Source organism: Commensalibacter papalotli (ex Servin-Garciduenas et al. 2014) (genome assembly GCF_000527695.1).
Classification (GTDB): domain Bacteria; phylum Pseudomonadota; class Alphaproteobacteria; order Acetobacterales; family Acetobacteraceae; genus Commensalibacter; species Commensalibacter papalotli.
Genome location: NZ_ATSX01000002.1, coordinates 115,344 through 230,686, shown reverse-complemented (window position 1 = coordinate 230,686; position 115,343 = coordinate 115,344). Strand labels below are relative to the sequence as shown.

98 protein-coding genes, 2 tRNA genes and 1 riboswitch (2 of these 101 cut by a window edge) are annotated in these 115,343 nt (G+C 36.9%); of the genes, 62 read left to right on the top strand and 38 right to left on the bottom strand.

Annotation, left to right across the window (positions count from 1 at the left end):
• From COMX_RS08060 to glgA, 5 genes are all read left to right on the top strand, one after another.
• On the top strand, positions 1 to 891 hold the 3' end of the coding sequence (locus COMX_RS08060; RefSeq protein ID WP_034339733.1) for an MFS transporter. It extends 2,523 nt beyond the left edge of the window; only the last 891 of its 3,414 coding nucleotides appear in the window; its start codon lies off the left edge, out of view; its stop codon occupies positions 889 to 891.
• Complete coding sequence (locus COMX_RS08055) at positions 888 to 2,132, top strand: NAD(P)/FAD-dependent oxidoreductase (protein WP_034339731.1); 1,245 nt, start codon at positions 888 to 890, stop codon at positions 2,130 to 2,132. Before COMX_RS08060 ends, COMX_RS08055 begins: the two co-directional genes overlap by 4 nt.
• Positions 2,133 to 2,397: 265 nt before the next feature.
• On the top strand, positions 2,398 to 2,985 hold the full coding sequence (locus COMX_RS08050; RefSeq protein WP_034339729.1) for a DUF3828 domain-containing protein: 588 nt from the start codon (positions 2,398 to 2,400) through the stop codon (positions 2,983 to 2,985).
• Positions 2,986 to 3,104: 119 nt separating this feature from the next.
• Entirely contained in the window at positions 3,105 to 5,294 is a 2,190-nt protein-coding gene (gene glgB / locus COMX_RS08045; RefSeq protein WP_034339727.1) for a 1,4-alpha-glucan branching protein GlgB, read from the top strand.
• 85 nt (positions 5,295 to 5,379) lie between these two features.
• On the top strand, positions 5,380 to 6,822 hold the full coding sequence (glgA, locus tag COMX_RS08040; RefSeq protein ID WP_034339724.1) for a glycogen synthase GlgA: 1,443 nt from the start codon (positions 5,380 to 5,382) through the stop codon (positions 6,820 to 6,822).
• Between the two features lie 9 nt (positions 6,823 to 6,831).
• On the opposite strand, the gene COMX_RS08035 is transcribed toward glgA, so the two are convergent.
• The gene (locus COMX_RS08035; protein WP_200867628.1) at positions 6,832 to 9,135 is read right to left on the bottom strand and encodes a glycoside hydrolase family 15 protein; all 2,304 of its coding nucleotides are present in this window, start codon (positions 9,133 to 9,135) and stop codon (positions 6,832 to 6,834) included.
• A 450-nt stretch (positions 9,136 to 9,585) separates the two neighbouring features.
• On the opposite strand from COMX_RS08035, the gene COMX_RS08030 reads away from it, so the two are divergent.
• The 8 genes from COMX_RS08030 to COMX_RS07995 all read left to right on the top strand — a co-directional run bounded on the left by COMX_RS08030 (position 9,586) and on the right by COMX_RS07995 (position 24,732).
• On the top strand, positions 9,586 to 15,576 hold the full coding sequence (locus COMX_RS08030; RefSeq protein ID WP_034339716.1) for an alpha-2-macroglobulin family protein: 5,991 nt from the start codon (positions 9,586 to 9,588) through the stop codon (positions 15,574 to 15,576).
• Complete coding sequence (gene pbpC / locus COMX_RS08025) at positions 15,573 to 17,921, top strand: penicillin-binding protein 1C (protein WP_034339713.1); 2,349 nt, start codon at positions 15,573 to 15,575, stop codon at positions 17,919 to 17,921. Before COMX_RS08030 ends, pbpC begins: the two co-directional genes overlap by 4 nt.
• 428 nt (positions 17,922 to 18,349) lie before the next feature.
• Positions 18,350 to 19,198 (top strand): transketolase, encoded by an 849-nt coding sequence (locus COMX_RS08020; RefSeq protein WP_051462028.1) that lies wholly within the window; start codon positions 18,350 to 18,352, stop codon positions 19,196 to 19,198.
• A complete protein-coding gene (locus tag COMX_RS08015; RefSeq protein WP_034339710.1) occupies positions 19,195 to 20,139 on the top strand; it encodes a transketolase family protein in 945 nt (314 codons plus the stop codon). The genes COMX_RS08020 and COMX_RS08015 overlap by 4 nt, the downstream gene beginning before the upstream one ends.
• 4 nt (positions 20,140 to 20,143) lie before the next feature.
• Positions 20,144 to 21,625 carry an FGGY-family carbohydrate kinase gene (locus COMX_RS08010; RefSeq protein ID WP_034339707.1) on the top strand — a complete coding sequence of 494 codons (1,482 nt, stop codon included), beginning with the start codon at positions 20,144 to 20,146 and terminating at the stop codon, positions 21,623 to 21,625.
• 40 nt (positions 21,626 to 21,665) lie between these two features.
• Positions 21,666 to 22,430: an SDR family oxidoreductase gene (locus tag COMX_RS08005; protein WP_034339705.1), complete on the top strand. Its 765-nt coding sequence runs from the start codon at positions 21,666 to 21,668 to the stop codon at positions 22,428 to 22,430.
• A 189-nt stretch (positions 22,431 to 22,619) separates the two neighbouring features.
• Complete coding sequence (locus COMX_RS08000) at positions 22,620 to 23,903, top strand: MFS transporter (RefSeq protein WP_034339702.1); 1,284 nt, start codon at positions 22,620 to 22,622, stop codon at positions 23,901 to 23,903.
• 49 nt (positions 23,904 to 23,952) lie between these two features.
• A complete protein-coding gene (locus COMX_RS07995; protein ID WP_034339699.1) occupies positions 23,953 to 24,732 on the top strand; it encodes a glucose 1-dehydrogenase in 780 nt (259 codons plus the stop codon).
• 273 nt (positions 24,733 to 25,005) lie between these two features.
• Here the strand turns inward: COMX_RS07995 and COMX_RS07990 are convergent, their stop codons facing one another.
• The 3 genes from COMX_RS07990 to COMX_RS07980 all read right to left on the bottom strand — a co-directional run bounded on the left by COMX_RS07990 (position 25,006) and on the right by COMX_RS07980 (position 27,144).
• Complete coding sequence (locus COMX_RS07990) at positions 25,006 to 25,986, bottom strand: sugar-binding transcriptional regulator (protein WP_034339696.1); 981 nt, start codon at positions 25,984 to 25,986, stop codon at positions 25,006 to 25,008.
• Positions 25,987 to 26,476: 490 nt separating this feature from the next.
• Positions 26,477 to 26,552, bottom strand: a tRNA-Ala gene (locus tag COMX_RS07985).
• A 151-nt stretch (positions 26,553 to 26,703) separates the two neighbouring features.
• Positions 26,704 to 27,144: a carboxymuconolactone decarboxylase family protein gene (locus tag COMX_RS07980; RefSeq protein ID WP_034339693.1), complete on the bottom strand. Its 441-nt coding sequence runs from the start codon at positions 27,142 to 27,144 to the stop codon at positions 26,704 to 26,706.
• A gap of 492 nt (positions 27,145 to 27,636) precedes the next feature.
• Between COMX_RS07980 and hemE the strand changes: the two genes are divergently transcribed.
• The 7 genes from hemE (at position 27,637) to COMX_RS11225 (ending at position 33,413) form a co-directional block, all read left to right on the top strand.
• A complete protein-coding gene (gene hemE / locus COMX_RS07975) occupies positions 27,637 to 28,701 on the top strand; it encodes a uroporphyrinogen decarboxylase (protein ID WP_034339692.1) in 1,065 nt (354 codons plus the stop codon).
• 12 nt (positions 28,702 to 28,713) lie between these two features.
• Positions 28,714 to 29,439 (top strand): HAD family hydrolase, encoded by a 726-nt coding sequence (locus COMX_RS07970; protein ID WP_034339691.1) that lies wholly within the window; start codon positions 28,714 to 28,716, stop codon positions 29,437 to 29,439.
• A gap of 6 nt (positions 29,440 to 29,445) precedes the next feature.
• Positions 29,446 to 29,898, top strand: a complete 453-nt coding sequence (gene hemJ, locus COMX_RS07965; protein ID WP_371827979.1) for a protoporphyrinogen oxidase HemJ — start codon at positions 29,446 to 29,448, stop codon at positions 29,896 to 29,898.
• Between the two features lie 9 nt (positions 29,899 to 29,907).
• Positions 29,908 to 30,867 carry a threo-3-hydroxy-L-aspartate ammonia-lyase gene (locus tag COMX_RS07960; RefSeq protein ID WP_034339689.1) on the top strand — a complete coding sequence of 320 codons (960 nt, stop codon included), beginning with the start codon at positions 29,908 to 29,910 and terminating at the stop codon, positions 30,865 to 30,867.
• Positions 30,868 to 31,150: 283 nt separating this feature from the next.
• Entirely contained in the window at positions 31,151 to 31,750 is a 600-nt protein-coding gene (locus COMX_RS07955; RefSeq protein ID WP_034339688.1) for a phage neck terminator protein, read from the top strand.
• A 20-nt stretch (positions 31,751 to 31,770) separates the two neighbouring features.
• On the top strand, positions 31,771 to 32,646 hold the full coding sequence (locus tag COMX_RS07950; RefSeq protein WP_051462026.1) for a hypothetical protein: 876 nt from the start codon (positions 31,771 to 31,773) through the stop codon (positions 32,644 to 32,646).
• Complete coding sequence (locus tag COMX_RS11225; RefSeq protein WP_200867627.1) at positions 32,631 to 33,413, top strand: DUF7079 family protein; 783 nt, start codon at positions 32,631 to 32,633, stop codon at positions 33,411 to 33,413. Before COMX_RS07950 ends, COMX_RS11225 begins: the two co-directional genes overlap by 16 nt.
• Positions 33,414 to 33,469: 56 nt before the next feature.
• Here COMX_RS11225 and aroC read toward each other — a convergent pair whose 3' ends face one another.
• Together aroC and fabI are read right to left on the bottom strand one after the other, a co-directional pair.
• Positions 33,470 to 34,564, bottom strand: a complete 1,095-nt coding sequence (gene aroC, locus COMX_RS07940; RefSeq protein ID WP_034339687.1) for a chorismate synthase — start codon at positions 34,562 to 34,564, stop codon at positions 33,470 to 33,472.
• 34 nt (positions 34,565 to 34,598) lie between these two features.
• The gene (gene fabI, locus COMX_RS07935) at positions 34,599 to 35,441 is read right to left on the bottom strand and encodes an enoyl-ACP reductase FabI (protein WP_034339685.1); all 843 of its coding nucleotides are present in this window, start codon (positions 35,439 to 35,441) and stop codon (positions 34,599 to 34,601) included.
• A gap of 351 nt (positions 35,442 to 35,792) precedes the next feature.
• On the opposite strand from fabI, the gene COMX_RS07930 reads away from it, so the two are divergent.
• From COMX_RS07930 to lpxK, 10 genes are all read left to right on the top strand, one after another.
• Positions 35,793 to 36,668 carry a universal stress protein gene (locus COMX_RS07930; RefSeq protein ID WP_034339683.1) on the top strand — a complete coding sequence of 292 codons (876 nt, stop codon included), beginning with the start codon at positions 35,793 to 35,795 and terminating at the stop codon, positions 36,666 to 36,668.
• Positions 36,669 to 36,840: 172 nt separating this feature from the next.
• Entirely contained in the window at positions 36,841 to 37,176 is a 336-nt protein-coding gene (locus tag COMX_RS07925; protein WP_051462025.1) for a DUF2849 domain-containing protein, read from the top strand.
• Complete coding sequence (locus COMX_RS07920; RefSeq protein WP_034339681.1) at positions 37,169 to 38,872, top strand: nitrite/sulfite reductase; 1,704 nt, start codon at positions 37,169 to 37,171, stop codon at positions 38,870 to 38,872. The genes COMX_RS07925 and COMX_RS07920 overlap by 8 nt, the downstream gene beginning before the upstream one ends.
• Positions 38,859 to 39,347: a DUF934 domain-containing protein gene (locus tag COMX_RS07915; protein ID WP_034339679.1), complete on the top strand. Its 489-nt coding sequence runs from the start codon at positions 38,859 to 38,861 to the stop codon at positions 39,345 to 39,347. The genes COMX_RS07920 and COMX_RS07915 overlap by 14 nt, the downstream gene beginning before the upstream one ends.
• A 202-nt stretch (positions 39,348 to 39,549) precedes the next feature.
• The gene (gene eat, locus COMX_RS07910) at positions 39,550 to 40,908 is read left to right on the top strand and encodes an ethanolamine permease (RefSeq protein ID WP_034339676.1); all 1,359 of its coding nucleotides are present in this window, start codon (positions 39,550 to 39,552) and stop codon (positions 40,906 to 40,908) included.
• A gap of 37 nt (positions 40,909 to 40,945) precedes the next feature.
• Positions 40,946 to 42,331, top strand: a complete 1,386-nt coding sequence (locus COMX_RS07905) for an ethanolamine ammonia-lyase subunit EutB (protein WP_235176836.1) — start codon at positions 40,946 to 40,948, stop codon at positions 42,329 to 42,331.
• Positions 42,332 to 42,333: 2 nt separating this feature from the next.
• Positions 42,334 to 43,107, top strand: coding sequence for an ethanolamine ammonia-lyase subunit EutC (eutC, locus tag COMX_RS07900; protein WP_034339670.1), 774 nt, complete (start codon positions 42,334 to 42,336; stop codon positions 43,105 to 43,107).
• Positions 43,108 to 43,238: 131 nt separating this feature from the next.
• Complete coding sequence (locus COMX_RS10745; RefSeq protein WP_051462024.1) at positions 43,239 to 43,919, top strand: lysophospholipid acyltransferase family protein; 681 nt, start codon at positions 43,239 to 43,241, stop codon at positions 43,917 to 43,919.
• The gene (locus COMX_RS10740; protein ID WP_051462023.1) at positions 43,919 to 45,217 is read left to right on the top strand and encodes a 3-deoxy-D-manno-octulosonic acid transferase; all 1,299 of its coding nucleotides are present in this window, start codon (positions 43,919 to 43,921) and stop codon (positions 45,215 to 45,217) included. The genes COMX_RS10745 and COMX_RS10740 overlap by 1 nt, the downstream gene beginning before the upstream one ends.
• Positions 45,214 to 46,212, top strand: a complete 999-nt coding sequence (gene lpxK / locus COMX_RS10910) for a tetraacyldisaccharide 4'-kinase (protein ID WP_084051569.1) — start codon at positions 45,214 to 45,216, stop codon at positions 46,210 to 46,212. The genes COMX_RS10740 and lpxK overlap by 4 nt, the downstream gene beginning before the upstream one ends.
• Here the strand turns inward: lpxK and COMX_RS07890 are convergent.
• Positions 46,112 to 47,161: an MBL fold metallo-hydrolase gene (locus COMX_RS07890; RefSeq protein ID WP_051462022.1), complete on the bottom strand. Its 1,050-nt coding sequence runs from the start codon at positions 47,159 to 47,161 to the stop codon at positions 46,112 to 46,114. The genes lpxK and COMX_RS07890 overlap by 101 nt on opposite strands.
• Positions 47,162 to 47,244: 83 nt before the next feature.
• On the opposite strand from COMX_RS07890, the gene COMX_RS07885 reads away from it, so the two are divergent.
• The 4 genes from COMX_RS07885 (at position 47,245) to COMX_RS07875 (ending at position 49,924) form a co-directional block, all read left to right on the top strand.
• Positions 47,245 to 48,180 carry a lysophospholipid acyltransferase family protein gene (locus COMX_RS07885; protein WP_051462021.1) on the top strand — a complete coding sequence of 312 codons (936 nt, stop codon included), beginning with the start codon at positions 47,245 to 47,247 and terminating at the stop codon, positions 48,178 to 48,180.
• Between the two features lie 272 nt (positions 48,181 to 48,452).
• Positions 48,453 to 48,623 (top strand): hypothetical protein, encoded by a 171-nt coding sequence (locus COMX_RS11120; protein ID WP_161631860.1) that lies wholly within the window; start codon positions 48,453 to 48,455, stop codon positions 48,621 to 48,623.
• Between the two features lie 14 nt (positions 48,624 to 48,637).
• Positions 48,638 to 49,567, top strand: a complete 930-nt coding sequence (locus COMX_RS07880) for a DnaJ C-terminal domain-containing protein (protein ID WP_034339667.1) — start codon at positions 48,638 to 48,640, stop codon at positions 49,565 to 49,567.
• Positions 49,568 to 49,585: 18 nt separating this feature from the next.
• Entirely contained in the window at positions 49,586 to 49,924 is a 339-nt protein-coding gene (locus COMX_RS07875; protein ID WP_034339664.1) for a chaperone modulator CbpM, read from the top strand.
• Here the strand turns inward: COMX_RS07875 and folE are convergent.
• The 10 genes from folE to trpB all read right to left on the bottom strand — a co-directional run bounded on the left by folE (position 49,919) and on the right by trpB (position 61,264).
• Entirely contained in the window at positions 49,919 to 50,521 is a 603-nt protein-coding gene (folE, locus tag COMX_RS07870; protein ID WP_034339661.1) for a GTP cyclohydrolase I FolE, read from the bottom strand. The genes COMX_RS07875 and folE overlap by 6 nt on opposite strands.
• Positions 50,522 to 50,533: 12 nt before the next feature.
• Positions 50,534 to 51,058, bottom strand: a complete 525-nt coding sequence (locus COMX_RS07865) for an ApaG domain-containing protein (protein ID WP_034339658.1) — start codon at positions 51,056 to 51,058, stop codon at positions 50,534 to 50,536.
• The gene (gene metZ / locus COMX_RS07860) at positions 51,030 to 52,232 is read right to left on the bottom strand and encodes an O-succinylhomoserine sulfhydrylase (RefSeq protein WP_034339655.1); all 1,203 of its coding nucleotides are present in this window, start codon (positions 52,230 to 52,232) and stop codon (positions 51,030 to 51,032) included. Before metZ ends, COMX_RS07865 begins: the two co-directional genes overlap by 29 nt.
• A 391-nt stretch (positions 52,233 to 52,623) precedes the next feature.
• Positions 52,624 to 54,126: a glycerol kinase GlpK gene (gene glpK / locus COMX_RS07855; protein ID WP_034339651.1), complete on the bottom strand. Its 1,503-nt coding sequence runs from the start codon at positions 54,124 to 54,126 to the stop codon at positions 52,624 to 52,626.
• Positions 54,127 to 54,163: 37 nt separating this feature from the next.
• Positions 54,164 to 54,952, bottom strand: coding sequence for an MIP/aquaporin family protein (locus COMX_RS07850; RefSeq protein ID WP_034339649.1), 789 nt, complete (start codon positions 54,950 to 54,952; stop codon positions 54,164 to 54,166).
• Positions 54,953 to 54,983: 31 nt separating this feature from the next.
• On the bottom strand, positions 54,984 to 56,489 hold the full coding sequence (glpD, locus tag COMX_RS07845) for a glycerol-3-phosphate dehydrogenase (protein ID WP_034339646.1): 1,506 nt from the start codon (positions 56,487 to 56,489) through the stop codon (positions 54,984 to 54,986).
• A 501-nt stretch (positions 56,490 to 56,990) separates the two neighbouring features.
• Positions 56,991 to 58,292, bottom strand: coding sequence for a bifunctional folylpolyglutamate synthase/dihydrofolate synthase (locus COMX_RS07840; protein ID WP_034339643.1), 1,302 nt, complete (start codon positions 58,290 to 58,292; stop codon positions 56,991 to 56,993).
• 4 nt (positions 58,293 to 58,296) lie between these two features.
• Positions 58,297 to 59,166, bottom strand: a complete 870-nt coding sequence (gene accD, locus COMX_RS07835) for an acetyl-CoA carboxylase, carboxyltransferase subunit beta (RefSeq protein ID WP_034339640.1) — start codon at positions 59,164 to 59,166, stop codon at positions 58,297 to 58,299.
• A gap of 47 nt (positions 59,167 to 59,213) precedes the next feature.
• Complete coding sequence (gene trpA, locus COMX_RS07830) at positions 59,214 to 60,041, bottom strand: tryptophan synthase subunit alpha (protein ID WP_034339636.1); 828 nt, start codon at positions 60,039 to 60,041, stop codon at positions 59,214 to 59,216.
• Positions 60,038 to 61,264 (bottom strand): tryptophan synthase subunit beta, encoded by a 1,227-nt coding sequence (trpB, locus tag COMX_RS07825; protein ID WP_034339633.1) that lies wholly within the window; start codon positions 61,262 to 61,264, stop codon positions 60,038 to 60,040. Before trpB ends, trpA begins: the two co-directional genes overlap by 4 nt.
• Positions 61,265 to 61,622: 358 nt before the next feature.
• Here trpB and rho point away from each other — a divergent pair, with 358 nt between their 5' ends.
• Positions 61,623 to 62,894 (top strand): transcription termination factor Rho, encoded by a 1,272-nt coding sequence (gene rho, locus COMX_RS07820; RefSeq protein WP_034339630.1) that lies wholly within the window; start codon positions 61,623 to 61,625, stop codon positions 62,892 to 62,894.
• A gap of 179 nt (positions 62,895 to 63,073) precedes the next feature.
• Here rho and COMX_RS07815 read toward each other — a convergent pair whose 3' ends face one another.
• Complete coding sequence (locus COMX_RS07815) at positions 63,074 to 63,523, bottom strand: methylated-DNA--[protein]-cysteine S-methyltransferase (RefSeq protein ID WP_051462020.1); 450 nt, start codon at positions 63,521 to 63,523, stop codon at positions 63,074 to 63,076.
• An 84-nt stretch (positions 63,524 to 63,607) separates the two neighbouring features.
• On the bottom strand, positions 63,608 to 64,555 hold the full coding sequence (locus COMX_RS07810) for a tetratricopeptide repeat protein (RefSeq protein WP_034339623.1): 948 nt from the start codon (positions 64,553 to 64,555) through the stop codon (positions 63,608 to 63,610).
• Positions 64,556 to 64,803: 248 nt separating this feature from the next.
• On the opposite strand from COMX_RS07810, the gene mnmE reads away from it, so the two are divergent.
• The 6 genes from mnmE (at position 64,804) to COMX_RS07780 (ending at position 70,756) form a co-directional block, all read left to right on the top strand.
• Positions 64,804 to 66,123: a tRNA uridine-5-carboxymethylaminomethyl(34) synthesis GTPase MnmE gene (mnmE, locus tag COMX_RS07805; protein ID WP_371827978.1), complete on the top strand. Its 1,320-nt coding sequence runs from the start codon at positions 64,804 to 64,806 to the stop codon at positions 66,121 to 66,123.
• Between the two features lie 38 nt (positions 66,124 to 66,161).
• Positions 66,162 to 68,054, top strand: a complete 1,893-nt coding sequence (gene mnmG / locus COMX_RS07800; protein WP_034339617.1) for a tRNA uridine-5-carboxymethylaminomethyl(34) synthesis enzyme MnmG — start codon at positions 66,162 to 66,164, stop codon at positions 68,052 to 68,054.
• On the top strand, positions 68,038 to 68,652 hold the full coding sequence (gene rsmG, locus COMX_RS07795; RefSeq protein ID WP_051462019.1) for a 16S rRNA (guanine(527)-N(7))-methyltransferase RsmG: 615 nt from the start codon (positions 68,038 to 68,040) through the stop codon (positions 68,650 to 68,652). The genes mnmG and rsmG overlap by 17 nt, the downstream gene beginning before the upstream one ends.
• A 5-nt stretch (positions 68,653 to 68,657) precedes the next feature.
• On the top strand, positions 68,658 to 69,446 hold the full coding sequence (locus COMX_RS07790; protein WP_034339614.1) for a ParA family protein: 789 nt from the start codon (positions 68,658 to 68,660) through the stop codon (positions 69,444 to 69,446).
• A gap of 23 nt (positions 69,447 to 69,469) precedes the next feature.
• A complete protein-coding gene (locus COMX_RS07785; RefSeq protein ID WP_034339611.1) occupies positions 69,470 to 70,372 on the top strand; it encodes a ParB/RepB/Spo0J family partition protein in 903 nt (300 codons plus the stop codon).
• Between the two features lie 308 nt (positions 70,373 to 70,680).
• Positions 70,681 to 70,756: transfer RNA gene (locus COMX_RS07780), tRNA-Lys, on the top strand.
• A gap of 9 nt (positions 70,757 to 70,765) precedes the next feature.
• Here COMX_RS07780 and COMX_RS07775 read toward each other — a convergent pair.
• Positions 70,766 to 72,100 carry a lipopolysaccharide biosynthesis protein gene (locus tag COMX_RS07775; RefSeq protein WP_034339608.1) on the bottom strand — a complete coding sequence of 445 codons (1,335 nt, stop codon included), beginning with the start codon at positions 72,098 to 72,100 and terminating at the stop codon, positions 70,766 to 70,768.
• 112 nt (positions 72,101 to 72,212) lie between these two features.
• Positions 72,213 to 72,878, bottom strand: coding sequence for a histidine phosphatase family protein (locus tag COMX_RS07770; protein ID WP_034339604.1), 666 nt, complete (start codon positions 72,876 to 72,878; stop codon positions 72,213 to 72,215).
• A 160-nt stretch (positions 72,879 to 73,038) separates the two neighbouring features.
• Between COMX_RS07770 and rfbB the strand changes: the two genes are divergently transcribed.
• From rfbB to rfbD, 4 genes are read left to right on the top strand one after another with little or no spacing between them, the layout of a single operon-like run.
• Positions 73,039 to 74,091: a dTDP-glucose 4,6-dehydratase gene (rfbB, locus tag COMX_RS07765; RefSeq protein WP_034339602.1), complete on the top strand. Its 1,053-nt coding sequence runs from the start codon at positions 73,039 to 73,041 to the stop codon at positions 74,089 to 74,091.
• A gap of 10 nt (positions 74,092 to 74,101) precedes the next feature.
• The gene (rfbA, locus tag COMX_RS07760; RefSeq protein WP_235176835.1) at positions 74,102 to 74,995 is read left to right on the top strand and encodes a glucose-1-phosphate thymidylyltransferase RfbA; all 894 of its coding nucleotides are present in this window, start codon (positions 74,102 to 74,104) and stop codon (positions 74,993 to 74,995) included.
• Positions 74,996 to 75,006: 11 nt separating this feature from the next.
• Positions 75,007 to 75,567, top strand: a complete 561-nt coding sequence (gene rfbC, locus COMX_RS07755; protein ID WP_034339600.1) for a dTDP-4-dehydrorhamnose 3,5-epimerase — start codon at positions 75,007 to 75,009, stop codon at positions 75,565 to 75,567.
• A gap of 13 nt (positions 75,568 to 75,580) precedes the next feature.
• Entirely contained in the window at positions 75,581 to 76,459 is an 879-nt protein-coding gene (gene rfbD / locus COMX_RS07750) for a dTDP-4-dehydrorhamnose reductase (protein WP_034339597.1), read from the top strand.
• A 48-nt stretch (positions 76,460 to 76,507) separates the two neighbouring features.
• Here the strand turns inward: rfbD and COMX_RS07745 are convergent, their stop codons facing one another.
• The 5 genes from COMX_RS07745 to COMX_RS07725 form a co-directional block, all read right to left on the bottom strand.
• On the bottom strand, positions 76,508 to 77,164 hold the full coding sequence (locus COMX_RS07745; protein WP_034339594.1) for an RluA family pseudouridine synthase: 657 nt from the start codon (positions 77,162 to 77,164) through the stop codon (positions 76,508 to 76,510).
• Between the two features lie 2 nt (positions 77,165 to 77,166).
• The gene (locus COMX_RS07740; protein ID WP_084051567.1) at positions 77,167 to 79,860 is read right to left on the bottom strand and encodes a DNA translocase FtsK; all 2,694 of its coding nucleotides are present in this window, start codon (positions 79,858 to 79,860) and stop codon (positions 77,167 to 77,169) included.
• A 61-nt stretch (positions 79,861 to 79,921) separates the two neighbouring features.
• Positions 79,922 to 80,488, bottom strand: coding sequence for a 16S rRNA (guanine(966)-N(2))-methyltransferase RsmD (rsmD, locus tag COMX_RS07735; RefSeq protein WP_034339590.1), 567 nt, complete (start codon positions 80,486 to 80,488; stop codon positions 79,922 to 79,924).
• An 8-nt stretch (positions 80,489 to 80,496) separates the two neighbouring features.
• Complete coding sequence (locus tag COMX_RS07730; RefSeq protein WP_034339587.1) at positions 80,497 to 81,273, bottom strand: pseudouridine synthase; 777 nt, start codon at positions 81,271 to 81,273, stop codon at positions 80,497 to 80,499.
• Positions 81,257 to 82,003, bottom strand: coding sequence for a gamma-glutamyl-gamma-aminobutyrate hydrolase family protein (locus COMX_RS07725; protein WP_034339584.1), 747 nt, complete (start codon positions 82,001 to 82,003; stop codon positions 81,257 to 81,259). The genes COMX_RS07730 and COMX_RS07725 overlap by 17 nt, the downstream gene beginning before the upstream one ends.
• Positions 82,004 to 82,427: 424 nt before the next feature.
• Between COMX_RS07725 and COMX_RS07720 the strand changes: the two genes are divergently transcribed.
• The 5 genes from COMX_RS07720 to COMX_RS07700 all read left to right on the top strand — a co-directional run bounded on the left by COMX_RS07720 (position 82,428) and on the right by COMX_RS07700 (position 86,623).
• Complete coding sequence (locus COMX_RS07720) at positions 82,428 to 82,859, top strand: nucleoside deaminase (RefSeq protein WP_034339581.1); 432 nt, start codon at positions 82,428 to 82,430, stop codon at positions 82,857 to 82,859.
• A gap of 188 nt (positions 82,860 to 83,047) precedes the next feature.
• Positions 83,048 to 84,490 carry a Do family serine endopeptidase gene (locus tag COMX_RS07715; RefSeq protein WP_431193827.1) on the top strand — a complete coding sequence of 481 codons (1,443 nt, stop codon included), beginning with the start codon at positions 83,048 to 83,050 and terminating at the stop codon, positions 84,488 to 84,490.
• A gap of 145 nt (positions 84,491 to 84,635) precedes the next feature.
• Positions 84,636 to 84,703, top strand: a riboswitch (Fluoride riboswitch).
• Between the two features lie 63 nt (positions 84,704 to 84,766).
• Positions 84,767 to 85,141 carry a fluoride efflux transporter CrcB gene (gene crcB / locus COMX_RS07710; RefSeq protein ID WP_034339579.1) on the top strand — a complete coding sequence of 125 codons (375 nt, stop codon included), beginning with the start codon at positions 84,767 to 84,769 and terminating at the stop codon, positions 85,139 to 85,141.
• 259 nt (positions 85,142 to 85,400) lie between these two features.
• Positions 85,401 to 85,847 carry an META domain-containing protein gene (locus COMX_RS07705; RefSeq protein ID WP_084051566.1) on the top strand — a complete coding sequence of 149 codons (447 nt, stop codon included), beginning with the start codon at positions 85,401 to 85,403 and terminating at the stop codon, positions 85,845 to 85,847.
• Positions 85,848 to 85,885: 38 nt separating this feature from the next.
• Positions 85,886 to 86,623: a dienelactone hydrolase family protein gene (locus COMX_RS07700; protein WP_034339574.1), complete on the top strand. Its 738-nt coding sequence runs from the start codon at positions 85,886 to 85,888 to the stop codon at positions 86,621 to 86,623.
• 42 nt (positions 86,624 to 86,665) lie between these two features.
• On the opposite strand, the gene COMX_RS07695 is transcribed toward COMX_RS07700, so the two are convergent.
• Positions 86,666 to 86,920, bottom strand: coding sequence for a DUF3297 family protein (locus tag COMX_RS07695; RefSeq protein WP_034339572.1), 255 nt, complete (start codon positions 86,918 to 86,920; stop codon positions 86,666 to 86,668).
• A gap of 773 nt (positions 86,921 to 87,693) precedes the next feature.
• On the opposite strand from COMX_RS07695, the gene COMX_RS07685 reads away from it, so the two are divergent.
• Positions 87,694 to 91,104: a S41 family peptidase gene (locus tag COMX_RS07685; protein ID WP_084051565.1), complete on the top strand. Its 3,411-nt coding sequence runs from the start codon at positions 87,694 to 87,696 to the stop codon at positions 91,102 to 91,104.
• 371 nt (positions 91,105 to 91,475) lie between these two features.
• Here COMX_RS07685 and COMX_RS07680 read toward each other — a convergent pair whose 3' ends face one another.
• Positions 91,476 to 93,017: a hypothetical protein gene (locus COMX_RS07680; RefSeq protein ID WP_034339566.1), complete on the bottom strand. Its 1,542-nt coding sequence runs from the start codon at positions 93,015 to 93,017 to the stop codon at positions 91,476 to 91,478.
• Between the two features lie 46 nt (positions 93,018 to 93,063).
• Positions 93,064 to 93,420 carry a hypothetical protein gene (locus COMX_RS07675; RefSeq protein ID WP_034339563.1) on the bottom strand — a complete coding sequence of 119 codons (357 nt, stop codon included), beginning with the start codon at positions 93,418 to 93,420 and terminating at the stop codon, positions 93,064 to 93,066.
• 119 nt (positions 93,421 to 93,539) lie between these two features.
• Here COMX_RS07675 and COMX_RS07670 point away from each other — a divergent pair, with 119 nt between their 5' ends.
• Entirely contained in the window at positions 93,540 to 94,004 is a 465-nt protein-coding gene (locus tag COMX_RS07670) for a copper resistance protein CopC (RefSeq protein WP_034339561.1), read from the top strand.
• On the opposite strand, the gene ccmB is transcribed toward COMX_RS07670, so the two are convergent.
• Positions 93,920 to 94,585: a heme exporter protein CcmB gene (gene ccmB / locus COMX_RS07665; RefSeq protein ID WP_034339559.1), complete on the bottom strand. Its 666-nt coding sequence runs from the start codon at positions 94,583 to 94,585 to the stop codon at positions 93,920 to 93,922. The genes COMX_RS07670 and ccmB overlap by 85 nt on opposite strands.
• 1 nt (position 94,586) lies before the next feature.
• Positions 94,587 to 95,198 carry a heme ABC exporter ATP-binding protein CcmA gene (gene ccmA / locus COMX_RS07660; RefSeq protein ID WP_084051563.1) on the bottom strand — a complete coding sequence of 204 codons (612 nt, stop codon included), beginning with the start codon at positions 95,196 to 95,198 and terminating at the stop codon, positions 94,587 to 94,589.
• A gap of 204 nt (positions 95,199 to 95,402) precedes the next feature.
• On the opposite strand from ccmA, the gene acnA reads away from it, so the two are divergent.
• Complete coding sequence (gene acnA, locus COMX_RS07655; RefSeq protein WP_034339553.1) at positions 95,403 to 98,087, top strand: aconitate hydratase AcnA; 2,685 nt, start codon at positions 95,403 to 95,405, stop codon at positions 98,085 to 98,087.
• 68 nt (positions 98,088 to 98,155) lie between these two features.
• On the opposite strand, the gene COMX_RS07650 is transcribed toward acnA, so the two are convergent.
• The 3 genes from COMX_RS07650 to pflB all read right to left on the bottom strand — a co-directional run bounded on the left by COMX_RS07650 (position 98,156) and on the right by pflB (position 101,917).
• Positions 98,156 to 98,635 (bottom strand): hypothetical protein, encoded by a 480-nt coding sequence (locus COMX_RS07650; protein WP_034339549.1) that lies wholly within the window; start codon positions 98,633 to 98,635, stop codon positions 98,156 to 98,158.
• A gap of 139 nt (positions 98,636 to 98,774) precedes the next feature.
• A complete protein-coding gene (gene pflA / locus COMX_RS07645) occupies positions 98,775 to 99,524 on the bottom strand; it encodes a pyruvate formate lyase 1-activating protein (RefSeq protein WP_034339544.1) in 750 nt (249 codons plus the stop codon).
• 110 nt (positions 99,525 to 99,634) lie between these two features.
• Positions 99,635 to 101,917 carry a formate C-acetyltransferase gene (gene pflB / locus COMX_RS07640; RefSeq protein ID WP_034339541.1) on the bottom strand — a complete coding sequence of 761 codons (2,283 nt, stop codon included), beginning with the start codon at positions 101,915 to 101,917 and terminating at the stop codon, positions 99,635 to 99,637.
• Positions 101,918 to 102,373: 456 nt separating this feature from the next.
• Here pflB and COMX_RS07635 point away from each other — a divergent pair, with 456 nt between their 5' ends.
• From COMX_RS07635 to rbfA, 6 genes are all read left to right on the top strand, one after another.
• Positions 102,374 to 103,474, top strand: coding sequence for a glycerol dehydrogenase (locus COMX_RS07635; RefSeq protein WP_034339537.1), 1,101 nt, complete (start codon positions 102,374 to 102,376; stop codon positions 103,472 to 103,474).
• A 142-nt stretch (positions 103,475 to 103,616) separates the two neighbouring features.
• Positions 103,617 to 104,222, top strand: coding sequence for a ribosome maturation factor RimP (gene rimP, locus COMX_RS07630; protein ID WP_034339534.1), 606 nt, complete (start codon positions 103,617 to 103,619; stop codon positions 104,220 to 104,222).
• A gap of 9 nt (positions 104,223 to 104,231) precedes the next feature.
• Complete coding sequence (gene nusA, locus COMX_RS07625) at positions 104,232 to 105,764, top strand: transcription termination factor NusA (RefSeq protein ID WP_034339532.1); 1,533 nt, start codon at positions 104,232 to 104,234, stop codon at positions 105,762 to 105,764.
• A 73-nt stretch (positions 105,765 to 105,837) separates the two neighbouring features.
• A complete protein-coding gene (locus COMX_RS07620) occupies positions 105,838 to 106,416 on the top strand; it encodes an RNA-binding protein (protein ID WP_034339528.1) in 579 nt (192 codons plus the stop codon).
• A 52-nt stretch (positions 106,417 to 106,468) separates the two neighbouring features.
• Entirely contained in the window at positions 106,469 to 109,336 is a 2,868-nt protein-coding gene (gene infB / locus COMX_RS07615; protein WP_034339525.1) for a translation initiation factor IF-2, read from the top strand.
• Positions 109,336 to 109,755 carry a 30S ribosome-binding factor RbfA gene (gene rbfA / locus COMX_RS07610; protein ID WP_034339522.1) on the top strand — a complete coding sequence of 140 codons (420 nt, stop codon included), beginning with the start codon at positions 109,336 to 109,338 and terminating at the stop codon, positions 109,753 to 109,755. Before infB ends, rbfA begins: the two co-directional genes overlap by 1 nt.
• A gap of 4 nt (positions 109,756 to 109,759) precedes the next feature.
• Here the strand turns inward: rbfA and COMX_RS07605 are convergent, their stop codons facing one another.
• Genes COMX_RS07605 through COMX_RS07590 form a run of 4 tightly spaced genes read right to left on the bottom strand, consistent with a single transcriptional unit; the run spans position 109,760 to position 113,248 of the window.
• A complete protein-coding gene (locus COMX_RS07605) occupies positions 109,760 to 110,356 on the bottom strand; it encodes a PqiC family protein (protein ID WP_051462016.1) in 597 nt (198 codons plus the stop codon).
• Positions 110,353 to 111,303, bottom strand: coding sequence for an MlaD family protein (locus COMX_RS07600; protein WP_034339519.1), 951 nt, complete (start codon positions 111,301 to 111,303; stop codon positions 110,353 to 110,355). The genes COMX_RS07605 and COMX_RS07600 overlap by 4 nt, the downstream gene beginning before the upstream one ends.
• A 14-nt stretch (positions 111,304 to 111,317) precedes the next feature.
• Positions 111,318 to 112,094: an ABC transporter ATP-binding protein gene (locus COMX_RS07595; protein WP_034339517.1), complete on the bottom strand. Its 777-nt coding sequence runs from the start codon at positions 112,092 to 112,094 to the stop codon at positions 111,318 to 111,320.
• Between the two features lie 2 nt (positions 112,095 to 112,096).
• The gene (locus COMX_RS07590; protein WP_034339515.1) at positions 112,097 to 113,248 is read right to left on the bottom strand and encodes an MlaE family ABC transporter permease; all 1,152 of its coding nucleotides are present in this window, start codon (positions 113,246 to 113,248) and stop codon (positions 112,097 to 112,099) included.
• A gap of 228 nt (positions 113,249 to 113,476) precedes the next feature.
• Between COMX_RS07590 and truB the strand changes: the two genes are divergently transcribed.
• The 3 genes from truB to pnp all read left to right on the top strand — a co-directional run.
• Positions 113,477 to 114,397, top strand: a complete 921-nt coding sequence (gene truB / locus COMX_RS07585) for a tRNA pseudouridine(55) synthase TruB (RefSeq protein WP_034339513.1) — start codon at positions 113,477 to 113,479, stop codon at positions 114,395 to 114,397.
• A gap of 23 nt (positions 114,398 to 114,420) precedes the next feature.
• Positions 114,421 to 114,690 (top strand): 30S ribosomal protein S15, encoded by a 270-nt coding sequence (gene rpsO / locus COMX_RS07580; RefSeq protein WP_034339510.1) that lies wholly within the window; start codon positions 114,421 to 114,423, stop codon positions 114,688 to 114,690.
• Between the two features lie 246 nt (positions 114,691 to 114,936).
• On the top strand, positions 114,937 to 115,343 hold the 5' end (the start) of the coding sequence (gene pnp / locus COMX_RS07575) for a polyribonucleotide nucleotidyltransferase (RefSeq protein WP_034339509.1). 1,762 nt of this gene lie beyond the right edge of the window; 407 of the gene's 2,169 nt are visible here — the first part of the coding sequence; it begins with the start codon at positions 114,937 to 114,939; the stop codon falls past the right edge of the window.

Here is a 115,343-nt window from a genome sequence, read left to right as displayed (position 1 = left end):
CACTCTCTTGGATTAACTGGAGCTACATTACTACCTTTATTCAATGGAGTTCGTACTTTCCATTACCCTAACCCTTTACATTATAAAACTATCCCCTCTATGATTTATGATACAGATGCAACCATATGCTTTGGTACCGATACTTTTTTAAATGCATGGGCTAAATATGCACATACTTATGATTTTTATGCCATGCGATACATTATTACCGGTGGAGAAAAAGTCAAAGAAGAAACACATAAATTATATGCTGAAAAATTTGGTGTCCGTATTTTCGAAGGGTATGGTGCAACAGAGAGCTCTCCTGTCATTGCTTTAAACACGCCAATGAATCATCGTAATGGAACCGTAGGGCACTTCTTGCCTGGGATTGATCATAAAATCACTCCTGTTCCAGGAATTAGTATAGGAGGAAAACTGTCAATAAAAGGCCATAATATCATGATGGGTTATATGTTAAATACAAACCCTGGCGTTATACAACCTATTGAAAATGAATGGTATGATACAGGGGATATTGTTTCAATTGATAGTGATAACTTTATTACGATTTCTGGTCGTGTAAAACGTTTTGCAAAAATTGGCGGTGAAATGATTTCCATGAGTGCTGTGGAAAGCATGACGACAAAAATATGGCCAACTGCAACGAATGCTGTAGTAAATTTAACGGATGAGAAAAAAGGAGAACAATTATTGTTGATTACAACGCAACAAGATGCGACAATTGAGCAAATGTTATCCTATAGCAAGAAGCATGATATTGCAAAAATCATGCTTCCTAAAACTGTTAAAATTGTTAAAGAAATCCCTTTATTTGCAACAGGGAAAATCAATTATCCAGAATTACAAAAACAATTACATTTATTAAAATTGGAGAATTCGACAAAATGAGAAAAAAACAAATCGTTGTCCTAGGCGGTGGGATTGCAGGAATTGAATTCTTGGTCAGAATTAATAAACAAATCGATCATTCTCAATATGAACTTTCTTTAATTGATAAAAATGAATTTCATACTTGGAAGCCTATGTTACATACTTTTGCTGCTGGAACAGCATCTCCTCAAGAACAAGGAATGCCATTTTTAATCCAAGCAAAACGTCACAATTTTACGTTTCAACCTGGTGAAGTGTCAGAGGTCAATACAGAAAAAAAAGAAATTATACTGGCCCCATATATTGATAAACATGACGATGAAATCTTACCCCAAAGAACTGTTCATTATGACTATCTTGTTGTCGCGTTAGGCAGCAGGGCAAATGATTTTAACACTAAAGGCGTAAAAGAGTTTGCTTATACAATTGATGACGTTGGATATGCGATTGAGTTTTACGATGACCTCAAAAAATACACCATACAATCAACATTATTGCAAAAAAAACATCATATAATTATTGTTGGTGCTGGAGCCACTGGAATTGAGCTTGCAGGTGAAGTCGTTCATGTTTTACAGCAATCCTCGCAATATACGAATCATAATTTAGAAAAATATATAGATATAACCGTTATTCAATCAGGAGACAGAGTATTACCTAGTTTTAAAAAACCAATCAGTCGATCTGTGCAAAAAACAATGGATCAAATTGGGGTAAAAACTTTATTATCAACCAGAGTAACCGAGGTTACTAAAGATCATGTTGTTTTAAGTTCAGGAGAAACGTTACCTGCAAATCAGGTAGTTTGGACGACGGGTATCAAAGCTACTGAAATTTCTGGCGATATTTCCAATGGAGAGCGCTCTAAGAATTTACAACTTATTGTCAATTCACAATTTCAGCTTTTAAATCATCCTGATATTTTTGTAATTGGGGATTGTTCTTTTATGCAAGATAAGCCTTTGGCACCAACAGCACAAGTTGCACGCCAACAAGCTATTTATCTAAGCAAAAATTTTATAAAAATTATTCATAAAGAAACTAATATTCCACGTTTTATGTATAAAGATTACGGATCTTTAATCAGTGTAGGTCGTTATGGCTCTTTTGGCTCTTTTGGTTCGACAGGACAAGTCAAAGGCATATTAGCACATTTAGCTCATATTTTGTTATATCGCACTCATCAAATGAATATCCTAGGTACATTCAGAGGGATAAGTGCAATTTTAGCTGACTTATTGCGCAACCTCTCCAGATAAAATCACTATCCAAGCAGAGAAAAAGAATGAACCTTTTTGTATCTCTGCTTTTCTCTTAATATTCTCTTAACGCTTTTAATGATATTAAATACCAAGATATTTCCTCTAGTAACACTCCTATTTATTGAATAATATATATTGTTTAAATAATGTTATAGTTAATTGATTAAAAATATAAATTCAGTATTGTAAAAGATTAAGGTATAATTTTATTAACTATTCTCTTCCTTTTTATAATGTAGTATCATCTTGGATATTGTTTAAAATGCTGATTAATCAAGTGCAACGAACTCGAATATATTGGTGTGCTATTATTTTTATAGGAACAATTTTTCTATTGCAAAGTAAAGCTTATGCACAAGAGAGCCCTATTAAAACTATTCAAGATATTTATTCTTCTTATCAACCTCAATCAGATAATGGAATAAGTAATATTGATCCAGCTGATCTACAAAACAGTCATTTTTTTTCACCTGATTTCCTAAATGTGATTAAGGAAGATGAAAAATTAACGTCCGCACAAGGAGATAATAGTATCATCGATTATGATTTTATCTGCAATTGTCAAGATACAATGGATGGTATTATTGTAAGGAAGATAGAAACATTACAGCAAACCCAAAATACAGCACGAGTAAAGGTTTCTTTTGATTTTATTCTAAATGGCAGCGATAATTTCCAAAAAGATGAACTTTTTTCTAACGAGCATCCTGGTCAACAACAAACTTACTTTAATTTAATCAAGCGCCAAAATCATTGGCTTATCGATGATGTGACCGATGAAAAAAATGTTGGTATCAAAAATGGATGGAAAGAAGAGCTTCGTAAATATTACCACAGCTCTATTAAATAATTTTATAACATCACCTTCACTTGTTTGTGTTTTTATTACGAAAAGATTAGGTTTCAAAAACTTAAATCTATGTCAGAATAAATTAAACCTATTTTTTACCAATAGATAAAATTATATACATGACAGAAAAAAAAACCGAAAAAACACGAACTCAATTATTAGAAGGAAAATGTAATGACCCTTTTTCTCTTTTAGGGCCTCATTTTATAAAAGGTTATTTGGAGTTTCGTGTTTTTTTACCTGGCGCAAAACAAGTTAGCATTCTTGAAAAAGCAACTCACAAAGAAATCTTGCCATTAAAACAAACACATCATGAAGGTTTCTTTGAAGGTAAAATTAAACAAGATATCTATTTCCCATATTTAGTTAAAATCAATTGGGAAAATAGTGAACAAATTATAGAAGACCCTTATCGTTTTGGTAAAATCTTGACAGAATATGATACCTGGTTACTTAACAGTGGCAAGGATATCTATTCCTATGAAAAACTTGGTGCTCATAAAACAACAATTGATGGTATTTCAGGGGTCAGTTTTATTGTATGGGCTCCTAATGCCCAGCGTGTTTCTGTTATCGGAGATTTCAATGCTTGGGATGGACGCAGGCATCCAATGAGATTGCGCCCAGAAAGTGGTTTTTGGGAAATTTTCATGCCTGATCTTGTACAAGGACAACTCTATAAATACGAAATTTTAACGCAAGCAAACGAAATCCTTTTTAAATCTGACCCTTATTCCTTTTTTAATCAATTACGCCCTGAAACAGCTTCCATTATCCATAACCCTCCCCCTGTAAAACGACGTCAACCAGAACAAAATCAAGCCAATCAATTAAATCAACCTATTTCTATTTATGAAGTGCATTTAGGATCATGGAAACTTAATGCAAAAACAAATAAATGGTTAACTTATAGGGAGCTTGCTGAGCAACTCATTCCTTATGTCAAAGAAATGGGTTTTACGCATATTGAAATTCTCCCTATACAAGAACATCCTTTTGATGGGTCTTGGGGATATCAACCTGTTAATATTTATGCCCCCACTTGTCGCTTTGGACCTCCAGAAGACCTTATTTACTTTATTGAAACAGCACATAGAAATAATATTAATATTATTCTTGATTGGGTTTCTGGGCATTTTCCCAAAGACCCATATGGTTTAGAATTCTTTGATGGTACTAATCTTTACGAATATCCTGATCCCAAAGAGGGATATCATCCTGACTGGAATACACTTATTTACAATTACAACAGCCCCTTTATCTGTAATTTTTTATCCAGTAATGCCCTATATTGGATAGAAAGATTTGGGTTTGATGGTCTTCGAGTTGATGCGGTTGCCTCAATGATTTATCGCGACTATAGCCGCAAAGATGGAGAATGGATTGCCAATAAATTTGGTGGCAATATTAATCTTGAAGCTGTCGACTTCCTACGTTATACAAATAACTTACTGCACAAACATACGCCTGAAATTGCTATGATTGCAGAAGAATCTACTAATTTTTATGGCGTAACCCTCCCTCCTGAACAAGATGGTCTGGGTTTTAATTATAAATGGAATATGGGCTGGATGCATGACACACTGGATTATATGCAACAGGATCCCATTTACCGTAAATTCAATCATAATAAAATGACTTTTGGCATTTTATATGCTTGGAGTGAAAATTTTATCCTGCCTTTATCTCATGATGAAGTCGTGCATGGAAAGAAATCTTTAGTAGAAAAAATGTCTGGTTTAGGTGACGAAAAATTTGCAAATCTTCGTGCTTATTACGCCTTTATGTGGGCATATCCAGGGAAAAAACTACTCTTTATGGGTTGTGAATTTGCACAATATAATGAATGGAATCATAATACTCAATTAGACTGGCATCTATTAGATAACCCGACACACAATTTACATAAAGGTGTGCAATCTTTAATCAAGGACCTTAATCATCTTTATAAAAACACGCCCCCCTTATATGAATATGATCATAATATAAAAAGTTTTGAATGGATCATTACTGATGACAGTGACAACTCTGTTTTTGCATTTATTAGAAAAGATCAAAATGATAATTTTATTTTGATTATTAGCCACTTTACTCCTACCATCTGTGAAAACTACCGAGTTGGAGTCCCCCATCATGGGGTTTATGAAATTATTTTAAATACAGATCATGCGATGTATTATGGAAAAAATACATTTGATAAACGTAAAATAATCAGTGAACCTATAAAGTCACACAATTTTGAATGGTCTTTATCAATATCACTACCACCTTTTTGTACGTTTTATATTAAGCTTAAAAATATATTTTAAATCTATATTATATTATTAATTTAATGTAATGATTAATCATGGTTTAGAATATATTTATTAATATATTATATATAAAGTGTTCTTGATGAATATATTACATGTTTGTTCTGAATTTTTTCCGTTATTAAAAACAGGTGGCCTAGCCGACGTCATGGCTGCTTTACCTGCGGCACAACGCCGTTTAACTGTTGATGCACGGATTTTACTACCTGGGTTCCCAAATATTATTAACCATGTTCCAAGCAAACAAAAAGTAACAGATCTTCATAGTTTCGCTGGAAATATAACTTTATATTACGCTGTCTATGATACAATCCCTTTATATATCATTGATGCCCCTAATTTATACGATCGACCAGGCAGCCCTTATCACGATCAAAATAAAATTGCATATAATGATAATCATATTCGTTTTGCTTTATTAGGTTTTGTTGCTTGTGAGCTGGCCAAAGGTTGTGATTCTTTTTGGAAACCAGATATTGTTCATGCTCATGATTGGCACGCGGGATTATCTTGTGCTTATCTCGCTGCGAATAACTATCCTGCTAAATGTGTTTTTACCATCCATAATATCGCCTTTCCTGGCATGTTTTCTCCTCATCACTTGCGTGAGCTATGGCTACCAGACAGCTTTTATAATATTGATGGTTTAGAGTTTTATGGGCAAATTTCATTTTTAAAAGCCGCCTTATATTATGCTAATCATTCTACCACCGTAAGCCCTACCTATGCTCAAGAGATACTTAATCCTCGTTACTCTCATGGATTTGACGGTTTATTACAACAACGATATCATGAGCATCGTTTTAGCGGTATTTTAAATCAGGTTGACGAAAATATATGGGCACCTGACAAAGATCCTTTAATAACACAACCTTATTCCGTACGTAACTTAAGAGATAAAATCAAAAACAAACAAGCTCTTCAACAAGAACTTGGGCTCCCATTACTACAAGGGTCTCCACTCTTTACCATCGTCAGCAGAATGAGTTATCAAAAAGGTCTGGATATGGTCTTGGAAATCCTACCTAAAATGATGGATGCTGGCCTACAATTCGTTATCTTAGGGCAAGGAGATCCTCATCTAGAGCATGCTTTCAGTCAACTTGCTTATAAATATCCCAATAATATGAGAGCAATCATTGGGTATACAGAACCAGAATCTCACCGTTTTATTGCCGGAGCTGATATTTTAATGGTTCCCAGTCGTTTTGAACCTTGTGGATTAACCCAACTCTATGCACAAAAATATGGGACGTTACCGTTAGTCAGACGAACAGGAGGATTAGCAGACACTGTAACTGATTGTTCTTTAGAAGCGATGGCTACTAATCAAGCCACAGGTTTTGTCTTCAATGAAAGCACCATCCACGATCTTGGTAACGCAATTCATCGCTCTTTGATCTTATGGAAAACCCAAAGGAAATGGCGCCAATTACAAAAAAGCGCCATGACCAAAGATTTTAGCTGGAATACCACCGCTCAAAGTTACATCTCCCTATATAATGAAATATTACATAAGGGATAAAGTAAAACTTTAGGTTACGGGGACTTCCCAATTTCTTCCTTCCCACCCATTATTTTCAAAATGACGTGTAAAATTAATTCTTTTCCCAGCAAGATTTTTAAGATTTAAACAAACACCATACATTCCAAACCCTAAAGGCTGACTTGACTGATCTTGGATATCATTCCATCCATCAAATCCATAATGTAAATTAAAAGGGCTGCTAGCCTGTATCCACAATTTATATTTTGAAGAAACAGAGCCACAAGCAATCGTATCATACCAATAAATAGCATCAGATTTTTGATTGTTTTTTAAATAGCGATCTGTAACGCAAGCAAACTGCTCTATAGGTTTTTGAGATATATGGATATAAATAAGTTTAATAAATTCTGCATGTGCCCAAATTAATGGCATAGCACTGCCTGAAGGACGTCCTTTATATAATCCATATCTTCGAATATCTTCTTGATCCCAAATTTGTTCTGGAAGCATTCCCCCTTTACTGGCAGAGGCAAGAATAGCTTTGATATAATCTGTTGCGTCTTCTTTACATAAAACAGCTTGGTGGCCTCGTTCACCACTTAATAATGGCCATAACCGCCCAATACCACTACCATCAAACGCACTACCATCTTCATGCTCGCCATAACCGTCTTCGTTATACCGATAATAATAAGGACCATGGGGTAAATTGACGCATAAAGCTTTATCAATCAACTTTGTTGTATCAACAATACGCTTATCCGTAGGATGACGTAATCCTAGCCTAGCTAAATAAAGATATTCTAGTCCAAGAAGTTTATATGTTTCAATAGATTGCCCATTTCTATTTTTAAGATCAACATATCCATATTTTGCAGGACAATTATTCGGATTAATGCGAACATAGTGACCATCAATTTGATGCTCTTGATCTAAATCTGTATTTTCTACATAAACCCACTCTTCTAGACGATTATTCCAGTCATCTGCCAGCTTTAACGCATACTCCGCATCGTTTTTATCAAGAAATTTAGAATGCGCACCTGTAACCAAAGCTGCTATCATTAAAGATAACGTAAAAGCATTAATTCCTGAATTCTCTTCCCAACGATCTTGAGGGCTAGTAGGGCCATTATGAACTATAAAAGCAATCGCTTTTTGAATCATATTCTCAACGGCTGCCTCCATACCATCAATTAGATTTTCCTCTTGCAATTTTACCGCAAATAATACAGGAAAGGCCACCTCATCAAGTTGTAATCCTTGCCAATAAGGGCGACCATCAGTAAAATTATTTTGCATCCAATGGCCATCAGGCAATTGAATAGAAATTAAATAGGAAAGGATTTGCTTAGCCTCTAATAGCATTCCACAAGTTAACATGGAAAAGCCAACTTCGACTAAATCTCTTGGCCAGACTAGATGATATCCCCCTGTATCTTTATGAGCATACCCCCAAGGAATACTTAAACTTGCAACCAAAGCGCCTGGAAAAGTTCCTCCAGCATGACTTTTTATAACCGCCATAGACCTTTTAATAGCATCTAATAAAACGTCAGGAAGTTTATCACTTTTGGGAAAGTTAAAAAACTTGAACCATTCTGTCCAACAAATAACATATTGTTCTCGAACATTAGGATAACCCGTCGCTAACGAGCTATAAGCCAACGTTTGAGCGCCTTCTTTAGTATTGGCAAAAGAAAGAGCTAAAACCCCATTATTTTCAGTAAGCTCGCCCATCATTGCAATATTTCCAGGGCCTGCTTGTTCATATTCCCATGTCATTTGACCATTTTGATGAAAATCTTGCCAACCATCAGAGTTACCTACATACCCAACACTGGAACGATTAAACCCACTATCTGCTGCAAGCATAATGGCGTAATCATCTTTTTCAGCAATCATTCCTTTGGATGTAATAAATCCTATATTACTTTCACTATTTCCACTTAAGTGAGGGGATAATAAAGAGTAAAGTTTTGCACCATTTCCTTCTAACTTATACTGAATTAATAAGACATCTCTGAGGGGATCAACAATAATTTCAAGCTCTAAGGTAAAAAGTTGATGTTTATGTGTAATTTTAGGAAGTAATAATTCTGCAGAAGGGGTGCTTAATGTATAATTATGCAAGCGTTTTACTTCGAACCACTCACCATTAACAGCAACAATAAAGCCTAAATCTCGGATTTGAGGTTTGCTACAAGATGGCCAATAAATTTCGTTAAGTATACCATATCCAACAGTAAACCAAACACGACTTTTTAATAAAGACGTTCCAATAATATCTTTTGCGCTACTTGTCCAAGTAGGGGATATTCCAGGTCCTCCAGGAGCTATTTTAGACATTATATTTCCTTTCTGATTTATAATTACTTGGTTTAATTTTTTACAGTGAGAAAGGGACTATAAAATAAATAAAAACAGTTACTTGATTTCGTAACACTTTATTTATAAACGATAATTACAAATAATAATTTAGTATATAAAGTTAAACATATAGCAAGCAATATATTATAAACTTAATGTAATGTTATTTCTATTCTTCTGAAGTGTCAAAGGCTTAAACGATTTAAACTCTTTACCAACAAATTATTAGTATTTGTCTAATATTTAAAAATAAAAAAATAAAAAAATTATCAGAAATAAATTTTTGTATTTAAAATCTATATTAAAATAATACATAGAATAATTTATAAATATTATGCCAGTAATATCATATTGCAAACACCCTAAATTTAGTGAATAAAAGATATTAATATATATATTTAAAACCACAAAATTAAGGATGAATTTTTTATGCAGTTTTTACAGTTTCTATGCTTATTGCCAATTAAAATTCTCCGATTTTTATGGAAATCTATTCTTTTTATTCTCAGACCTATCATAGGTCAGGTTAATTTTACATGGTCAGCCCCAACATGGATGGCACCTTGCCGCAAAAATAAAAAACTTTTTGCATATGGGATTCCTTCTTTTCTTGTAATGATTGCACTTGGTTATTCTGGAATCTATTGGTACCAACATCGTCCTATTCCACCAATTCCCAATTTGGTAAAAATATACGCTATTGCACCCTCTATTACAGATTATAAAAAAACACCTCCAACTATTTATCCATTAAGGATTAATTTCTCTGGATCGGCTGCTCCATTAAATAAAATGGGAAAGAAATTTCCTAATCTTTTTCCGATTACTCCAGAAATCAAAGGCGTTTGGCAATGGACCAGTGACCATGCATTAAGTTTTCAACCTCAAACAGATTGGAACGCTGGGCAAACTTACAGCATCAATTTTACTAAACCAAACGAGTTTAATCCAAATGTCATTATTCGCAGCGCACAAGATATCAATAATACAAACCCTACGGTTAAGTTTACCACAGTTGCTTTTGATGCAAAATTAAATGATAAAGCTTTTCAACAGGATGATCAGCATCCTATGATTAAAAAAGGAATCTTTACACTCAGCTTTAATATGCTTGTTGACCCGATTAGTTTTGAGAAAAATATACATTTATCCTTAGTTACCTACACTAAAAAGAAAAACACTTCTTTATTTAGTGGTGATAAAGACAAAGAAATTATAGAAAAAACTGAACAAAAAATACCTTTTAACGTTATTTATGATAAACAAAAACTGACCGCGACTATTGCTTCTGAAAATCTGCCAATCCCGAATGATAACAGCAAACTTGAATTAACAATTGATCCAGGAACAACTTCTCAACTAGGTCATGGTAATCTTACCAATAAGATCACTGCTTCTGTTAATGTTCCCAGTAAATACACATTAACTATTAATGATCTTAGTACGCATATTGTAACAGATGAGAAAAATACCTCTGATCAAATTTTAGAAGTGAAATTCAACTCTCCCGTCAATGATGAGCAAGTGGCTAAGAATATTTCTGCTTGGATTTTACCTGCTCTTAGCGATCGTGATGAACCATGGAATACGAAAACCCTAACCCCTCAAACCATTAGTCATTTCACACCTCTTAAACTAACTTTAATTCCCGCTGAAAATAACGCTCAAGCAATTCAAAGTTTTAAATATAAAACAGATCCTAATCAGCAAATTCTAGTTAAAATTAATGTCGGCATACAATCAACAGGCGGATATATTCTTAATAACCCTCATATAAAAATCCTTAATACGCCAGATTATCCAAAGCGTTTAAATTTTATGTCTGATGGTGCTTTGTTGTCCCTGCATGGCAGCAATAAAGTCTCTGTTGCTTCACAAAATTTAACTGGTGTAAAAATGGTTATCGGGCAATTACGTCCGAACCAAATACAACATCTTGTCAGCTTCCGAGATAGTGATGAAAATTATAATAAAGTAAACTTTAAATCTCCTTTTACAAAAGACCATATTATTAATCGCTATCAACAAAAAATCAGCTTTGGCAACAAGCCCTCGCATGACATTCGATATGATGGGTTTGATCTTTCATCATACTTGCACAAAGGATTACATGGTGTCTTTATCTTGCACTTATCAGAATATGATCAAAAAGCAGAAAGAAAAGAAAAACAAGCCAAACGCCAACGTGATCGAATTAATAGTCAAAGAACCTTTGCTATCGGTAATACCCCATCAAATATAGATGATAATGACTCTGATGAAGAAGAATCTTCTTTAAGCGATAGTCGTCTTATTGTTATTACTGATCTGGGTATGATTGTTAAGAAATCCCTTGATGGCAGCCAAGATGTATTTATCCAATCCATCAACAGTGGCAGCCCAGTGGCCAATGCAGAGGTTTCTGTGATGGGATTAAACGGGGATAAACTCATTACAAAAACAACAGACGATTCTGGCATTGTTCATTTTCCTAATTTGCAAGGGTTTACAAAAGATAAACTTCCTACTCTTTACATTGTTAATAAAGATGATGACCTATCCTTTTTACCCATTAATACAACTAATAGAAGTCTAGATTTTTCACGTTTTAATGTCGGTGGAGATATCAATACCATCCACAAAAAGGAGATTTCTGCTTATCTATTCTCGGATAGAGGTATTTATCGTACTGGCGAAGACTTCCACATTGGTATGGTAATCAAAACAGCTGATTGGCAAAATTCTATAAAAAATCTTCCATTAAAAATGATTATTACGGATCCTACTGGGAAAAGTTATGAATCTGCAGTGACGGTTGGTCAAGATGGATTTAATGAATACACCAACACTATTGGTGAAAATGACCCCAACGGTACATGGCAAATCAGTTTATTAACCATAGATCCCAAAGATAAAGATTGGTCACAAGAAATTGGATCAACAACGATCAAAGTCAAAGATTTTCTTCCTGAGCAAACGCGGGTTTCAGCTGAATTTTCTGCAAATAACCCTAAAGGATGGGTTAAACCTGAACAATTAAAAGCTATTGTTCAAGCCAAAAACCTATTTGGAACTCCAGCTGGAAACAGACGTGTTGAAGCTAGTATCAAAGTCAGTCCTTTTGTTCCTCAGTTTGAGCAATGGAAAGATTATCAATTCAGTATTGCTGATCGACTAAAAGAAAGCTTTGAAGATACATTACAAGAAGAAAAAACCAATGATCAAGGAAAAGCAACCTTTGATCTAAATCTTAAAAAATATACAAACTCCAGCTATAGCCTATCTTTCCTAGGACAAGTCTATGAACCTGATTCTGGGCGCAGTGTGGCGGCAACAGCTCAAACAATTGTCTCCTCCAATAATTATATGGTGGGATATCATTCAACAGACGATATCAGCAATATTAAGATCAACAGTGCTGTCAAAGCTGTACATTTAATTGCGATTAACCAACAGGTTAAATTAATACCATTACCTGACCTTAAAATCAGATTAATTGAAAAACGCTATGTTTCAGTTTTAGTAAAACAATCTTCTGGGCTTTACAAATATGAATCAAAACCCAGAGAAACAATTTTAAGTGAAACGCCTTTTTCTATTGATAAAAATGGTAGTGACTATTCAATTAACACAAATAAAGCTGGAGACTATAAAGCGGTTGTTTTGGATAAAGACAATAACGAGCTCAATACTATCAATTTCTCTATTATTGGTGCAGGTAATTTATCACGCTCCTTAGAAAGAAATGCCGAGCTTAATATTAGCCTTAATAAAAAAACTTATAAACCAGGTGAAGAAATCGAAGTTGCTATTCGAGCTCCTTATATAGGCAGTGGATTAATTACCATTGAAAAAGACAAAGTCTATGCGCATACTTGGTTCCATACAGATACCACCAGCTCCATTCAACATATTACTGTTCCACCAGAGTTGGATGGAAACGGATATATTAATGTCCAGTTCGTTCGTGACCCCTCTTCTGATGAAATCTTTATGAGTCCTCTAAGCTATGGGGTTGTCCCTTTTTCTATTAATCTTGAACAACATCAAAACGCTTTGACAATCACAGCACCTGAAATTACCAAAGACCGTAAAATTACTTTTACAGTAACCTCTGAACGCCCAACACGTGTAATCTTATGGGCGGTAGATAAAGGGATTTTACAAGTTTCCAAATATAAACTACCTAATCCTTTAGGATATTTTTTCAGTAAGAAAATGCTTGATGTGCAAACTTTGCAAATTCTCGACCAAATTCTTCCTGAATTTAGTCAATTATTAAAAGTAGCTGCCGCCGCCGGCGGAGATGAAGATTCCCCGTTTACACAACGTGTTAATCCATTCAAACGCAAACAAGATAAACCTGTTGTCTTTTGGTCTGGAATTGTTGACATCAATGGCAGCAGAGACTTTACCTATGATGCGCCAGATTATTTTAATGGCACATTACAAGTCATGGCTTTATCCGTTTCAGATGAGCAAATTGGTGTAACTAGCAAAGAAAGCATTGTCAGAGATGATTTTGTTTTAAAACCCAACGCACCAACAACGCTTACCCCAGGAGATGAAAGTGAAGTCAGCGTTCTTGTTGCCAATAATCTGGACAAACTCAATGGACAAAAAGTTCCCGTAAGTGTTAGCCTAAAAACAACCTCTCAATTCCAAGTCATAGGGAATAATATCCAAACGCTCTCTTTGGGTGAAAAACAAGATAGTGTTGTTCAATTCCGTATCAAAGCGCTTAATCGTAATCTTGGTTCAGGGGATTTAATATTCTCGGTGAACTACAATCAATCCATAACTCGTAACACAACGCATGTTTTATTACGACCAGCCTCAACCTATCGCACTCAAGTAAATATGAATAAACTTGACGCTGGAGCAACAAAAACTTTTACGGATTTACGTAGTGTTTATCCGAATAACGCTTTGCATTATGCTTCTTTTTCCAACCTACCGATGGTGATTATCCAAGGGCTAGGCACTTATCTTATGGACTATGAACATTTATGCTCAGAACAAATTGTTAGCCGTGCTTTTGCTTTGCTAACTATTCAAAATAAACCTGAGTTAAAAAATATTTTTGCTCAGACAGATCCGAACCAAGTCAAAAATCTTAACGCATCACTTGATCAAATTATTACGACTTTACAAGAGAGGCAAAATAGTGCAGGTGCGTTTGGCTTATGGAGATCCACACCCAATGCCGATAACTTTGTTACCAGCTATGTTACTTTCTTCTTACAAAATGCAGCAGATCAAGGAAAAAATGTTTCTCAAAGTGCTTTAAATAAAGCCTATGCTTATTTAAAAGATTATGCTGTAAATGGCAGCAATGACAATTTGACTGATATGCGTAATAAAGCGTTTGCTATTTATATCCTTACAAAACAAGGCAATGTTACCACCAGTGCCATCTCTAGCCTTGTGAAAGATCTAAATACAAAATACAAAGAATCTTGGAAACAAGATTCCACCGCTGCATGGTTAGCCGCCTCTATGAAGCTTATGAAGCAAGATGAAGCTGCAGGACAGATGATGGCGGAATCCTTAAAAAGACTGCAACGAGATCCTAAGGCTTCTAATATAGGTTGGAATTACGAAGGTTATGATGGTGGGGATTTAGCCCAAGATGCTACCATTTTATATCTTGTGTCACAGCATTTCCCAAGTCTATTACCAAACTTGTCTGAAAATGCTTTTACCAACATTTTAAGCACGATTGAACAAGGCTATTATAATACTTTGTCATCATCATTAACCGTAATGGCATTTGATGCTTATTCTGCAAATATTAAAGATGATACGAAAAACTTGTTAATCCAAGCAATGGGAACAGATAGTCAAAAACAATCAACCATTTTGAAAACCAGTCAACTTAAAAATGGCATACAGATATTAAACTGGCAGCAAGGACCTACTACTTCTTTGAGCTTCAACAATCAATCCAGTATCAAAGCTTGGTATAGTGTTATTCAAAGAGGTTTTGACCAAAACCCTCCTAAAACAGCACTCCAACAAAAAATGGAGATTATTAGAGATTATACCGATCAAAAGAATAATCCAGTCTCTGATGTCAAAGTGGGTCAAGAAATCTTGGTTCATGTTAAATTCCGTTCAACAGACAATAAAACACACAATAATATCGCTATTACTGATTTATTACCTGGTGGATTTGACCTTGTTGCTGACAAGACAGAAGCTGTTGATTCAACCACAGAAAATAATAGTTTCTATCCTGATTTTATTAATAAACAAGAAGATAAAGTTATGATTTATACTTCGGTTACTAAAAATATTCAGGAATATGTCTATCGGATTAAAGCAACCAATGCAGGAAAATACATCATTCCGCCAGCTTATGGTGAAGGAATGTATAATCCAACCATTCAGGCAAGATCCCTTTCAGGTGGATATCTTGCTGTTACTTCGGCTAAATGATCCATTTTTTAAAAAAATGGCAAAACTGGATTTGTGCTGGCAGCTTGATTATTATTATCATTATCGGCTGTCGGCTATATCCACATCCTGCACTAAAAGATTCCCTTCCTATTTCTCGTACGGTTTATGATCAGTCTGGAAAACTGCTGCGATTAACCTTGGCAAAAGATGATCGTTATCGATTATGGGTGCCTTTAAACAAGATATCCCCAACCTTAATTAATGCCGTTCTGCTTCACGAAGATCAGTGGTTTTATTATCATTTAGGCACGAACCCTTATGGCATAGCCAGAGGCGCTTTGGTTACCTATATTTTGCATGGGCACAGACAGGGTGGCTCAACCATTACTATGCAACTTGCACGCCTTTTATATCAGCTCAATACCAAAACACCTTGGGGTAAAGTAAAACAAATCTATTATGCTACCAAGCTTGAGTTACTTTATTCCAAAAAAGAGATTTTAGAAGCTTATTTAAATATCGCCCCTTATGGAGGGAACGTTGAAGGTATACAAACAGCAAGCCTTATCTATTTTAATAAAAATGCTTCTGAGTTAAATATTCCTGAAACTCTTTTATTAGCTGTTATCCCCCAAGAACCTAATCTAAGACTACGTTGTAAAAATAAGGATACTTGTCTGATTACCAACAAAAATATTCTTAAGGCAAGATCACTTTTATACAATCAATGGATTAAAACTTATCCAACAGATAACAACGTAGCTGCGTTTATAAAATTGCCATTACCGTTACGCCCCGTTTCAAAGCTTCCTTTTGAAGCACCACATTTCTCTGAGCAAGCTCTTAATCAATACCCCACAAAATCTAACCTAATGACAACGCTTGATTTAAGCCTGCAACATATTCTTGAACAACAAATTACTAATTATGTGAGTTCGAATGGTCAATTAGGAATTCATAATGCGGCAGCATTATTAGTTGATACAAATGACATGAGCATCAAAGCTATGATAGGCTCAGCAAATTATTTTAACCAAACCATATCTGGACAAATTAACGGAACATCAATCAAAAGATCCCCAGGATCATCGTTAAAACCCTTTATTTATGGGCTTGGATTTGATCAAGGGATATTACATCCGCAAAGTATTTTATATGATATTCCCATGACTTTTTCTGGATATGCACCTGAAAATTTTGATAGACATTTTGAAGGGCCTTTAACCGCAACTAAAGCCTTAAATCTAAGCCGAAATATCCCTGCTGTTTGGGTTGAATCAAAATTATCAAACCCTAATTTTTATCAGTTCCTTGCGAATGCAACTATTCATCATCTTAAAAGCCAACAATATTATGGGTTATCCTTGGCTCTTGGTGGAGAAGAAATTTCAATGCAACAAGAAGCCAACTTGTATGCTTTATTGGCCAATCAAGGAAAATTACAGCCATTACGTTTTCTTTTAACCGATCCTATAAAAGATGGAAAATCATTACTAACTAATGAAGCCCGATTTATGGTAATCGATATTTTATCACAAAATAAACGGCCTGATGAAACGACCTCAGCCATACATTCTCCGTTCCCAATTGCTTGGAAAACAGGTACGTCTTCTGGATTTCGTGATGCATGGACTGCTGGACTATTCAGTCATTATGTTTTAATCGTTTGGGTCGGTAATTTTGATAATTCCAGCAATAGCAATTCAACAGGTGTTAAAACAGCAGCCCCTTTATTTTTTAATATTATAGATGCTTTACAGCCTAAAGTTACTTCAAAAGACCTTACAGCTTGGCAAGCACCTCAAACACTTAAAAAAGTGCAAATTTGCCTTGCCAGTGGCGATTTACCCAATCATTGGTGCCCGCAAACAGGATATACATGGTTTATTCCAGGCGTATCTCCTATAAAAGTCAGCACTTTGCATCAACCAGTAATCATTGATAAAAACACTGGAAAAGTGGCATGCCCTCCTTTTGAAGGAAAGCAAATTCATACAGAAATCTTTGAGTTTTGGCCATCAGAAATACAATCTATTTTTAAAAGAGCAGGCTTATCTTATCGTTCCCCACCCTCTGATAAATCTTGTAAAAAAACATTTAAAAATACACACCCACCGCATATTCGCTCTCCTCATGCTTATCAAACTTATCTGTTACGTTCAAAATTGAAAGATCATGATCAAACTTCTATTGCTTTAACCGCCAACGCAGATGGAAATATTTCGCGCTTATATTGGTTTGCAAATAACAATTTTCTTGGAGAAACCCCACCCAATAGTGCTCTGTTTTGGCAGCCTGAACTGATTGGAAACTATCATATATCTGTTACCGATGATCAAGGGCAAAGTGATAGTGTAAATATCACTATTGATTCGATTCAGTAAATTTAAATAAAATCCATTGAAATATAATTTTTGAATAAAAGACAATATTTTATTAAATGAACGGTTATGAATACTGTAAATATTGATATTTACGTTATTGTTAGAGTTACAGAAATACAGCGAATTTATTTCTATATCGTGATGTAAAATCGATTATAGCACATTAACTGAATGGATATTACACAATCACCTCTCTTCGACAAACTGTGCATTAGTTTGAAAAACTCCACAAAAAGTATAATCGCTTAATAAAGGATTCTAATTCTTTTTATATAGTATGATGTATACCATATATTCACAACATCGTTATTTATTAGATATTTTCTTGACCAATTTCATTTTAAAAGGTCATATCTATATATGAATAAATTATCACTATGTGAATAAATATTCATATATAAAATTGATTTGTTATTTGAGGTGGTTAAATGGCTAAAGTTCAAGAGGTTTTGAATAATAATGACAAGGATCGCCTGCTAAAGTTAAGTCAAATTGCTTCTGAAATTCGTGTTGATATCGTGAATACCATTGCCGCGGCAAAGATGGGGCATATTGGGGGTGACTTTTCTGTCACTGATATTTTAGTTTCCTTATTTTTTGGCGTGATGAACTATAAATCACAAGATCCAAATTGGGCAGACAGAGATAGATTCATTCTATCAAAAGGGCATTGTGCAGCAGCTTTATATTCTGTGATGGCCAAAGCTGGCTATTTCAAACATGAACAGCTGGGTGATTTTATGAAGCCTTTATCTTTTTTAGGAGGGCATCCTAATCGCCGTAAACTTTCAGGTATTGAAGCGAATACAGGCCCATTAGGTCATGGATTACCTATCGGGGTCGGATGTGCAATTGGAGCAAAGTTAGCAAAAAAATCATATAGAACTTTTGTTATATTAGGAGATGGTGAGTTACAAGAGGGCTCTAATTGGGAAGCCGCAATGTATGCAGGCCATCGTAAGCTTGGCAATTTAATGGCCATTGTTGATCGTAACCGCTTACAACAAGGTGCAGGCACCGAAGATACCAATTCACTTGATCCCTTAGCAGATAAATGGCGTGCTTTTGGTTGGGATACGTATGAGCTGAACGGGCATTGTTTTGAAGAATTATTAAAAGTTATGGAAGCTCCTTCTACAGGTAAACCCAAAGTTATTATCGCGAACACAATCAAAGGAAAAGGGGTCTCCTTTATTGAAAATAGAGTGGAATGGCATCACAAAGTTCCTTCTGCCGAACAAAATATCCAAGCTATTAAGGAGTTAACACACTCATGACGTCTTTATCTCAACAAGAAACATTTGATTGTCGCAAAATATTTGCTGAAACCTTAATAGAGTTGGCTCGTCAAGATGAGCGTATTGTCGCTGTTTGTAATGACTCTGTTGGTTCATCTAATTTAAATGATTTTAAAAAAGAATTCCCAGATCGTTTAATTAATGTCGGTATCGCTGAACAAAATATGATTGGAGTTGCCGCAGGGCTGGCCAATAGTGGTTTTATTCCATTTGTAAGCTGTGCTGGACCTTTTTTAAGTGGTCGTGCTTTGGAACAGGTTAAGGCTGACGTTGCATATAATATGTATCCAATTATTTTATGTGCGCAAAGCCCTGGAATGTCTTATGGAGAATTGGGGCCAACCCATCACTCTATCGAAGATTTCTCTTGGATCCGAGCATTAACAGATATTACATTGCTAAGCCCTGCTGACCCTAAGCAAACTAAGGATGCAATTCTTTGGGCGGTTAGAGCAAATAAACCTGTTTATATGCGTATTAATCGCTTTAAAATTCCTCAGACCACACCAAATAATGCCCCTTTTGAAGTGGGTAAAGCATTGGTTTTAAAAGAGGGAAAAGATGTTACGTTGATTACAACAGGTATCCTCGTTCCTCGTGCTTTAGAGGCCGCAGTTTTATTGGAACAACAAGGCATTTCAGCCAGAGTTTTAAATATGCACACGATTAATCCATTGGATAAAAAAGCCATTCTTGCTGCGGCCAGTCAAACGCGTGGTATCGTAACTATGGAAGAAGCCATCACAACGGGTGGTTTGGGCGCAGCAGTTGCCGAGGTAGTTGTTGAGCATCATCCAACCAAGATGCGAATTTTAGGCGTTTCACATTTTGCGCCAACAGGTTCTGCATCATTTTTATTAGACCATTTTGGGCTAAGTGTAGAAAATATTGTTAAGTCTGCTTGTGAATTAGCGAGGTAGCATCATGGGCGATCCATTAGTTCTGGCCATTGATCAAGGTAGCAGCTCTACAAAGTGCGTTATTGTTGATTACAAAGGTAAAATTATTGCGTGTGGTAAGATTGAAATTGGGGAAACCCATCCTTTTCCCGGTCACGTTGAACAAGACGGAGAGGAAATCTGGCAAAGTGTAGGAAAGGTTGTTTCTAAAACACTTGAAAACTTGCCTAATGGTTATATAGCTGCTGATGTTATTGTTGCCGGGATCAGCACACAACGAGAATCTTTTCTATTATGGGATCGCCAGACAGGGAAACCATTGCATCCGCTAATTTCTTGGCAAGATCAACGCCAAGTCGATTTATCATCAAAATGTTCAGATGAAGCTGTGCAGAACAAGGTAAAGTTTCTTACAGGCCTTCCTTTGGACCCCATGTTTTCTGCATCTAAAGGTAAATGGTTATTAGATCATTATGATAAAGACCGTAATCGCTCTTTGAAGGGTGAGCTCTGCCTTGGTACAATTGATTCATGGTTGCTATTCAACATTTATGGCGAGCATTTAATCGAAGCAGGCAATGCATCACGTACTCAATTAATCAATGTTCATGAATGTGATTGGGACGATGACTTACTGGCCTTATTTGATGTGCCGAGAGCATGTTTACCTAAAGTTATTTCTTCTAATGGTCCTTTTCCAAAAGAGATCAAACAATCTTTGGGTCCATTAAAAATTCCTGTTGGTGCAGTAATGGGAGATAGTCATTCTGCTTTATTTGGACATCAAGCATTTAATATTGGGCAAGTCAAAGCAACTTATGGCACAGGCTCTTCAATTATGGGGCTTATTCGTAAAGAAGACGAGCTGCATTCTGGTTTATGTTTAACCATTGGTTGGAAAACTGGTGATAAGATTGCTTATGCTGCTGAAGGAAACATTCGCTCTTTAGGAGCTACCTTACGTTGGATGGCAGGAATATTGGATATTTCTGTGACTGAACTCGTTGAATTGGGTATGAAAAGTCAAAGTGACTCTGTTGTGTTAGTTCCTGGTTTTGGAGGGCTGGGTGCCCCTTGGTGGGATGAAAAAGCAGTTGGTTTAATTACCAATTTGACCCTCGGAACCAGCAGGCAGACTTTGGCCAGAGCTACTATAGACAGTGTGGTTTATCAAGTTGCGGACGTAGTAAATGCTATTCGTCGTAATGTGGGTGAAATTCATCAACTTTTTGTAGATGGTGGACCAACCAGTCATGACGGTTTGATGCAGTTACAAGCACAGATACTGAATTGTTCTGTATTTAGAGCAGAAAGACCAGAATTATCAGCTTTGGGGGTTGCTTATATGGCAGGGTTAACCGAAGAAATTTGGACTCAAGCAGGTTTAGATAAACTCAATCGAGCTTATGATTTGTTTGAACCAAAATCACAGCAAGATGAACAGAACATTGATTTAGAAAAGTGGCATAAAGCCGTTAACCAATCCCGTCAGCTATATTCTATCTAATATTTGTTAAAGAGAATATTTATTATAAAGGAATACAATTATGGAACTTTTTTCTCTTGCAGGTCAAAACGCTTTTGTAACAGGATCAGGAAGCGGAATTGGACAAAGAATTGCCGTTAATCTTGCTAAAGCTGGGGCTAATGTAGGATGTTTTGATTTACCTAACAGTGCTGGCTTATCAGATACGATTGCACAAATCGAAAAACTAGGCCGTAAAGCTATTGCATTAACAGGGGACGTTACCAATCCTAATGATTTGGCTGAAGCAGTAAAAGCTGTTGATGAAAAATTAGGGAACTTATCCTTAGCGGTAAATGCCGCTGGAATTGCGAATGCTAATCCGGTCGAGGAAATGGAGCTGGAACAATGGCAACGTTTGTATGACATCAATGTTAAAGGTGTTTTTTTATCTTGCCAAGCAGAAGCACGGATAATGCTAAAACATGGTAAAGGGGCTATTGTTAATATTGCTTCTATGTCTGGTGTGATTGTTAATCGTGGATTGATGCAAGCACATTATAATTCTGCCAAAGCAGCTGTTATTCATATGAGTAAAAGTATGGCAATGGAATGGGCAGAAAAAGGTGTACGTGTTAATACAATCAGCCCAGGATATACCGCAACGCCAATGAATACACGTCCTGAAATGGTTAACCAAATGAAGCAATTTGCATCAGAAACACCGATGCAACGTATTGCCGATCCTGATGAAATGGCTGGGCCAGCAATATTCTTATTATCCGAAGCAGCATCTTTTTGCACAGGCGTTAATTTACTGGTCGATGGTGGATTCTGCTGTTGGTAAGCCTTTTGTAGATCAAAATCATAATAATACATAAAGCTGTTTTTTAAATAAAATATAAACAGCTTTACCTTAAAAGGGACAAGAATATGTGTTTTAAAACCAAATTATTCTTGAAGGGGAAGTTGCGTCTTCTTTTTAGAAAAACGGCTATAAACTCTACATTATCTTGTAAAGAAACAGGAGATAATTATGTGGAGTAGTTTTGTAGAAAAGGTATTTATCACGCCAAAATTAATGTTGGGATACATAGGTGTGATGATTTTTATGGCTGGTGAAGGGCTAGAACAAGGATGGTTATCTCCTTATCTCATTAAAAATGGATTATCGATTGAACAATCATCCTTATTATTTAGTGTGTATGGATTAACAGCTTCTTTTTCAGCATTTCTTTCTGGTGTTTTAACAGAAATGTTTGGTGTCAGACGCGTTATGTTTGCAGGATTGATTATGTTCTGTATTGGCTCCTTTTTCTTTTTGACGTTTGGTATTCCAAGTCATAATTTTGCAGTGATGTTGCCATCTTATGCGTTAAGAGGACTAAGTTATCCTTTGTTTGTTTATGGATTCCTAGTATATGTGACTTATGAAGCACCAGTAGATAGACTTTCAACAGCAGGTGGTATTTTCTGGTCATGTTATGCTTGTGGTTTAAGTGTGCTTGGGGTGATGTATTCCAGCGTTACACTTAAATTTATGACCGAAATCCACGTGTTGTGGAGTGCCTTAGTCTTTGTTTGTTTAGGCGGAGCTATTGCACTATTAGTCGATAAAGATGCTATTAAATCTAAGAAAAGAGCAAATTCTGAAGAAAAAACATCTATTTTATATTTGCTTAAAGGAATTACGATTATTTTCGAAGTTCCTAAACTTGGGCTGTGTGGTTATGTCAGAATAGTCAATACGCTTGCAAGTTATGGTTTTCCGATTTTCTTACCCCTAGTTTTACAAAATTTAGGGTTTACGATTAGTCAATGGCTACAAATGCTTGCTTCATTATGGATTACCAATATGATTACCAATTATTTTTGGGGAATGTTGGGTGATAAATGGGGTTGGAAAAATACTGTTGCATGGGGAGGATGTGTTGGTTGTGGATTAACAACACTTTTATTCTTCTATATTCCTACATGGGGCGGTGGATATTTTGTAACTTGGCTTGCAGCATGTGCATATGGGGCCTGTCTGGCTGCTTATACTCCAATCAATGCGATTATGCCAATGTTGGCACCAGAAAATAAAGGTGCTGCGATGTCTGTACTAACCCTTGCGGCTGGTCTCAGTACATTCTTTGGCCCAGGTATTGTTGGCATATTTATTCATTCTATTGGTGCTGTTGGTGTTATTTGGATTTATGCAGCTCTTTATTTCTCAGCAGCTATTGTGATGGCTTTTGTGAACATTGACCACCGTAGTTTTATCAAAAAAAAGGATGAGAATAATCCTGCTTCGCCCCCAATAGTGGCAAAGAGTTAGTTAATTTTTAGTTTATTAATATTTTTACATAGTTTAGAGGAGAGATCCCATGAGTTTACAAAATAAAGTTGCTGTTATTACAGGCGCAAGTCGTGGTATTGGTGCAGCGATTGCAGAACGTTTATCAAAAGATGGTGCCAAAGTTGTAGTTGCATCCAATGAAGCCAAAGTAAATGAAGTTGCCGAGCGTATTAATAAAAATGGCGGCCAAGCTGTTGCTTTTGAAATGGACGTAACGAACAAAGAGGACGTTATTCGTTTATACGATTTTGCCGAAGAACAATTTGGTCGTGTCGATATCTCAGTTCAAAATGCAGGGGTGATTACTATTGCTAAGATTGAAAATCTGACCGAGCAAGAATGGAAAAAAGTCCTAGATGTGAACACGACAGGTGTCTTTTTATGTTGCCAGGAAGCTATTGCTAGAATTCGTAAACATGGTCAAGGTGGACGTTTAATTAATACTGCCTCTGGTCAAGCACGCCAAGGATTTATTTATACCCCTCATTATGCAGCCAGTAAATTCGGAGTCATGGGGATCACGCAAAGCTTGGCACACGAAGTTGCCAAAGAAGGTATTACTGTAAATGCTTTTTGCCCAGGAATAATCGAAACTGATATGTGGGCATATAATGATGAGCATTGGGGAAAAATGTTAGGGAATTATAAACCAGGCGAATTAATGGCTGAATGGGTATCAAAAATTCCTATGGGTCGTGCAGGTACAGGCGAAGATGTCGCAAATGTTATCTCATTCTTGGCAGGACCGCAATCAGCTTATGTAACGGGTCAAACCATCAATATTGATGGTGGTATGTTTATGTCTTAATCGCCTGTCATACACTGCTATTATAATAATGATAACAGTGTATGACAATGCTTATTCAACATTGTAAAATTTCTCTTGTTGAATACACCAATTATTTTCTTTAACCAGTTCATACATATGTTTTCCAGCACGGTAATTGTGTGATAAACTTTTTGTGCCAGTTATAAGTTCAGACATATCTGTATGTAATAAATTACCTAATGCTAGAATATCTTACTTGGACATCCATAAATAGCTTTTTTTTGTTTTTTGCCCTTTATTCCATACCATATTTTATTTTTTTATTTGTAATTTAGGTGCAATACTTTGAAGAATACGCATTGCTGTATATTGGTCTGTAATTAAAATATTAATTAAACGTCCAGATAATGCACCAAGAATAGCATCGGTCTTATTTTTCCCTCCAGCAACACCAATAACACGAGGGATTTTTTTTAATTGATCCAAGGTAATCCCGATAATACGTTGATCGATAGCTGTTTCTAAAGGCTTACCTTTATTATTATAAAAATGTAAACAAATGTCACCAACAGCTTTTTTCTGTGTAATTGTGTTCATTTCAGCTTTGGTTAAGATGTTGCCACTATCCGCCAGAAGTTTAGCTAGAGAAATAGGGCCAATACCAACCAATGCCATGGTAATCTCGTTGAATTGAGACAATGTCGCTTTGACATAAGGGTCATCCATTAAAATAGTTTTAGCCTTTGTTGAGCCAAAAATTCCTTGTGCAGGTAATAAAACTGTTTCTGCATGAGTAATTTTTGCAAGTTTTGAACTGAGTATAGCAGCATGTTTTTTTACTGTTAGACTGCCAATTCCACCTTGAATTTGGATGATTTTTTTTGCTGATATTTTAAAATTATGGTTTAAATGATTAACCATACTAAGCAAGGATTCACTCCAAGATGAAATACCAATAACCTCATCTTGTTGCATGGTAGCAGAAAAAAATTGTGCTGCAGCCTGTCCAATATGTAAAAAAATTTGTTCTTCTTGATCTTGCTCACAAGCAGCAATAACAACTTCTGACAATCCAAAATAATTTTTAATTTGTTCTTCTAGCTCTAGAAATGTATTTTCTGGTTCATTAATTGAAATTTGTACAATATTTTTTGCCACTGCTTTTTTTAATAAACGCGATACTGTTGCTTGTGAAATATATAAATGTTTTGCAATATCAGGCTGTTTCATATTATCGAGGTAGTACATTCGGGCTACTCTAGCGATAAATCTCAATTCATTTGGTGTTGTCATATGTTCTTTTAAGTTTAATAAAATGATTATAATATGTTTGACAACATATTTTATTCAATCGAATTGCTTGTTGCTTGGTTTAGGTTTAATCATACATCAATTATAAAAATTTGAGAATTCTATATTAAAATTAATATAAATTTTATTGATATTTACACATTGAAATTATAGTTAGATATTGTACAAATCACCCTTAGACTTTAAAATAAACTTTTTTATTTATTAAACAAGCATTGTCCGTTCATAAACAAAAATATCTTAATTATAAACTATATTCTTAACAGATTAAAATGTAATTCTAAATTGTACAACAAATACAGAATGAATTGTAAAATTAAATTTTTACAAGTTATTACTGCTAGCTTTAAACCAACAAAAACTAAAAGGTGTTGATGAATAACGGCATACTTAATTTAAAAAATTATACACTCAGTTTTATGAGAATCTACATGAATTTTTAAATATTTAATAAAATTAATATATTTTAAAATGGTGGAGTCAAGGGGAATCGAACCCCTGGCCTTCTGAATGCCATCCAGACGCTCTCCCAACTGAGCTATGACCCCATTGTCAAAAACATATAAACAGTAAATAATAAAAAATCAACGATTAAATATAAAATTATAATCTTTAAATTTCCATCGATTTTATAAACAACTTCAAACTATTGTCGTAATTATATTATTTCAACGTAAAGAAGATTATTATAAAATCTGACTATTCTGCTTTTATAGCTAAACCAACACCAAAACGATTCCATGCATTAATAACTGCAATCATAACAGTTAATTCTGCTAGCTCTTGATCATTAAATTGATCCGAAACTTTTTGATATATCTCATCTGAAGCTTCTTTTTCCGACAATAAAGTTAATGTTTCAGTCCATAATAATGCAGCACGTTCACGATCTGTAAAAAAAGAGCTTTCTTTCCATACACTAATTGCCATTAATCTATTAATTTCTTCACCAGCTTTTAAAGCGTCTTTAGTATGCATATTCAAGCAAAACGCACAGTTATTTAATTGAGAAGCGCGGATTTTTACTAATTCTCTTAGAGAAAGAGGTAAAATAGATTCATGAGTTGTTTTTTCAAGATCCATCATAGCCTTCATCATCACAGGCGCTGTTTTATATTGATTGATGCGCTTTATACTCATATCGAATATCCTTTTATTTATTTTCACTATGATCTTTATCTTGTAGCAAAAAAGAATTCTTTAAATCAAACCTAATTCATATTTTAAAACCGATTCTATAATAATTTTTAAGTAAGTATAACTTGTATTTGTGTCTGTGGTACATTGAGGTACATGGGGATTGTACGACAGTAAAAAGATAGGGGTACCGAGTACTGGGGATTGTACTCTCTTTTTTGAATTCAGTGAGTTGTACACAGGGGTAGGATGATAATATCTGGATAACTCAGTTTTGTTAAATAAAATCAATCTGTTAAAAACTGTACACTCTGTGATAAAAATGGGGTACATTTTTTGAAAGCTGGGTACCACAGTACTAACAGGCAACAATAAACAAACACTATAAAGTTAAATTTTCTTTTTATTTTTTAAGGGAATGTAAAAAAGGAAAACTTTTGCTAAACTTGTAAAAGAGAAAAAACAAATGAAAAAAATAAACAGAAAGTTTCCTTAATGTCCTCAACAAACAAAAAACTTTTAACCGTTCTTAATGGTCAATCTGTGTGGCCACCTCCTGTCTGGTTAATGAGACAAGCAGGAAGATATTTACCAGAATTTAGGCTCTTAAGGCAACAAGCTGATTTTTTAACACGTTGTTTAACACCTGATATCGCTGTGGAAATTACATTACAACCTATTCGACGATTTGCTTTTGATGCAGCAATTCTATTTTCAGATATTTTAATTTTACCTTGGGCTTTGGGACAAGATTTACAATTTATTGAAGGAAAAGGACCTGTATTACCTCCCATTCAATCAGAACAAGATTTACAGAAACTTAATCCAAATCAAATAGAAGAAAAAACAGAGCCTGTTTTAGAAGCAATAAGACGATTAAATAAAATTATAAATGGTCAAGACTCAATTGGAACAGCAGCAGCGAAGACGGTAACTTTAATTGGGTTTACAGGATCACCTTTTACCGTTGCTTGTTATATGGTTGAAGGAGGAAGTTCTAAGGATTTTGGTAATGTCTTTAAGATGATGTATGAAAATCCCACTTTATTTAAGAAAATTATAAATTTACTTGTTCAAACAACGACCGATTATCTTTGTCGTCAAATTGAAGCTGGTGCTGAAGCTGTTAAGTTATTTGATAGTTGGGGTGGATTATTACCTGTCTCTTTATTTAATGAATATGTTATTCAACCAACACGCCAAATTGTTGAAGCAATTCAACAAAAATACCCTCATATTCCTATTATTGGTTTTCCTCGTTTAGCAGGAACGAAATTGCAATCTTATATTGATGGAACAGGATTAAAAACAGTTGGGATTGATCAAACTGCTGATATTACCTTACTCAATAAAACAATTAATCCAGAAATAGCTTTTCAAGGAAATATTGATCCTTTATGTTTATTGCATAATCCAAACGTTTTGCAACAAGAAGTTCACAATATATGTCTTGAATTAAAAAATAGACGGCATATCCTTAATTTAGGACATGGTGTTCTTCCAACAACGCCTGTTGAACATGTTTATGAACTGGTAAATACTGTTCGTAATTTAAAATAAAGGGATTTAAAAATGAGAGAAGATATTAAAAAAGCTATTGCACAAGCTCCCAAAGGAGTACATGCCGATGGACAATTGAAACTTGTTATTTTTGATTGTGATGGAGTACTTGTCGAGAGCGAGCATCTTGTTGGTGATGTGTTAGGTAAAGAGGCCAGAAAACACGGTTGGAATATTACAGGTCCAGAAGCCAGAGCATTATTCACAGGCGTTCAATTAGTTGATATTGAAAAAGAAATGAAAAAACATGTGACAATGCCTTTACCAATACATTGGCGAGAACATGCACATGATCTTATTGTAGAAGCCATGCATCATGATATTCACCCTATTGAGGGTGTAGAAACTATTTTACAAACATTAAAAGACTTAAATATTCCTTATCGTATAGGATCAAATTCTTCTCATGAAGAAATGAAAATCAAATTCAATACATCAAAACTTACACATTGGTTTGAAAAAGATCGTACTCATTCAGGATGTGATATGGAACGTCCAAAACCTTTTCCTGATTTATATTTACATGCAGCTGAACAGGAAGGCGTTAACCCAGAAGATTGTATTGTTGTCGAGGATTCTGATACAGGATTAAAAGCAGCTTATGATGCAGGATCTGTTTGTATTTTATTAAGAGATCTGGATAAACCAGCTCCTGATTATCGTGGATTAATTCGTGTAGCGTCTTTAAATGAAGCCACAGACTTCATTAAAGAAGTTGTTCAAAGTCAAAAGAAATAAAGGTTTATTATGCTGATCGCACTTGCACCTTATTATTTATGGATAAAAGCATTTCATATCATAGCAATTATTGCATGGATGGCGGGACAATTTTATTTGCCTAGATTATTTGTTTATCATTGCCAAACCAAGGTTGGATCTGAAGAAAGTGAACGTTTCAAAATTATGGAACGTAAACTTCAACGGATTATAATTAATCCAGCAATGATTTGTTCATTTATTTTGGGTGCATTATTGGCATCAATTCCAGGCATAGTTGATATGCATTCTGGATGGTGGATCACAAAAATTATTGCTGTATTGCTTTTATTTGCATTTCATGGAGCTTGTTCTCGGTGGCGCAAGCAGTTTTTAAATGATAAAAACAAGCATTCTGAAAAATTTTATCGTTATATGAATGAAATTCCAACAATTTTAATGATTATTATTGTGATCATGGTTGTGATTAAACCTTTTTAAGAGAATAGAATGAAATTATCTGTGACGTATCAAGATGTAGAAGCTGCTGCTTTAAGACTTGAAAATAAAGCATTTCGAACGCCCGTTTTTACATCAAGAACTGCGGATCAGTTAAGTAAAGCACATCTATATTTTAAATGTGAAAATTATCAACATGTTGGTGCTTTTAAATTTAGAGGGGCTTTTAATGCTATTGCTTGTTTAACAGATGAGCAACGTAAGGCGGGTGTAATTACTTATTCTTCTGGTAATCATGCTCAAGCGATCGCTTATGCCAGCCAATTACATCAAACAAGGGCATTAATTGTTATGCCCAAGGATGCGCCGCAAATTAAAATGGCAGCAACCAAAGGATATGGCGCAAAAATATATTTATATGATCGCTATACAGAGGATAGAGAAGCTATAGCTCAGCAATTATCCCATGAACAAGGTTTAACACTTATCCCCCCTTATGATCATCCTGACGTTATTGCAGGTCAGGGAACAGCTGTTAAGGAACTAATAGAAGATGTTGGATCCTTAGACTATTTATTTGTGCCTTTGGGTGGTGGGGGATTATTAGCGGGATCTTTATTATCAGCCAAGCATTTACTACCTAATATCAAAGTCATTGGGGTTGAGCCTGAGGCTGGAAATGATGGACAACAATCTTTACGTAAAGGCGAGATAGTGACTATTCCCGCACCAAAATCCATAGCTGATGGTGCGGTAACAACGCATTTAGGACAGTATAATTTTCCTATTATTCAAAAATTAGTGGATGATATTATTACTGTTTCTGATCCAGAATTAATCTCTATGATGCACTTTTTTGCAGAACGTATGAAAATGATTGTGGAGCCGACAGGATGTTTGGCTGCTGCTGCTGTAATGAAAAAAACGATACCAATTGAAGGTAAGAAAATAGGTATTGTTCTTAGTGGTGGTAATGTTGATTTAAAACAATTTGCATTGTGGGTTAAATAATTAACAAACATTAAGACTTCGAATAAGATACAAAGATAACAAAAATTTTATAAAAGGTTCTTTATTAAATAGTTAATAGATACTTTTTCTTTATTTATTGAAACTATTGAACAAATATGAGATTATATAAATAGAGTAATATACTCGTATTTTATATTAGAAACGACCTAATTTAAAGGTCGTTTTTATGCCAATTTTCCAAATCAAGAAAATACTTCAATCAAGACGCCATAGCTGCGTCTTTTTTTATGTCTTCATTATTATTATAAGAAAGATCAATCAAATGACAACCAAGAAAACACCAGCCAAAGTAACAGCCAAAGCTCCTAAAGATCAAGAATTTTCAGAATTAAAAACATTATCTTACAAAGAAATGTATAATTTAGTGGGTAAATTTTTACAAAAAGCCATTCCGATTAAGGGAGCTAAATTAAAAATCATCAAAGGATTGGTGAACAGGGTTTCTCCGCCTAAACCACCTTATGTTGTGTTGCAAGTGATTGATGAAAATCAATTGTCGACTACAGAAACACGTTATACTGATAAACATAAGATTTTATGGGCCAGATCTGAAATTACAATGAATGTGACTTTTGTAGGTACAGGAAATATTGCTGCTTTGCAAATGGCCAAAGCCTTTACCGTCAGGTTTAATGACGCCTGGGCAACGGAACAATTTGAACAATATAGTGATATTTTATTTCCCCTTTATTGTGACGATGTGAAAATCGAAAAATTCTCGATTAATGCCGAAGATCAATATGATGATTCTTGCTTTGTGGTGAGCTATTTCGAATATCACCCAGAATTTGGTGTTTGTGCAGACAGCGCCAAAGAAATCGTGATGGATGTCATTAATGCGGATAGCAATACAGAAAATTAATTGTAGAAAAGGATTCAATGATGAACGCTATACCTGAATGGCAAAGAAAATTTCAAAAGTCTTTGCCTCAAGATAATGTAGAACCATGGGATAAAAAATTTACAAAACCGCCGTTTCAAGAGTTATTTAAAAAACCTTCAGTTCATGATAGGTTGAAAAGATTGGTGGAAGAGTCTTCTTATTTTAACCAAGCAAAAGCTGGGTTTTTAGGGGCGGCATTACAATTTTCAAAAGATACAATGAATGATGATAGAGTAAGGTTATCTTATCAGCGAAATGTAGAGAGAGTGCTTGCAGAGGTTACCAAAATGGTTGATGACGGTATAATTTCTTCAGAAGAGGGTGCTGCTTGGTGTAGCTATATGAGAAATGAAACTATGGAATTGCATAGAGACTACACTTCTAAATATGGTTTGGCAAAAGCAACACGAACTAAATCGAAGGGAAGGTCACTTGATTACTTTTTTCAAAAGTATTCACAGAAAAAATTTGAGAAAGATTTTATTAATTTGTCAGAGATCCAACAAAATGATGTTTTTGAGGAGGTCAGAAAAGCCTCGGCTCGACCTGATAAAGCGACTACGCTTCGAGTAAAACGTTTGCAATTATTAGGAAAAGTAACACTTGTTGCATCGGTAGCTCTGGCGGCATATGATATTGCGACTGCAGAGAATAAGTTGAAAGAAGCGATGAGGCAAGGAATAGGAATCGGTGCGGGTATTGCTGGTGGAGCAGCCGCAGGGGCAATGGTAGATCCATTATGTGGACCTGCAGCCCCAGCATGTGCCTTGGTTACAGTTAGTACTGGTGCTTTTGTTGGAGGAATTTATGGTTACTTTGCGGCCGAGATGTTGGATGATGAACTAGAGGAATTAACAAAATGGATAAATCCTTAATCCATATTGATTTAAAAAAAGATTTGTATAAGGTGTTATTAGGTTTCTTTATAGATCAAAAAATTAACTATTCATATATTGTTTCTGCTGCACAATATACTTCTACTACATATGTAGAGGAAATGTTGTTTGAAGAGGTTGCACCAGTATATTATTCTTACTTTCGTAATATATTATCATCAGCTTGGGTAGATTTGGATAGAGAAATATTGTGGAAAAACATTCGAGAATATGAAGAAAAATGTAATAAAAAATTTTCTTTTTATAAAATACGGCATAAATATTTAGTTTACTATTTAAGAAAAAAATATCAACGCCAATGGATGGAGTTAAAAAAACAACTTGAAGCATTAAAATATTATAGAAAAGCAAAAAATATGGAGGGTAAGGTTTATACAGATATTGATTTATGTGAATCCTTGTCAGACATATTTACAGATAGCGAAACTGATTTTATTTACATTGCGCCTGTTTCAAATCGTTTCCCCATTGAGCATGTTAAAAAGGTTTATTTTGAATGGGTAGCACCTGTTTGTTACCCTAATCTTTGTTCACCTATCCCGCCTATATGGATGGGATTTGATAGAGATGAATTATGGGAAGACATTCAACAATACAAAGCAAAAAATAGTAATTTAGATTCTTTTGGAAAAAAAATGCATAAATGGTCTCTTTTTTATTTAAGGAATACGTATATCGTTAAGTCTCAATGGAAAGAGTTAGAAAAATATATGAATACATATAAAAATAATAATGATTCATTATAAGAATACAAAAAGCTCTGGGTCAATAACAACTCAGAGGCTTTTTGTATTTGTAATTCTTAATCTAAAATACTAGATCGAAATTGACCAATTTGCCCGCGATGCCTTAACCAATGATCAGCGAGGATACATGCCATCATCGCTTCACCCACAGGCACCGCACGAATACCAACGCAAGGGTCATGCCTTCCTTTGGTAATCACGTCTGTGGCGTTTCCTTCGGAATCAATCGAAGGCTGAGGAATTAAAATAGAGCTGGTGGGTTTTACCGCAAAGCGTACATTAATTGGCTGTCCTGTTGAAATTCCACCTAATATTCCCCCCGCATGATTGGAGGAAAAAGAAAGCTTGCCATCATGAAGGTAAATTGGATCTGCATTTTCTTCTCCACGTAACGTGGCGGCATTAAAGCCTTCACCAATTTCAACACCCTTAACAGCATTAATACTCATCATTGCCTGCGCAATATCTGAATCCAGTTTGCCATAAATAGGCGCCCCCAATCCCGCAGGAACTCCCTCAGCAACAATTTCAATGACAGCACCAATCGAAGAGCCTTGCTTGCGAATACAATTTAAATAATCTTGCCATTGAGGCACCATTTCACCATCAGGGCAAAAGAATTCATTCTTCTTTACTTCATCCCAAGACCAACGATCACGATTAATTTTGCGATCCCCAATTTGTACCAAAGCACCGCGGATGGTTATTTGATCACCCAGAATTAATCGAGCAATAGCACCAGCAGCAACCCGCATTGCCGTTTCTCTGGCTGAAGATCGCCCACCACCCCGATAATCACGAATGCCATACTTTAAATCATAAGCAATGTCTGCATGTCCTGGGCGATAAGATTGGGCAATATTGGAATAATCTTTGGAGCGTTGATTGGTATTTTCAATTAACAAAGAAATTGGAGTGCCTGTTGTTTTGCCTTCAAATACTCCAGACAAGATCTTAACACGGTCAGGCTCATTCCGAGACGTTGTAAATTTAGATTGCCCAGGTCTACGCAAATCAAGCCAAGGTTGAATCATTTCTTCGGTCAAAGGAATTTGTGGGGGGCATCCATCCACAACACACCCGATTGCAGGTCCGTGACTTTCCCCCCATGTCGTTACACGAAACAAAGTTCCAAAACTATTACACGACATGGTTTATATGCTCACTTGTATATTAAAGTTAAAATTAGTCTTCAGAAGCCAAAGCGATATCAGGTGCTGTTGGATTTTTCATTCCAACCATATGATATCCACAATCGACGTGATGGATTTCTCCTGTGACACCACGAGAAAGGTCAGAAAGGAAATAAACCCCTGCGCCGCCAACTTCGTCAATGGTAACATTGCGTTGCAGTGGAGAGTTTAATTGATTCCATTTTAAAATATAACGGAAATCCCCAATTCCACTAGCAGCCAAGGTTTTGATCGGGCCTGCGGAAATTGCATTTACGCGAATATTATCTATACCTAAATCTGCGGCCATATATTGCACAGATGATTCTAGTGCAGCTTTGGCAATACCCATCACGTTATAATGAGGCATGACACGTTCTGCACCTAAATAGGTCAGCGTTAATAACGAACCGCCGTGTTTCATAAGTTTAGAGGCCTCTTTGGCAACAGCTGTAAATGAAAAACAAGAAATATCCAATGCGGTTAAGAAAGCTTCTCTAGGTGTATCAACATAACGTCCACGTAGATATTGTTTATCTGCCCAACCAATTGCATGCACGACAAAGTCAAGTTTCCCCCATTTTTCTTCTATATTTTTAAATGTTTTTTCAATATCTTTATCATCACCAACATCACATTGGATTAAATAATCAGAACCTAGGCTTGCAGCCAAAGGTCTAACTCTTTTTTCTAGGGCTTCACCTTGATATGCAAATGCTAACTCTGCTCCTTGTAAAGCACAAGCCCTTGCAATTCCCCAAGCGATAGAGTGATTATTAGCCATTCCCATAATCAATCCACGTTTGCCCTGCATTAACTTCCCTTCTAATGGAAGTACAGCGTTTTCATTTGACATGACAATTTCCTAGCTTTAAGCCAATTTATAAATTTCTATGTATTAGCAGTTATTGTAATTAATAAAGAGAAAAAACCGCAATTATATTTTTAATACCTGATTTATAATAGAAAGAAAAGAGGTGGATTATTTCTAAAGTTTTGTTGTTTTTAGACAAATCACAAAAACGTTAAAGCGTATAATAACCGTGAATATAAATACTCTTTGCTAGATTTTTTGATTTCTGTCATAATTTTAATTTATAAAAATAAGTATATCTTATTGAGCTTGAGCTACTAACGGAGCAATAGACCCTGTCTTTTTTGAATATCTATCCTTCATCATCTAATTCTTTATTAAGGAATATTTAATATGATTAAAGTTAAAAAAGTTCTTGTTCCTATTCAAGGAACGCCTTTAACTGATGCGACTTTGGCTACGGCAAATTTACTATGTGAAGGATATGACGCGCATTTGGCAGTAATGCATATTCGTCCAGATAAAAAAGATATTATTCCTTTGACGGGTGAGGGACTATCTGGAACCATGATTGAAGAAGTGATGGCGATAGCAGAACATGAAGGTACAAAACGTTTAAGATTTGCGCGTAAAATGTTTGATGATTTCGTGGATCAAAATAATATCAAAGTGGTTGATGCAGAAGCAAGCCAAGTTGCAGAAAAAGGGAAGACAGCTAGTTTTAGAGCATTAGCAGGCAGAGAAACCGAAGTCGCGACTTATTGGTCTCGGTTATCTGATATTACAGTTGTTGCGCATCCAAGTTCAAATGAGCATATTTCTTCTTCTGAAATGTTACATGCGCTTTTATTTGAAAGTGGTCGTCCTATTCTTATTGCGCCAAAAGAAAGACCAGCAAGTGTTGGTAAGCGTATCTGTATTGCATGGAATGGCAGTGTCGAAGCAGCAGCAGCGTTACATACAGCCTTAAGATGGATGAATTCTGCGGAAAAAGTTGCTATTTTATATAGTGATGATTATCCAAAGCGTGGTCTGGATATTCAAGATGTTGCTGATTATCTTAAATTTTATGACGTTAATGTCGAGCTTTGTGTGATTAAAGGGGAAAGAAGCACTGGTGAAAGTATGATTTCAAAATGTCATGAATTTGGTGCTGATATGCTTTGTATGGGTGCTTATTCTCATCCACGTTGGAAACAAATGATTTTGGGTGGGGTTACAAGCTATATGTTAGAAAATGCAAATTTGGCCGTATTAATGAATCGCTAAATTATAGAACAGCATACAGATTAATATTTTTTTGTAGTGAAGGATTTTAATAATCTTTCACTATATTTTTTTGTAGTATAAAAATACTCGTAAAATTATTTGTATATTATAAGAATAAGAGTATATAGTATAAGAAACGATTATTACTATCTACTGATAAGGACATCAAATTGTGGTTACTATAAATAAAAATGCAAAAGAAGAATTAAAGTCGGTAATCACAGCAAATCGTTTTGCTGATGGGCGTGTTGTGTGGTTGACTGATCAAGGGTATTGGAGCGTTAAACTTGAAGAAGCACAAGTAATTTCTTCACAATCTGACCTTGAGTTCGCACAAGAACAAGCCAAGAAAGATGTGGCAGCACAATATATTATTGATCCTTATTCTGTAGAGTTAAATTCCAATAATATTCCACTTACAACACGAGAACAAGTTAGAGCCTTTGGGCCCAGCACTCATCCAGAATTTAATCCTCGTTCAATACAAGAAACAATACCAAATGAATAATAATCCTATTTCTTCTAATCCGTCTTTGGCGGTTGGTCGGTATAATTACGATCAAGTTGACCATGATTTTTTAAAAGAACGTATTAACCAGTTTCGTTCGCAAATTGAACGCAGGTTAAGTGGCGAGTTATCAGAAGATGAATTTAAACCATTACGGTTAATGAATGGTGTTTATTTGCAGCTTCATTCTTATATGTTACGTGTTGCGATCCCTTATGGAATTTTATCTTCGACAATGTTACGAGGGCTGGCTTACATTTCTCAATATTATGATCGTGGTTATGGACATTTTACAACCCGACAAAATATACAATTTCACTGGGTTAAACTCGAAGAAATGCCAGATATTTTAACGCATCTGGCCTCTGTCGAAATGCATGCGTTGCAAACCAGTGGGAACTGTATTCGTAATATTACCAGTGATGAGTTCGCAGGTTTGGCAGAGGATGAAATCATTGATCCTCGAGTTTACGCAGAAATTATGCGTCAATGGTCAACGTTGCACCCAGAATTTACCTTCTTACCGCGCAAGTTTAAAATAGCAATTAGTGGCTCGTCGAACGATCGTGTTGCAGCATGTTTTTATGATATCGGTATTTTAACACGGTTAAATGATGATCAAAAACCTGTTTTCGAGGTTTGGGTCGGGGGTGGTTTGGGTCGTATTCCTTATAAAGGGAAAATCATTCGTGATGATTTGCCTCCTGAACATTTAATTGCTTATATAGAGGCGATTATTCGAGTATATAACCTTCATGGTTCTCGTAATAACCTTTATAAATCTCGGATTAAAATCCTGGTTGAAAACCTAGGGATTGATGCTTATCGAGAGCAAGTTGAAAAAGAATTTGCTACGATGGATTTGGATCAATATCGCTTATCCGATGATTTAGTTGTTCAAATCCAAGAGCGTTTTGGTCGTCCTAATCTGGAAAACCATCCACAAGCTTCTGAAGTTTTAGAAGCGCATCGTGCTCAAGATAAAGAATTTGATCGTTGGGTAAAAAATAATACACATCCTCATTTTCATAATGATTATATTGCTGCGGTAATTTCTTTGAAAGAAGTGGGAAAAACCCCTGGGGATGCATCAACTGAACAAATGCATGCTTTGGCTGACTTAGCAGATCAATATGCTTTTGGTGAAGTTCGCGTAACCCATTTACAAAACGTAGTATTGGGACATGTGCAAAAAGACAAGCTTTATGAGCTATGGCAAGGGTTGAAAAAACAGCAACTTGCGACAGCGAATTTAGGGTTGATTACCGATATTGTGTGTTGTCCAGGCATGGATTATTGTGCGCTTGCGAATGCACGCTCTATTCCTGTGGCTAAGCAAATTGCAGCTTTGTTTGAAGATATAGAACTGCAAGAAAAAATTGGTCCTGTGAATATTGGGGTTGATGGATGTATTAACTCTTGTGCGCATCATCATATTATGAATATTGGTGTTTTGGGCGTTGATAAAAAAGGTGAAGAATTTTATCAAATTAAACTTGGTGGATCTTCTTATAAAGAAGGGGCTGCGATTGGCTCTATTCTTGGGGCTGCGGTAAAAGCAGAAGAAGCTGTAAAAGCTGTCGAAAAGCTGATTTATTTTTACCTTGAGCAACGTCAATCTAATGAGCATTTTATTGATACGTATCGCCGTCTGGGCACAGCACCATTTAAGGAGATTGTTTATGCCACTGCTTAGAAATGGAGAAATTATGCCTGATTCTTGGAAGATGCTAGAGGGGGATATTCCTTCTCCTTTGCCTCAAGGATCAATTATTGTGCCTTTCGCATATTTAACTGAAATTGACGTCAACACTATCAGCCAACCATTAGGGGTTATTTTCCCCTGTGATCAGGATGTGGATACGTTAAAACCCTATATTGATCGATTGGAAGTTATCGTTTTGAACTTTCCTGCTTTCAAGGATGGCAGAGCTTTTTCTCAAGCCAGAAAAATCCGTGAGCAATTAAAATTTATGGGAGAGATCAGAGCAACAGGTAAAATAATTTCTGATCAGTATCAGTTTTTAATCCGTACAGGATTTACCACAGTTGCTTTGCCTGAAACAGCAAATGTGCAAAGCTGGCAAAAGGCAATGCATGATTTTAAAGAGGCGTATCAGCCCTCTGTTTTAAAAGAGAAACGACTTTCTGGATTACGTTGGAAAGTTTAATTACGATTACAAGCGATATAGTAAAAGCTATATCGCTTTTTTTATATGAGAGTGATCTTTCTGAGATACACATCTAAGAAGCTTTTTAGAAATTTCTTTCCTTTATTAATAAAAAATCATTTAAAATATTTTTTAAATTGCATTATTTTTATAATTTAATTAGCATTTTAAGAAGATTTTGAAACTATATAAAGGATTGCTAATGTTGTCCTCAAATTCGTCTCTTAAACAAACATTAAGTGGTTTTCATCTGTGGGGAATTGCTGTTGGATTAGTAATTTCAGGGTCTTTTTTTGGATGGAGCTATGGTTGGGCCTCTGCTGGGACATTAGGTTTTTTAATAGTTGTCCTTTTAATTGCATTAATGTATTGCTGCTTTATTTTCAGCTTAACAGAACTTAGTACAGCTATTCCACATGCTGGTGGTCCTTTTGCTTATGCTTTAAGGGCTTTTGGACCCACAATTGGTTTTTTTGCGGGATTTGCCACATTAATTGAATTTGTCTTTGCGCCCCCTGCGATTGCTATGGCAATTGGGGCTTATATCAATGTTCAATTTCCTTTTATTAATACAAAATTAATTGCTTGTACGGCATTTTTGCTCTTTATGGGGTTGAATATTATTGGTGTGCATATTGCAGCAACCTTTGAATTAGTTGTGACATTACTCGCTATTTTCGCGCTGATTCTTTTTATGGTAATCGTTGCACCCACTTTTTCGTGGGAACATTTTGCCAATAACGGATGGGGTGGACAAAATCAATTTCATTTCTCTACGATTGAAGGAATGCTGGCTGCAACCCCTTTTGCAATTTGGTTTTTCCTTGCCATTGAGGGGGCATCTATGGCAGCAGAAGAAGCCAAAGACCCACAACGCACAATTCCAAAAGCACTAGGCGCTGGCATTATTACAGTCACTGTACTTGCTTTATTCATTATGTTGTTTGCAGGCGGTGCAAAAGGCGACTGGCGTTTATTGGCTAATATTAATGATCCCCTGCCACAAGCAATGAAAGCTGTTGTTGGTGGGAAAAGTATATGGTTAACTATGTTGGTTTGGTTGGGGCTTTTTGGATTGATTGCCTCTTTGCACGGGATTATTATGGGTTATTCTCGACAAATCTTTTCTTTGGCAAGAGAGGGTTATTTACCTTCATGTTTAGCAAAAGTAAATAAATACACCCATACGCCTTATCTTGCTATTCTTGCAGGAGGATTTGTTGGTATTGGCGCAATTTTCTCAGACTCGCTTATTATCATTGCCAATCAACCCTTAACAGCAAGTATTATGACCGTAGCTGCATTTGGTGCTTTGTTGATGTATATTATTTCAATGGCATCTTTATTTAAATTACGCCGCAGTGAACCAAACCTCCATCGACCTTTTAAAGCACTCTTATACCCTTTTGCACCACTCTTTGCGATGGTAATGTCTATGTTATGCTTGATTACAATGGCGCTCTATAATCTTGAGCTGGCAGGATGTTTTATTGGATTTATGGGCATAGGATATCTTTATTTTTTAGCTACTCAATCATCCAGAAATAAACTAAATCAATAAAATCCAACACATACTTAGCAACATTCAGCAGGTAAAGATGATGTATAAAACAATTTTAGCCAATCAAACTTGGGTTTTTGAAGATTTAAAAACAGTCATGGCAAAAGCCTCTCCCCTACGATCAGGTGATGTGTTGGCTGGTGTTGCTGCAAGTTGCGATGAAGAGCGTGCTGCTGCAAAAATGGCGCTGGCTGATATTCCGTTAAAAACTTTTCTAGAGGATCAGTTAATCCCTTATGAACAAGATGAAGTCACACGTCTTATCGTGGATAGTCATGACAAAGATAAATTTCAGCCTATAAGTCATTTAACGGTTGGTGATTTTCGTGATTGGATCTTAGATGATACAACCACACCAGAAATGATTACTTCTGCAAGTCTTGCGATTACACCTGAAATGGCAGCAGCGGTCAGTAAATTAATGCGCAATCAAGATCTTATTATTGCAGCAAAAAAATGCCATGTGGTAACAAAATTTCGTAATACTATAGGGTTGCCAGGACATCTGAGCACTCGATTACAACCCAATAGTCCGACTGATAATTTACAAGAAATTGCTGCTGGCATGTTAGATGGATTACTTTATGGCAGTGGTGATGCTGTCATTGGAATTAATCCTGCAAGTGATAGCTTACCGATATTAGGAAAAATTAATCAAATGTTGGATGAGGTCATTCAACGCTTTGAAATTCCTACACAAACATGCGTACTAACTCATGTTACAAATACAATACAACTTATAGAAAAAAATATTCCTGTCGATCTCGTTTTCCAATCAATTGCAGGAACAGAAAAAGCCAATACCAGCTTTGGAATTAATCTTAATATCTTGCAAGAATCTTACGAAGCTGCTCTTTCTTTAAATAGAGGCACAGTTGGAAACAATGTAATGTATTTCGAAACAGGACAAGGAAGCTGTTTATCCGCTGATGCACATCATGGGGTTGACCAACAAACATGTGAAGTCAGAGCTTATGCTGTAGCAAGACATTATCACCCTTTATTAGTGAATACAGTTGTTGGATTTATTGGTCCGGAATATTTATATGATGGTAAACAGATTATCAGAGCAGGTTTAGAGGATCATTTCTGTGGAAAATTGTTAGGTTTACCTTTGGGATGTGATATTTGCTATACAAATCATGCTCAAACAGATCAAGATGATATGGATACATTGCTCACTTTATTAGGGGCTGCCAGTATCCCCTTCATTATCAGTGTTCCTGGCGCCGACGATATTATGTTAAATTATCAAAGTACCTCTTTTCATGATGCCTTATATCTTCGTCGTTTACTAAACCTTAAACATGCGCCTGAATTCGGCAAATGGTTAGAAAAAATGCATATCACCGATAAAATGGGGCAATTACAAGCGACTAACTCTAATCACCCTTTACTAGCAGCTTTACCTACAGGAGAATAAACATGACACTTCCTGATAATTGGTTATTTTTAAAACAATTTACCAAAGCTCGAATTGCATTGGGACGTCATGGGGTCAGTTTACCAACCAAGGAAATTTTAAATTTTTCTCTCTCTCATGCACAGGCAAGAGATGCTGTTCATCAGCCTTTTAATAGCGATAAGATCCAAGGCGAATTACATGCAATGGGTTTATCCACACTTACGGTTCATAGTTGTGTAAAAGATCAAGAGGAATATTTACGACGTCCCGATTTAGGACGAAAATTAAACCAAGAAAGTATTAAAAATCTACAAGAGGCGTATCAAAAACCATTTGATTTAATCATTATCATCGGAGATGGTTTATCTTCCTATGCCGTTGACCGTCAGGCTGTGGGCGTTATTCGTGCATTACTACCTTATTTAGAGAAATTAAATATCCAGTTAGGGCCAATTATTCTTGCCCATCAGGCTAGAGTGGCTCTTGGCGATCAAATAGGTAGTATCTTACATGCAAAATCAATTGCTATGCTTATTGGTGAACGCCCTGGATTATCCTCGGCGGACAGTCTTGGTATTTATATGACGTGGCAGCCAGACAATACACGCAATGACGCAGACCGTAATTGCATTTCAAATGTTCGCCCAGAGGGGTTGAAACATGATCTTGCTGCATTTAAACTTGCATGGTTATTAGAGCAAAGTTTTATCAAGCAAATAAGTGGCGTTCGTTTAAAAGATGAAAGCGATAATACTGCTTTATCCGATACAATTAAACCTCTTTATATTAGCTGAATAAAGCTGTTTATGAAACAATATTAAATGACTATATATCTTTTGAAATCTTCAGAATATAAATTCATTCTTTTATTAATTATAATAATTATTTATAGTTAATTTAATTTTTATTATAACGATGCAAATTTATGATCGCCTTTTTTTTTAAACAGAATTTTATTCAAAATAGTTTAGTTAGTATTTTACGTGCTTATTTAAAATTTGCTTTGAAAACGACACGATGGCAATTTGATATAGCATCAGAGGCTTATCCTTTATTAACTTGTCAACAAGGTGAGCCTGCTTTGGTGGTATTATGGCATGAATATTTAACATTGGGTTCTCGTTTATGGTGGTGGGGATTATCCCAAAATCCCGATTTACAATTTTATGTCTTAATCAGTCGTAATCGTGAAGGGCGTTTAATATCACAACTGATTAATCCTTGGCGTATTCAAACAGTGCAAGGATCATCTAATAAGCGCGGTCAAGATAAAGGGGGTGCAGCTGCGTTTAGAGAGTTATTAAAACATACTAGAGCAGGCCATGTTATAGCTATCACTCCCGATGGTCCAAGAGGCCCTAGGCATCAATGCCATGAAGGTGTTTTAAAACTGGCTTTACTATCAAAAAGAAAAATTGTTCCTATGGGTGCATACTGTCATTCTATTCGATTAAATACATGGGATAAACTGGTTATTCCGTTGCCTTTTGGTAAGGGTAAAATAGTTTGTGGGGAACCTATTGCTGTAACTAAAGATAATTATGATGATTTTGGAAAAAAAATAGTGTCTATGATCGATGATGTTACTCGTAAAGCGCAAGAATAATGTCATTATATTTTAAAAAACGATCTCTTCTTTTATTTTTTTGGAAAATAACTACAACCTTATTATCTCCGTTACTACCTTTATATTTACGCCACCGTTGTAAAAAAGGAAAAGAAATTAAAGAGCGCTTGTCAGAGCGTATGGGGATTGCTTCTTTGCCGCGCAAGCCTGAAAATATAATCCATTTTCATGCGGCCAGCGTAGGGGAAATTATTTCTTTATTTCCGATTATCACAGCAATTTATCATATTGATCATCATCAGAATTTTTTGATTACTACAGGCACATTAACCTCTTATCGTATTGTCCAAAAATATTGCGAAGAACATCCAGAGCTTGGAGCCTATATTCAACATCAATTTGTTCCTTTGGATGTTCCTTATTGGACAGAACGTTTTGTTATTTATTGGCGACCATCTTTGAGTGTGATTGTGGAAAGCGAGTTATGGCCTAATTTTATTGATGCTTTGTATAAACATCATATACCTGTGGTCTTATTAAATGCACGTTTGTCAGATCGTTCTTTCAAACTATGGTATCGTTTTGGCAAGACGGCTTATGCATTACTTTCAAAATTTAAGTGGATTGCTGCACGCTCGCGGCAAGATCAATTAAATTTTGAAAAATTAGGTGTAGAAGCAGATTTTTTAGGGGACATTAAACAAATTGCTCCAGAGTTAGCTTTTGATCGAACAGAGCTTGAACAACTCAAAGTGCATTTTCATAATAAATCATTTTGGTTGGCAGCGTCTACCCACCAAAATGAAGAGGTTTTGATTGTTAAAGCACATCATCAATTACAAAAGAAATATCCTAATTTAATAACAATTATTGTGCCGCGCCATCCAGAACGAGCTAAAGAAATCATAGAGCAAATAGGACCGATGCCTAGGCGCAGTTTGAACCAATTTCCAGATGCGCAAGGCCTATGGTTATGTGATACGCTAGGAGAATTGGGGTTATTTTATCGATTATGCGATATTGTTTTTATAGGCAATAGTTTTGATGTAACGCCTAAAGGTGGTGGGCATAACCCTTATGAACCAGCCAAATTAAATTGTGTCATTGCTTCGGGCAATAAGATTCATAACTTTGTTCAGGCTTATCAATTTTTGGATCAAGCAGTTACGATTATTTCTGATTTAAATTCTTTAGTGGCTTGGGTAGATGATATGCTTTGTAATTCAGATAAACGTAATGCATATGCTGTAAAATCATTATCTTTGATGGGGCAACAAAATGAACAGGCTCAACAAATTGCATTGAGATTATATAATTTAAAGAAGGATGCATCATGAAAGCACCCTTGTTTTGGCAAATAACCCCTCCAACTTTGATGGCAAAAATATTAACGCCTTTTTCTTATATTACTGATTATATAACGCAACAACGTTTATCTAAACCCAGTTATAAGGCTTCAATCCCTGTTATTTGCTGCGGAAATCTAAGCGTTGGTGGCACAGGAAAAACAACAGTTGTATTAGAATTGGGGAAGTATTTTCAACAATTTTATAAAATTGCTTTTTTAATTCGAGGTTATAAACGTAAAAATCAGAATCAGAATCCTGTTTTAGTCAATATTACACAGCATAATGTTGATGATGTAGGGGATGAAGCGTTATTATTAGCACGATTAGCGCCTACTTGGGTTGGGGCTAATCGTGCAGATTCTGCAAAAGCAGCCATTCAAAACGGGGCAGAATTATTAATTATGGATGATGGGTTTCAAAATCCTACCCTTTATCAAGATTTGCCTATTATTATCATTGATGGCGCTGTGGGGTTTGGTAATCAAAAGGCACTGCCGGCAGGGCCTTTACGAGAATTTTTGCATCATGGTCTATCACGCGCCAAGGCCTGTATTTTAATTGGTGAAGACCAAATGGATATAAAAAAATTACTTCCTAAAAAGCTTCCTGTTGTTCATGCATCCTTAGAAATGGATGCTCGAATTATTTGCTATTCTGGAAAATCGGTTATTGCTTTTGCTGGTATTGGACGGCCTGAGAAATTCTTTCGTGCTTTACAACAAAACCAATTATATCTCACGGAGCAAATAGCTTTTCCTGACCATCATTTTTATAGCAATATAGACGTAGAGAAATTACTGTATTTGAAATACAAACATCAAACTTCCTTGGTAACCACACCAAAGGATTACGCTCGTTTGCCAGTATCATTCAAAGAGCATGTTATCCCTTTAGGAGTTCATTTGAGATGGCAGGATCAACGGGCTTTGCCTCACCTTCAGGAGCTTCTGCATTCCACGTTTGCCCAGGGCGCAAAGGGATAAACTGGTCTACTGATAATAAATGATCCCTTAAAACACCATATAAAGTATGCACAGGCTCATAAGCTTCCTCACTGCTTAATTGAAAAGTTCCCCAGTGAATTCCCAGAGCTTGTTTGGCACCACAATCTTGGAAAATATCAACAGCTTCTTTTGGATCATTATGATGGCTTTTTAATAAAGCTCTTGGAGCATAAGCCCCTATATTAATAATGGCGGCATCTAAGGACGGAAAATGTTCTTTGATTTGTTTAAAAATACTGCCATCTCCGTAACTGGTATCCCCTGTGAAATAGGTATTATAATGGGGGGATGATATAACAAATCCTCCCCACAAAGAGCGATTGCGATCATAAAGTCCACGTGCTGACCAGTGATATGCAGGCCATAAAGTGATTTTAAGTTGATGCTTGAACAATTTTTCTTCAAACCAATCCATCGCATGAATAGTCATATTATGAGAAATATGTTTTTTTAAAATCAGATCATTACCCAAGGGAGTATAAAATATTGGATGATATTTTTTATAAAGGCGACGTAAGGTTCGGATGTCCATATGATCATAGTGATTATGTGTGATTAAAACTACGTCAATACGTGGCAAATGAGAAAAGGCAACACCAGGAGGGTTAACTCGTTTTTTACCTACAAAGAATACAGGTCCTATTCTAGGTGACCATACAGGATCAACTAAAATATTAAAGCCCTCAATTTGTAATAAAACGCTGGCATGGCCAATCATGGTAATCTTTAAGCCTGCTTCTTGGGTTTTTGGATCTGATTGCACGACATGAGGTGTTAATCCTGTCCAAGCGTGGGTCATCATATGAATATACCATTTAAACCCATCAAACGCGTTTAAATACTTAATTTTACCGGCTGTAAATAAATTATAAAATACATTTCCATTAAAATGGTCACTAATTGGGCCTTTATAATATTTTTGTGTCATAATATTTCCTTTAAGCCCTCTTGCACTTTTTAAACAAACACTCGTAGAATAGCATATGATCTCATTTATAAAATATAGTCACGATGCCAAATTTTAAACCTAAGAAGATATCCTCTTATTTTCATCAGTTTTTACAATATAACGAATATATATTGGCAAAAGGATGTCTTTCTTTATTACGTGCATTATCTCCACGAACAGCTTCTAATGTTGGTGCTTTTATTTGTCGTGAAATTGGAACCAGATTACCTGTGTCTAAAACAGCTGATACCAATTTGCGTTTAGTTATGCCAGACTTAACATCAACCCAAAGACAGAGGGTGATCAAAGGTGTTTGGGAAAATTTAGGTAGGACAGTGGCAGAATTTCCACATCTTGCAGATTTGAACCATAATACGTCTGTAGGGCCAGGATGGGAAGTTGTGGGTGCAGAATATTTAACAGAGCAATCTAAAAAGACAGGGCCTGTTTTATTCGTTTCTGGACATATTGGGAACTGGGAAATGCTGCCGTTAGGTGTGGCAAAATATGGAACGCCTTTTTCTTCTTTTTTTAGGGCGGCAAGTAATCCATATGTCAATCAGTTGATTTTGCAATTGCGTGACGAAGCAATGGGAGAAAAAATTCCAATGTTCGCCAAAGGATCGAAAGGTGCAAGGCAAGCCCTTAAACATTTATTGCAAGGGCAAAGGTTGGGTGTATTAAGTGATCAAAAAATGAATGATGGTATAGAAGTTCAGTTTTTTGGCAGGCCTGCGATGACCTCTTCTGCAGTAGCCAGCTTAGCATTGAAATTAAAGTGCCCCATTATTCCAGGGTATGTACAACGTTTGGGACCTGCACGATTACGTATTGTTGTTGAGCCACCGATTGATTATTCAGAATTTTCGGAAAATAATTTGGAGAATATTCATCGTTTAACACAGGTGATTAATGATAAATTAGAAGGTTGGATTAAACAAAACCCAGAGCAATGGTTGTGGTTACACAAACGGTGGCCAAAAGAGTTTTATAAATAAAAACGGTATGGGATTATTTATCGTTAATCAGGCCGTGCCTAGCAATATAATATTCGTTATCAGTATTTGTTTTAAATAGCTACTTAGTGAGGCGAGAATAAGTAATAACTTTTTATGGGTATAGATACTGAATTTGCAATATTAATATGTATTTTTTTGGAGAAAAAAGTGTAAAATAGTGAAGAAAAATAGAGAACGGCTTTTTGTGATAAGGGCAAAAATGCTATGTTTAATAAAAGCAATTATTTTATACGATATAAAGGCACTTAATAATGACTGAAGACACACAAAAAGATCCTTATTTTGCAAAGAAATTTGTAGAAGCAAAGCTTATACAAATCGCTAAAGAAGCAGCAGGAGTAGGAATCTCTGCAGATGTGTTTGAAGCTTTGATTATTGCTTTGACAGATGAACTTGATTTTAAAGATATAGTGAAAAATTAAAAGGAACCAGTGCAGTGAGTACAGATCCTTATAAAATACTGGGTGTTGCTAAGACCGCTACTCAAGATGAGATCCGTAAAGCTTATCGAAAGTTAGCCAAGAAACATCATCCAGATTTAAATCCTGGGGATAAAAAAGCCGAAGAGCAATTTAAATTGGTCAGTATGGCGCATGATTTATTGTCTGATGCAGAGAAACGCGCCCGTTTTGATCGTGGTGAAATTGATATTCATGGTCAAGAACAGGGTTTTGCTGGGGGCGGAAGTCGTTACCAGCGCCATGGAGATGGCTCTCAAGGATTTAGATATAGCCAACAAGGTGGACCACAAGGTAATTTCTCTGAAGATGATTTACAAGATATTTTCAGTATGTTTGGTGGTGGTGCAGGCAGAGGGCCTTTTCAACAAGGCGGAAGCGGTGGTTTTCGTGCACAAAAAGGACAGGATCGTCGTTATAATCTAGATGTTGATTTTCTTGATACCGTTAATGGTACAAAGTCACGCATTATTTTACCTGGTGGGGGTGAGCTTGATGTATCTATTCCTGTGGGGATAGAAGATGGCCAAGTTTTAAGATTAAAAGGAAAAGGGGATTCTGGGTTTAATAATGCCCCTGCTGGAGATGCATTAATCACTATTCATGTTCGTCCTCATGAGTACTTTAAACGTGAAGGCAGAAATATTCGTCTTACTTGGCCAATGGATTTAAAAACAGCTGTTCTAGGTGGAAAAATAAATGTTCCTACGCCTAAAGGGGAAGTTGCTTTAAATGTTCCAGCTGGATCTGATACGGGCAGTGTATTAAGGTTGAAGGGGCGTGGTTTACCAGCAAAAGGCAGCCAAGAAGCAGGGGATTTATATGTGTCTTTGCAAGTGAAACTTGGAACAGTTGATCCTGCTCTAGAGGAATTTTTACGTAATACATCTAATAGTGATCAAAAGTAAATAAAGGGAGAAGAGTAGATGATGACGTTTGAAATGTTTTGTCTTAATCTTCCAGAAGTAACATCAGCAGAAATTAAGATCTGGATTGAAAATCAATGGTTAAGACCTCAAGAAAAAGATGGTAATTATTTATTTCAAGAGATTGATGAAGCCAGAGTTCACTTGATTATTGAGCTACGTGATGATTTGGGTATTACAGAGGATGCAATGTCTGTGGTATTAAACCTTCTTGATCAGCTTTATACTACACGTAGACAGATGAAGTATCTATGCGAAGTGATTGCTACGGATCATTACCCAGATACACAGCAAAAACTTCGTCATATGATGACTCAGCAAGTTATCGTTGATTTATAATCCCAATGTAGAGGGGCGATTAAGAGTCATTAAGAGTTCATTTCTGGTTGTTGGATCGTCTCTGAATATTCCCAACATTTTAGACGTGATCATTGAAACACCTGTATTATGAACCCCTCGGGTAGTCATACATTGATGACTACCTTCAATAATAACGGCAACCCCTTTAGGTTCTAGAACTTCTTGGATCACATTGGCAATTTCAGAGGTCATACGTTCTTGGATTTGTAAACGTTTGGCAAAAATTTCTACAACTCGAGCAAGCTTTGAAATACCTACCACACGTGAGTGCGGAAAATAAGCAATATGCGCTGTACCGATAATAGGCACCATATGATGCTCACAATGGCTTTCAAAACGAATGTCTCTTAATAAAACTGTTTCTTTATACCCACCAACTTCGTCAAAGGTGCGTGACAAGACTTCTCTGGGATCTTCTTTATATCCAGAAAAGAACTCGTCATAAGAATTAACCACACGGGCAGGGGTGTCTAATAATCCTTCTCTTTCCGGATTATCTCCAGCCCAGCGAATTAATGTGCGAATAGCCTCTTCTGCATCTTGGCGGGTTGGGGCAGAATTATTTTTTGAGTTCATATTGCTTCATCTTTAATTAATTGAAAATAAGTCATGTGGATTATCAAGGTTAAAAGAGGGAATATCGATATTCATTATATTTCCTGTATGATCTGAAATCGTATAATAACCTTTTACAATATTTGAGGGTGTATCCAAGGTTATACAAGATGTATAATCGCATGCTTCACCAGCATTGAGCTTAGCATCATCATTTTCAATGATTTTGGTATCAATGGTTGTAATACGGCTGTTGGTTTTAATAATGTCCCAATGTTGTCTTGTGATAGAAATTGGGGTAACATTATGGTTTTCGATACGAACATGATAACCCCAACTAAATATATTTCTTCTGGGAAAGGAATATTCCTCTAACCAAAAAGGATAAATAGCAATATAAATATGATGCGTGCTTGCTTCAAACACGTCATATTCTTGAAATAGATCTTGGTATTGCTCTTTATTAGTTTGGGCAATTGATGAAAAAAGTAAACGTGGTATATGATAATTCATTGCAGATAGATTTATTTTATGAGGGTGATAACGCAGCAACGGCATCAAGGCCTCGTTGCAAATCTTCGATAATGTCTTGAACGTCTTCTATACCTACAGAAAAACGAATAGATCCATCAGTAATCCCTAAATGTAGACGTTCCTTCTCCCCAATTTTCATATGGGTTGTCGTAGCAGGATGGGTCATAATACAACGGTTATCACCAAGATTATTGGAAATTAAAATTAGTTCCAAAGCATTCATAAATGTAAAAGCAGCTTTTTTCCCTCCTTTAATTTCAAAACCAATCATGGTGCTGGATGCAGACATTTGTTTTTGACCTAGCTCATAATGAGGGTGCGATTTTAATCCAGGATATAATACACGAGAAATTAAAGGAGATTTTTCGAGAAACTCTGAACAAGCTTGTGCATTTTGCGTCATTTTTTCAACGCGTAAAGGCAAGGTTTCCAATCCTTTGAATAATACCCATGCATTAAATGGAGACAGGCTAATACCAGTATTTCTGACAAAAGGAGTGATATTATCTTCAATAGTTTCTTTGTTGCCTAATACAGCCCCTCCTAAAACACGTCCTTGACCATCAATATGCTTTGTACAAGAATAAACAACAATATCAGCCCCCCATTGCAAAGGGTGTTGATATAAAGGAGTTGCAAAGACATTATCAACAATTAGCTTTCCGCCAGCTTTATGAGTTAAATCTGCAATAGCTTTGATATCTAAAATATCTAACATTGGGTTAGATGGTGTTTCAATTAAAACTGCAGCAGTTGGTTTGCTTAGTGCTTCTTGCCACTGGTCTAATTTTGTTCCATCAACAAAAACGGTTTCGATACCTAATTTTGGTAATAGATTTTCAACAATCCAATAACTTGATCCAAATAAAGCACGTGATGCAACAACGCGGTCACCAGTTTTTATCAAAGGCATGAGGCTGGCATAAATAGCACTCATTCCTGTAGAGGTCAGCACACAGGCTTCTGCATTTTCTAGTATTGATAGGCGATTTTGCAAAGAGGTTAGATTTGGATTATTGAAACGGCTATATTGATATCGATCCTCTTCACCAGTAAAGGTTCGTTCTGCTTGTTCTGCACTATCGTAAATAAAGCCAGAAGTTAAAAAAACAGCATCACTGGTTTCATCAAAAGAAGTTCTTTCAACCCCACCATGTATTAATTGTGTGGCGGGTCTATATGTTTTGGCGCGTTTCATAAAATTATCCCTTATAAATATTTTTAGGTAAAATAGAGGAGAAAATAATAAAGATAAAAGATCTTTTTTAATACATATATTTGTTTTGATTGATTTTTAATGAGATAGCAAGAAAAAATATCAAACTTGTATTTTCAATAAAAGGGTTTACTGATTAATAAGAATATATTCTACAGATTGAATATAGTGCGAATACTCATCATTTGTTTGCGCTGGCGATAATATCATATTGTTTTATCTTAAAAGGATTAACTCACCTAATTTACAAATATTTGAGTTAAATGAAAATCTATAATTATTATAAGTATGCTTATTAATAAATTTTATTAGCCAGATTTAATAATCTATACTGTTATAATAAAACTATCACAGTATAGATTATCTATAAAAATTATTCTACTTCTAACAAAGCTTGTCTTAAGGCATGTTGCCAGCCTTTAAGTTTTTTTACTCTTTCTTCTTCTTGCATATGAGATCTAAAGCTTGCACCTTGTCTCCAATGATGTTGAATGTCAGAAAGATTTGTCCAAATACCACTGGCCATTCCCGCTAAGTAAGCCGCCCCGATAGCAGTTGTTTCGATATAAGATGGGCGCTCAACAGTAATATTCATAATATTGGCAAGAAATTGACAGAACCAATCATTGGCAGACATTCCGCCATCAACACGTATGGTAAGAATATCTTTGCCACTATCTTTTTTCATTGCTTCGGATAGATCATAAGTTTGATAAGCAATAGATTCTAACGCAGCCCTTGCAAGATGCGCAGCGGTTGCATTAAGAGTTAATCCTGTAATTATAGCCCTAGCATCAGGTGCCCAATGAGGTGCTCCTAATCCTACAAAAGCAGGAACCATATAAACTTGGTGGTTATCGTTCACTTGGGTTGCCATATCGTGCGTTTGAGAGGCATGGGTTATTAATCCCAGTCCATCGCGTAGCCATTTAATTGCAGCACCTGCAACAAAGATAGATCCTTCTAGTGCGTATGTTGGTTTACCATTCAAGCGATAAGCTGTGGTAGTTAACATACGGTTTTTAGAGATCACCATTTGATCACCCGTATTAAGCAACATAAAACAACCCGTACCATAGGTAGCTTTGGTCATACCAGGTTCAAAACAAGCTTGCCCAATTAACGCAGCTTGTTGATCACCTGCCATTCCCATAATAGGAATGGGATGTCCAAATAAATTAACATCTGTAACTCCAAATAAGGTACTATTATCTTTAACTTCAGGTAAAAGTGATTCTGGAATATTAAATAATTTTAAAAGCTCTTCATCCCAAGATTGTGTTTTAATATTAAATAATAGGGTTCTGCTGGCATTGGTTGCATCGGTTGCATGTACTTTACCACCAGTTAATCGCCACAAAAGAAAACTATCAATCGTTCCAAAGGCTAATTCTCCACGTTGTGCTGCTGCTCTGGCACCTTTAACATTGTCTAAAAGCCAAGCTAGTTTAGTTGCAGAGAAATAAGGATCAAGTAAAAGCCCTGTTTTATCATGAACCGTTTTTTCTGCTCCGTCTGCTTTTAATTTTTGACAAAACGCAGAAGTACGACGATCTTGCCATACAATGGCGTTATAAAGAGGTTTACCTGTGATTTTGTCCCATAAAACGACGGTTTCACGTTGATTAGTAATGCCAATAGCAGCAATAGAACCAAGGTCTTGATCAAGCTTTGCTTCTGTTAATGCTGATTTAATTGTATAAACAGCATCATTCCAAATATCTTCAGGATTATGTTCTACCCATCCCAGTTCTGGATAATGTTGGGCGAACTCTCGCCTACTTATAGAAATAGATTCCCCTTTATGGTTAAAAATTATGCAACGTGTAGAAGTCGTTCCTTGATCTAGGGCAATAATATATTGAGTTTTACTCATGGTTTTTTATGTCCATTTCACTATCAGAGAATATTGTTTATAAAGGGCGAGGTAAAAAGGGTCTGATTAAAAATTGATAGGCTCCTCCTCCAAGAACACCTCCAATTAATGGGGCAAAAACGGGAACCCACCAATAGTTGGTTACTCCAGGAAATGCAGATGATCCCCAACCCCCTAAATAAATGAAAATCCTGGGACCTAAATCGCGGGCTGGGTTAATAGCCCATCCTTCTAAATATCCAGCAGAAGCACCAATGACAGCAACAACAAGACCAATCATAAAAGCACCACTATTTGCCTGAGGGGCAACAGTATTATAGCTTTCAGTAATTGCAAAAATACTGAAAACTAAAAAAGCAGTTAAAAGAACTTCGTTAGAAAAAGCATGCCAAGTAGTAATAGATAATCCAGGAGATGTAACGAAAACACCAGCTGCACCACCCATCATGCGGGTTAGTTGGTGTACTTCGTTATAATGATCAATCACAGAGTAATATAAGCAATAGACTAGGATAGCTCCACAAAAACCACCAAAGATTTGCGCCACACAATAAGCAGGCACTTTTTTCCAAGAGAAACCTCTATATAACGCCAAGGCTAAAGTTACTGCTGGATTGGCATGGGTCCCACTGACGCTTCCTGTTGCGTAAATTGCAAAGGTCACAGACAAACCCCACGTAATAGCCACCCCCCAATAGGCATGTTGGTAAGGGCTGGGATCATATAAAATTAACATTGCCGCTGCAGAGCAACCAATAAAGATAATGATGGCAACGGCAATTGCCTCAGCAATTAGCTCACCAACAAATTGTTTTTTAGAAGACATGGGTTAAAGACTTTCTAGCATCAAGAAAAACCTATTGGAGTTTTTCTTTCAAATAATTTTGCAATGTTTGTGTTTCATCTTTGGAAAAATACAAACCGAGTTTTGTTCTTCTCCATAGAATGTCTTCGACAGTTGTAGTCCATTCTTGCTCAATTAAATAATCAACTTCACGTTGGGTTAACCCATGTCCAAAATCAGCTCCCAAATCTTCTTTATTAGTTGCTTTATTTAAGACTTCAAAAACCTCTGTTCCATAAGCACGAGCCATCCGTTTGGCTGTCATTTCGTCTAAAAAGGGAACATGTTTACGGAAATTTATAAAAAATAAATTAAAATCACCATTAGTGATATGCCCACCAGGTAGAGGCTCTGATCCAGTCCATGATTGGCGGTTATATTGGAAGAAAGGAGCCAGTTGCTCCATACTATGTTCTGCTAAGCGTCTGTATGTCGTAATCTTTCCACCAAATATAGAAAGAAGGGGTGCTTTACCCACTGCTTGGTTTAAATCAAGATGGTAATCTCTGGTTACGGCTGATGCGTTGCTAGACGCATCATCATACAATGGTCTGACCCCAGAATAATCCCAAATAACATCGTCTGGAGTGATATTTTTTGTAAAATAATTATTAATAGATTCACACAAATATTGGGTCTCATCTTGATCAATATTAGGGAGTGCATTAGGCGACTTATCCCACGAAACATCCGTTGTTCCAACAAGTGTGAATTCATCATGATAAGGAATAGCAAACACAATACGCTTATCTGCGTTTTGCAGAATATAGGCTTGTGGTCCATCAAAGAGTTTCTTAACAACTATATGACTGCCTTTAACCAGCCTGACATTCATAGAACTTTGGACTTGCAGATCTTGTAGAATATCTGCAACCCAGGGGCCAGCAGCATTTACAATAGCTTTAGCTTGAACAGTTGATTGGGTTTGCGTTTTATTATCCTGTAAGGTTGCTGCCCATAAATCTTGTGTTCGTTGAGCTTTTAATAATGTCGTTTGTGTTCGAACGTCAGCCCCTTTATCACGAGCCCCTTTGGCATTCAAAACGACGAGACGGCTATCATCAACAGCACAATCTGAATAGGTAAATCCTTTTTGGATATCATTGCGCAAAGGTTGTCCATAAGGGGATTTTTGTAATGAAATTTGTTGGGCATTAGGAAGCTTTGGATGGCATGCTAAATGATCATATAAGAATAAACCTGCACGGATCATCCATGCTGGGCGTACAGCATTACGATGTGGCAGAACAAATTTCAAAGGATGAATTATATGAGGTGCAAGGTTAAGTAAACGTTCTCGTTCCTGTAAAGATTCTCTGACCAGTTTGAACTCATAATATTCCAAGTAGCGTAACCCACCATGGATTAGTTTTGTGCTGGCAGAGGATGTGTGTTGGGCAAGGTCGTCTTTTTCAACCAGCAACACTTTTAATCCCCGACCTGCAGCATCTCTGGCAATTCCAGTACCATTGACGCCACCGCCAATAATTAACAGATCATAAGGCGTTTGAGCAGACATTCAAATCTCCTAGTTATCATAGTATGGATTATTAAATATTTTTATTTTTGAATTTTAAAAATGATTAAATTAATAGTGATACGTTGTGAATAGATCATAAAGTCTTTATGAATTAAATGTAAAGATCATAGATTTACATAAAAAATCAAGAGTTAAAAAAATCTATAAATCACAAGGATAAAGCTTCTTTTTATTGATAAAAAACAATTATCACAAATACTTTACCTAGAGTTAACAAGACTATCCATCTCATCGGTCACCACAACATAAATAGCATCCTCTTAAACAGCAATATCATCGGGTCAACGCTGGCAAAATTACTTTACTTATTGGCAATAATCTTATGAATACTGTTCAACTCATAAGCAAATTCTTTCTCACCTAAAACCTTAACGATTTTAGTTAAGGTATTTCATGGTGATTTACCAAAGATTAAACGAGCGTTATATAGGCTTGAGATTAGTGTAAGAATGATATTAAAGAGAAGAATGCCTTAAATATTTATTGATCTTGTTTTAAAACACTACCCGCTAAATACAAACTACCACATATTAAAATACGCACAGGGGATGTTGCCTGTTTTTTAATAACAGATAATGCTTCCTCAACAGTTCCCCCAGAGATTGCATAATTATCAGACGCTTTGATAATCTCAGTAATGGGCATGGCTAAATGTTGATCGGGTTCCATAACCGCTTGAATCGAAGCACTTAACGGAATTAAAGGGGCGAGATATTCACGGACATTTTTATTGTCTTTCATGCCCACAATTAAGTGTAATGGCTTGTCTTGCCATTTCTTCTGAATCATTTGTGCAAGAACTTGCCCTGCATCAGGGTTATGTCCACCATCAAGCCAAATTTCACAGTCTGAAGGAACTAAATTGATTAATTGACCATAAAGTCTTTGTAATCTTGCTGGCCAGACAGCCTTGGCAATTCCTTGATAAGCATGATCGGGGATCGGTAATTGGCTGGTTCTTAAAGCTGTAATTGCAAGCCCTGCATTTCTGAATTGATGTTCCCCCAAAAGGCTGGGCAAGGGAAGCTCTAGTTCTCCTTTAGCATCTTTGTAAAAGAGCTTGGTTTCAGTAGGAATGATTGACCAATCTTGATTCTTAATTAAACAAGGGGCGTTTAACGATTGAGCAACCTCTTTAATAACGCGTAGGGCCTCTGGCTTTTGTTGATCAACAATAACAGGGATATTTTCTTTAATAATTCCAGCCTTTTCATGAGCAATTTTTGCCAAATTATCACCCAGGAAAGCTTCATGATCCATTGATATAGAGGTGATAATACTAATCATAGGGGTTATTACATTGGTCGCATCAAAACGCCCACCAAGGCCAACCTCAATGATTGCTAGATCAGCACGGTTCTTAGAAAATAAGACAAAGGCGGCTGCGGTTAAAACCTCAAAAACAGTAATTGGTTGTTGGTTATTAACACGTTCAATTTCCATTAAAACTTCAGATAGTTCATTTTCACTGACGAGTTCTCCCGCAATACGAAATCGTTCAGTGACATCAACAAGATGAGGGGACGTTGAAACATGAACCTTTAAACCGGCCTCTTCTCCTATAGCTCGAAGGAACGCACAAGTGCTTCCTTTACCATTCGTACCAGCCACATGAATGATTGGTGGCATTTTTTGCTGAGGATTACCCAAATCATTTAATAATCTTTTTAATCGATCCAAAGAAAGATCAATTAATGCTGGATATAATGTATTCAGGCGTTCCAAAATTTGACCAGAACGACCTGAAAATTCGGTTAGAATAGAAGAGGATGAGGAAGACATAAAATTATGCTACTTGTTCAGAATTTTCAGTTTTTTTTGATAATAAGCGTATAATTTTTGCCAAAGTAGGGCGCAACTCTTTTCTGTTGGCGACAATGTCGATCATCCCATGAGCCAACAAATATTCAGAACGTTGAAAACCTTCTGGCAATTTTTCATGCACAGTGTTTTCAATAACCCGAGGGCCTGCAAAACCAATTAAGGCATTAGGTTCCGCAATATGAATATCACCCAGCATTGCAAAAGAGGCTGTAACACCACCAGTGGTAGGGTCTGTGAAAACTACAATAAACGGGATTTGCGCTTCTTTTAATAGTTCAACGGCAATAACAGTTCTGGGCATTTGCATAAGACTTAACATGCCCTCTTGCATTCTGGCGCCACCAGAAGCAGTATAAACGATCAAAGGTATCTTTTGTAATAAAGCTAAACGTGCCGCTGCGATAAAACCTTCACCAAAAGCGGCCCCCATAGTGCCTGCCATAAACTCAAAAGCCATAACAGCAATAACGGCTTTTTCACCTTCGATGGTCCCATGAGCAACAGCAATAGATTCATCAAGTTGAGATTTGGTTTTATTTTCTTTTAAACGATCTGCATATTTCTTTTTATCTCTGAATAATAAAGGATCAACAGGCGCTTTGGGTAACTCAATACGCGTGTAAGATTCATGATCAAAGGTCCATTCAAAGCGTTGCGCAACAGAAGCACGCATATGATGGCCGCAATGAGGGCAAATATTAAGATTTTTTTCCAAATCTTTGATTAATAACATCTGACTGCAAGAATCACAGTTCTTCCAGATATTGTCAGGAACATCTTTTTTAAGAAGCCCTTGGATTTTTGGGCGGACATATTCGGTAAGCCAACTCATGAGGTAAACCTTTTAATTTCGTAAATACTTAAATAATCTATCAGAATTTATTGTTTAAGAACACTATGTGCACCATCAGCAAGGCATTTTGTATGTTCAATTACTTTTGTAACTGTATCTTGAGTTGCGTGATTATGACTGTCTAAAGTGGATTCAAGTGTTTTTAAAAGCGCAGAACCAACCACTGCTCCGTCAGCAATTTTCGCTGCATTCGCCGTATGTTCTGGGGTATTTAACCCAAAACCAATCACAATAGGTAAATCAGAAGCAGCTTTAATCATTGGAATTGCTTTTTCCAAACTTTCGTTTGTTGCTGTACTTGTTCCTGTTGTTCCTGTAATGCTGACATAATAAATAAAACCAGAAGCTTCTTTTAATATAGTCGTAAGACGATCAGCAGAAGTTGTTGGAGCAACTAAGTAAATAATATCTATTTGATTTTTAATTGCATAAGGTTTGATATTTTCGATTTCTTCAGGAGGCATATCGACGATTATTAACCCATCAACACCTGCTTTGGCAGCATCTTGGCAGAATTTTTCATACCCATAATATTCAATAGGATTTGTATATCCCATTAAAATAAGTGGGGTATGTTGATTTTCCATTCTGAACTCTGTGACCATTTGCAACGTTTTTTTCATTGTTGCACCAGCTTTTAATGCACGAATGGCGGCTTTTTGTACGGCTGAACCATCAGCCATCGGATCACTGAATGGCATACCAATTTCAATGATATCTGCCCCAGCCTTGGGCATTGCCTTTAAAAGCGATAAAGAGGTTTGATAGTCAGGATCATGTGCCTCAAGATAAGGGATAAAAGCACCACATTTTTTTTGTTTTAATGTGGCAAAACATTTTGAAATACGGCTCACAATTCCACCTTTAAGTATTTAGCGACACTATCAATATCTTTATCTCCACGCCCAGAGAGATTGACAATGATGATTTCTTCTTTGTCCATTGTTGGAGCGATTTTTAAGGCATGTGCCAAAGCATGTGCGCTTTCAAGTGCAGGAATAATCCCTTCTTTTGTCGTGCATGTTTGGAATGCTTGGACGGCTTCGTCGTCATTAATGGCAACATATTCAACGCGTTTGATATCATTTAACCATGAATGCTCAGGGCCAACACCAGGGTAATCGAGCCCGGCACTAATGCTATAAGGTTCAATAATTTGACCATCTTCATCTTGTAGTAGGTAAGTACGATTGCCATGTAAAACACCAGGAAAACCACGTTCAATGGAGGCAGCAGTCTCACCACTATCAAGTCCCATACCACCAGCTTCTACACCGATTAATGCAACAGAAGAATCATCAAGGAAAGGATGAAAAATACCCATAGCGTTAGAACCACCACCAATGGCAGCAATAATCTTATGAGGAAGTTTACCTTCAGCGTCCATGATTTGTGCTTTGGTTTCTTTACCGATAATACATTGGAAATCACGTACCATTGCAGGATAAGGATGAGGGCCAGCAACGGTTCCCATCAAATAATAACTGTTATGAACATTGGTTACCCAATCACGCATACCTTCATTAATAGCATCTTTAAGTGTGCCATTGCCTGAGGTTACAGGAACAACTTTAGCCCCTAATAATTTCATACGAAAAACATTGGGTTTTTGGCGCTCAATATCAACAGCACCCATATAAACAACGCATTCCATACCAAAAAGCGCACAAACAGTGGCTGTGGCCACACCATGTTGTCCAGCACCTGTTTCAGCAATGATACGAGTTTTCCCCATGCGTCGAGCCAACAGGATCTGTCCCATCACATTATTAATTTTATGAGCGCCTGTATGATTTAAATCTTCACGTTTTAAATAGATTTTGGCACCTTGTCCAAGATCAGTTAGTCTTTGAGCAAGCCATAAGGGGCTGGGGCGTCCGACATAGTCTTTTAAATAATAATTTAATTCTTTATGAAATTCTGGATCTTTTTGAATTTCATCATACGCCTGTTGTAATTCAAGAATTAAAGGCATTAATGTTTCTGAAACAAAAACACCACCAAAAACGCCAAAGCGACCATTTTCATCAGGTCCTTGACGCAAGCTATTTAAAGGCAGGTCAGATGCAGGCCTCACGTTTGTCTCCTAAAAGGTAACCTAAAATTATTAAGATAAATAAAGTATATAAGTATAATATATCATTAAACACAAAGTTAGTCTAAATTATATGAATAGCAAGTCTAAATGACTGTAAAAGATCTATGTTCGTCAGTTGAGAGAGAGATTGATAAAAGTGCTTGACACTTGAAAAAAATAAAAGTATTTTTTAACCAATTTAGATAGTCATATCTAGACCCTGCCTCGTATGGAATTATGTATTTTTACTTTTAATAATTTATTCAAAATAAAAATCACCGTTCATTCAATCCAATATTAATGGTGTTTGATCGATATTTCCTTTTTCATTCATGATTTTCTATAATTAGAGCCATCTATGCAACTTGCCGACCTTAAGGCTCAGTCTCCAGCAGAACTTCTTGCGTATGCGGAAAGTTTAGAGATTGAGAATGCATCTTCACTGCGCAAACAGGATATGATGTTTGCGATCCTCAAAAAATTCGCGGAAAATAATCAAGCAATTTACGGAGAAGGCACATTAGAAATCCGTCCTGATGGCTTTGGATATTTACGCTCTTCCGAGTCTAATTACTTGCCTGGTCCTGATGATATTTATGTATCTCCTGCCCAGATAAGACGTTTTAGCCTCAGAACTGGTGATACGGTTTCAGGAGAAATTCGTGCACCCAAAGAAGGGGAACGTTATTTTTCTTTATTAAAAGTAGATTCCATTAATTTCCAAGATCCAGAAGCTGTCCGCCATCGGATTAACTTTGATGATTTAACGCCATTATTTCCTAATGAGCGATTGAAAATGGAAATCCCTGCGCTGATGGAAGGTAAAAATCCAAACAAAGATTTTACCCATCGAGTGATCGATTTGGTTACCCCTATCGGCAAGGGACAACGTGCATTGGTTGTTGCACCTCCCAGAACGGGTAAAACCGTCATGTTGCAAAATATCGCAACAGCAATTGCAACCAATCATCCAGAAGCTGTTTTAATCGTATTGTTGATTGATGAGCGTCCAGAAGAAGTCACAGATATGATTCGTTCTGTCAAAGGTGAAGTGGTTTCTTCGACGTTTGATGAACCAGCCAATCGGCACGTTCAAGTGGCCGAAATGGTGTTGGAAAAAGCCAAGCGCTTGGTCGAGCATAAACGCGATGTGGTGATTTTATTAGATTCGATTACTCGTTTAGCACGTGCTTATAACACTGTTGTTCCTTCATCTGGTAAAGTGTTAACAGGTGGTGTTGATGCCAATGCGTTGCAACGCCCAAAACGTTTTTTTGGTGCTGCGCGTAATATCGAAGAAGGTGGTTCTTTAACTATTATTGCAACAGCTTTGATCGATACAGGAAGCCGTATGGACGAAGTGATCTTTGAAGAGTTCAAAGGGACAGGTAATGCCGAATTAATCTTGGATCGTAAATTGGCGGATAAACGTACGTTCCCTGCGATTGATATTACCAAGAGTGGTACTCGTAAGGAAGAATTACTCGTCGATCGTGCGAGTCTTTCTAAGATATGGGTATTACGTCGTATTCTTGCCCCAATGGGAACGATGGATGCGATGGACTTCTTGCTCGATAAGTTGAAATATAGCAAGAATAACCAAGATTTTTTTGATGCGATGAATACTTAATTCATACTTATTTTTTCAAAAGCCAGTATTTAACTAGATACTGGCTTTTTTTTGCTAGGATATTTACTATTTTACCGTTTAGGTAAATCGTTATAAGCCTTAATCAGACCCTTGTAATCTATGCAATGGAGAAATCTGTTTCGAATTTTTATATTCGCTAGCATTCTGGTTATATTAAATTAATTTTTGAAAAGTTGTTCCATATTTAACAGATATTGTTTGGTCTCAATGCCTTCTCCACCGGAATAACCACCTAGACTGCTTTTTCCAATCACTCTGTGACAAGGAATGATGATGGGAATAGGATTGGCTCCATTGGCTCCACCAATAGAGCGAGGGCTACCTCCTGTAATGTGTACAAGATCTTGGTAAGAGCGCGTTTCGCCATAAGGAATGGTTTGTAAAGCCTCCCAAACTTTTAATTGGTAATTTGTGCCAAAAGGGCGAATAGGCAAATTAAATTGTTTTAATTTACCATCAAAATAGGCATCAAACTGCTTTTTCGCTTCGATTAGCAATGGTGTTTCTTCTTGTAGACTCCCCCATCCCCAATCGACAGAAACGATAAAGCCATTATCTTCGGCAATGCTGAGTTCTCCTGTGGGAGAATGAAAAGATATTTGAGACATAAGTGTGATTTTTCTTTACATGGAAAATTAAATTAAAATAACTCTCTGGTAATATAAATTATTATTAAAAGGCTTGAAAAGAAATTATTTGATGTGTTTTTGGGTAGATAGTGTTTTTAATACTTGGCAGGCTTGTTCATTGTTTAATGAGCAAGCATCTTCAAGATAATTTTTGGCAATTTTGTTGTTTTTTTTCACGCCTAATCCCTGTTGATACATTGTTCCAAGAAGGTGTTGAGTCTCTGCGCTTTGTGATCGTAGTAAATATTTTAATGAATTTTCTAAAATATTTCTGGCTTTATGGTAATCGCGAGGTACATATGTTCCGTTTATGTATAATTGAGCTAGAAATACTGAAGGAAATCCTTTGGATAAATGGCTAGTAAGCTCTAAATAATATTTGTTATATATTTCTAGTTCTTTTACTCCTTGTTGTATCTCGCTTTGAGAGTGATGTAGGTGAATAGCAATGATCCCTGATAGACTACTAATAGTTTTATATAAAGGTTCATCTTCTATCCATGCATCACATATTATATTGATATTTTTCTCTTTTGACATTTTTTCAGTATATTGATAACAAGCTTTTTCCTGCAGATCTAACAGGGTATGATATTGATCTAATAAGATTTGGGCTTTTTTATAATTATTAATAGTCTTTGTATTCTGTATGAGAAAAATGATGTAATCAAATAGCTTGGAAGGGCGATTATTTTTTTTAAATTTTTTAAAATAATCCTGTGCTTTTTTCTCATCTTGTGGCACACCTTGCCCATGAGCGTATAGTGTCATAAGTGTTATTAAAGAGTCTGAATTTTCTTGTTCTGCTGCTTTATTAAGAAGGGGGATCGCTAAGGGAATACTACCTTGGTTGATATATTTATTTGCTAAAATATTTAATATATCTGGATTGTTATTGGGAATCTTTGCATATTCTATCTTTTTTTCGGGACTATGTTCAATAGCGGAAGCATTGGGTAAAAAGTAGCTAAGAATTGTACAGACTATCATAAGTTTATATTTAAATTGCATTTTATTAACCCTAAATTGCAACAGTTTGCAGTTCAAAATATCAGTATAATAAATCAATTGTTTTTGATGAATAATTAAGTACAATATATACTTAAATGTGAGTATAAGTTTTTTCTGCTTGTTAGATCATTAAAAATATATAAATACTCTGGAAAAATACTTTCTTTTTGATATAAAGAAAGGTTACTTTACTATAAAGTAATTGTAAAATTTCAAATAACTCTCTGGTCAAATCGTTATTCATGAATATACCCCTTTCAAACTCTACAATTTTTGCTTTGGCAACGGCTTCTGGTCGCGGTGCTGTTGCGATTATGCGCATTAGTGGCCCTCAAACATTATCTATTTTGGAAAAACTCTGTCATAGCGTGCCAAAAGTAAGACAAGCCTCTGTTCGACAGTTGTGGAGAAGAGGTGATAAAGATGAGTTGTTGGATCAGGCACTGGCTATTTGGTTTAAGGGGCCGAATAGTTATACGGGTGAAGATAGTGCAGAGCTTCATTTGCATGCTGGCCCAGCGGTGATTGACGCAGTTGCTGATGCATTGGTAGCTTATGGGGCAAGACCTGCACAGGCAGGTGAGTTTAGTAAGCGTGCTTTTTTAAATGGTAAGGTGGATTTATTGCAGGCAGAAGGGATCTCTGATCTTGTGGAGGCAGAGACTCAAGCGCAACGACGACAAGCTCTTGAGCAAACAGAGGGTGGATTAAGTGTTGTTTATCAAGGATGGGCGCAAAAGCTACGTGAAGTTCTGGCTTTTCAGGAAGCATTGATTGATTTTCCAGATGAGGATTTGCCTGAAGAAGTAGAGCAAAATTTAAAAAGCACGATTGAAACATTATACGAAGAAATGAAAGCGCATCTTGATGATGCAGGTCGTGGTGAGCGTTTGCGTCGTGGATTAGTGTTTGCGATATTAGGTGCGCCAAATGCTGGCAAGTCAAGTTTGTTAAATCTATTGGCTGATCGTGATGCGGCGATTGTAACCGAGCAAGCAGGAACAACGCGTGATGCAATTGAAGTGAGAGTTGTATTGGGGGATGTGCCTGTTACATTGGTAGATACGGCAGGCTTGCGTGAAACAGAAGATTTAATCGAAGCGGAGGGAATTCGGCGTGCCCAAAAAATTGGTCGTGAAGCAGATTGTGTTTTATGTTTAACAGATGCTTCTATTGATGTGTTGGAGCCAGAGGTTAAATGTGATTTTTGGATTAGAACCAAAAAAGACATAGATGTTTCACGTGAAACATTGGATCGAAATGATAACAAAATTTTATTTATTAGTGTTAAAACCGGCAAAGGTATTGATCACTTAAAACAAGTCTTAGCTGAAAAGGCCAAGTTTTTAACAGCAAGGCAGGGGCCACCACCTTTAACAAGGGTGCGGCATCGTTTGGGGATAGAGGAGTGTGTTCAACATCTGGAAGAAGCTCAACGACTTGATTGGCCAGAATTAAGAGGTGAAGAATTAAGGCTTGCGATGCAAAGTTTGGGTAGATTAACAGGCACGATTGGTGTAGAGGATTTGTTGGATACAATTTTTAGTCAATTCTGTATTGGGAAATAAGAGTTGATTGATAAAATAATGAAAATGAGCAAAAGATAATGGTTAATGTAAAATATGATGTCATTGTTGTTGGTGGTGGTCATGCTGGCAGTGAGGCTGCGGCAGCTTCTGCACGAATGGGGGCAAAAACATTACTGTTAACACATTATCAGCATACTGTTGGGACGATGTCTTGTAATCCAGCGATAGGTGGTATTGGAAAGGGGCACTTGGTGCGTGAAATTGATGCCATGGATGGTATTATGGCGCAAGCAGCAGACCGTGCAGGCATTCATTTTAAACTCCTAAATCGATCCAAAGGCCCAGCAGTACATGGACCACGAGCACAGGCAGATCGTATTTTATATCGTCAGGCGATACAAGATTTATTAGCTGCCACACCCAATTTAACGATTGCCGAAGGGGCTGTTGCTGATCTTCGTGTTGGGCCAGGAAATTGTGTTGAAGGGGTTATTTGTGAAGATGGTAGAGAATTTATTTCTGGTGCTGTTGTCTTAACAACAGGAACCTTTTTACGTGGTGTCATTCATATTGGTGAAAAAAGCAGCCCCGCTGGGCGTGTAGGTGAAGCCCCTGCAACATTATTGGGTGCACGTTTGGAAGCTTTAGGGTTGAGAATGGGGCGTTTAAAAACAGGGACACCACCTCGTTTATTAAGATCCAGCATTGATATGGAAAGTTTAGCTGAAGATAAAGGAGATGAAGAACCAGAATTCTTTAGTCGATTTACTTCAAAAGCATATAACCCAATGGTATCTTGTCGTATCACAGCGACTACCCCAGAAACGCATCAAATTATTCAAGACAATATTCATCGCTCAGCAATGTATGGTGGATCAATCACTGGCAAAGGGCCTCGTTATTGTCCTTCTATTGAGGATAAAATTGTTCGTTTTGCTGGACGTGATCGTCACCAATTATTCTTAGAACCAGAGGGACTTCCTCATCATGAGGGGGGGGATCTCATTTACCCTAATGGCATTTCAACAAGTTTAGCTGAAGAGATCCAAGAAAGAATGGTTCATTCTATTCCCGGATTGGAAAAGGCTGTAATTGTGCGCCCTGGATATGCGGTTGAGTATGATTTTATTGACCCACGTTCGTTAAATCCAACATTAGAGCTTCCTGTGTTTCCAGGTCTGTTTTTGGCTGGGCAAATTAATGGCACAACTGGGTATGAAGAGGCTGCGGCTCAAGGGTTATTAGCAGGACTAAATGCGGCATTACATGCAAGTGGTTCTAATAAAATTACGATTGATCGCAGTCAAGCTTATATTGGGGTAATGATTGATGATTTGACCACTCAAGGGGTTACCGAACCCTATCGTATGTTTACATCCCGTGCAGAATATCGCTTAACATTGCGTGCGGATAATGCAGCAGTCAGGTTAACACCAATGGGGGGAAAGTTGGGTTGCGTTGGTGCTGAACGTTTAGCATTATATCGTCAAGATCAAAATTATATTCAACAAGCGGTCGAACGTGCTAGGGAAGAGAAATTTTTACCTAAAACTTTATTACAACAAGGGTTAACGGTTTCTCCCGATGGGCGCTGGCGTTCTTTTTTTGAAGTGCTCTCTTTGATACCTTCACAAGAATCTGTTTCTCAGCTAGCTCCTTGGTTTGTAGAGCTTCCTAAAAATATTCAAGATTATGTTCGAACAGAAGCACGTTATGATGGGTATTTGGTCAGACAAGCCAGAGAAATACGACAATTAGATCAAGAAGCAAAAATTACTTTTCCACCCAACTTAGATTATAAACAAATTGGTGGATTAAGTCGTGAAATGCAAGAACGTTTAGAGGCAGTAAGACCAGTCAGTTTTAGTGCAGCCCAACGTATTCCAGGGGTAACACCTTCGGCTTTGATGGCAATTTTGGCGCATATTCGTAGTTTAGATGGGGTATCAAAATATGCAGCCAAAGAATGAAGACGCTGATTTGTTGAAAAATGTTTCACGTGAAACAAAAGAAAAATTAGAATTATACGTTTCATTGTTACAGCAATGGAATACAAAGATAAATCTGGTTTCAAAGCAAACTGTTGATCAAGTTTGGGATCGTCATATTTTGGATAGTTTGCAGTTAGCAAGTTTTATCGAACCATCAGTGGGATCTATTGCTGATTTTGGTACTGGGGGTGGCTTTCCTGGATTGGTGTTGGCAATTGTTACAGGAATACCGATAACGCTAATTGAATCGGATATACGTAAAACTGTCTTTTTGCGTGAAGTTGCCAGACAAACGCAATTAAACGTAAATATATTATGCAAACGGATAGAGCAGGTGGATATTCCCCCTGTAGATTTAATTACAGCAAGAGCCTTGGCCTCTTTAGAAATATTGCTTTCTTTTTCTGAATATAGGGTAAAAAGAAATGGATATTGTTTATTTCTGAAAGGTCGACAGGTTGATGATGAAATTGCAGAAGCACAGCAAAATTGGGAATTTGATTATCTGAAAATTCCTAGCAAGACAAGCTCCGATGGGGTTATAGTAAAAATCAATCAATTTAGACATATTGTGTAAGAAGTATGACCGAGAAAAATATAAAACTAAAAACACCACATATTTTAGCGATTGCCAATCAAAAAGGTGGGGTTGGAAAAACAACAACCGCAATTAATTTGGCAACAGCATTGGCAGAAAAGAAAAAGGTTCTATTGATTGATTTGGATTCTCAGGGCAACAGTTCAACAGCGTTAGGTATTGATTATAATGATCGTGCTGTTGGTACGTATAACCTGCTCATTGATGGTGCTGTAAGTGAAGGTATGATTAAACAAGGAATTGTTCCTAATTTATCATTAATTACGGCCGATGGGAATCTGGCTGGTGCAGAGTTGGAATTGATTGATGTTGAAAGTCGTGAATTCCGCTTGAAAAATGCATTGGCAACATTACCTCAACATTACGATTATATTTTAATTGACTGTCCACCCAGTTTGGGGATGTTAACGTTAAATGCTTTGGTCGCGGCTAATGGGCTGATCGTGCCATTACAATGTGAATTTTTGGCGTTAGAGGGGATCAGTCATCTTGTTAAAACGGTTACAAGAGTGCAAAAATCTCTAAATCCTGAATTAGATATCAGAGCAATTGTTTTAACCATGTATGATAAGCGTAATAAGCTTTCTGAATTAGTTGCTGAGGATACAAAAGCATTCTTTGGGGAAAAAGTCTGTAAAACGGTTATTCCCAGAAATATTCGCATTTCAGAAGCCCAAAGTTATGGTAAGCCAATTATGTTGTACGATCGTAGGTCAGCAGGAGCTGTGGCTTATATAAATCTTGCCAAAGAATTAATGCGTCGCTTCAAATAAAAAAATAAAAGGTAAGAGTTATTATGGCTGGCAAAAAAAATCATGAAAAGGCACGTTTAGGCAGAGGTCTTGCTGCTTTGTTAGGAAATGCGGTTGAGGATAAAATACACACATCTATACCTCACGAGATAACACAACAAAGTAATGCAGTTTCTTTGTTAAATCTACCAATTGAATTTGTAGAACCAGGACCTTTTCAACCACGTCAAGTGATGATGCCAGAGTCTTTACAGGAACTTGCAGATTCCATTAAACATCATGGAATATTGCAGCCTTTATTGGTAAGAGAAAAGCCAGGTCATAAAGGGCACTATCAAATTATTGCTGGGGAACGTCGTTGGCGTGCTGCTCAACTAGCTACTATTCATGAAGTGCCAGTGCGCGTTTGTGAGCTTAGCGACAGTGATGCGATGGCAGCAGCATTGGTAGAAAATCTGCAACGCGCAGATTTAAATATCATTGAAGAGGCTGAAGGATTTGCAAGGTTATTAGAAGAATTTGAGCTCACCCAAGAAGATTTAGCAGCTGCGGTAGGGAAATCACGTCCTCATATTGCTAATACTATTCGTTTATTACAGCTTCCTGCAGAAGTGAGGGTTTATTTAAAAGAAGGAAAAATAAGTGCTGGTCATGCACGTGCACTATTAATGCATCCTAATCCAGTTGCTGCTGCAAAAGAAGTCATTTCGCGTGGTTTAACCGTTCGACAAACAGAAGAGTTAGTTAAAAGAGATCTGGAAAAAAAGCCAAAGAAACATAAAGAGCATGAGCCTTTGGATTCAGAGCTTAAATTATTAGAAAAGGACTTGCGTAGTAAGCTTGGCTTGAACGTACAGATTAAATTTGATGGTAAAGGGGGAACTGTTCAAATTTATTATAAATCTTTGGAACAGTTTGATGAGTTGTTGAGCTTACTCAAAAAATAAATGGTAAGATAAAACATATCTTTTATGTATTCATGATAATTAACTGATTGATTTTGATTGCAATATAAAAGGTTAATCTCTTTTCAAGAAAAGCTCTTATCTGAATTGATAAAGTTTTTAATAATTATGTAAATATTTTACATGTTATTATAAATAAAGGAAATTTATTGTATAAAATGTCTATGTGTAAGATAGATTAATTTTGTATGATGTTAAATAAAAATAAATAAACTGTTTATTAGGACTAATATTGAATTTGAACTTGTATTTTAAATGATGCTTTGATATTGATAGTGTCAATAATTATTGGGTGCATAGCTCAGTTGGTAGAGCAGCTGACTCTTAATCAGCGGGCCCAAGGTTCGAACCCTTGTGCACCCACCAATTTCAAGTTTAAGATCGTTGTAATTTTTTCTTTTTGCGAGCTAATAGAATAAAGAAAGCTTGGAAGAAAATCAGGATAAAAGCAGCGATTACTGTTGCAGGACCAACACCTGTCATTCCCCACCATTGAATAGATAATAATAACATTGGTAAGAAAATTAAAACATCTATACCTCTGGCATAAATGGCACCACTAGTATTTCCTGTTGTGATTAAAATAGGTTCAAGAGACATTCCCCAAATTAAAACAAGTTCTGCACCTGCAAGCCAATATAACAAAGTTAATGTTTCAGGTGTTGGGTCTTTATGCAACAAGATATGCATAATTGGAACAGCAATATAGGGTAAAATTAAAAGTAATATGCTTGTAAATACGCCTGTAAGCAAGGTAATTTGTAAGGCCATTTTGTAGAGATGGGAGGGTTTGTTACTCTGCCAAGAGCGCACCATTTCTGGATATAAAGTCGATTGTAATAAGACAATAGGTTTGGCCATTGCTTCTGCTATTTTATTGGCAATATTATAATATCCAGCAGCAATAGGCCCCAGTGTTCCCCCAATAACCAGGGTGGTAATTTGTTTGAAAGCCAAAGAAAAAGTCATATTTAAATTTGTATTCCATGCAAATTTCCATATGCCAGGCAAGTCTTTGGTAAGGCCTTCATGAATACCATTTAGAAACCCTTTGAGTAAGCCGTGGCGATGTAATTGATACAAAGCAAAAGTTAAAAACGATGAAAAGCTGACAATAGAAGCTAACATCCATATTCCAACAGCACCTGTAAGGCCGCCTCCAACTAGGATTAAACATAAAATTCCTAAAAGTCGAGTAGAGGTTGAGACCGTTCCTTGGATAGCAATTAAATCATATCGATTAAGCAATCTTAAAATACCATTAGAAGTGGCACTGGTTGTAAAGATAACGCTAAAACTGTAAAAAATCCCTAAATAGCGCCATTCTGGCGGCCATCCCAGATAAGAGCTAAAGTAAACAGCACACAGAATGCCAACGATAAAAGCAAAAATTGCACTACAAATATCTAAAAGAAAGGAAAATCTTAAGACACGTTGTACCAAGGGTATATTTTTATTTTCGTATGGTTTAAGGCCATAGTGTAAAACGGTTTGCCAAGATTGAAACTCTGCGAGATCACCTATAGTCTGAGAAAATGAATGTATCAGAATAAGAAAACCGTATCCTTTATCCCCTAAAAGATGAATGGTTAAAGAAATTTGTAAAAGGCCTAAAGGCGCATTGATGGCTTTTCCACTAAGTAATTTAAGCAGATTACGCCCTGAACGCCTTAAACTACCTCTATTTGAGGGAATAGTTGTATCAGACACGATAGTTTCCCAAATCGTTAATAATAGTCACTTCATATAAGATAATTTAAGATTTAGTAACCTTAAATTATTGAATTGACCAATGTAATTTTTACCAAGAGAACAAATAGTATCAAGTTGTTGGATATTCGTTAATGGTTAATGCACGCCAATTATCTTTATTTTTCTCTAGGATGGTTATAGAAAGGTTTAAAATAGATAGCGATAAAGCCGAATCAAGAGGTATTCTTAAACTATAAGCAATTGCGGCTCGGATAGTACCACCATGGGAGACAATAATAATATCCTGCCCTTGATTAATATCGGCAAGCTGTTTCAATCGTGGACCAACACGGTGAATTACATCATACATATTTTCCCCATGAGGTGGACGTTCTTTGGCGCAAAAAGGCCAAAAAGGATGTGACGGATATTGACAATATTTGCTTGCGATACCATGTGTTAGTCCTTGCCATTCTCCTAAATCTTGTTCCAAAAAGGAATTATCAATTTGTAAGGGATGATGACCATATCCAGCATTTTGGATTAAACGAGCTGTATCTTGGGTTCTAGAAAGAGACGAAGTAATCCAAGATTTGGTTTGAGGTAATCTTTTTGCCAAGTGATGATAAATATGTTGTTGTTGTTTGATATGGTCAGGACAAAGAGGGACATCCATAGAGCCATAAAGATAATTTCTATCTGTTTGATTAACAATGGCATGGCGGATAAACCAAAAGCGTGTTGAACTTTGTATCAGAGCAGGATTATCAAGAAATTGATAAATATTTTTTGTCATTTTAAGATTCTATATGAATAAACTAGATTATAATAACACAGTCATTAAATATACGTTATTACCTCTTATATTAGAAGGTAAATAGCTTGATATTATATATATAGACGTTTACAAAAGAAGAAAGTTTTAACTTTAAAGTTTTTTAAAGGTGTATCCTATTATGCAAATTCTTGTTACGGGCGGATGTGGTTTTATTGGTTCTGCTGTTGTTCGTCATTTAATTCATAATACTCAACATTCTGTTGTGAATGTTGATGTGTTAACTTACTCAGCCTCTCCAGAAACAGTAGCAGAAATTGAAAAGGATGAGCGATATCATTTTTGTCAGATAAATATTACAGATGCAGCAGCATTAAAAAAAGTATTCGAACAATATAAGCCTGATGCAATTATGCATTTAGCTGCTGAATCACATGTGGATCGTTCCATTGATGGGCCTGGTATTTTCGTAGAGACGAACGTTGTTGGTACTTATACCTTATTAAACGTTGCTTATGAATATTGGAAAGATTTGTCCGAAGATCAAAAAAAGAATTTTCGTTTTCATCATATTTCAACAGATGAAGTATTTGGCCATCTTGAACTTAATGACCCTCCATTTACAGAAACAACACCTTATGATCCTCGTAGTCCATATTCAGCATCAAAAGCGGCTTCTGATCATTTAGTACGCGCTTGGTTCCATACATATGGATTGCCGACTTTTGTAACCAATACGACGAATAATTATGGGGTTTGGCATTTTCCTGAAAAATTAGTTCCTTTGATTATTATTAATGCCCTAGAAGGCAAAGAATTACCTGTTTATGGTAAGGGCGATAATATACGTGACTGGTTATTTGTCGAAGATCATGCCGAAGCATTGGTGAAAGCTGTTGAAATTGGTGAACCAGGTGAAACCTATGCCATTGGTGCAAGACAACCCCGAACCAATTTAGATGTTGTGAAGGCGATTTGCTCTATTTTGGATGAGTTAAAACCTGATTCAAAAGGGAAATATGAACGGTTAATTAAATTTGTTGGGGATCGCCCTGGCCATGATTTCCGATATGAAATTGATCCTTCTCATGCGGAAAAAACGTTGAATTGGAAAGCACAACATAACTTTGAGACAGGTATTCGCAAAACTGTTCAATGGTATTTAAATAATCAAGATTGGTGGCAATCTATTCGTGATAAACGATATAGTGGTCAACGCCTAGGAACAAAATAAGGAAATCAAGATGCAAGCAAAACCAATGAAAGGAATTGTACTCGCAGGAGGTTCTGGAACGCGTTTACATCCATTAACTTTGGCATCAAGTAAACAGTTATTACCTGTTTATGACAAACCGATGATTTACTATTCTTTATCTACGTTAATGTTAGCAGGTATTCGGGATATTATGATTATTTCGACACCACAAGACATCCCTCAATTTAAAAGATTGTTAGGTGATGGTTCTGATTGGGGAGTCAGTTTTGAATATTGTATTCAACCGAAACCAGAGGGATTAGCACAAGCATTTGTTTTGGGTGAGGGTTGGTTGGATGGGGCCCCTTGCGCTTTGGTTCTAGGTGATAATTTAATTTTTGCTGATCATTTAAGTGTTTTATTACAACAAGCTGCACAACGACAAAATGGTGCGACTGTTTTTGCCTATCAGGTTCGTGATCCAGAAAGATACGGTGTTGTTTCTTTTGATGAAGATGGGAAAGCGCAGCAAATTATTGAAAAGCCGATTGATCCACCTTCGAATTGGGCCGTAACAGGGTTATATTTTTATGATTCAAAAGTTACTCAATACGCAAAAGAGGTAAAGCTATCTCCTCGTGGAGAGTATGAAATCACAGATTTAAATAAAATGTATCTAGATAATGAAGAGTTACGCGTTGAACTTTTAGGGCGTGGTTGTGCTTGGTTAGATGCTGGAATGCCTGATAGTTTAATGCAAGCGGGGACCTTTGTACAAACAATTCAATCTCGTCAAGGAATGTTAGTTGGCTCACCTGAAGAAGTAGCATATCGTCGTGGTTTTATAGATGCCAATCAATTACGTACATTGGCTAAACGTGTTCAAAAGACTGAATTAGGTCGGATGTTATTTGAATTGTCTAATGAACCTCAAGAAGGTTAAGGAAATTAATAATGAAAATAGAATTTTTAGCTATTCCTGAAGTTGCATTGATTACTCCACCTCGTTTTCAGGATAATCGTGGTTTTTTTTCTGAAACTTATAATGCAGAACGTTTAAAAGAAGCTGGTATTCATCTTCCTTTTGTTCAAGATAATCAAAGTCTTTCTACGCAAAGAGGTGTGGTCCGAGGTTTACATTGTCAGTTGGCGCCTTATGCACAAGGTAAATTAGTTCGTTGTACCCAAGGTTCAATCTGGGATGTTGCGATTGATGCACGCACGGGATCACCAACTTATGGACAATGGGTTGGAGCTGAGCTTTCTGCAGATAATTGGTCACAGCTTTGGGTTCCACCAGGATTTTTACATGGCTTTTGTACTTTAACGGATAATGTGATGGTACAATATAAATGCACGGGCTTATTTAATAAAGCCAGTGAACGTGCAGTACGTTGGGATTGTAAGGATTTGGCAATAGATTGGCCAATTAAAAAAGAAGAGACTATTTTATCGGAAAAAGATGCACAAAATCCTGGTTTTTCCGAAGCAAAAGGCTGGTTTTCATATCCATAAGAGGTAAAAATAAATGACTATTCTGGTTATTGGTGGAAAAGACGGTCAGTTAGCAACTTCTTTTCTAAATTTAAAAGATGATCGATTGACGTTTCTTGGACGTCCAGAGTTGGATTTTACGAATGTTGACACGTTAAAAGCTGCTTTTGCGGGCGAGAAGCCTGATTTGATTATTAATACGGCGGCTTGGACCGCTGTCGATGCCGCTGAAACACAACAAGAAGATACTTATTTGGTTAATCGTGATGGCCCTGCACAGCTGGCTAAATTGTGTGCGGTTAACAATGTTCCTTTTATTCATGTATCTACAGATTATGTTTTTGCTGGTGATAAAGGCTCTCCTTATGTTGAAACTGATCCTGTTTCTCCTGAAACTGTTTATGGGGCCAGTAAAGCTGAGGGTGAACAAGCGATTTTAGCAGCACAACCAAACGCTGTTATTCTAAGAACGGCTTGGGTGTATTCTGCACACGGTAAAAATTTTGTTCGCACAATGCTTAATGCAGGCGCTAAAAATCCGGCATTAAAAGTCGTTGGTGATCAATATGGAAACCCAACTTGTTCAGATGATTTGGCATGTGCAATTATGCAAATTGCGGATCGTTATTTAAAAGAAGGATGGAATTCTCAGTGGAATGGTATTTACCATGCTGTTGGAACTGGAGATACAACTTGGCACGGATTGGCTGTTGAGGCTTTACAACAAGCTTCTCTATATGGTCAAAAAATGCCAGAAGTGACTGCTATTAAGACAGAAGACTGGCCAACTCCTGCAAAGCGTCCTCAAGATTCACGGTTAAATACAGATAAATTATATCAAACATTTAACATACGTTTGCCTACATGGCAGGATAGTGTTGCAAAAGTTGTAAAAACATTGTTGAGTGCTTAAGGTGTTTTAATAGTTATAATAAAAAGCCCTGAAATATTCAGGGTTTTTTTATAAGTGGCACTTTTTTAAAAAGTCTAACATATGTGCTGGCGGTTCAGCTTGAGCGAATAGGGGAGGGGATAGAGGGAGATTTATTTCCCTACTAAAGAGTTGTAAAAATTCATTTTTATTACTAACAGGATTATAAATACGATCCCCAATAATTGGATTTCCTAATAATGCACAATGAGCTCTTGCTTGGTGAGTTCTGCCCGTTAAAAGTTGTAATTCAAGACAAGTAATGATTCCATTTGTCCCTAGTATTTTCCATTTTGTTAAAGCTGATTGCCCTTTGGGATCGTGCTGCATAGACCATTTTTTGTTTTTAGTAACTTTTGCAAGTGGTAGTTTAACTAATCCAGAATTCTCATTAGGCTTTCCTTTTACGATTGCCCAATAGATTTTAGTAACATTTTTATTTTCAAAACAGGCTTGTGCGTTGATCAAAGCTTGCTTGCGTAAAGCAATGACCAAGCATCCAGCAGTATCTTGATCTAATCTATGTACTAACCAAGGCCCTTCTTTGCGTTTAGAAAGAAGAGGAAAATAATCCTCAACAGACTGTTGTTCAGAGTGTCTGTTGCTATAAACAGGCATCCCAGCAGGTTTGTTGATAATAATAAAATGGTTATTTTGAAATATAATGGGAAAGGGAAGCTCTGTCATGGTTAATCGTCTGAAGCTCTATTGGCCAAAATTTCTCTTTTGCCAACATGATTTGCGGGGCTGACAATACGTTCTTTTTCCATTTGTTCGATAATCTTGGCGGCACGATTATAACCAATAGATAAATGGCGTTGAATAAAAGAGGTTGATGCTTTGCCTTCTTTGACAACTAGAGCAATGGCTTGATTATAAAGTTCATCACTATTATTACCGGAACGTCCACCAGAGTTATTATTTTCTTCTGCAGGCTCTGCGGTTACATCTTCTACATAAATAGGCTCTCCTTGGCTGCGTAAATGTTGAACCACTTTATCAACTTCATCGTCTGAAACAAATGGGCCATGAACGCGTTGAATGCGACCACCAGCTTGCATGAACAACATATCGCCCTGACCTAATAATTGTTCAGCACCTTGTTCTCCAAGAATGGTTCGGCTGTCGAATTTACTAATCACTTGAAAAGAAATACGGGTTGGGAAATTGGCTTTAATCGTTCCTGTAATCACATCAACAGAAGGGCGTTGGGTTGCCATAATAACGTGAATTCCAGCTGCACGCGCCATTTGAGCTAGACGCTGAACAGCCACTTCGATTTCTTTACCTGCCACCATCATTAAATCAGCCATTTCATCAATAATAACGACAATATATGGAAAATGTTCCAAAGGAATTTGTTGTTCTTCAAACGTTGGACGGCCAGTTTCTGTATCAAATCCTGTTTGTACCCTGCGGGTCATAGTTTTGCTTTGATTGCGTGCATTGGTAATCCGTTGATTAAAACCATCAATATTTCGAACGCCTAGTTGAGACATAAGGCGGTAACGGCGTTCCATTTCCCTGACGGCCCATTTAAGTGCAGATAATGCTTTGTGAGGATCTGTGACAACTGGTGTTAAAAGGTGGGGGATCCCTTCGTAAACAGAAAGCTCCAGCATCTTTGGGTCAATCAAGATCAAACGGCATTCATCAGGAGATAAACGGTAAAGTAAGGACAGGATCATTGAGTTGACCCCAACAGACTTTCCAGATCCTGTTGTTCCAGCAATCAGAAGATGTGGCATCTTGGCAAGATTTGTATAAATAGGTTCACCAAAAATGTTTTTACCCAAAGCAAGACAAAGTCTTGCTGTATGTCGGTGCCAAGTTTCTGTGGTTAACATTTCAGAGAAATAAACCATTTCTCTTGTATTGTTTGGCACTTCAATACCAATAATATTGCGCCCAGGAACAGTAGCAATACGCACAGAGATAACCGATAAAGAACGCGCAATATCATCAGATAATCCGACCACTCTGGCAGAGCGGATACCTGGTGCGGGTTCTAATTCATACAAGGTAACAACAGGCCCACATAGAATTTCACCAATAGTACCCTTGACCCCATAATCATCTAAAATATTTTCCAACATACGGGCATTTGCTTGCAACATTTGTTCGCTAGGTCGGTTATTATTCCCTTCTGGATTTTTCCTCAGTAAAGAGACAGGAGGAAATGCCCAAGAGTTTTCACTAGGGTATTGTTCTTCTTGTTTATAAGGATCGGCTGCCTGTAAAGTTTCTTTGATGGGTGTAATATGTTCGTTAACAATATGCTCTTTAATGGGGGTTAAGCGCTCTTTAATTGGTTTATGAAACAGTGAAAAAATCCCTTTTGCCTTAGGGGGATTAATTGCTTCTGTTTCTTCAAATACAGAGCTATCCTCGTTATACTCTTGATGAGTAACTGGCATAGCAGGAGGGGATGCAAGCTGTGCTGGTGGCGTCGGAGCATATGCAGTATTTTTAATGTTTTTATCTTGAGGATTTTGAGGATCAAAAATAGGGGTATTATCTGGCGCTAAAGAGCTTGCCTCTTGTTTCCTTTGCGCAGTTGCAGGATAGGGATTTTGTGTCGTTGTCCTAATAGATTCTTGATATGAACGTGGTGTATATTCTTGTTCAGATGCTGTTTTTGGATCAGATTTAAATGGTGACTTGTCGTAAGAGCGAACAGGAGAAGAATAGGTACTATTCGTATATTGGTCTGATTCTGGTGCTGCTTTTTTTCGTTTAAAGATTAAATAAGTAATAATTCCAAACGTGCGTTTAAAGAATCTGAGAATGCGATACCATTCTTGTTTTGATAATCCCATCGATAAAGGAACGAGTAACAAACAAAGAATAATTCCAAGCGTCCAAATAAGGATTTTACCAGAAAGCCCCAAAGCGTCAGAAGCTGCGGTAAAAGAGGTTTGTGCAATAACAAATCCTACAGAGCCACCAATTCCTGATTCACTGGGCCATTGTGGAGAAAAATCGTTGGAAACAAATAACGGAATAGCAGCAATAACCGCAGCACAGGCAGGTAACGCAAATAATGTTGTGATAATTCGCAAGACAAAACCTTGCAAATGCTGGTGCCTAATAATTCGCCATCCCCATGCCATAAAAACAATAACGGGGAAAAAACTGGCTATTCCAACCCATTGAATCAACATATCGGACAAATGTGCCCCAATATACCCCAACAAATTAGTAGGAGGCTGTGTCGAGGAGGTATTAAAAGAGGGATCAGATGGATTATAACTGATTAATGCCAAGGTTAACAAAAATGCAAAAACCCACAGAATCCAACCACTTAGCTGCACGATTCGTTTTCCAAATGCAGATTGTAATTCAGAAGAAATAATTTTTTCTGTTTTATTATGGCCGATCACTATGATTATCCATTTGTTAGTATGATGATAAAGGGTTCGTAACGGATAGAGACAATCAAATTTACTCTATTATATTGTTTTGTTTCCAAAATTTTAAATATGCAGCACCTATTTTTCGCTCGTTTATCATATCAAATGATTGATTTATAGGTAGTTCCTCATTAATGGCTGTCTCTGTAATAATCAATGCATCTGGCAAGATCCATTTTTGTTGTTGCAGTTTTTTCAATGCAATAGGAATTAATTCCTGATGGTAAGGGGGATCAAGAAAAAGCAAATTACATGAACAGGGGCTTAATGGAGGTGTTAAGACATCCTTATATAGGATGCTTACAGAATTTGCACGGCAAAGTTGAATGTTTTTTTCTAAGGTTTGTCTAGTTTGTACATTTTTTTCAAAAAAATATGCTTTTTGTGCACCTCGGGAAATGGCTTCCAACCCCAAAGCACCTGTGCCAGCAAATGCATCGAGAATAATTGCATTTTCCATAAATTTTTTTCCTGCCCAAGGCGCATGCATTAATATATCAAACAATGTTTGTCGCGCACGATCTGAAGTTGGCCGTGTTTCTTTACCTATAGGTGTAAATAAAGTGGTGCCTTTATAATTTCCTGCAATGATGCGCATCTCAAAATTTACTTTTTTCGAGGTTCAATAGAGGCAAGTCCAATTTGCTCTTTGATAACTTTTAAAGTCACTTCGTCAAGGCCACCTTTGGCTAAAGTTCCTAGTTGAAATGGGCCATAGGCAATTCTAATCAATCGATTTACTTGCAGGTTAATATGCTGCATTACTCGTCTGATTTCACGGTTACGCCCTTCTTGAAGGGAGACTGTTAACCAAGTATTATTGCCTTTGTGCGAATCAACTTTGACATCAATCGGGGCATAATGGATCCCTTCAACCGTAATTCCTTTTTTCAGCTTATTAAAATCATCATGATTAATCGTGCCAAAGACCCTTACTCGATAACGTCTGATCCATTGGCTGGTGGGCATTTCTAGTTTTCTGGCTAAAGCACCATCATTGGTTAGTAATAATAGGCCTTCACTATTTAAATCCAAACGGCCCACGCTGATCACACGTGGCATGGTTTCTGGTAAAGCCTCAAAAACTGTTTTACGTCCTTCAGGATCTTTGTGCGTGGTGATTAACCCAACAGGTTTATGATAACGCCATAAACGTGTGCGGTCTGGAGGAGAGATAACTTGTCCATCAACGCGAATAATATCTTGTTCTTGTACAAAGGTCGCAGGTTTTGTTACGATTTCATTATTTAAAGAGATTTTACCTTCTTCGATCATGACTTCTGCTTCTCGGCGAGATGCCACACCTGCTCTGGCTAGCCATTTAGCGATACGCTCCCCTTTGTTTGGAGAATCAGAAACAGAATCATTATTGGGGTTGTGCATAGAGTTTCGCCTTGGCAATTAAAGCAGAGAAAATTTTACGATCAGGATATTCAATTCCGAATTCGGGATGCCATTGTACACCAACAAAGAAAGATCGTGAAGGATCTTCGATAGCTTCAATCAGATTATCTTCGGCAATGGCACTGACTATCCCTCTTCCTGCGGATTTAATTCCTTGATGATGAGAGGAATTAACAGCCCAGCTTTTTCTTGGGCTTAATGTGGATAAAAAAGTATCAGGTTGAATTAAGACAGAGTGACTTCCTTGATGAGGGGGTAATTGTTGTTCATGAGGGAGTGCATCAGGCATATCATCAGGAAGATGTTGATAAAGTTCTCCACCTAAAAATACAGCCATTAATTGTGCCCCACCACAAATACCTAAGACAGGTATATTTTTCCCCCAGGCGGCTTTTACAAGGGCGAGTTCGAATTCTGTACGTACTTTATTGAGTTTTACATTTTTATGAATATTTTGGGCGCCATAAAGATGTGGAGAAATATCAAAATTTCCTCCACTGATGATTAATCCATCCAGTTTTTCAAGTATAAAATCTATATTTTTAGGGTTTAAAGGGGGAAGACCTATCGGAATACCGCCTGCCTCAATGGTAATGGTTGTGTAATTTTTACGCAGAGCCATCCATGGATATGCAGAATATTCATGCTCTGAACCGTTTAATACATCAAGGGTAATGCCAATCAAAGGCGGAGAAAGAAATGTCGTCAATATAATTAATCTATGTTGTTATGAGGAGTTATAATATCTTCTTTAAGAATAAGTAACCTGTTTGTCAAAGTCTCTTTATCTGTTTAATAAAGAATGTGTGGGGTCAGGGGTAATTATAAACATAGTCATTGATTTCTCTTTTCCTGTTTTTCGTGGCAACAAAATTCTTGCAGAGTTAGAATGTTTATCCGTGTAATGTAACTAGAAGACGTAATGGCAACAATACATATTAAGTTTCCTAAGTAGATCATTTTAAAAGTGTTATAGGTTTGGTTTATGTTTATACACAGATTAAAAAAAGGCTTTTTAATGATAATTCAAGATATGAATATTGAGCGTTTAGTCTAAACAGGAAAAATAAATTTTTCTTTAATTATTATAAGGTAATAGGTCATTGCAAAGCCGCATATCTTCTTATTGGAGAATGGATCAAGCGTTAGAGCTAGCTAATAAAGCTTTTAATAAAGGAGAAGTTCCAGTGGGGGCTTTAGTTCTCTCATCAGATAGACAAATCATTTCCCAAGCTTTTAATCAGGTAGAGCAATTACAAGATCCTACAGCGCATGCAGAAATGTTGGCGCTTAAAGAAGCATGTGCAATTCTCAATAAAAAACGCCTGGTTGGGTATACGTTGGTTGTAAATTTAGAGCCTTGTCCAATGTGTGCAGCCGCCGCGATGCATTATCGGGTGGAGCGTATAGTATTTGGAGCTTATGACCCTAAGGGTGGTGGGATAGATCATGGGGCTTGTTTATTTTCCCATCGACAAACGTTGCATTGTCCAGAAATTATTGCTGGGGTAAGAGAGCAAGAAAGTCAAAAGTTACTTAGATTTTTTTTTCAATCTCTTCGATAAATATTTTGTTAATTTTTGCCATAATTATCAATCATATTAAGTCTGTATTCATTTAAATGAATTTAAAAAATAGGTGTTGAATGATTAATATTTCAGATAAAAACAAATTGGTTAAAGCTTTTTCTCAGGTAACTCCATATATAAAGCAAGGACTTTTAGCCTCATTATTAGTTGGCAGCTCTATTTCTATGGTGAATGTAAATTCTGCTCGTGCTGCTGATTTGTTAAATGAACATGCTGGGGCGATTAAACCTGTTACCTCGACACAAAATCTTCCTAATTTTGTGAATTTGGTTAAACAGGTCAGACCTGCGGTGGTATCTATTACCTCAAAGATGACGGCTGGTGGCGATGATCAAATGATTAGCGGTTTTCCTGATGGAGGAAACTTTCCAGGTGGTGGGTTTTCATCGCCCTTTCCCTTTCCTATGTTTCCTCAGCAAATGCCTAAACAAATTATAGAGGCTCGAGGGTCTGGGTTTATTATTTCCCCTGATGGGTATGTAGTTACTAATAATCATGTTGTTAAAGGGGCAAAAATCATTACAGTTTCCCTTGAAGATGGTTCAAAATATCAAGCAAAAATTATCGGCCTTGATCCAAAAACAGATTTGGCATTATTGAAAATTAAATCAGATAAACCGTTTTCATTTATACAACTTGGCGATTCTAATGGTGTCGAGGCAGGGGAATGGGTCGTTGCTGTGGGTGATCCATATGGTCTTGGGGGAACGGTAACAGCGGGAATTGTATCTGCACGTGGAAGAGATATTGGTGATGGTCCTTATGATTCTTTTATTCAAATTGACGCACCGATTAATCGAGGAAACTCTGGAGGACCTTTATTCTCTCAGGATGGTAAAGTGATTGGTGTGAATACCGCAATTTTATCCCCATCAGGGGGATCTATTGGAATTGGGTTTGCCATTCCATCGAATACGGTTAAGAGCATTATCGGCCAGCTAGAGAAAAATGGTCATGTGACCCGTGGTTATATCGGTGTTGCAGCACAATCGGTAACTTCTTCTATGATTAAGGCATTAAAACTGCCTGCTGTTGATCATGATAAAGCGCCACAAGGCGCCTTGATTGCATCAATTTCTCCAGATAGCCCTGCTGAAAAAGGAGGGCTGAATGTTGGGGATGTGGTGTTAAGTTTGGATGGTAAAGATGTTAAAGATCCTCGTGAATTAGCAGTTCGAGTAGCAAGTATCATACCAGGAACCACAATTAAACTGGTTGTTTTACGTGATGGTGTAAAAAAAGACATCACCATTAAAGTTGCTAATTTAAATGATGACAAGCAAGATAATAAAGAAATCGTTAAAAAGCCCAGTAATATTGGGGTTGCTTTGTCTCCTTTAACCCCTGATATCAGACAACAAATTGGGGTTGAAGAAACAGTAAAAGGGGTTGTAATAAGTGGGATTAAAAGTAACTCTCCTGCTGATCGTGCAGGATTACAAACAGGGGATGTGATTGTTTCGGTGGATAATCATCCTGTTGATAACCCCAGTGCAGCTACAGATACAATTGCCAGTGTTTTGAAAAAAGACACAAATGTTTTATTGCGTATTGTTCGTGGCGGACAAAGTCTTTTTGTTCCTGTTACATCTGGTGATAATGATTAATTTGTAGCAAACAAATAGATTATTTTTATAAGGCCGAATTTAGTATGAGTTCGGCCTTATATAATTAAATGTGGTTTTTAATATTTTAAGGTACAATGGAAAAATCTTTTGACAGTTTTTTTTGATTGGATTACTTAATAATATTAATGAAATAGGAGATGATATCCTCCTTGTAAACCGCCGCTTTAAGCGGATAATGATATCTACGCGGGGCCGGTTTTGTACGGATGCGTAGGTCTGTACCTATCTGGCAGATTATTTTATAAGGATAGGCATATGTTTAATTCAGTTATCATGATCAGTATTGGTGGGGCTTTGGGATGTTTGCTGCGTTGGTGGTTGGGATTATCGCTTAACGCTTTATTTCCTTATATGCCTTTGGGAACATTTGCGGCCAATTGTATTGCAGGATATCTAATTGGCGTTTCTATGGCGGTGTTTTTATTGATACCCGCTTTGGCTCCATGGCGATTATTTATTATTACAGGATTTTTGGGCGGACTTTCTACATTTTCTACTTTTTCTGCTGAAATTGCGATGTCTTTGCAACAAGGACGTTTTTTTTGGGCTGGAACAGAAATTGTGACCCATGTTGTATGCTCTGTTGCATTAACCATCTTGGGAATGATGACGGTTTATTCTTTGCGGTAATAAGTATAAAGGTCTTCTCTGTTTAATCTTATATTTTGACCATAGTGATTATGGTAATTAATTAACTAACAAACCAATTATATAAATAATCTTCCAAAAAAATTGCATCGTATGATTAAAATCAAAGCAAACAAATATAATAAATATTTTTAGTCATAATTATTGTAGGTTGAGTATGTAATGTTTTTATCAGAGATATCTTTATCGATTGATCATAATATGACACTATAATTTATATTTTTAATAGGATTGGTTAAATATGCTAAGGAATATAGCAGCCTGTTTTTTTATAATGATAATGCTCTTAGGCGGTGAAGAAGTCTTTGCTCAACCGTCTGAAGGATCTGCCCCTTTTAATGAATCAGTTTGGCGTATAGAGAAATTGCATAATCAGACAAAAACAATTCAAACCTATCAAGGGGAAAAGAATTATGTTGCTATTTCTTTTAATCCATATACGCACAAAGTGACAGGGCGTGGATTATGTAATAAGTTTATGGCAAAGTTTGAAAATAAAAATAATGTTGTTACCATTAAAGATGTGATTACAACACATGAAACATGCCTTTCTGATGATGTGAATGCACAAGATAAGCTTTTTTTTAGTTATTTAAAATCTATTAAATCTTATTCGATTCATGGAAAAATCTTGCGATTAAAAGATGCACAAAATCAATCTTTGATTATTGCGCGTTGGGCTAAATAAAAACTATAAATTTGTGACTTGTTGTTGAAGGTAAATAGATGATTATTAAAACAGATGAAACGATTGATTTAAAAACCCCAACAGGATTAATGCGTTGTCATATTTTTCGTCCCGTTGCAGAAGGAAAATATTCTAGTGTTATTTTTTATTCCGAGATTTATCAAGTTACACAACCTATTCGTAGGCTGGCATCTTATATAGCTGGGCAAGGATATATTGTGATTGTACCAGAAGTTTATCATGAATATGAGCCTTTAGGGACAGTGTTTGAATATGACAAAGAGGGCACAGACCGAGGAAATTGCTTAAAATTTGAAAAGCCAATTTCAGCCTATGATTCGGATGCATATACGGTGATAGAATGGGCTAAAACTTATGAACATTGCAATGGCAAAGTTGGTACAATGGGAGTTTGTTTAGGTGGACACTTGGCATTGCGCGCAGCATTACATCCAAACGTGTTGGCTGCAGCGTGTTTCTATGCAACAAACGTGCATGATTCAACACTTGGTCAAGGAAAAAAAGATGATACTATTCATCGTTTGTCAGAATTAAAAGGGGAAACTATGTTTGTTTTTGGCAGACAAGATCCACATGTTCCTTTTGAAGGTAGACTTCAAATTCAACAAGCTTTGTACAAAGCAGAAGCTTCTTATGAGTGGCATGAATTCAATGCCCAGCATGCCTTTTTACGCGATGAGGGTCCACGTTATGATGCTGCGTTATTTCAAACCTGTATGGGGTTAGTTATTAGCTTATTTGCACGTAATTTATAGGCAAATAAAAAGCATTATACTTTTGGTATAATGCTTTTGTAATTATTTATCTTCGTCTGTTTTTTCTTTGACGTAAGCCTCAACGGGACCGTTTAATTTCATGGTCATCGGTGTGCCATCTCGTTTTGTGGTATTACCAACGGTTACTTTGACCCATTGTTCGCTGACGCAATATTCCAAGATATTGTCTTTTTCAACACCTTTGAAACGAATACCAACCCCACGGTTCAGCAATTCTTCGTTATAAAAAGGGCTGCTTGGATCGGCAGATAAACGATCGGGAAGGGTATCGGTCATGATAAAGATTCCTTGTTGATTGATCTAAAACTATTACTTTCTATTACAAATAAAAAATTGATCCTGACAAGTATTTTATTTTTAAATAGAAGCTTTAGCGAATATTATGGGTGATAAAAAATATTATTGAAAGAGCATGCATAATGAAGAATTTATAAGATTGCTGTTTTCCATTCTGGTTTACCATATCGACGATCTTTATAACTATTGATTTTCCATATGTTTTGTTTTTTAATAGAATAAAGAGATATTCATCCTAAAATATATCTGTATTGGTTTTAATATAGATTTCGGCTTGATTTTTGGTTTTAAGTTCAACACAAGTCTTTGTCGGATTTTCGATCCCATTATATTTGGCTGGAAGTCCAGAACTACTATAATTTTCTTTGCCACCATAAGCACGTTTTTTATCCGTACAGTATTTTTCATATAATGGGTATCTCAGCTCTTTAATGATAGAAAACTAATTGGTTTTTGTTTCATAATCTTTTTCCGCGTCATTTTTAATATTTATTTCTCGTTCAATTTTATTCCATTGTGTGCCAAAGTCTGGAACGAAATGAATCAGAAGTTCTTTGAGATTTTCTTCATCTTGCGTAATTGGTTTTTCCTGGTTGTAACTCAGAATAAGATATTGTTATTTGTTAGTATTCAATTTTACATATATTTTATTTGTCAAGCCACATCAGATTTAATAGAGTTGTTTATGCAATTAATTTGTAATTTACAGCAGCGAATATAAAGATATTTTACATCAAGAGGAAAGAATACCAATGGTTCGGATCGGTCGATGGAAGAGATTATTACTAAGCACCATGTTGGTGCAAGCTGGAGCCATTGGATATGGTATGATTTCTGTGTCTGCATGGGCGCAAGAAGACCCAAAAATTGAGCAAAAATCAGAAAAAAAAATAGCAACAGAACAGGCTTTGATGCGGTACCCAACATTGCATGGGGATAAAATTGCATTTGTGGCACGTGGTAATGTGTGGGAGGTTTCTAAAACAGGTGGGGTTGCGCGTCGTTTGACCACTGATCTTGGTGAAGATTTAATGCCTCGTTTTTCCCCAGATGGCAAATGGTTGGCTTTTACAGGCAGCTATCAGGGAAATCGGGATGTTTATTTGATGCCTGCTGCTGGTGGAGCAGTAAAAAGATTAACGTATCACTCTGATGTAGTTGCATCGGCTCCTGAACGGTGGGGTCCTGATAATATGGTGGTAACTTGGACACCAGACTCAAAGGAAATCGTTTTTCTATCACGTCGTAATGCGTGGAATAGTTGGATTAGCTTGCCTTTCAAAATTTCAATTGATGGTGGGTTACCGCAACAATTACCATTGGATCGCTCTGGCTTTATCAGTTATGGCCCTTCGGATAAAGAGATTGCTTATACCCGTATTTATCGTGATTTCCGCACATGGAAACGGTATGATGGGGGATTAGCACAAGATGTTTATACCTATAATTTTGATACGAAAAAGCTAGATCAAATTACCCATTGGAAAGGTACAGATACCATCCCGATGTGGTATCAAAATAAGATCTATTTCTTGTCTGACCGAGATTCAAATCGTCGTTTAAATCTGTGGGTCTATGACAAAGCAACAGGCCAACAGAAGCAAGTTACGCATTTTACAGATTATGATATCGATTTTCCATCACTTGGGGATAATGGGATTGTTTTCCAACAAGGAGGTAAGCTTTATGTGTTGGATTTACCTTCAGAACAACTTCATACGGTTGCAGTCAAAGTACCAGATGATGGCACCCGCACAATGCCACGGTTTGTGGATGTAAGTGACTCCATTCGCAAAATTGACGCTGCACAACAACCCGATTACTCGATTTCTCCAAATGGGAAACGTGCTGCTTTTGCTGCTCGAGGAAACATATTTACGGTTCCAGTTGAGCACGGGGCTATTCGTAATTTAATTTATTCCAGTGATGTCGATGCAGATCATCCAGTATGGTCTCCTGATGGGCAATGGATTGCTTATACAACGGATAAAAATGGTGAGCAAAATATTGCTATTCGTCCATCTGTTGGAGGTGAAGAAAAAATCTTAACTGATTTTAAAATAGGGTATTATTATGCGCCTCGTTTTTCTCCTGACGGTAAAAAACTAGCTTTTTCAGATGGTAATCATAATTTGTGGCTGGTTAATAATGATGGTAGTGATTTAAAGAAAATTGCTGTTGACCGTAATGCTGAAATTCATGATTTTAATTTTTCCCCTGATGGAAAATGGGTAGTTTATAGCTTAACACAACTCAATCAACAACGTGCATTGTGGGTGTATAATATTGAAAAAAACATGCCTTCTCGACTAACTTTGGGTCAAAATAATGATTATTTACCTGTGTTTTCCTCGGATGGTAAATATTTATATTTTGTTTCTAATCGTTATGAAAATACCGTTTTTGCAGATAATGAAATGAATGCGTTAACTGTAAAAAGTGCTGGGATTTACATTGCTACATTGAGCTTAGAAACACCTTCACCTTTTGCGGCACGTTCAGATGAAGGACAAATTGTTAAAGAGACCAAAGAGCAAGCTGGTAATGATAATAAAAAAGATGCAGTTTCATCGATAAAAATTGAGACGAAGGGATTTGAAGATCGAATTGTGCCTGTGCCAATGACGGGTGGAGAAATTACCGATATGCAGGCTGTTGGGGACAAGATTTATTATTTATTGTCTCCTCCTCAAACTATGTCAGGGGAATTTTCTGGTGAGAAGCCTGAGTTACACGTCTATGATTTAAAAGAACGCAAAGATACAGTCATTGAAAAAGGCATTGATAATTATAGCCTTTCCTATGATGGAAAGAAGGTTTTATATAATCAAAAAGACTCTTGGATTATTGCTGATGCCAAAGAAAAACATGCAGATGATAAAACTTTGGATGTTAGCTCTATGCGCATGCGTATAGAGCCATCTAAAGAATGGAAGGAAATGTTTGAAAATGCTTGGCGTCTGCAACGGGATTTATTTGTAAATCCTAAAATGAATGGTCAAGATTGGCAAGCAGTTCATGATAAATACGCAGCGTTGATTCCTTTGGCTGGCTCTCGTGCTGATGTAAATTATATTATCGGGCAAATGGTTGGTGAGATTGGTAATTCTCATACTTATGTCGGCGGTGGGGATCAACAAGATCCAGTTAAAGCTGTTCCCACGGCTTTATTAGGTGTTGATTTTGCTTATGACGCACAAAGAGAGCGGTATGCATTGGCTAAAATTTATCAAGGGGATAACAGTCGTAAACAATATCGCAGCCCCTTGACAGAACCAGGTTTGAATATTCATGAGAGCGATTATTTATTGTCTGTGAATGGGCAAGAGGTCAAAGGTAATGTAAATCCATATCAATTCTTTGTTGGTGTTTCTAATCCTGTTCAGCTTTCTTTCGAGGATAAAGACTCAGGTAAAGTCAAAACAGTTGAAGTCAATACGCTTAAAAATGAACTTTCTTTAAAAGAAAGAGCATGGGTAGAGCATAATCGCGAGTTAGTTGATCGTTTATCTGGGGGTAAAATTGCTTATATTTATCTTTCTGATATGGAAGAGCTGGGAATGCAGCAATTTATTCGCCAATTCTATTCTCAGTTGGATAAAGAAGCAGTTATTATTGATGATCGTTGGAATGGTGGTGGCTTCATTGATCAAATATTGCTGGAAAGATTGCGTAGAATATTAGTTGGAATGACCACTAATCGTGAAAATATGCAAGCAACCTTGCCTCAACAGTTGATTCATGGTCCAAAAGTAACGTTGGTTAATCAATATTCTGCGTCTGATGGCGATATTTTCCCTTATTATTTCCGCAAATATGGATTGGGAAAAGTGATTGGTAAGCGCACATGGGGCGGTGTGCGCGGTATTCGTGGATATTGGCCTTTACGTGATGGTGGGTATATTACCATTCCAGAGGAAAGTTTGTATGGTTTAAATTCTGAATGGATTATTGAAGATCATGGCGTAGAGCCTGATATCGAAGTCGAAAATACGCCTGGTGAGTTACAGGAGGGGAAAGATCGTCAGCTTGAAACAGCGGTTAATTATTTACTCAAAGAATTAAAAGATCATCCAGTTTCTTTGCCTAACCCTCCAAGTTGGGATACGGCTTATCCCCCTCAAGGGGAACCTTTTGCAAAGGATCATCCTAGTAAAAACTAAAATAAAATATTTTTAATAAAAGGCATTATTTTTATAAATATGCCTTTTATTATATCTTGGTGATTACTTGATAAAACGAACTAATATTTTATTAAGGTAAGAAATATAACTGTAGAAAAAAGCCATGATAAAATACTTTTTTCTCTGGGGTTCATGTTCCAGAAAAAATAGTAATTGAGTACTTTGATAGAGTAAATATGTAACCAGCAAGCCATTCAGACACTTAATCTTATTGGGGATATATTTTTATCAATATTGTGTATTAGTATTAATGTAATTTGAACGGTAATTATATTAAAATAGCAAGATTATATGCAGCAATATCAAAGGATTATTTAATCAATAAAATAACCCTTTGATAGATATATACTTTAATTTACGATGCAACCGACTTGAAATAATTGAAGGTGCTCCCAATTACCATGAGTGATTGTAACAACATTATTGTTATCGGCACATAAATGCGCATCATCTTTTTTAAATAATAATCTGTCGTAATGGCATTCATAATTGATGATACCATCATGTGAGTGAAAAGGATCAACATAGAAAATATTGTTACAGATTTTAATGAAAAATTTAATTTTATTGTTGCCTAGGGATGCAATATTGACAACATAAATATCTGGTAATCCAATTTTATCGAGTTTAAAAGGCTGGAATAGATTATCTACTGTATTATAGCACAAAATGCTTTCATTATAGCTAAAAAGTGCTAGTGTTTTGTTTTCTGTTTTTACATTTTTATCAAAGAAAATATTTTTTTGTATGATATCAGCACCAGTATTTGGTTTGATAAGGAATATCTTCTTATGTTGAGAATTTTTATTGAAATCTTGTTCTAGTTTTTTTTGAAGTTTCTCACAATCAAATTGATTGATAATTTCTGATTTTTGAAAAAGAAAAGGTGTTGTATCCAAAAGCTCTGGATGGCAGAAGGTAAAACCAGTGACTGCAATTGTTGTATTTTCTTCTGGATGAGGCTCTTTTCTGGAACCCAAACCATGATAATCAACATTTTCATTTGTTGCTGGGCGTATACGGATTTCATCAACTAAGAGGCTTTCTGGTATTGGTACAAAAATTTTAACAATATTATCTGCATGAGCATAGTTGAGAGCGATTGAAAAAACACGTTGGTTATTGAAAAACAAATCCATAATACAATTTGTTTTTGTAATATTAATATAAAAACCAATCAGCAATTTTGCATCATTAAAACGAATGTTATTTCCATCACCTAAAATCGTATAGATATCACTTACCAATGAATTTGTGTATAATTTTTGAGGGTACTGATCCGTAGGCCACCAATAAGAAAAGGGATTTTGTTTTTTGGTGGGTAATGGAATAAAATTATCATCAGATAAAGCTGATAAATGCTCACCAATTGAATTACCAATAATATTCATTATACATCTATCTGGATGTGAGGGATGGTAATCATAAATAATATCAGGGTTAATACCGTTTGCTTTAACAAACGTGTTAATAAGAGGCTTTGTATCTACAAAATAAGCGTTAGCATTTCGGGCAAAGGCTATACGGTTATTATAAAATTCTGAATTACAGTTAAAGTAAGCTTGTTCTTCTATACATAAAACAATAAGCTTGGTTTCACTGGCAATTCTTTTAATAATTTCAAAAGTTATTTGATGAAAGAATGCTGTGTTTTTTGCATCATAATGTATTAAGTTTTGATCATGATATGTTTGATCATTGGGTATGCTATCAAAAAAAACAAAATCATAATCTGCAAAGTTAGTTTTCTCAAGATTTACACTAAACTGAATTCCTGGAGAGGCGCCAATCGACATGTTTTCTATTGTAGCGTCTGGAAGAGATTGGCGAAGGCCATAAACCCACCCAGGGTAGATAATTGAATTGGATGTCCCTAATATCAAGATGCGCATTATTATATTATTCCTTTGATTAACTTAATCGTATTTATACAGTATTTTATAGTAATGGGAAATGCGGAACAAAAATTGTGTAATATCCAGTGGCAAGGGTACAGTGATCCAAATTTTTACCATTTTGAATAGGGCATTGATACCAGCGATGATCGGTTAGGATCATGGCAAACCCGTCTTCTTGCTTGCAATCTTTTTTGAGTGCTCCACTGGCTACTGTACATTTTTTATAGTGATCTTTTTCTTTGATATAATAATGACCATCTCCTGGATTACAGTTAATGGTTGCAATCCCATTATCAATCCAACATCTTTTATAATTCGCAAGGGCGGAATATGATCCAGAAAAACTGGCAAAACATATTCCAAAAACAGTTAATAAAGCGATATGTTGGCAAGACATGATACTGGATATTTCCTATAATAAAGCACAGAATACAAAGAATAATATTGTTTTCGAGGAACAAGATAGCTTAGGATGCAAAAGGAATAAATTCTTTTTTATAAATAAAGGATAAAAAAGTGCAAAAAAATAATAAAAGGATATGTTTTTCTTTGATCGCAGCGGTGGGAGTAATCACGAGTGGAATATCTGCTTATGCGATTGACGTGAAAAGTTCTATTCCAAAAGCCAATCAAATTTTACAAGCAGGTAATCAAGAGATCATGGTTAAATATGATCATGAGTTTAACCCTTTTCGCAGCAGGCTATTATTGGTCGGGGAAACAGGGGAGCCAAAGTTAATTCCTGCAACAGTATCTTTGGATCATACAGAGGTTAAAACAACGTATCCGTTAAAAGCCGGCAAGTATAAATTACAGTGGCAGATCTGGACGTGGAAAGGGGAGGAAAGCTCTGGTGAAATTCCGTTTATTGTTTTAGGCAATGCACCTCAGAATGATCATTCTACAGCAAGTTTAAGCCCAGCCCCTGCAACAAATGGGCAAAGTGGTAATGCCAATGCAAAGCAAGCCCCTAGTAACTGAAGATGGGGTATAAAGTTGAGGTGATGAAGCTGTGCATCAGTTACCATAGCACCAAAGATTAAAATCGGGGTCAGTAGAGGGAAGGTGAGTAACGGTAATAAAAAAGCGTTCCTTCTAGCTCCAAGAGCAATACAAGTTGCCATGCCCCCTAATAAGGATAAACATGCTGTGCCAATCATAAGGCTGAATAATAGCAAAGGAATAGTCTTATAAGGCAAATCAAACATGAATGCCAAGGGGATACTGGCAATGAGCAAAGGTAACCCTGTGGTTAACCAATGCCCTGTCATTTTCGCTAATGCGACTCCATAAGCGGGCAGGCCGAGCAACAAGAGTTGTTCCAAAGATCCGTCTTCATATTCATGATTAAACAAGCGTTCTATGGGTAATAAAGCAGCTAGTAAAATACACACCCAAAGAATTCCCGGAGCCATTTGGCGTAGTAATTGTGGTTCTGGCCCCAAAGCTAAAGGGAATAAAGACGCTGTTAAAATAAAAAATAAAATTGTACCCAGACTATCTGTGCTGTACCTGAGGGATAGTTGTATTTCACGGCGAATAAAGAGGAAAAAAATACGCATGTTACAAAGGCCGTGCCACAGAAATAGAGGGGGTAAGGTAAAGAATTTTACTGTTTTCCAAAGGAAGAGGAACATGTGTTGTGGTAATGATCATTCCGCCTTGATTAGTGAAATCTTTAAAGATATGTCCTAATAGTTCAATAGTTTCTTGATCCAGACCAACGGATGGTTCGTCTAGTAACCATAATTGTGCAGGTTTTAATAAAATACGAGCCAGGGCTGTACGTCGTTTTTGCCCTGCGGATAACATACGAGCAGGAATATCTGCCATATGATCAATTTTGATGGTTTTAAGAGCGGATTCAATATCTGTTTGATAAAGCTGACTGATCAATTGGAGGTTCTCTTTGACGGTCAAAGCAGGTTTTAAAGAGTCTTGATGGCTAAGCCAAGCAATGCGTTGGGTTTGTTCTGTGTAATGCTCGGTAATATTATCGTTATTCCAGGTGATTGTTCCAGCATCAATTGACCTTAACCCTGCTAATACTCGTAATAATGTGCTTTTGCCTGCACCATTTGGTCCTTGGATGATCAAAGACTGGCCAGAGGAGAGAGAGAAGTTGACTTTTTTAAAAATCAATTTTTCTCCACGAAAAGCACTGATATTGTCAATTTTAAAAATATTAGTGGGTTTTATCGACAGCGTTTAGATCCTTTTGATGGTTTAGTACACACGTAAGTGAAAAAACAATACAGCTCTCATAATTGCTTTTATTCTATTCGAGATATAAAAACTATATGATAAGTGATAAATTCAAAAAAATAGTTTAATCTATTCATTGTTCAGAAATAAAATATAAAAATTAAGGATGCCATTATGAAATTGATAGGCCAAGACAGCTTAAAAACTCTCCGCACATTGGATGTTGATGGAAAAACCTATCATTATTTTTCTTTGCCAGAAGCAGAAAAACATATAGGATCGGTAAAGCATTTACCAAATACATTAAAAGTATTACTAGAAAATATTTTGCGCTTTGAGAATGGTAAAGCTTTTACAGTTGAAAATGCCAAGTCAGTTGTCGAATGGTTAAAAAACCATCGTAGTGATTCTGAAGTCCCATTTCGTCCTGCTCGTATTTTAATGCAAGATTTTACTGGTGTTCCAGCCGTTGTGGATTTGGCTGCAATGCGTGAAGGTATGATCCATTTAAAAGGTGATCCCCAAAAAGTTAATCCATTAATTCCTGTGAATCTAGTGATTGATCATTCTGTAATGGTTGATTATTCAGCTTCTTCAACTGCATTGACACAAAATATTACGTTGGAATTTAAACGTAATGCAGAACGTTATGCGTTCTTACGATGGGGTCAGGAGGCATTTAAAGATTTCTCTGTTGTGCCACCTGATACCGGGATTTGTCACCAAGTTAATTTGGAACATATTGCTAAAGTGGTTTGGCATAATGAAGAAGATGGTAAAACTTACGCTTATCCAGACACTTTATACGGAACAGATTCTCATACAACCATGATTAATGGTCTTGGTGTTCTCGGTTGGGGTGTTGGTGGTATTGAAGCCGAAGCAGCGATGCTAGGGCAACCAATTACGATGTTAATTCCTGATGTCATTGGGTTTAAATTAACAGGTAAATTGGCTGCGGGTGTGACTGCAACAGACTTGGTTTTAAAAGTTACCGAAATGCTCCGTAAAAAAGGCGTTGTTGGTAAGTTTGTTGAATTTTTTGGTCCAGCTTTGGATCATTTACCACTTTATACCCGTGCAACGATTGCGAATATGGCACCTGAATATGGGGCAACTTGTGGGTTCTTCCCTGTTGACCAACAAGCACTTGATTATTTGCGTTTAACAGGTCGTGATGAACATCAAATTAAATTAGTGGAAGCTTATCTTAAAGCTCAAGGTATGTTCCGTGACAATAATAGTGTTGATCCAGAATTTACGGATACTTTGGAGCTTGATATTGGTACGGTTGTTCCATCTATTTCTGGTCCCAGCCGCCCACAAGATCGTATTGATCTGTCCAGTGCAACAAAGGTTTTTGAAAAAGCATTAACGGATACCTTTAATGTTCCAGATCAAGATAAATCTTATCCTGTTGCAAATGCTGATTATGAATTAGAACATGGTTCTGTTGTTATTGCTGCGATTACGTCTTGTACCAATACATCAAATGCAGAAGTCATGATGGCCGCAGGTTTATTGGCCAAAAAAGCGCATGCGTTGGGATTAACCCGTAAACCTTGGGTTAAAACTTCTTTGGCTCCTGGATCAAAAGTTGCAACGAATTATCTTGAAAATGCTGGTTTAATCGAGCCTTTGAACGCATTGGGCTTTAATATTGTTGGATATGGATGTACAACCTGCATTGGGAATTCAGGTCCGTTAGAAGATGATATCATTGATACGATTGAAAATAATAAAATGGTAGCCACAGCCGTTCTATCTGGTAACCGTAATTTTGAAGGGCGTATTTCTCCGAACGTTCGTGCGAACTATCTTGCAAGTCCTCCATTGGTCATTGCTTATGCGATTTTGGGAACATTGCGTAAAGATATTACCAAAGACCCAATTGGTGTTTCCAAAGATGGAAAAGAAATCTATTTGAAAGATATTTGGCCATCTGCCAAAGAAATTTCTGATGCAATGGCTTCCTCGATTACTCAAAAAGAATTCCTTAAAGGCTATGATGGCGTTGAAAAAGGTCCTAAAGAATGGCAAGCTTTGTCTGTTGCAACAGGGTCTCAAACTTATAGTTGGAATGAAAAATCAACGTATGTGCGTAACCCACCTTATTTTGATGGAATGGGTCAAGAAGCTCCAGCGAAACGTCCTGATATTAAGGGGGCAAGAGTATTGGCAATCTTGGCTGATAATGTCACAACTGATCATATTTCTCCAGCAGGTTCTATTCGTAAAGATTCACCAGCAGGCAGATATTTGACAGAGAATGGTGTTGGGGAAGGTGACTTTAACTCTTATGGATCTCGTCGTGGTAATCATGAGGTGATGATGCGCGGAACTTTTGCCAATATTCGTATTCGCAATGAAATGGTTCCAGGGGTTGAAGGTGGTTATAGTAAACATTATCCAGATGGCAAAGAAGGCGCTATTTATGATGTTGCTATGCAATATATGCAAGAAAATACACCGTTAATTGTCTTTGGTGGTAAAGAGTATGGTATGGGTTCTTCTCGTGACTGGGCAGCAAAAGGTACAAATCTTTTGGGTGTAAAAGCGGTTGTGGCAGAAAGTTTCGAGCGTATTCATCGTTCTAACCTTGTTGGTATGGGCGTTTTACCTTTATTGTTTGAAGAAGGCACAACACGTAAAACATTGAACCTCAGAGGCGATGAACAAATTGATATTCTTGGTGTGGAAACATTACAGCCACGCCAAAAAATGATAATGCGTATTCATCGTGCCGATGGTTCTAGCCAAGATGTTTCATTGGTTTGTCGTGTGGATACTCAAGAAGAAGTTGAATATTACCGTCATGGCGGTATTTTACCTTATGTTCTTCGTTTGATGGCTGAATAAGGTTTGTTGTTATAAACATTAAAAAGGAGGCTTTGTGCCTCCTTTTTTTTTATTATTAATAGTTTTTCTTAATTTGAAGAGTGATTAGTATCAGCACTTTTACAAGAATTCATCAGTTGCACTAAGAAAATAGCAGCATCTTGTTTGTAATAGTTAACAATTTGCTTTAATGGTTTATTCGGAAATTGTGGAAGTACGTAGTAACTAAGGCGTTTTTGGAAAGCTGAGGAAGATAAAAAAGGATACTCTTGACTAATATCGGGTTTTCCCAGAGCGGCTCTTTTTTCATGATCTAATAAAATCTGGCTTGTAATGCCAATATCAGCAAGAATACATTGCTGTATTTCAGGGGATGTTCTATCCGTATTTTCAAAACAATCTGACATTGCATTAACTAGACCCTCGATATCCCCTTTGCATAAAAAAGGAGAAAATCTTTTTGATGCAGCTTCTATAGTGTTAAAAGATAAAGGTTTTTTTATATTTGCTGCATAAAGATTCATAGGTAAAGCAATGAATAAAGTTGCTGCAATTAATATTTTTTTCATAAGAAATCCTATTATATTCATTATCATTCAGTGAATATACATATAAACATAATAGCTATAAAATAGTTTAATTAAAGAAACATTTTTTTGATAATATAGTGTCTGATATACAATTGGCTTTTGTATTTTATCATAAAGATCAGTAAATAACTTTATGCCCATAGCCTTGCAAAATAGATTGTAATCGCTTTAAAGTATCAGCAGATGGGGGTTCGACACCTTCTAATTTATATACTTTGCCTAAAGTTTTCCATTTATGCGCGCCCATTTGATGGAAAGGCAACATTTCTATACGCTCAATATTATCCATATCTTTGGTAAATTGTCCCAGTAAATGTGCTGATTCATCGTCATCTGTCCATCCTGGTACTACGACATAACGTATCCATGTGCGTTGGTTTTGTTTATGTAAATACTCTGCAAATCGTTTTGCGTGTTGGTTGGATATCCCAGTGAGTTTTTTATGAATTTCGTCATTCATTTGTTTAAGATCAAGCATAACAAGATCAGATTCATTGACAAGGTCAATGATATCTTGATTATAGTCTCGAACATAACCATTTGTATCAAGACAAGTGGTGAGTTCTTCTTTATGTGCTGCTTTAAAAAAATCTGTAACAAATTTTGCTTGTAATACAGCTTCTCCACCCGAGGCGGTAACCCCACCACCATTGGGCTTTAAAAAAGCTTTGTAGGTCACAATTTCCTGCATTAACTCTGGAACTGTGACAATCCGTCCCCCTTTAATATCTAATGCATCAGGATTATGACAATATAAACATTGCATTAAACAACCTTGGACAAAAACAATAAAACGAATTCCATCCCCATCAACCGTACCAAAAGACTCAACTGAATGAATGCGTCCTGTAATAAGGTCTGCTGACATGGTTATACTTTCATTTTGTAATGTTTAAAGAGTGCTTTATTCTTTTAAAGAAAGGCCCCTCTCAGGACCTTCCTTTATTATCTTATAGGTATCAAAATAATGAATTTCAGTTACATCTTTGCTGTAAAGGTACGATGAATTACATCATTTTGTTGTTCTCTGGTTAAAGAGTTAAAACGTACTGCATATCCAGAAACACGAATGGTTAAGCTTGGATATTTTTCTGGATGTTCTTGGGCATCAACCAACGTTTCACGGTTAAAGACGTTCACATTTAGATGTTGTCCACCTTCGCGATTATCATTGTGATGGAAATATCCATCCATCATACCTGCTAAGTTTGCTTTACGTACGGAATCGTCTTTACCCAGTGCATTTGGAATAATAGAGAAAGTATAAGAGATCCCATCTTTGGCATATGCATAAGGGAGTTTTGCAACAGAAGTCAAAGAAGCAACAGCACCTTTTTTATCACGGCCATGCATCGGGTTTGCACCAGGCCCGAATGGGGCACCAGAACGACGGCCATCAGGTGTATTGCCTGTTTTCTTACCATATACAACATTAGATGTAATCGTAAGCACAGATTGCGTTGGAATAGCATTGCGATAAGTATTTAGTTTCTTAATTTTTTTCATGAAACGTTCAACAAGATCACAAGCCATATCGTCAACACGAGGATCATTATTACCAAATTGAGGATATTCACCTTCAATTTCGAAATCAACAGCAACACCGTTTTCATCACGAATTGGACGAACTTTTGCGTATTTGATTGCAGATAAAGAGTCAGCAGCAACGGAAAGCCCAGCAATACCACAAGCCATAGTACGAACTACGTCACGATCATGTAATGCCATAAGAGCTGCTTCATAGCTATATTTGTCATGCATGTAGTGAATACAATTTAATGCTGTGACATAGCTTTTGGCTAACCAATCCATAAAATTGTCCATACCAGCCATGACTTTATCATAATCCAGCACATCATCCATCATAGGGGCAGTTTTAGGGCCAACTTGAGCTTTGGATTTTTCATCAACACCACCATTGATCACATAAAGCAAGGTTTTGGCAAGATTTGCACGTGCACCAAAGAACTGCATTTGTTTCCCAACAACCATTGGGCTAACACAACAAGCGATCGCATAATCATCACTGTTAAAATCTGGACGCATCAGATCATCATTCTCATATTGTAAAGATGATGTATCGATGGAAACTTTACTGGTAAATTCTTTAAAAGCTTGTGGAAGTTTTTCAGACCATAAAACCGTAATATTGGGTTCGGGTGAAGGCCCCATTGTGTATAAGGTATTTAAGAAACGAAAAGAGTTTTTGGTAACTAATGTACGACCGTCAAGTCCCATACCACCAACGGATTCTGTTGCCCAAATCGGGTCGCCAGAGAAAAGCTCATCATATTCTGGTGTACGAAGGAAACGAACCATGCGTAATTTCATGACGAAATGATCAATGAATTCTTGAGCTTGCTCTTCGGTAATAACACCATTATCAAGATCACGTTGAATATAAATATCCAAGAATGTGGAAGTGCGCCCTAAAGACATGGCAGCACCATTTTGAGATTTTACCGCAGCTAAATATCCAAAATAGGTCCATTGAATAGCTTCTTGTGCGTTTGTTGCTGGACCTGAAATGTCGCAACCATATGTTGCTGCCATAATTTTCATATCATTTAAAGCATGATATTGATCTGTAATTTCTTCGCGTTTACGAATGGTTTCTTCTAGATTATTGCCATTTTCAAGATCTTCTTGCAAAGAATCAAACTGTTTACGTTTGTCGGCCATTAAAAAGTCAATACCATATAGGGCAACACGGCGATAATCACCAATAATACGACCACGACCATAAGCATCAGGTAACCCTGTTAAAATACCTGATTTACGACAAGCCATAATTTCAGGAGTATAGATATCAAACACGCCTTGGTTATGGGTTTTACGATATTTCGTAAAGATTTCTAGAACTTCTGGATCTAGGGTTTTATCATATGCTTTACAAGAGCTTTCAATCATACGAATACCACCATTAGGCATAATCGCACGTTTTAGAGGCTTATCTGTTTGCAGACCAACGATTTTCTCTAGAGATTGATCAATATATCCTGCGTCATGTGAAGTAATGGTTGATATAATTTTTGTATCGAAATCCAAAGGGGCCTTGGTAGCATTTTCGATTTTAATTCCTTCCATGACCTCAGCCCACAATTTATCTGTTGCTTTGGTAGCAGAAGCTAAAAAGGACTCATCTCCTTCGTAAGGAATGTAATTGTCTTGGATAAAGTCGCGCACTTCGACTTTGCTTTGCCAAGATTGACCTTTAAAGCCTTTCCAGGCAACGGTTTGTTTTTCAGTGAGGTTAGACATATTCATCTCCTTAAGTAGAATAGATAAGAGAAAGTCATTTTCATTTATGCTATAAAATGATAGGCAAATCCTTTTTTGAAATCTCTTTGGGATTATATTCAAGCTTATTTGTGAAGAAATAAGAGAGGCCTTTAAAAGCAGAAATATTCTTGAATATACAAAATTCAATAAAACAGCGTAGATTGGCGAAGCCTCTTAATGATGGAAAAGAGGAGTATAAATTTATTTTATGCTTAGCCAGTCTCTCCATAGATTTTAACTCTATACAACGTTTACTGTTCGCTTATAACGTCTTGGATACACGTTATCGTGATTAGCATTTTAAGATTAAAATTGAATCTTTTCAAGGTTAAACTGTTATATTTATTAATTAATGTTTTAAATTTATCATTAATTACAAAATTTGTTACATTAATATTTTGTTTGAAAAAAAATATCTAAGATAAGGAAATAATCATGCCACATCTTCCTCGTACGGTTACGTCTCCTAAGAAATTTATTATTGGGAGTGGAATTTTAAAAGAGCTGCATGAATATATCAAAGATTTTGGTGATAATGCGTTGTTGCTTTGCGATGAGTTTATTCTTGAGCGTGTTACTCAAAATACATTACCATATTTGCATATGGCTGGATTAAAAGGTAAAGCTGAAAAATTTAATTGTGAATGTACTGATGCCGAGATCAAACGGGTTATGGGTATAATGGATGAAGTATCTGCCAATGTGATTGTGGGAATTGGTGGAGGGAAAACGCTTGATACCGCCAAAGCAGTTGCATTTTATAAAAAGATCCCTGTCATTATTTTTCCAACGATTGCTTCTACTGATGCACCATGCACAGCGTTGACTGTGATTTATAAAGAAGGGGGTGCATTTGATCGTTATTTATATCTTCCGCAAAATCCTGATGTTGTGATCGCGGACACATCCATTATCGCGCAAGCGCCAGTACGTTTCTTTGCAGCAGGGGTTGGAGATGCGTTGGCGACTTATTTTGAAGCCAGAGCCTGTTATGCTGTTGATGGGGTTAATTTGGTATTAAAAAGACCTTCAAGAACAGGGATGGGGCTTGCACAATTGTGCTATCAAGTTTTACAAGAAAATGTTGAATGTGCTATGGATGCGGTGCGTAATAAAATTACTACTCCAGCGCTAGAGCAGGTCATTGAGGCTACAATTTACCTGAGTGGTGTAGGTGCCGAGTCTGGTGGATTAGCTGCGGCACATGCAATTAATAATGGGATGTCAGTCGTCCCTGATTTACACAAAGCACAACATGGTGAAAAAGTAGCTTTTGGATTACTTACGCAATTAGTGTTGGAAAATGCTCCTAAACATGAGTTTGATGAAGTTATTCGCATTATGAAAATAGTTGGTCTTCCATTAACCCTACAGGATATGGGGCTAGTTAATTTCGTTGAGGCAGAATGGCGCAAGGCTGCAGAGATTGCTTGTGATAAGCATGATACGATGCAAAATATGCCTAAGAAAGTGACTCCAGAGGCTGTTTATCAAGCTATTATTGCCGCAAATAGTTTGGCAGAACGTTATAAATAATTGTTTTATAAAGAATAAAAAAACAGGCAAAGCTTTTTTAAAAGTAAGTTAGTGCTTGTATAGTATAATTATTTTTGGTATGTTGGACAAAATTTATCTTCCTTATTGTGGGGGGTGGCCTTAGTCGGCCGCCTTTTTTGTTTTGGATTCATTAGAAATTTCAGATAGTCGCCTTGAACATCGTATTGCTGCATTAATCGAACCAACTTTGGTTGATATGGGGTACGAAGTTGTCAGAATCATGATCTTGGGTAAAGTATCGTTGACCTTGCAAATTATGGTCGATCGTGCTGATGGCTCTTTGATCAATGTCGAGGATTGCGAACAGATTAGTCACGCAGTCAGTGCAATTATGGATGTCGAAGATCCAATTGAAGCAGCTTGGACCCTTGAGGTATCTTCTGCTGGGATTGATCGCCCTTTGGTTCGTCCCAAAGATTGGAATCGATTTTCTGGGCATTTAGCGAAAGCTGAAACAATGATCCCCGTTGAGAGTAGAAGACGCTTTTCTGGTGTTGTTTTAGGGGCAGATGATGCGTTTGCACGTATGCGTCTGGATGATGGGGGCGAGGTTGCACTGCCGTTTTCTGAAATTCGCAAAGCAAAATTAGTTTTGACAGATGCATTAATCGATGCATGCCAGCATATGATTACTCCTAGTAAAAGCGAAGCTGAAGAATCTGTCGAAGAAGATACACAGCACCAGTCTAGTGGATTTGGTGAAAATAATCGTTTTAAAACGCATTGAGAGGTTTCAATGGATACGTCTGTTTCTCGTCCTGAGTTATTATTGGTTGCGGATGCGGTTGCTCGTGAAAAAGCAATCAGTCGAGATGAAGTGCTTGAGGCCATGGAACAGGCCATTCAAAAGGCTGGTCGTGCGAAATATGGTCATGAAAAAGATATTCGTGCAGTTATTGATCGTAAAACAGGTGAGGTGCGCCTTTCTCGTTGGACCGAAGTTGTCGAAGAAGTTGAGCACGAAGATTCTCAAATTCCTCATTATATTGCGATTAAAATTCAACCTAATATCCAAATTGGTGAATTTATTATTGATCCATTACCGCCTATTGATTTTGGACGAATTGCTGCGCAAACAGCTAAGCAAGTTATTGTGCAACGTGTTCGAGAATTTGAGCGTAATCGCCAATATGAAGATTTCAAAGATCGTGTAGGTGAAATTGTTAATGGTACCATTAAGCGTACTGAGTATGGTAATCTATTGGTTGAAATTGGCAGTTCAGAGGCATTGTTACGTCGTGATGAGCTGATTCCTCGTGAAAATTTCCGCAACTCTGAACGGGTACGTGCTTATATTTATGATGTGCGTAAAGAGCCTCGTGGTCCACAAATTTTCTTATCTCGCTCTCATCCAGCATTTTTGGCAAAACTATTTGCTCAAGAAGTACCTGAAATTTATGATGGTATTATAGAGATTAAAGCAGTTGCTAGAGATCCAGGCTCTCGCGCTAAAATGGCTGTGACTTCTAAAGATGCTACTATTGATCCAGTGGGTGCATGCGTAGGTGTCAGAGGTTCTCGCGTTCAAGCTGTTGTGCAAGAGTTGCAAGGTGAAAAAATTGATATCGTTCCTTGGAGTGGTCAGGCAGCAACCTTTGTTGTGAACGCACTTGCTCCAGCTGAAGTAACTAAAGTGGTTATGGATGAGGAGGCTGGTAGAGTTGAAGTGGTTGTTCCAGATGATCAACTTAGTCTAGCGATTGGTCGCCGTGGTCAAAATGTCCGCTTAGCAAGTCAATTAACCCGTTGGGATATTGATATTCTAACGGAAACCGAAGAATCAGAACGCAGACAAGAAGAGTTCAAAACAAGAACGTCAGCACTTGTTAATGATTTAGATGTTGATGATGTTATTGCGGGTCTATTAGTTACAGAAGGTTTCCAAAATATTGACGAGCTCGCTTTTGCAGCACCAGAAGAAATTGCTGAGATTGATGGGTTTGATGAAAATATTGCTCAAGAGTTAGTGCAACGTGCAGAAGAGTTCTTGGTTAAACAGCAAGATTCTTTGGATCAACAACGTCAAGAGCTTGGTGTAACAGATGATATTGTTGAGCTTGATTGTTTTACTCCACAAATGTTAATATTATTGGGTGAAAAGGGTGTGAAAACACTTGATGACCTTGCTGACCTTGCTAGTGATGAGCTGATTGAGATCTTGGGTGCAGATTCTTTGGATGAAGAAACTGCAAATGCGATTATTATGAGTGCCAGAGAGCATTGGTTTGAAGATGAAGAAGTCGATAAAACACAGGAAGAAGAAAAGTAATTAAGTATATTGTCGTAATATTTAGTGCTGTTTTGATTAAACCTCTTTTAATTCTTGATGAACTGCGGTATTGATGAAGAAATCTGAAGCACCAAAAGAGCAACGATGTTGTTTGGTCACAAGAGAGAAAGGTCGTCCAGAAGAATTGATTCGTTTTGTTGTCTCACCCGATGAAATGGTGGTTCCTGATTTGACAGAACGTCTTCCTGGGCGTGGAATGTGGTTGCAAGCAAGTCAAAATGTGCTACATACGGCTATACAGCGTCGCGTGTTTTCTAGAGCAGCACAGTGCCAAGTAAAAATTCCTGATAATTTGTTATCGATGATCGTTGACGGGTTAAAGTTCAGGATAAAAGATGGCTTAGGTCTTGCAAGACGTGCTGGACAGATTACATATGGTTTTGTAAAAGTAAGGGAAAAGATTTCTCAAAATAATGTTGGGTTAATCATACAAGCCACAGATGGTAGTGAAGACGAAAAAAAACGTTTACTCTCTGGGGCTAAATATTTGCCAGTAGTAACAATTTTTACGAGTGAAGAATTAGGCAAGTTCTTTGGTCGTGATCATATAGTTCATGCGGCAATTCACGCAGGCCCGTTTACTGATCGTCTTTTAAATGACAGTAAACGTTTGGCAGGGTTTATTAATTAAGGGTTGGATTTAACGAGATTACTCGTTAATGGGATAAAGAACAGGCAGGTATATGAGCGAAGGCAACGATCAAGAACAAGGACAAGGTAAAAAACGTCTATCTTTACGTTCGTCAGTAAGGCAAGATTCAGGACATACTGTCGATGCCGGGTCAATTAGACAAAGTTTTAGTCACGGGCGGACTAAAGTTGTACAAGTTGAAGTGCGAAAAAAACGTGGTGCGTCTGGTGGTAATGAAAAAGCTCCAGGAAGCACAACTGGGGTTGCACGTAAACCCGCAGCAAAGAAAACGGCAGGTAGTGTTTCTGGTAAACGCGCATTAACAGCGTCTGAATTAGCAACACGTCAACGCGTATTAGATGAACAACGCATTGATATACAACGCAAAGAAGTAGAGCGCAGAGAGCAAGAAAAAATTGCGATTCTATCTGCTGCTGAAGAAGCAAAGCGTCGTGAAGAAGAGAAGTTACAGCAAGAAACAGAAGCTGCTTTAGCTGCAAAAGAAGCCGAAAAAGCCCGTCTGGAAGCTGCAGCCGTAGCGGTGAAAGCCGAAGTTGAAAAAAGAAGTATAGCTAAAGAAGCAGCTACAAAGCAACAAACAGCACCTGAGGCAAGAAAACCTCAAGGTCAATCTTTGACAGCTCGCAGAACAAAAGTTTCACATACACCGATTCCTGGTGAGGTAACGCTTGCTCCGACTCCAAGAAGAGTTGAGCCGCTTGCAAAACGTGCTGTTATGTCAAGTAGGCCTGTTGCGAAAACAACCCCTGTTATTCCTGGTATGGAAAACGAGAAAAACGCAGGATATGGCGGACGCAATAAGGCGGATAAAGATGATAAAGTTGTAAAAAAATCTAACGACTTTGTGCGTGCCCGTCCTGAATTGCGTGGTGATGCAGAAGGTGAAGATAGTGATGGTCGTCGTGGAGCTCGCCGTGGCGCTGGCGCCGGGGCTGGTCCAGGTGCTGGTGTTGGTGCTGGACGTAAAGCAGGTAGTGGACGTGGAAAAAGCGGTGATAACCGCCGTTCAGGAAAAATTGATATTCAAGCTGCAATAGAGGGCGAAGATGATAAAGTTCGTTCTTTAGCATCTGTTCGTCGTCAAAGAGAACGTGAACGTCGTCAAGCTGAGCTTGAAAAGTTGCGTGCAGACCAAGTTAAAGTGGTTCGAGATGTAACATTGCCTGAAACAATTACTGTGCAAGAACTTGCTAATCGTATGGCTGCTCGTCAGGGGGATGTTATCAAAGCCTTGATGAAAATGGGCGTGATGGCTACAGTTAACCAGTCTTTGGATGCCGATACCGCTGAATTAGTGATTGAAGAATTTGGTCATCGTGTTCATAGGGTTGCAGATAGTGATGTTGAACTCGGTATTGAAAAATTTGCAGATACTGATGAAAATCAAGTTTCACGACCACCTGTAGTTACGGTCATGGGGCATGTTGATCATGGTAAAACGTCGCTATTAGATGCATTACGTACAACCGATACAGCCAGAGGCGAAGCAGGGGGAATTACCCAGCATATTGGTGCATACCAAATAAAATTACCTTCTGGTGCAAGAATTACATTCCTTGATACACCAGGTCACGAAGCCTTTACGGCAATGCGTTCTCGTGGTGCATCTGTGACGGATATTGTTGTGTTGGTTGTTGCTGCGGATGATGGTGTAATGCCCCAAACAATTGAAGCAATTAAACATGCTAAAGCTGCTGGGGTTCCAATTATTGTTGCAATCAACAAATGTGATCTTCCTGGTGCTAATCCTGATCGTGTTCGACAAGAATTATTGCAACATGAAATTGTTGTCGAGCAAATGGGTGGTGATACTCAGGATGTTGAAGTTTCAGCTAAAAAACGTATTGGTTTAGATAAACTTGAGGAAGCTATTATTTTATTAGCAGAATTGCAAGAGTTGAAGGCCAATCCAAATCGTATCGCCGAAGGTGCTGTTATTGAAAGTCGTTTGGACAAAGGACGTGGACCTGTTGCAACATTATTAGTACAAAAAGGAACCTTGAATAAAGGGGATGTGGTTGTTGCTGGTGCTGAATGGGGTCGTGTTCGTGCGATGCTTGACGATAAAAACGTTAATATGAAGCACGCGGGTCCATCTGCTCCTGTTGAGTTACTTGGGTTGACCGGGGTGCCTCGTGCAGGTGAGCCTTTTGTTGTCGTTGATAGTGAAAGTAAAGCCAGAGAGATTTCTGAGTTTAGGCAACGTAAAGTTCGTGAAAAGCAAGCTGCTGTTCGTCTAGCTGCGCGTGGAACTTTGGATCAAATGTTAGAGCGTATTCAAGCTGGTGAACAAAAAGAAGTTGCTGTCTTGATTAAAGCTGACGTTCAAGGTTCTGCTGAAGCTATTCAAACAACTGTAATTAAATTAGAGCATGAAGAAATTAAGGTAAATGTAATTTCTGCAACAGTTGGGCAAATCACAGAAAGTGATGTTCAATTGGCAAAGGCTTCTAATGCAATTATTGTTGCCTTTAACGTTCGTGCGACTGTTCAAGCAAGAGAGCTTGCCCAACAAGAAAATGTTGGTATTCATTATTATTCTATTATTTATCAAGTTATTGATGATATCGAAAAAATAATTAAAGGACGTATTGCGCCTAAACAGCGTGAAAAATTCTTGGGTTATGCTGAAATCCGCAAAGTATTCTCTATTGGCAAGACTGTTAAGGTTGCAGGTTGTTATGTAACACAAGGCGTCGTCCGTCGTGGATGTGGTGTACGTTTGTTACGTGATAATGTGGTTATCCATGCAGGTAACTTAAGTCAATTGAAACGCTTTAAAGATGACGTTAAAGAAGTAACGCATGAATATGAATGCGGTCTTTCTTTCGCAGGATTTAATGATTTACGCGAAGGCGATGTTGTTGAGTGTTACGAAATGGAAACTATTGAAGCGTAATGAGTAAGCCTTTATTTACAGGAAAAGGTTCCTTAGGCAATATGCCTAAGGGGCCATCCCAAAGACAATTACGTGTTGCAGAAGAAGTGAGGCATGTGCTTTCTGATCTCTTTGCACGTACGGAGTTCCGAGATCCTGAGTTGCGCGATAAGCGTCTAACGGTAACCGAAGTAAGAATGACTCCTGATCTACGTAATGCAATTATTTATGTGGTTCGTTTGGGGCAAAGTAATGTAGAAGAATTACTACCTGCTTTGAAAAGAGTAGCACCTTTTCTTCGTACACAATTAAGTCAAAAATTACGAATGAAATTTTCCCCTGAGCTTCGTTTTCAAGCGGATACAGGATTGGACTATGCTGCAAAAATCGATGTTTTGTTACATAGCCCTGAAGTTTTAAGAGACTTAGATAAAGAATAAAGTTCTAACGTAGTTGCTGGATAGTATTATTAATATTACCTGCTAACTGCGTTAGCGCATTTTGTTCTAATTTCACAATATCATTATCAGTTTGTATTGTTCCTTGATTAACAAAGCTTATCCTTTGTTTTTGTACAGGGGCTTGTGCGTCTTGTGGAATAATAGACCACGATGCTTCTACGGTTAAAATTCCCGTTTGATTTGCTTGGGCTTGTAAATCAAAACGTCTGATGTTGATTCTGATTTGATAAGTAGGTGGGCTGACCGGAGCTTGATCTGTAATCCACAAATTAGGATTTTTATCGGTTAGAAGGTTTGTAATTAATCCTGTAGCACCAATGGATAAAATGCTGCTCATTCTTCCATTTACACTATGGTTTAATGCCGTTCCATTACGTGTCGTAATATCAGCTGTATTGAGATAGTCAGGTACCGTTACACGTGAGATATAAATCACAGATGTATTGTTTGTATTATATACCTGAGCAGGTTTTGGTGCTGTGACACCTTCTGTTAATGTATAATATTGTAACGCAGGAGCCGCGCACCCAATCAATAAAGAAAAGGTGGCGATAGCACAGCAAGGTATTAATTTATTCATTGGCGACGACCTGTCAGTAAGATTTTAGGATTGCGTTCAATTTGAGTAGAAAATCCACGTAATGAGGTAGCGGCATCTGCTAGATTTTGCAAAATAATTTCTAAATTATTACGAGCTGTAGAACGAACAGATGTCATAGATTTTAAATTTTGTAAAACATCAGAAGCATTGGATAAAGTTTTATTGGTATTTATTAATACCTTGTGGATTTCAGCACCTTTACTCTTGATTTGTTGGTCTCCATCAATAAGTAATGTATTTAAATTAACAAATAATTTATCAAGTTTATGATCTACATTTGCAATTAATTTATTACTACTTTCTGATGTTTTGGTAACATTATTTAACAAAGGTGGGATTTGTTCATTTAATGTGTCTGCAAGTTTTCCAACTTTTAGAATTGTTTCATTTAAATCGTTAGATAATTTTTCTAATTGAAGATTCATCAATTCAGATTTGATTTGTTGAATCGTCGATGGATGAGATGGAATCTCAATTAATCCATTGATTAATTGCGGATGAAAAATAGGTTTATCATTTGGATAAAAATCTAAAAATATATTAGATGATCCAGTTACAAAACTTTCAGTGCTAATTTCAGCACGCAAGCCGTTTGCTATCATCGTATCCATAAAGTCTTTATAATTTTTATAGTGTGTATCAAGACGTATTTTTTTTGGATCAATACTGACGACAACAGGGATATAGGCTTGGTGATCTTTGGGATCAAATTGCAACGTAATAGAATTGACTGTTCCGACTTGCACCCCTCTAAAATTAACTGGAGCACCGATAGATAGCCCTGTCACAGACCCAGGAAATACAACAATTGCTTGTTTTTTAGAAGAAAATAAGTTGAAATTTCCAAAAAGGATAATCGCCGCCAAAGCAAGAATAATCCCTCCTAGAACAAATGCTCCAATAGATGTTTGTTTAGTGATTGCCATAATGGATAGTCTTTCTATTTCGGATTTTGAACGGTTTGGCGATGCATGAAATCATTGACCAATTCACAGGGTGGATTATCTCGTAATGCTCTGGGGGAACCATGAGCAATAGGTCTTTTCGTTTCTGCATCAAGGAATATCCCATCATCAGCAATGGTGAAAAGACTGGGTAATTCGTGACTGACAATAATAATTGTTGTTCCCAACCCATCGCGCAGATTTAAAATTAGATCATCCAGCCGTTTTGAGGTAATAGGGTCTAATCCCGCAGAAGGTTCGTCAAAAAATAATATTTCTGGGTCTAATGCTAGTGCTCGAGCCAAGCCACATCGTTTTTTCATTCCGCCACTCAGTTCGGAGGGATATAAATTAACTGCATGGCTCATTCCAACAAGACCCAATTTCATTTCAACCAAGCGTTGTATCATAGTCGAAGAAAGTTTTGTGAATAGTTGTAGTGGTAAAGCAATATTTTCACCGACGGTCATGGAGCTCCATAAGGCAGCACTTTGAAATAAAACCCCAAATTTGCGCCCGATTTCAACACGATGATTTTTGTTTGCTCGCCAGTAATTTTCACCTTTAACTAAAAAATCACCGTTTTTGGGTGGTAGCAGACCAATCATGGATTTTAATAATGTGCTTTTACCACACCCGCTGCCGCCCATTAAAGCAAATATGCTGCCTTTTTTTACAGTGAAAGTAAGATCTTGTTGAATAATACGTTCGCCATAACCAACAGTTAGATTTTCAACCGATAATAAGATATTTTGAGGAGATGTTGCGTTCATAATTATATACCAATAATGTCGGCTAGAACTGCAAAAACAGCATCCAAAGCAATCACCCCAACAATACCCGCCACAACGGCTTTTGTTGCAGCAACACCCACATCAGCGGCACTGCGTCCAGATTTCATTCCTATGTAACAGCTACTAACCCCAATGAACATTGCAAAAGCAATAGTTTTAGTTCCACCAAAGATAAATTGGTTAAATGGAACGGCGCCAAATGTTTGGTATAAAAAGCCAATAACTGAGACTTTTAACATTAAAATAGAGACTATTAATCCACCGAAAATGCTCATCAAACATGCATATAAATACATGATTGGCATTGTGATGACTAATGATAACATAGAAGGTAAAATTAAATATTCAGTTACTGGAATACCAAATACTTTCAATGCATCAATCTCTTCATTCCCTTGCATAGTTGCAATACGAGCAGCATAAGCGCCACCTGTTCGACCAGAAATGACGATAGCCGTCATCACAGCAGCCAGTTCTCTGACCGTTGCAATCCCGACAAGGTTTGCAACATAAGCATCAGCCGAGAATTTGCGTAATTGCACTGCACCAACAAAGGCTAGAATAGAACCCATCAAGAAATTAACTACACTGATAATGATTAAAGCAGAAGGCCCAGCAGCTTTAATATCTCTGAGTAAATCATTGAGGCGCATATAAGAACGCCCCATAAAGAATTTAAAAACGCCTTTTAAAGCAAAAATAAAAAGTTGAAACGTCATGCCTAGACTATTTAAAGAGTTAATAGTCCATTCCCCTAGATCGTATATAGGACGGAATCTAGATTTTGGAGGTGATGTTGGTTCTGGCTTTCTGTCATTAAGAAGACCAACCAATTGCTGTGCGGCAACGGGTAAACTGTCTTTATCAATAGAAATTTCTTTGAGGGTTGCAAGATTTTTTACATCCCACAAAAAAACTACTAAACCGCTGTCCCATGATCCCAGTTGATCTGTATTCATTTGAACAGATACATTTACAGAACAGTTCTTGAAAATATCATCTGGTAATTGTGGTATGTTATTGTTTTTTGCCAGCCAATCCCCACTTATAACAAGTATTGGTTTATTATTTTCGAACTTTAACGTCCATTGAGGTGGTTGAGATGGCGAACTTGATTTATTATTAATCGTCAAGTGAAAACCTTACTGATATATATAATCCCATTGTAATAAATATGTTTATTATTAGAATAAACACAATCATTTGGTATTGCTTTTTCTGATTTCCCGTTACCATATTATAAAATTCTTGCTTTGTATAGAATATATCATTTTATTTTCATCGCTTACCGTGGTAATGAATACAAAAGATTAAGATGTTCTTGATTATTGAGTCAGGATATTAGGAGAGATATCGTATTCATGCGTAATAGGCGTGGACAAACTGTTGATGGTTGGTTGTTAATTGATAAGCCACTAGAGAAAACATCAGCTTTTATTGTAAATAAAGTAAAATATGCTTTTGATGCACGTAAAGTTGGACATAGTGGTACTCTTGACCCTTTGGCAACAGGGCTATTACCGATTGCTTTTGGAAAAGCGACTAAAACTATCCCTTATATTTTAGACAAAGAAAAAAAATATCATTTTACACTGACCTTTGGGGAATCACGGACAACGGATGATGCCGAGGGTGAAGTGCTTGCACGTTCTGATATCAGACCTAGTGATGAAGAAATCAATAAAGCCCTTGAGTTGTTTCAAGGTGAAATTTTACAAGTGCCTCCTATCTTTTCTGCGATAAAAGTAGAAGGGAAACGTTCTTATGATCTTGCCCGACAAGGGGAAATTCCAGAGCTTAAGAAACGTCCAGCGCGTATTGATTCTTTTCGTTTAATCAAGCGTTTGGACAAAGATCGTGCTAAATTTGAAGTTATTTCTGGAAAAGGCGTCTATATGCGCTCTTTAGCCAGAGATTTAGCGGTTGCATGTCGATCTGTTGGATATATATCCGAGTTGCGCCGTCTAAAAGTTGGTCCTTTTGATGTAGCAGATGCATTTTTACTGGACAAAATTGTCGGAAACGACAACAAAGGAGAAGCTTCTTTGGATTTGATTCTGCCTGTTGAGACTGCGCTGGACGACATCCCGGCTCTAGCCCTAACGTCAGATGAAGCCACAGAGCTTGGTTTTGGCCGTGTTCTAGAACGGGGTCAAATCGAGGATCGCGTTTCACAATTTACGAATATTCCTGATGGAATTGTTCGTGCTGTGGATGGGAAGCGTTTTGTTGGATTATGCCGTTTAGATAATGAATGTCTACGTCCAATTCGTATATTTTAATTTTTAGAAAAAAGGATATCACGATGTCGATTACAGCAGTACGTCGTACAGAGTTAATGAAAGAATACCAAACCAAAGAGAATGATACAGGTTCTCCAGAAGTTCAAGTGGCTTTATTAACTGAGAGAATTGTTAACTTAACCGAACATATGAAAGAACATGCAAAAGACTTTCATTCACGTCGTGGTTTGTTAAAATTGGTTGGACAACGTCGCCGTTTATTAAGCTATTTGCGTAATAAAGACCAAGGTCGTTATGAAAACTTAATCAAACGTCTAGGTTTACGCCGTTAGTTATTATTAGGGGCTGGCTTGATATATAATTAAGTCAGCTCCTATTTTGAAATTATACAAAGAGGATAGATAAAGGTTAAAGAGAAATATTTAGATCCCGTTTACAGCGTTTCAGGCCACATGGTGCGATTAATTAATAAATGCAAAATAAAGTTCCATGCCGTCCGAGACGCTGTCATTTGCAGCCTAAGGTGTAAGAGTGATTTAAATTTTTCCTATAATTTATCTTAAAATAGGACATAATTAATGTTTAAATATTATCGTAAAGAAATTGAATGGGGCGGTCGCCCTCTTATCCTGGAAACAGGAAAAATTGCTCGTCAGGCTGATGGTGCTGTTGTTGTGACTTATGGTGGAACGGTTGTTTTATGTACAGCTGTTGGGGATAAAAAAGCTAAACCAGGTCAGGATTTTTTTCCATTAACAGTGCACTATCAAGAAAAAGCATTTGCTGTTGGTAAAATTCCAGGTGGGTTCTTCAAACGCGAAGGACGTGCTTCTGAGGCAGAAACGTTAAACTCTCGTTTAATTGACCGTCCTATTCGTCCATTATTTCCTGAAAATTTCAAGAATGAAGTGCAAGTTATTGCAACCGTATTAAGTCATGACCTTGAAAATGATCCAGCGATTGTTGCTTTGATTGGTTGTTCTGC

Coding starts and splice junctions, on each gene's coding strand:
- COMX_RS07705 (WP_084051566.1), top strand. CDS start 85,401: ATGCTAAGGAATATAGCAGCCTGTTTTTTTATAATGATAATGCTCTTA.
- COMX_RS10745 (WP_051462024.1), top strand. CDS start 43,239: ATGATCGCCTTTTTTTTTAAACAGAATTTTATTCAAAATAGTTTAGTT.
- COMX_RS07715 (WP_431193827.1), top strand. CDS start 83,048: ATGGTGAATGTAAATTCTGCTCGTGCTGCTGATTTGTTAAATGAACAT.
- eutC (WP_034339670.1), top strand. CDS start 42,334: ATGACACTTCCTGATAATTGGTTATTTTTAAAACAATTTACCAAAGCT.
- COMX_RS07810 (WP_034339623.1), bottom strand. CDS start 64,555: ATGCAATTTAAATATAAACTTATGATAGTCTGTACAATTCTTAGCTAC.
- COMX_RS07680 (WP_034339566.1), bottom strand. CDS start 93,017: ATGCGCATCTTGATATTAGGGACATCCAATTCAATTATCTACCCTGGG.
- COMX_RS11120 (WP_161631860.1), top strand. CDS start 48,453: ATGACTGAAGACACACAAAAAGATCCTTATTTTGCAAAGAAATTTGTA.
- COMX_RS07950 (WP_051462026.1), top strand. CDS start 31,771: ATGAACGCTATACCTGAATGGCAAAGAAAATTTCAAAAGTCTTTGCCT.
- acnA (WP_034339553.1), top strand. CDS start 95,403: ATGAAATTGATAGGCCAAGACAGCTTAAAAACTCTCCGCACATTGGAT.
- COMX_RS07915 (WP_034339679.1), top strand. CDS start 38,859: ATGCCACTGCTTAGAAATGGAGAAATTATGCCTGATTCTTGGAAGATG.
- rho (WP_034339630.1), top strand. CDS start 61,623: ATGCAACTTGCCGACCTTAAGGCTCAGTCTCCAGCAGAACTTCTTGCG.
- rpsO (WP_034339510.1), top strand. CDS start 114,421: ATGTCGATTACAGCAGTACGTCGTACAGAGTTAATGAAAGAATACCAA.
- COMX_RS07890 (WP_051462022.1), bottom strand. CDS start 47,161: ATGACACAAAAATATTATAAAGGCCCAATTAGTGACCATTTTAATGGA.
- aroC (WP_034339687.1), bottom strand. CDS start 34,564: ATGTCGTGTAATAGTTTTGGAACTTTGTTTCGTGTAACGACATGGGGG.
- eat (WP_034339676.1), top strand. CDS start 39,550: ATGTTGTCCTCAAATTCGTCTCTTAAACAAACATTAAGTGGTTTTCAT.
- fabI (WP_034339685.1), bottom strand. CDS start 35,441: ATGTCAAATGAAAACGCTGTACTTCCATTAGAAGGGAAGTTAATGCAG.
- COMX_RS07980 (WP_034339693.1), bottom strand. CDS start 27,144: ATGAGTATAAAGCGCATCAATCAATATAAAACAGCGCCTGTGATGATG.
- COMX_RS07995 (WP_034339699.1), top strand. CDS start 23,953: ATGAGTTTACAAAATAAAGTTGCTGTTATTACAGGCGCAAGTCGTGGT.
- pbpC (WP_034339713.1), top strand. CDS start 15,573: ATGATCCATTTTTTAAAAAAATGGCAAAACTGGATTTGTGCTGGCAGC.
- rfbB (WP_034339602.1), top strand. CDS start 73,039: ATGCAAATTCTTGTTACGGGCGGATGTGGTTTTATTGGTTCTGCTGTT.
- COMX_RS07730 (WP_034339587.1), bottom strand. CDS start 81,273: ATGCACAACCCCAATAATGATTCTGTTTCTGATTCTCCAAACAAAGGG.
- COMX_RS07990 (WP_034339696.1), bottom strand. CDS start 25,986: ATGACAACACCAAATGAATTGAGATTTATCGCTAGAGTAGCCCGAATG.
- COMX_RS08030 (WP_034339716.1), top strand. CDS start 9,586: ATGCAGTTTTTACAGTTTCTATGCTTATTGCCAATTAAAATTCTCCGA.
- COMX_RS07905 (WP_235176836.1), top strand. CDS start 40,946: ATGATGTATAAAACAATTTTAGCCAATCAAACTTGGGTTTTTGAAGAT.
- COMX_RS07605 (WP_051462016.1), bottom strand. CDS start 110,356: ATGAATAAATTAATACCTTGCTGTGCTATCGCCACCTTTTCTTTATTG.
- COMX_RS08050 (WP_034339729.1), top strand. CDS start 2,398: ATGCTGATTAATCAAGTGCAACGAACTCGAATATATTGGTGTGCTATT.
- COMX_RS08010 (WP_034339707.1), top strand. CDS start 20,144: ATGGGCGATCCATTAGTTCTGGCCATTGATCAAGGTAGCAGCTCTACA.
- COMX_RS07700 (WP_034339574.1), top strand. CDS start 85,886: ATGATTATTAAAACAGATGAAACGATTGATTTAAAAACCCCAACAGGA.
- COMX_RS11225 (WP_200867627.1), top strand. CDS start 32,631: ATGGATAAATCCTTAATCCATATTGATTTAAAAAAAGATTTGTATAAG.
- COMX_RS07650 (WP_034339549.1), bottom strand. CDS start 98,635: ATGAAAAAAATATTAATTGCAGCAACTTTATTCATTGCTTTACCTATG.
- COMX_RS07785 (WP_034339611.1), top strand. CDS start 69,470: ATGGCTGGCAAAAAAAATCATGAAAAGGCACGTTTAGGCAGAGGTCTT.
- folE (WP_034339661.1), bottom strand. CDS start 50,521: ATGAACTCAAAAAATAATTCTGCCCCAACCCGCCAAGATGCAGAAGAG.
- COMX_RS07840 (WP_034339643.1), bottom strand. CDS start 58,292: ATGTCTTCCTCATCCTCTTCTATTCTAACCGAATTTTCAGGTCGTTCT.
- COMX_RS07685 (WP_084051565.1), top strand. CDS start 87,694: ATGGTTCGGATCGGTCGATGGAAGAGATTATTACTAAGCACCATGTTG.
- COMX_RS08035 (WP_200867628.1), bottom strand. CDS start 9,135: ATGTCTAAAATAGCTCCTGGAGGACCTGGAATATCCCCTACTTGGACA.
- COMX_RS07745 (WP_034339594.1), bottom strand. CDS start 77,164: ATGACAGAGCTTCCCTTTCCCATTATATTTCAAAATAACCATTTTATT.
- pflA (WP_034339544.1), bottom strand. CDS start 99,524: ATGTCAGCAGACCTTATTACAGGACGCATTCATTCAGTTGAGTCTTTT.
- COMX_RS07875 (WP_034339664.1), top strand. CDS start 49,586: ATGATGACGTTTGAAATGTTTTGTCTTAATCTTCCAGAAGTAACATCA.
- glgA (WP_034339724.1), top strand. CDS start 5,380: ATGAATATATTACATGTTTGTTCTGAATTTTTTCCGTTATTAAAAACA.
- COMX_RS07815 (WP_051462020.1), bottom strand. CDS start 63,523: ATGTCTCAAATATCTTTTCATTCTCCCACAGGAGAACTCAGCATTGCC.
- COMX_RS08005 (WP_034339705.1), top strand. CDS start 21,666: ATGGAACTTTTTTCTCTTGCAGGTCAAAACGCTTTTGTAACAGGATCA.
- COMX_RS07885 (WP_051462021.1), top strand. CDS start 47,245: ATGCCAAATTTTAAACCTAAGAAGATATCCTCTTATTTTCATCAGTTT.
- COMX_RS07790 (WP_034339614.1), top strand. CDS start 68,658: ATGACCGAGAAAAATATAAAACTAAAAACACCACATATTTTAGCGATT.
- COMX_RS10740 (WP_051462023.1), top strand. CDS start 43,919: ATGTCATTATATTTTAAAAAACGATCTCTTCTTTTATTTTTTTGGAAA.
- glpK (WP_034339651.1), bottom strand. CDS start 54,126: ATGAGTAAAACTCAATATATTATTGCCCTAGATCAAGGAACGACTTCT.
- crcB (WP_034339579.1), top strand. CDS start 84,767: ATGTTTAATTCAGTTATCATGATCAGTATTGGTGGGGCTTTGGGATGT.
- COMX_RS07620 (WP_034339528.1), top strand. CDS start 105,838: ATGAAGAAATCTGAAGCACCAAAAGAGCAACGATGTTGTTTGGTCACA.
- glpD (WP_034339646.1), bottom strand. CDS start 56,489: ATGTCTGCTCAAACGCCTTATGATCTGTTAATTATTGGCGGTGGCGTC.
- pflB (WP_034339541.1), bottom strand. CDS start 101,917: ATGTCTAACCTCACTGAAAAACAAACCGTTGCCTGGAAAGGCTTTAAA.
- infB (WP_034339525.1), top strand. CDS start 106,469: ATGAGCGAAGGCAACGATCAAGAACAAGGACAAGGTAAAAAACGTCTA.
- rfbD (WP_034339597.1), top strand. CDS start 75,581: ATGACTATTCTGGTTATTGGTGGAAAAGACGGTCAGTTAGCAACTTCT.
- accD (WP_034339640.1), bottom strand. CDS start 59,166: ATGAGTTGGCTTACCGAATATGTCCGCCCAAAAATCCAAGGGCTTCTT.
- rsmG (WP_051462019.1), top strand. CDS start 68,038: ATGCAGCCAAAGAATGAAGACGCTGATTTGTTGAAAAATGTTTCACGT.
- COMX_RS08000 (WP_034339702.1), top strand. CDS start 22,620: ATGTGGAGTAGTTTTGTAGAAAAGGTATTTATCACGCCAAAATTAATG.
- COMX_RS07955 (WP_034339688.1), top strand. CDS start 31,151: ATGACAACCAAGAAAACACCAGCCAAAGTAACAGCCAAAGCTCCTAAA.
- COMX_RS07595 (WP_034339517.1), bottom strand. CDS start 112,094: ATGAACGCAACATCTCCTCAAAATATCTTATTATCGGTTGAAAATCTA.
- hemE (WP_034339692.1), top strand. CDS start 27,637: ATGTCCTCAACAAACAAAAAACTTTTAACCGTTCTTAATGGTCAATCT.
- ccmB (WP_034339559.1), bottom strand. CDS start 94,585: ATGCGTATTTTTTTCCTCTTTATTCGCCGTGAAATACAACTATCCCTC.
- COMX_RS07960 (WP_034339689.1), top strand. CDS start 29,908: ATGAAATTATCTGTGACGTATCAAGATGTAGAAGCTGCTGCTTTAAGA.
- glgB (WP_034339727.1), top strand. CDS start 3,105: ATGACAGAAAAAAAAACCGAAAAAACACGAACTCAATTATTAGAAGGA.
- COMX_RS07865 (WP_034339658.1), bottom strand. CDS start 51,058: ATGCCGTTGCTGCGTTATCACCCTCATAAAATAAATCTATCTGCAATG.
- COMX_RS07850 (WP_034339649.1), bottom strand. CDS start 54,952: ATGTCTTCTAAAAAACAATTTGTTGGTGAGCTAATTGCTGAGGCAATT.
- rfbC (WP_034339600.1), top strand. CDS start 75,007: ATGAAAATAGAATTTTTAGCTATTCCTGAAGTTGCATTGATTACTCCA.
- truB (WP_034339513.1), top strand. CDS start 113,477: ATGCGTAATAGGCGTGGACAAACTGTTGATGGTTGGTTGTTAATTGAT.
- COMX_RS07675 (WP_034339563.1), bottom strand. CDS start 93,420: ATGTCTTGCCAACATATCGCTTTATTAACTGTTTTTGGAATATGTTTT.
- rbfA (WP_034339522.1), top strand. CDS start 109,336: ATGAGTAAGCCTTTATTTACAGGAAAAGGTTCCTTAGGCAATATGCCT.
- mnmG (WP_034339617.1), top strand. CDS start 66,162: ATGGTTAATGTAAAATATGATGTCATTGTTGTTGGTGGTGGTCATGCT.
- metZ (WP_034339655.1), bottom strand. CDS start 52,232: ATGAAACGCGCCAAAACATATAGACCCGCCACACAATTAATACATGGT.
- COMX_RS08055 (WP_034339731.1), top strand. CDS start 888: ATGAGAAAAAAACAAATCGTTGTCCTAGGCGGTGGGATTGCAGGAATT.
- COMX_RS07770 (WP_034339604.1), bottom strand. CDS start 72,878: ATGACAAAAAATATTTATCAATTTCTTGATAATCCTGCTCTGATACAA.
- lpxK (WP_084051569.1), top strand. CDS start 45,214: ATGAAAGCACCCTTGTTTTGGCAAATAACCCCTCCAACTTTGATGGCA.
- COMX_RS07920 (WP_034339681.1), top strand. CDS start 37,169: ATGAATAATAATCCTATTTCTTCTAATCCGTCTTTGGCGGTTGGTCGG.
- COMX_RS07635 (WP_034339537.1), top strand. CDS start 102,374: ATGCCACATCTTCCTCGTACGGTTACGTCTCCTAAGAAATTTATTATT.
- rfbA (WP_235176835.1), top strand. CDS start 74,102: ATGCAAGCAAAACCAATGAAAGGAATTGTACTCGCAGGAGGTTCTGGA.
- rsmD (WP_034339590.1), bottom strand. CDS start 80,488: ATGCGCATCATTGCAGGAAATTATAAAGGCACCACTTTATTTACACCT.
- COMX_RS08015 (WP_034339710.1), top strand. CDS start 19,195: ATGACGTCTTTATCTCAACAAGAAACATTTGATTGTCGCAAAATATTT.
- nusA (WP_034339532.1), top strand. CDS start 104,232: ATGGATACGTCTGTTTCTCGTCCTGAGTTATTATTGGTTGCGGATGCG.
- COMX_RS07600 (WP_034339519.1), bottom strand. CDS start 111,303: ATGGCAATCACTAAACAAACATCTATTGGAGCATTTGTTCTAGGAGGG.
- COMX_RS07695 (WP_034339572.1), bottom strand. CDS start 86,920: ATGACCGATACCCTTCCCGATCGTTTATCTGCCGATCCAAGCAGCCCT.
- COMX_RS08020 (WP_051462028.1), top strand. CDS start 18,350: ATGGCTAAAGTTCAAGAGGTTTTGAATAATAATGACAAGGATCGCCTG.
- COMX_RS07720 (WP_034339581.1), top strand. CDS start 82,428: ATGGATCAAGCGTTAGAGCTAGCTAATAAAGCTTTTAATAAAGGAGAA.
- COMX_RS07930 (WP_034339683.1), top strand. CDS start 35,793: ATGATTAAAGTTAAAAAAGTTCTTGTTCCTATTCAAGGAACGCCTTTA.
- COMX_RS07970 (WP_034339691.1), top strand. CDS start 28,714: ATGAGAGAAGATATTAAAAAAGCTATTGCACAAGCTCCCAAAGGAGTA.